This is a genomic window from Synechococcus sp. BMK-MC-1 (assembly GCF_014279955.1).
Classification (GTDB): Bacteria; Cyanobacteriota; Cyanobacteriia; order PCC-6307; family Cyanobiaceae; genus Synechococcus_C.
The window spans coordinates 1,669,923-1,778,810 of sequence record NZ_CP047939.1; the positions used below are offsets into that span (position 1 = coordinate 1,669,923).

116 protein-coding genes, 4 tRNA genes, 1 other RNA gene and 1 pseudogene (2 of these 122 running past the window's edge) are annotated in these 108,888 nt (G+C 62.4%); 55 read left to right on the forward strand and 67 right to left on the reverse strand.

What is annotated here, in order from left to right; genetic code table 11:
- A protein-coding gene (locus SynBMKMC1_RS09340) for a DUF1254 domain-containing protein (protein WP_186471531.1) crosses the window boundary here: on the reverse strand, positions 1-1,345 show its 5' portion. Its footprint begins 245 nt before the window's first position; the window shows 1,345 of its 1,590 coding nt (coding positions 1-1,345); it begins with the start codon at positions 1,343-1,345; the stop codon falls past the left edge of the window.
- A gap of 234 nt (positions 1,346-1,579) precedes the next feature.
- On the opposite strand from SynBMKMC1_RS09340, the gene SynBMKMC1_RS09345 reads away from it, so the two are divergent.
- Positions 1,580-1,972, forward strand: coding sequence for a hypothetical protein (locus SynBMKMC1_RS09345; RefSeq protein WP_186471532.1), 393 nt, complete (start codon positions 1,580-1,582; stop codon positions 1,970-1,972).
- A 50-nt stretch (positions 1,973-2,022) separates the two neighbouring features.
- Here the strand turns inward: SynBMKMC1_RS09345 and SynBMKMC1_RS09350 are convergent, their stop codons facing one another.
- Positions 2,023-3,174: a DUF1254 domain-containing protein gene (locus SynBMKMC1_RS09350; RefSeq protein ID WP_186471533.1), complete on the reverse strand. Its 1,152-nt coding sequence runs from the start codon at positions 3,172-3,174 to the stop codon at positions 2,023-2,025.
- A gap of 47 nt (positions 3,175-3,221) precedes the next feature.
- On the reverse strand, positions 3,222-4,340 hold the full coding sequence (locus tag SynBMKMC1_RS09355) for a DUF1254 domain-containing protein (RefSeq protein WP_186471534.1): 1,119 nt from the start codon (positions 4,338-4,340) through the stop codon (positions 3,222-3,224).
- Between the two features lie 130 nt (positions 4,341-4,470).
- On the opposite strand from SynBMKMC1_RS09355, the gene cbiE reads away from it, so the two are divergent.
- Positions 4,471-5,724 (forward strand): precorrin-6y C5,15-methyltransferase (decarboxylating) subunit CbiE, encoded by a 1,254-nt coding sequence (gene cbiE, locus SynBMKMC1_RS09360; protein WP_186471535.1) that lies wholly within the window; start codon positions 4,471-4,473, stop codon positions 5,722-5,724.
- Between the two features lie 35 nt (positions 5,725-5,759).
- The gene (locus SynBMKMC1_RS14710; protein ID WP_255440098.1) at positions 5,760-5,882 is read left to right on the forward strand and encodes a hypothetical protein; all 123 of its coding nucleotides are present in this window, start codon (positions 5,760-5,762) and stop codon (positions 5,880-5,882) included.
- Positions 5,883-5,924: 42 nt separating this feature from the next.
- Here SynBMKMC1_RS14710 and SynBMKMC1_RS09365 read toward each other — a convergent pair whose 3' ends face one another.
- From SynBMKMC1_RS09365 to pheS, 5 genes are all read right to left on the reverse strand, one after another.
- Entirely contained in the window at positions 5,925-6,377 is a 453-nt protein-coding gene (locus tag SynBMKMC1_RS09365; RefSeq protein WP_186471536.1) for a DUF192 domain-containing protein, read from the reverse strand.
- Positions 6,377-7,072, reverse strand: a complete 696-nt coding sequence (locus SynBMKMC1_RS09370) for a winged helix family transcriptional regulator (protein ID WP_186471537.1) — start codon at positions 7,070-7,072, stop codon at positions 6,377-6,379. The genes SynBMKMC1_RS09365 and SynBMKMC1_RS09370 overlap by 1 nt, the downstream gene beginning before the upstream one ends.
- Positions 7,069-7,977 (reverse strand): NAD(+) kinase, encoded by a 909-nt coding sequence (locus SynBMKMC1_RS09375; protein WP_186473411.1) that lies wholly within the window; start codon positions 7,975-7,977, stop codon positions 7,069-7,071. Before SynBMKMC1_RS09375 ends, SynBMKMC1_RS09370 begins: the two co-directional genes overlap by 4 nt.
- Before the next feature lie 87 nt (positions 7,978-8,064).
- A complete protein-coding gene (locus tag SynBMKMC1_RS09380) occupies positions 8,065-9,708 on the reverse strand; it encodes an AarF/ABC1/UbiB kinase family protein (RefSeq protein WP_186471538.1) in 1,644 nt (547 codons plus the stop codon).
- A gap of 98 nt (positions 9,709-9,806) precedes the next feature.
- On the reverse strand, positions 9,807-10,814 hold the full coding sequence (gene pheS / locus SynBMKMC1_RS09385) for a phenylalanine--tRNA ligase subunit alpha (protein WP_186471539.1): 1,008 nt from the start codon (positions 10,812-10,814) through the stop codon (positions 9,807-9,809).
- A gap of 71 nt (positions 10,815-10,885) precedes the next feature.
- On the opposite strand from pheS, the gene surE reads away from it, so the two are divergent.
- A complete protein-coding gene (gene surE, locus SynBMKMC1_RS09390) occupies positions 10,886-11,695 on the forward strand; it encodes a 5'/3'-nucleotidase SurE (RefSeq protein WP_011933611.1) in 810 nt (269 codons plus the stop codon).
- On the opposite strand, the gene SynBMKMC1_RS09395 is transcribed toward surE, so the two are convergent.
- Entirely contained in the window at positions 11,680-12,240 is a 561-nt protein-coding gene (locus SynBMKMC1_RS09395) for a DUF3611 family protein (RefSeq protein WP_011933612.1), read from the reverse strand. The two genes, surE and SynBMKMC1_RS09395, sit on opposite strands and share 16 nt — an antisense overlap.
- 59 nt (positions 12,241-12,299) lie before the next feature.
- Between SynBMKMC1_RS09395 and SynBMKMC1_RS09400 the strand changes: the two genes are divergently transcribed.
- The gene (locus SynBMKMC1_RS09400) at positions 12,300-13,226 is read left to right on the forward strand and encodes a bifunctional riboflavin kinase/FAD synthetase (protein ID WP_186473412.1); all 927 of its coding nucleotides are present in this window, start codon (positions 12,300-12,302) and stop codon (positions 13,224-13,226) included.
- Here SynBMKMC1_RS09400 and SynBMKMC1_RS14715 read toward each other — a convergent pair.
- Positions 13,214-13,342: a hypothetical protein gene (locus SynBMKMC1_RS14715; protein ID WP_255486411.1), complete on the reverse strand. Its 129-nt coding sequence runs from the start codon at positions 13,340-13,342 to the stop codon at positions 13,214-13,216. The genes SynBMKMC1_RS09400 and SynBMKMC1_RS14715 overlap by 13 nt on opposite strands.
- A gap of 20 nt (positions 13,343-13,362) precedes the next feature.
- Here SynBMKMC1_RS14715 and SynBMKMC1_RS09405 point away from each other — a divergent pair, with 20 nt between their 5' ends.
- The 5 genes from SynBMKMC1_RS09405 (at position 13,363) to SynBMKMC1_RS09425 (ending at position 16,155) form a co-directional block, all read left to right on the forward strand.
- Entirely contained in the window at positions 13,363-14,424 is a 1,062-nt protein-coding gene (locus SynBMKMC1_RS09405) for a thiamine phosphate synthase (protein ID WP_186471540.1), read from the forward strand.
- 14 nt (positions 14,425-14,438) lie between these two features.
- A complete protein-coding gene (thiS, locus tag SynBMKMC1_RS09410; protein ID WP_186471541.1) occupies positions 14,439-14,645 on the forward strand; it encodes a sulfur carrier protein ThiS in 207 nt (68 codons plus the stop codon).
- A gap of 25 nt (positions 14,646-14,670) precedes the next feature.
- Positions 14,671-15,645, forward strand: a complete 975-nt coding sequence (locus SynBMKMC1_RS09415; RefSeq protein ID WP_186471542.1) for a DUF1517 domain-containing protein — start codon at positions 14,671-14,673, stop codon at positions 15,643-15,645.
- Positions 15,646-15,739: 94 nt separating this feature from the next.
- A complete protein-coding gene (locus tag SynBMKMC1_RS09420; protein ID WP_186473497.1) occupies positions 15,740-15,907 on the forward strand; it encodes a hypothetical protein in 168 nt (55 codons plus the stop codon).
- A gap of 101 nt (positions 15,908-16,008) precedes the next feature.
- Positions 16,009-16,155: a hypothetical protein gene (locus tag SynBMKMC1_RS09425; protein WP_186473498.1), complete on the forward strand. Its 147-nt coding sequence runs from the start codon at positions 16,009-16,011 to the stop codon at positions 16,153-16,155.
- Here SynBMKMC1_RS09425 and larB read toward each other — a convergent pair.
- From larB to era, 6 genes are read right to left on the reverse strand one after another with little or no spacing between them, the layout of a single operon-like run.
- A complete protein-coding gene (gene larB / locus SynBMKMC1_RS09430; RefSeq protein WP_186471543.1) occupies positions 16,152-16,817 on the reverse strand; it encodes a nickel pincer cofactor biosynthesis protein LarB in 666 nt (221 codons plus the stop codon). The genes SynBMKMC1_RS09425 and larB overlap by 4 nt on opposite strands.
- Positions 16,814-17,275 (reverse strand): TIGR03792 family protein, encoded by a 462-nt coding sequence (locus tag SynBMKMC1_RS09435; protein WP_186471544.1) that lies wholly within the window; start codon positions 17,273-17,275, stop codon positions 16,814-16,816. Before SynBMKMC1_RS09435 ends, larB begins: the two co-directional genes overlap by 4 nt.
- The gene (gene ispF / locus SynBMKMC1_RS14720; protein WP_011933621.1) at positions 17,272-17,754 is read right to left on the reverse strand and encodes a 2-C-methyl-D-erythritol 2,4-cyclodiphosphate synthase; all 483 of its coding nucleotides are present in this window, start codon (positions 17,752-17,754) and stop codon (positions 17,272-17,274) included. The genes SynBMKMC1_RS09435 and ispF overlap by 4 nt, the downstream gene beginning before the upstream one ends.
- On the reverse strand, positions 17,755-18,483 hold the full coding sequence (gene trmD / locus SynBMKMC1_RS14725; RefSeq protein ID WP_255486154.1) for a tRNA (guanosine(37)-N1)-methyltransferase TrmD: 729 nt from the start codon (positions 18,481-18,483) through the stop codon (positions 17,755-17,757).
- 6 nt (positions 18,484-18,489) lie between these two features.
- Positions 18,490-18,951, reverse strand: a complete 462-nt coding sequence (locus SynBMKMC1_RS09445; protein ID WP_186471545.1) for a phycobiliprotein lyase — start codon at positions 18,949-18,951, stop codon at positions 18,490-18,492.
- Between the two features lie 24 nt (positions 18,952-18,975).
- On the reverse strand, positions 18,976-19,914 hold the full coding sequence (era, locus tag SynBMKMC1_RS09450) for a GTPase Era (RefSeq protein WP_011933624.1): 939 nt from the start codon (positions 19,912-19,914) through the stop codon (positions 18,976-18,978).
- A gap of 72 nt (positions 19,915-19,986) precedes the next feature.
- On the opposite strand from era, the gene SynBMKMC1_RS09455 reads away from it, so the two are divergent.
- A complete protein-coding gene (locus tag SynBMKMC1_RS09455; protein ID WP_186471546.1) occupies positions 19,987-20,508 on the forward strand; it encodes a hypothetical protein in 522 nt (173 codons plus the stop codon).
- Between the two features lie 384 nt (positions 20,509-20,892).
- Here the strand turns inward: SynBMKMC1_RS09455 and SynBMKMC1_RS09460 are convergent, their stop codons facing one another.
- The 4 genes from SynBMKMC1_RS09460 to ffh form a co-directional block, all read right to left on the reverse strand.
- Positions 20,893-21,627, reverse strand: coding sequence for a Bax inhibitor-1 family protein (locus SynBMKMC1_RS09460; protein ID WP_186471547.1), 735 nt, complete (start codon positions 21,625-21,627; stop codon positions 20,893-20,895).
- A 52-nt stretch (positions 21,628-21,679) separates the two neighbouring features.
- Positions 21,680-22,711, reverse strand: coding sequence for a PhoH family protein (locus SynBMKMC1_RS09465; protein ID WP_186471548.1), 1,032 nt, complete (start codon positions 22,709-22,711; stop codon positions 21,680-21,682).
- Between the two features lie 8 nt (positions 22,712-22,719).
- Positions 22,720-23,136: a 30S ribosomal protein S16 gene (rpsP, locus tag SynBMKMC1_RS09470; protein WP_011933628.1), complete on the reverse strand. Its 417-nt coding sequence runs from the start codon at positions 23,134-23,136 to the stop codon at positions 22,720-22,722.
- A 75-nt stretch (positions 23,137-23,211) separates the two neighbouring features.
- Complete coding sequence (gene ffh, locus SynBMKMC1_RS09475; protein WP_186471549.1) at positions 23,212-24,708, reverse strand: signal recognition particle protein; 1,497 nt, start codon at positions 24,706-24,708, stop codon at positions 23,212-23,214.
- An 85-nt stretch (positions 24,709-24,793) separates the two neighbouring features.
- On the opposite strand from ffh, the gene SynBMKMC1_RS09480 reads away from it, so the two are divergent.
- Positions 24,794-26,485, forward strand: coding sequence for a SulP family inorganic anion transporter (locus SynBMKMC1_RS09480; protein ID WP_186471550.1), 1,692 nt, complete (start codon positions 24,794-24,796; stop codon positions 26,483-26,485).
- Here SynBMKMC1_RS09480 and SynBMKMC1_RS09485 read toward each other — a convergent pair.
- On the reverse strand, positions 26,470-28,572 hold the full coding sequence (locus SynBMKMC1_RS09485; RefSeq protein ID WP_255486394.1) for an IMS domain-containing protein: 2,103 nt from the start codon (positions 28,570-28,572) through the stop codon (positions 26,470-26,472). The two genes, SynBMKMC1_RS09480 and SynBMKMC1_RS09485, sit on opposite strands and share 16 nt — an antisense overlap.
- 85 nt (positions 28,573-28,657) lie before the next feature.
- Here SynBMKMC1_RS09485 and pdhA point away from each other — a divergent pair, with 85 nt between their 5' ends.
- Complete coding sequence (pdhA, locus tag SynBMKMC1_RS09490) at positions 28,658-29,752, forward strand: pyruvate dehydrogenase (acetyl-transferring) E1 component subunit alpha (protein WP_011933632.1); 1,095 nt, start codon at positions 28,658-28,660, stop codon at positions 29,750-29,752.
- 1 nt (position 29,753) lies between these two features.
- Here the strand turns inward: pdhA and SynBMKMC1_RS09495 are convergent, their stop codons facing one another.
- From SynBMKMC1_RS09495 to SynBMKMC1_RS09505, 3 genes are all read right to left on the reverse strand, one after another.
- Positions 29,754-30,668 carry a histone deacetylase gene (locus tag SynBMKMC1_RS09495; RefSeq protein WP_011933633.1) on the reverse strand — a complete coding sequence of 305 codons (915 nt, stop codon included), beginning with the start codon at positions 30,666-30,668 and terminating at the stop codon, positions 29,754-29,756.
- A gap of 37 nt (positions 30,669-30,705) precedes the next feature.
- Positions 30,706-31,647 (reverse strand): RpoD/SigA family RNA polymerase sigma factor, encoded by a 942-nt coding sequence (locus SynBMKMC1_RS09500; RefSeq protein WP_011933634.1) that lies wholly within the window; start codon positions 31,645-31,647, stop codon positions 30,706-30,708.
- A gap of 157 nt (positions 31,648-31,804) precedes the next feature.
- On the reverse strand, positions 31,805-33,355 hold the full coding sequence (locus SynBMKMC1_RS09505; protein WP_186471552.1) for an NAD(P)H-hydrate dehydratase: 1,551 nt from the start codon (positions 33,353-33,355) through the stop codon (positions 31,805-31,807).
- A 59-nt stretch (positions 33,356-33,414) separates the two neighbouring features.
- On the opposite strand from SynBMKMC1_RS09505, the gene mnmA reads away from it, so the two are divergent.
- Positions 33,415-34,584 (forward strand): tRNA 2-thiouridine(34) synthase MnmA, encoded by a 1,170-nt coding sequence (mnmA, locus tag SynBMKMC1_RS09510; protein WP_186471553.1) that lies wholly within the window; start codon positions 33,415-33,417, stop codon positions 34,582-34,584.
- Here the strand turns inward: mnmA and SynBMKMC1_RS09515 are convergent.
- Positions 34,508-36,019 (reverse strand): apolipoprotein N-acyltransferase, encoded by a 1,512-nt coding sequence (locus SynBMKMC1_RS09515; protein ID WP_186471554.1) that lies wholly within the window; start codon positions 36,017-36,019, stop codon positions 34,508-34,510. The genes mnmA and SynBMKMC1_RS09515 overlap by 77 nt on opposite strands.
- A gap of 53 nt (positions 36,020-36,072) precedes the next feature.
- On the opposite strand from SynBMKMC1_RS09515, the gene SynBMKMC1_RS09520 reads away from it, so the two are divergent.
- From SynBMKMC1_RS09520 to SynBMKMC1_RS09530, 3 genes are all read left to right on the forward strand, one after another.
- Positions 36,073-36,402 carry a phasin family protein gene (locus SynBMKMC1_RS09520; protein WP_011933638.1) on the forward strand — a complete coding sequence of 110 codons (330 nt, stop codon included), beginning with the start codon at positions 36,073-36,075 and terminating at the stop codon, positions 36,400-36,402.
- 35 nt (positions 36,403-36,437) lie between these two features.
- On the forward strand, positions 36,438-37,043 hold the full coding sequence (locus SynBMKMC1_RS09525) for an FKBP-type peptidyl-prolyl cis-trans isomerase (protein WP_011933639.1): 606 nt from the start codon (positions 36,438-36,440) through the stop codon (positions 37,041-37,043).
- A gap of 70 nt (positions 37,044-37,113) precedes the next feature.
- A complete protein-coding gene (locus tag SynBMKMC1_RS09530) occupies positions 37,114-37,713 on the forward strand; it encodes a superoxide dismutase (protein WP_011933640.1) in 600 nt (199 codons plus the stop codon).
- A gap of 45 nt (positions 37,714-37,758) precedes the next feature.
- Here SynBMKMC1_RS09530 and trpC read toward each other — a convergent pair whose 3' ends face one another.
- From trpC to SynBMKMC1_RS09555, 5 genes are all read right to left on the reverse strand, one after another.
- Positions 37,759-38,643, reverse strand: a complete 885-nt coding sequence (trpC, locus tag SynBMKMC1_RS09535; protein ID WP_186471555.1) for an indole-3-glycerol phosphate synthase TrpC — start codon at positions 38,641-38,643, stop codon at positions 37,759-37,761.
- Between the two features lie 22 nt (positions 38,644-38,665).
- On the reverse strand, positions 38,666-40,114 hold the full coding sequence (gene lpdA, locus SynBMKMC1_RS09540) for a dihydrolipoyl dehydrogenase (RefSeq protein WP_186471556.1): 1,449 nt from the start codon (positions 40,112-40,114) through the stop codon (positions 38,666-38,668).
- Complete coding sequence (locus SynBMKMC1_RS09545) at positions 40,111-40,986, reverse strand: RNA methyltransferase (RefSeq protein WP_186471557.1); 876 nt, start codon at positions 40,984-40,986, stop codon at positions 40,111-40,113. The genes lpdA and SynBMKMC1_RS09545 overlap by 4 nt, the downstream gene beginning before the upstream one ends.
- 1 nt (position 40,987) lies before the next feature.
- Entirely contained in the window at positions 40,988-41,236 is a 249-nt protein-coding gene (locus SynBMKMC1_RS09550; RefSeq protein ID WP_186471558.1) for a hypothetical protein, read from the reverse strand.
- A 36-nt stretch (positions 41,237-41,272) separates the two neighbouring features.
- Positions 41,273-41,356 (reverse strand) — tRNA-Leu (locus tag SynBMKMC1_RS09555).
- 147 nt (positions 41,357-41,503) lie between these two features.
- Here SynBMKMC1_RS09555 and murA point away from each other — a divergent pair.
- From murA to SynBMKMC1_RS09580, 5 genes are all read left to right on the forward strand, one after another.
- Complete coding sequence (gene murA / locus SynBMKMC1_RS09560) at positions 41,504-42,802, forward strand: UDP-N-acetylglucosamine 1-carboxyvinyltransferase (protein WP_186471559.1); 1,299 nt, start codon at positions 41,504-41,506, stop codon at positions 42,800-42,802.
- Between the two features lie 38 nt (positions 42,803-42,840).
- Positions 42,841-42,922 (forward strand) — tRNA-Leu (locus SynBMKMC1_RS09565).
- Positions 42,923-43,003: 81 nt separating this feature from the next.
- Positions 43,004-44,224 (forward strand): aspartate aminotransferase family protein, encoded by a 1,221-nt coding sequence (locus tag SynBMKMC1_RS09570; RefSeq protein ID WP_186471560.1) that lies wholly within the window; start codon positions 43,004-43,006, stop codon positions 44,222-44,224.
- Positions 44,221-45,465, forward strand: coding sequence for a folylpolyglutamate synthase/dihydrofolate synthase family protein (locus tag SynBMKMC1_RS09575; RefSeq protein ID WP_186471561.1), 1,245 nt, complete (start codon positions 44,221-44,223; stop codon positions 45,463-45,465). The genes SynBMKMC1_RS09570 and SynBMKMC1_RS09575 overlap by 4 nt, the downstream gene beginning before the upstream one ends.
- A gap of 22 nt (positions 45,466-45,487) precedes the next feature.
- Positions 45,488-46,012 carry a pentapeptide repeat-containing protein gene (locus SynBMKMC1_RS09580; protein WP_011933647.1) on the forward strand — a complete coding sequence of 175 codons (525 nt, stop codon included), beginning with the start codon at positions 45,488-45,490 and terminating at the stop codon, positions 46,010-46,012.
- Here the strand turns inward: SynBMKMC1_RS09580 and SynBMKMC1_RS09585 are convergent.
- From SynBMKMC1_RS09585 to SynBMKMC1_RS09595, 3 genes are read right to left on the reverse strand one after another with little or no spacing between them, the layout of a single operon-like run.
- Positions 46,002-47,333 (reverse strand): FAD-binding oxidoreductase, encoded by a 1,332-nt coding sequence (locus SynBMKMC1_RS09585; protein ID WP_186473413.1) that lies wholly within the window; start codon positions 47,331-47,333, stop codon positions 46,002-46,004. The two genes, SynBMKMC1_RS09580 and SynBMKMC1_RS09585, sit on opposite strands and share 11 nt — an antisense overlap.
- A gap of 27 nt (positions 47,334-47,360) precedes the next feature.
- Positions 47,361-48,590, reverse strand: a complete 1,230-nt coding sequence (locus SynBMKMC1_RS09590; RefSeq protein ID WP_186471562.1) for an amidohydrolase family protein — start codon at positions 48,588-48,590, stop codon at positions 47,361-47,363.
- On the reverse strand, positions 48,587-48,970 hold the full coding sequence (locus tag SynBMKMC1_RS09595) for a DUF4359 domain-containing protein (protein WP_041428631.1): 384 nt from the start codon (positions 48,968-48,970) through the stop codon (positions 48,587-48,589). Before SynBMKMC1_RS09595 ends, SynBMKMC1_RS09590 begins: the two co-directional genes overlap by 4 nt.
- An 88-nt stretch (positions 48,971-49,058) precedes the next feature.
- On the opposite strand from SynBMKMC1_RS09595, the gene SynBMKMC1_RS09600 reads away from it, so the two are divergent.
- A tRNA-His gene (locus SynBMKMC1_RS09600) sits at positions 49,059-49,131 on the forward strand.
- 15 nt (positions 49,132-49,146) lie between these two features.
- Here the strand turns inward: SynBMKMC1_RS09600 and SynBMKMC1_RS09605 are convergent.
- Both SynBMKMC1_RS09605 and SynBMKMC1_RS09610 read right to left on the reverse strand, forming a co-directional pair.
- Entirely contained in the window at positions 49,147-50,208 is a 1,062-nt protein-coding gene (locus SynBMKMC1_RS09605; RefSeq protein ID WP_186471563.1) for a DUF1611 domain-containing protein, read from the reverse strand.
- Positions 50,208-51,290, reverse strand: a complete 1,083-nt coding sequence (locus SynBMKMC1_RS09610) for a dipeptide epimerase (protein WP_186471564.1) — start codon at positions 51,288-51,290, stop codon at positions 50,208-50,210. The genes SynBMKMC1_RS09605 and SynBMKMC1_RS09610 overlap by 1 nt, the downstream gene beginning before the upstream one ends.
- A 127-nt stretch (positions 51,291-51,417) precedes the next feature.
- On the opposite strand from SynBMKMC1_RS09610, the gene miaB reads away from it, so the two are divergent.
- From miaB to ftsZ, 5 genes are all read left to right on the forward strand, one after another.
- A complete protein-coding gene (gene miaB, locus SynBMKMC1_RS09615; protein ID WP_186473414.1) occupies positions 51,418-52,782 on the forward strand; it encodes a tRNA (N6-isopentenyl adenosine(37)-C2)-methylthiotransferase MiaB in 1,365 nt (454 codons plus the stop codon).
- 38 nt (positions 52,783-52,820) lie between these two features.
- Positions 52,821-53,882 carry a D-alanine--D-alanine ligase family protein gene (locus SynBMKMC1_RS09620; RefSeq protein ID WP_186471565.1) on the forward strand — a complete coding sequence of 354 codons (1,062 nt, stop codon included), beginning with the start codon at positions 52,821-52,823 and terminating at the stop codon, positions 53,880-53,882.
- 25 nt (positions 53,883-53,907) lie between these two features.
- Positions 53,908-54,318, forward strand: a complete 411-nt coding sequence (locus SynBMKMC1_RS09625; RefSeq protein WP_041428633.1) for a hypothetical protein — start codon at positions 53,908-53,910, stop codon at positions 54,316-54,318.
- The gene (locus SynBMKMC1_RS09630) at positions 54,318-55,169 is read left to right on the forward strand and encodes a cell division protein FtsQ/DivIB (RefSeq protein ID WP_186471566.1); all 852 of its coding nucleotides are present in this window, start codon (positions 54,318-54,320) and stop codon (positions 55,167-55,169) included. The genes SynBMKMC1_RS09625 and SynBMKMC1_RS09630 overlap by 1 nt, the downstream gene beginning before the upstream one ends.
- Before the next feature lie 73 nt (positions 55,170-55,242).
- Positions 55,243-56,397, forward strand: coding sequence for a cell division protein FtsZ (gene ftsZ, locus SynBMKMC1_RS09635; RefSeq protein ID WP_186471567.1), 1,155 nt, complete (start codon positions 55,243-55,245; stop codon positions 56,395-56,397).
- Between the two features lie 50 nt (positions 56,398-56,447).
- On the opposite strand, the gene ffs is transcribed toward ftsZ, so the two are convergent.
- An RNA gene (gene ffs, locus SynBMKMC1_RS09640) (signal recognition particle sRNA small type) lies at positions 56,448-56,544 on the reverse strand.
- Between the two features lie 44 nt (positions 56,545-56,588).
- Between ffs and panB the strand changes: the two genes are divergently transcribed.
- Positions 56,589-57,407, forward strand: a complete 819-nt coding sequence (panB, locus tag SynBMKMC1_RS09645) for a 3-methyl-2-oxobutanoate hydroxymethyltransferase (RefSeq protein WP_186471568.1) — start codon at positions 56,589-56,591, stop codon at positions 57,405-57,407.
- Here the strand turns inward: panB and SynBMKMC1_RS09650 are convergent.
- A pseudogene (locus SynBMKMC1_RS09650) lies at positions 57,289-58,581 on the reverse strand (coproporphyrinogen-III oxidase family protein); the annotation flags it as partial. The gene panB and the pseudogene SynBMKMC1_RS09650 sit on opposite strands and share 119 nt — an antisense overlap.
- 71 nt (positions 58,582-58,652) lie before the next feature.
- Here SynBMKMC1_RS09650 and SynBMKMC1_RS09655 point away from each other — a divergent pair.
- The 5 genes from SynBMKMC1_RS09655 to cbiB are packed head-to-tail and all read left to right on the forward strand — an operon-like array spanning position 58,653 to position 63,233.
- Positions 58,653-59,807, forward strand: a complete 1,155-nt coding sequence (locus tag SynBMKMC1_RS09655; protein WP_041428892.1) for a PIN/TRAM domain-containing protein — start codon at positions 58,653-58,655, stop codon at positions 59,805-59,807.
- 30 nt (positions 59,808-59,837) lie between these two features.
- A complete protein-coding gene (locus tag SynBMKMC1_RS09660) occupies positions 59,838-60,509 on the forward strand; it encodes an ATP-dependent Clp protease proteolytic subunit (protein ID WP_011933661.1) in 672 nt (223 codons plus the stop codon).
- A 45-nt stretch (positions 60,510-60,554) separates the two neighbouring features.
- Complete coding sequence (locus SynBMKMC1_RS09665) at positions 60,555-61,157, forward strand: ATP-dependent Clp protease proteolytic subunit (RefSeq protein WP_186471569.1); 603 nt, start codon at positions 60,555-60,557, stop codon at positions 61,155-61,157.
- A gap of 56 nt (positions 61,158-61,213) precedes the next feature.
- A complete protein-coding gene (gene ilvC / locus SynBMKMC1_RS09670; RefSeq protein WP_186471570.1) occupies positions 61,214-62,209 on the forward strand; it encodes a ketol-acid reductoisomerase in 996 nt (331 codons plus the stop codon).
- Between the two features lie 28 nt (positions 62,210-62,237).
- The gene (gene cbiB / locus SynBMKMC1_RS09675; protein WP_186471571.1) at positions 62,238-63,233 is read left to right on the forward strand and encodes an adenosylcobinamide-phosphate synthase CbiB; all 996 of its coding nucleotides are present in this window, start codon (positions 62,238-62,240) and stop codon (positions 63,231-63,233) included.
- Positions 63,234-63,248: 15 nt separating this feature from the next.
- Here the strand turns inward: cbiB and SynBMKMC1_RS09680 are convergent, their stop codons facing one another.
- Complete coding sequence (locus tag SynBMKMC1_RS09680) at positions 63,249-64,007, reverse strand: sugar transferase (RefSeq protein WP_186473415.1); 759 nt, start codon at positions 64,005-64,007, stop codon at positions 63,249-63,251.
- 196 nt (positions 64,008-64,203) lie between these two features.
- On the opposite strand from SynBMKMC1_RS09680, the gene SynBMKMC1_RS09685 reads away from it, so the two are divergent.
- Entirely contained in the window at positions 64,204-64,461 is a 258-nt protein-coding gene (locus tag SynBMKMC1_RS09685; RefSeq protein ID WP_186471572.1) for a hypothetical protein, read from the forward strand.
- A gap of 27 nt (positions 64,462-64,488) precedes the next feature.
- Here the strand turns inward: SynBMKMC1_RS09685 and SynBMKMC1_RS09690 are convergent.
- The 7 genes from SynBMKMC1_RS09690 to hisF form a co-directional block, all read right to left on the reverse strand.
- Positions 64,489-64,575: transfer RNA gene (locus SynBMKMC1_RS09690), tRNA-Ser, on the reverse strand.
- Between the two features lie 25 nt (positions 64,576-64,600).
- Positions 64,601-66,556, reverse strand: a complete 1,956-nt coding sequence (locus SynBMKMC1_RS09695) for a ComEC/Rec2 family competence protein (RefSeq protein ID WP_186471573.1) — start codon at positions 66,554-66,556, stop codon at positions 64,601-64,603.
- Between the two features lie 53 nt (positions 66,557-66,609).
- Positions 66,610-67,500: a glycine--tRNA ligase subunit alpha gene (gene glyQ / locus SynBMKMC1_RS09700; RefSeq protein ID WP_186471574.1), complete on the reverse strand. Its 891-nt coding sequence runs from the start codon at positions 67,498-67,500 to the stop codon at positions 66,610-66,612.
- 49 nt (positions 67,501-67,549) lie between these two features.
- Positions 67,550-67,897, reverse strand: coding sequence for a hypothetical protein (locus SynBMKMC1_RS09705; protein WP_011933669.1), 348 nt, complete (start codon positions 67,895-67,897; stop codon positions 67,550-67,552).
- Between the two features lie 86 nt (positions 67,898-67,983).
- Positions 67,984-68,685 (reverse strand): bifunctional demethylmenaquinone methyltransferase/2-methoxy-6-polyprenyl-1,4-benzoquinol methylase UbiE, encoded by a 702-nt coding sequence (gene ubiE / locus SynBMKMC1_RS09710; RefSeq protein WP_186471575.1) that lies wholly within the window; start codon positions 68,683-68,685, stop codon positions 67,984-67,986.
- Entirely contained in the window at positions 68,682-68,915 is a 234-nt protein-coding gene (locus SynBMKMC1_RS09715) for a hypothetical protein (protein WP_011933671.1), read from the reverse strand. The genes ubiE and SynBMKMC1_RS09715 overlap by 4 nt, the downstream gene beginning before the upstream one ends.
- A 57-nt stretch (positions 68,916-68,972) precedes the next feature.
- A complete protein-coding gene (gene hisF, locus SynBMKMC1_RS09720; protein WP_186471576.1) occupies positions 68,973-69,764 on the reverse strand; it encodes an imidazole glycerol phosphate synthase subunit HisF in 792 nt (263 codons plus the stop codon).
- A 54-nt stretch (positions 69,765-69,818) separates the two neighbouring features.
- Between hisF and SynBMKMC1_RS09725 the strand changes: the two genes are divergently transcribed.
- Genes SynBMKMC1_RS09725 through SynBMKMC1_RS09735 form a run of 3 tightly spaced genes read left to right on the forward strand, consistent with a single transcriptional unit; the run spans position 69,819 to position 73,038 of the window.
- Complete coding sequence (locus SynBMKMC1_RS09725; protein ID WP_186471577.1) at positions 69,819-70,037, forward strand: DUF2862 domain-containing protein; 219 nt, start codon at positions 69,819-69,821, stop codon at positions 70,035-70,037.
- Positions 70,038-70,048: 11 nt separating this feature from the next.
- Entirely contained in the window at positions 70,049-71,002 is a 954-nt protein-coding gene (chlG, locus tag SynBMKMC1_RS09730; RefSeq protein WP_011933674.1) for a chlorophyll synthase ChlG, read from the forward strand.
- A complete protein-coding gene (locus SynBMKMC1_RS09735; protein WP_186471578.1) occupies positions 70,999-73,038 on the forward strand; it encodes a transglycosylase domain-containing protein in 2,040 nt (679 codons plus the stop codon). The genes chlG and SynBMKMC1_RS09735 overlap by 4 nt, the downstream gene beginning before the upstream one ends.
- Here SynBMKMC1_RS09735 and SynBMKMC1_RS09740 read toward each other — a convergent pair.
- Positions 73,016-74,359 (reverse strand): 16S rRNA (cytosine(967)-C(5))-methyltransferase, encoded by a 1,344-nt coding sequence (locus SynBMKMC1_RS09740; RefSeq protein ID WP_186471579.1) that lies wholly within the window; start codon positions 74,357-74,359, stop codon positions 73,016-73,018. The genes SynBMKMC1_RS09735 and SynBMKMC1_RS09740 overlap by 23 nt on opposite strands.
- Before the next feature lie 86 nt (positions 74,360-74,445).
- Here SynBMKMC1_RS09740 and SynBMKMC1_RS09745 point away from each other — a divergent pair, with 86 nt between their 5' ends.
- The gene (locus tag SynBMKMC1_RS09745; RefSeq protein ID WP_255486159.1) at positions 74,446-76,116 is read left to right on the forward strand and encodes an iron uptake porin; all 1,671 of its coding nucleotides are present in this window, start codon (positions 74,446-74,448) and stop codon (positions 76,114-76,116) included.
- On the opposite strand, the gene SynBMKMC1_RS09750 is transcribed toward SynBMKMC1_RS09745, so the two are convergent.
- On the reverse strand, positions 76,045-76,485 hold the full coding sequence (locus SynBMKMC1_RS09750) for an MGMT family protein (RefSeq protein WP_186471580.1): 441 nt from the start codon (positions 76,483-76,485) through the stop codon (positions 76,045-76,047). The two genes, SynBMKMC1_RS09745 and SynBMKMC1_RS09750, sit on opposite strands and share 72 nt — an antisense overlap.
- A complete protein-coding gene (locus SynBMKMC1_RS09755; protein WP_186471581.1) occupies positions 76,485-76,817 on the reverse strand; it encodes a glycine zipper 2TM domain-containing protein in 333 nt (110 codons plus the stop codon). Before SynBMKMC1_RS09755 ends, SynBMKMC1_RS09750 begins: the two co-directional genes overlap by 1 nt.
- 142 nt (positions 76,818-76,959) lie before the next feature.
- Here SynBMKMC1_RS09755 and trmH point away from each other — a divergent pair, with 142 nt between their 5' ends.
- Complete coding sequence (gene trmH, locus SynBMKMC1_RS09760; RefSeq protein WP_186471582.1) at positions 76,960-77,649, forward strand: tRNA (guanosine(18)-2'-O)-methyltransferase TrmH; 690 nt, start codon at positions 76,960-76,962, stop codon at positions 77,647-77,649.
- A 50-nt stretch (positions 77,650-77,699) separates the two neighbouring features.
- Entirely contained in the window at positions 77,700-78,419 is a 720-nt protein-coding gene (locus tag SynBMKMC1_RS09765; protein WP_186471583.1) for a MauE/DoxX family redox-associated membrane protein, read from the forward strand.
- Between the two features lie 34 nt (positions 78,420-78,453).
- On the opposite strand, the gene SynBMKMC1_RS09770 is transcribed toward SynBMKMC1_RS09765, so the two are convergent.
- Positions 78,454-78,714, reverse strand: a complete 261-nt coding sequence (locus tag SynBMKMC1_RS09770; RefSeq protein WP_186471584.1) for a hypothetical protein — start codon at positions 78,712-78,714, stop codon at positions 78,454-78,456.
- A 20-nt stretch (positions 78,715-78,734) separates the two neighbouring features.
- Positions 78,735-79,553: an ABC transporter permease gene (locus tag SynBMKMC1_RS09775; RefSeq protein ID WP_255486395.1), complete on the reverse strand. Its 819-nt coding sequence runs from the start codon at positions 79,551-79,553 to the stop codon at positions 78,735-78,737.
- Between the two features lie 119 nt (positions 79,554-79,672).
- Here SynBMKMC1_RS09775 and SynBMKMC1_RS09780 point away from each other — a divergent pair, with 119 nt between their 5' ends.
- Both SynBMKMC1_RS09780 and SynBMKMC1_RS09785 read left to right on the forward strand, forming a co-directional pair.
- Positions 79,673-81,082 carry a HAMP domain-containing sensor histidine kinase gene (locus SynBMKMC1_RS09780; protein WP_186471586.1) on the forward strand — a complete coding sequence of 470 codons (1,410 nt, stop codon included), beginning with the start codon at positions 79,673-79,675 and terminating at the stop codon, positions 81,080-81,082.
- The gene (locus SynBMKMC1_RS09785) at positions 81,082-81,453 is read left to right on the forward strand and encodes a hypothetical protein (protein ID WP_186471587.1); all 372 of its coding nucleotides are present in this window, start codon (positions 81,082-81,084) and stop codon (positions 81,451-81,453) included. The genes SynBMKMC1_RS09780 and SynBMKMC1_RS09785 overlap by 1 nt, the downstream gene beginning before the upstream one ends.
- Here the strand turns inward: SynBMKMC1_RS09785 and SynBMKMC1_RS09790 are convergent.
- The 5 genes from SynBMKMC1_RS09790 to SynBMKMC1_RS09810 form a co-directional block, all read right to left on the reverse strand.
- Positions 81,401-82,864 carry a HAMP domain-containing sensor histidine kinase gene (locus SynBMKMC1_RS09790; RefSeq protein ID WP_186471588.1) on the reverse strand — a complete coding sequence of 488 codons (1,464 nt, stop codon included), beginning with the start codon at positions 82,862-82,864 and terminating at the stop codon, positions 81,401-81,403. The two genes, SynBMKMC1_RS09785 and SynBMKMC1_RS09790, sit on opposite strands and share 53 nt — an antisense overlap.
- A 93-nt stretch (positions 82,865-82,957) precedes the next feature.
- Positions 82,958-83,545 (reverse strand): prepilin-type N-terminal cleavage/methylation domain-containing protein, encoded by a 588-nt coding sequence (locus SynBMKMC1_RS09795; RefSeq protein ID WP_186471589.1) that lies wholly within the window; start codon positions 83,543-83,545, stop codon positions 82,958-82,960.
- Between the two features lie 7 nt (positions 83,546-83,552).
- Complete coding sequence (locus tag SynBMKMC1_RS09800) at positions 83,553-84,080, reverse strand: prepilin-type N-terminal cleavage/methylation domain-containing protein (RefSeq protein ID WP_186471590.1); 528 nt, start codon at positions 84,078-84,080, stop codon at positions 83,553-83,555.
- On the reverse strand, positions 84,077-84,481 hold the full coding sequence (locus SynBMKMC1_RS09805) for a hypothetical protein (protein ID WP_186471591.1): 405 nt from the start codon (positions 84,479-84,481) through the stop codon (positions 84,077-84,079). Before SynBMKMC1_RS09805 ends, SynBMKMC1_RS09800 begins: the two co-directional genes overlap by 4 nt.
- Positions 84,481-84,921: a hypothetical protein gene (locus SynBMKMC1_RS09810; RefSeq protein WP_255486160.1), complete on the reverse strand. Its 441-nt coding sequence runs from the start codon at positions 84,919-84,921 to the stop codon at positions 84,481-84,483. The genes SynBMKMC1_RS09805 and SynBMKMC1_RS09810 overlap by 1 nt, the downstream gene beginning before the upstream one ends.
- Positions 84,922-85,054: 133 nt before the next feature.
- Here SynBMKMC1_RS09810 and SynBMKMC1_RS09815 point away from each other — a divergent pair, with 133 nt between their 5' ends.
- Positions 85,055-85,762, forward strand: a complete 708-nt coding sequence (locus SynBMKMC1_RS09815) for a response regulator transcription factor (protein ID WP_186471593.1) — start codon at positions 85,055-85,057, stop codon at positions 85,760-85,762.
- Here SynBMKMC1_RS09815 and SynBMKMC1_RS09820 read toward each other — a convergent pair.
- A complete protein-coding gene (locus SynBMKMC1_RS09820) occupies positions 85,737-87,023 on the reverse strand; it encodes a sensor histidine kinase KdpD (RefSeq protein ID WP_186471594.1) in 1,287 nt (428 codons plus the stop codon). The genes SynBMKMC1_RS09815 and SynBMKMC1_RS09820 overlap by 26 nt on opposite strands.
- Before the next feature lie 131 nt (positions 87,024-87,154).
- Between SynBMKMC1_RS09820 and SynBMKMC1_RS14790 the strand changes: the two genes are divergently transcribed.
- The 5 genes from SynBMKMC1_RS14790 to SynBMKMC1_RS09845 all read left to right on the forward strand — a co-directional run bounded on the left by SynBMKMC1_RS14790 (position 87,155) and on the right by SynBMKMC1_RS09845 (position 91,703).
- The gene (locus SynBMKMC1_RS14790; RefSeq protein ID WP_186471595.1) at positions 87,155-87,637 is read left to right on the forward strand and encodes a type IV pilin protein; all 483 of its coding nucleotides are present in this window, start codon (positions 87,155-87,157) and stop codon (positions 87,635-87,637) included.
- Complete coding sequence (locus SynBMKMC1_RS09830) at positions 87,597-89,303, forward strand: hypothetical protein (protein ID WP_186471596.1); 1,707 nt, start codon at positions 87,597-87,599, stop codon at positions 89,301-89,303. Before SynBMKMC1_RS14790 ends, SynBMKMC1_RS09830 begins: the two co-directional genes overlap by 41 nt.
- A 2-nt stretch (positions 89,304-89,305) precedes the next feature.
- Positions 89,306-89,872, forward strand: coding sequence for a Tfp pilus assembly protein FimT/FimU (locus tag SynBMKMC1_RS09835; protein WP_222930357.1), 567 nt, complete (start codon positions 89,306-89,308; stop codon positions 89,870-89,872).
- Positions 89,873-89,923: 51 nt separating this feature from the next.
- Positions 89,924-90,994, forward strand: coding sequence for a calcium-binding protein (locus SynBMKMC1_RS09840; protein WP_186471598.1), 1,071 nt, complete (start codon positions 89,924-89,926; stop codon positions 90,992-90,994).
- A gap of 226 nt (positions 90,995-91,220) precedes the next feature.
- A complete protein-coding gene (locus SynBMKMC1_RS09845) occupies positions 91,221-91,703 on the forward strand; it encodes a hypothetical protein (protein ID WP_186471599.1) in 483 nt (160 codons plus the stop codon).
- A 6-nt stretch (positions 91,704-91,709) separates the two neighbouring features.
- Here SynBMKMC1_RS09845 and lepA read toward each other — a convergent pair whose 3' ends face one another.
- The 3 genes from lepA to SynBMKMC1_RS09860 form a co-directional block, all read right to left on the reverse strand.
- Complete coding sequence (gene lepA / locus SynBMKMC1_RS09850) at positions 91,710-93,530, reverse strand: translation elongation factor 4 (RefSeq protein ID WP_186471600.1); 1,821 nt, start codon at positions 93,528-93,530, stop codon at positions 91,710-91,712.
- Positions 93,531-93,598: 68 nt separating this feature from the next.
- Complete coding sequence (locus SynBMKMC1_RS09855; RefSeq protein ID WP_186471601.1) at positions 93,599-95,131, reverse strand: carboxypeptidase M32; 1,533 nt, start codon at positions 95,129-95,131, stop codon at positions 93,599-93,601.
- Positions 95,132-95,138: 7 nt separating this feature from the next.
- Positions 95,139-95,381: a hypothetical protein gene (locus SynBMKMC1_RS09860; protein ID WP_186471602.1), complete on the reverse strand. Its 243-nt coding sequence runs from the start codon at positions 95,379-95,381 to the stop codon at positions 95,139-95,141.
- Between the two features lie 72 nt (positions 95,382-95,453).
- Here SynBMKMC1_RS09860 and SynBMKMC1_RS09865 point away from each other — a divergent pair, with 72 nt between their 5' ends.
- The 5 genes from SynBMKMC1_RS09865 to SynBMKMC1_RS09885 all read left to right on the forward strand — a co-directional run bounded on the left by SynBMKMC1_RS09865 (position 95,454) and on the right by SynBMKMC1_RS09885 (position 99,810).
- Positions 95,454-95,735 carry a 4a-hydroxytetrahydrobiopterin dehydratase gene (locus tag SynBMKMC1_RS09865; RefSeq protein WP_186471603.1) on the forward strand — a complete coding sequence of 94 codons (282 nt, stop codon included), beginning with the start codon at positions 95,454-95,456 and terminating at the stop codon, positions 95,733-95,735.
- A 37-nt stretch (positions 95,736-95,772) separates the two neighbouring features.
- Positions 95,773-96,834, forward strand: a complete 1,062-nt coding sequence (locus SynBMKMC1_RS09870) for a GTP-binding protein (RefSeq protein ID WP_186471604.1) — start codon at positions 95,773-95,775, stop codon at positions 96,832-96,834.
- Between the two features lie 52 nt (positions 96,835-96,886).
- A complete protein-coding gene (locus SynBMKMC1_RS09875; RefSeq protein ID WP_011933705.1) occupies positions 96,887-97,033 on the forward strand; it encodes a hypothetical protein in 147 nt (48 codons plus the stop codon).
- Positions 97,034-97,166: 133 nt separating this feature from the next.
- Entirely contained in the window at positions 97,167-98,210 is a 1,044-nt protein-coding gene (locus SynBMKMC1_RS09880; RefSeq protein WP_186471605.1) for an extracellular solute-binding protein, read from the forward strand.
- 7 nt (positions 98,211-98,217) lie between these two features.
- Positions 98,218-99,810 (forward strand): ABC transporter permease, encoded by a 1,593-nt coding sequence (locus SynBMKMC1_RS09885; protein WP_370593914.1) that lies wholly within the window; start codon positions 98,218-98,220, stop codon positions 99,808-99,810.
- On the opposite strand, the gene SynBMKMC1_RS09890 is transcribed toward SynBMKMC1_RS09885, so the two are convergent.
- From SynBMKMC1_RS09890 to SynBMKMC1_RS09920, 7 genes are read right to left on the reverse strand one after another with little or no spacing between them, the layout of a single operon-like run.
- Positions 99,789-101,969: a PhoX family phosphatase gene (locus SynBMKMC1_RS09890; protein WP_186471606.1), complete on the reverse strand. Its 2,181-nt coding sequence runs from the start codon at positions 101,967-101,969 to the stop codon at positions 99,789-99,791. The two genes, SynBMKMC1_RS09885 and SynBMKMC1_RS09890, sit on opposite strands and share 22 nt — an antisense overlap.
- Before the next feature lie 2 nt (positions 101,970-101,971).
- A complete protein-coding gene (locus SynBMKMC1_RS09895; protein ID WP_186471607.1) occupies positions 101,972-102,985 on the reverse strand; it encodes an esterase-like activity of phytase family protein in 1,014 nt (337 codons plus the stop codon).
- Position 102,986: 1 nt separating this feature from the next.
- Positions 102,987-104,381 carry an MFS transporter gene (locus SynBMKMC1_RS09900; RefSeq protein ID WP_186471608.1) on the reverse strand — a complete coding sequence of 465 codons (1,395 nt, stop codon included), beginning with the start codon at positions 104,379-104,381 and terminating at the stop codon, positions 102,987-102,989.
- 59 nt (positions 104,382-104,440) lie between these two features.
- Complete coding sequence (locus SynBMKMC1_RS09905) at positions 104,441-105,406, reverse strand: lysylphosphatidylglycerol synthase domain-containing protein (RefSeq protein ID WP_186471609.1); 966 nt, start codon at positions 105,404-105,406, stop codon at positions 104,441-104,443.
- Positions 105,400-106,620, reverse strand: a complete 1,221-nt coding sequence (gene larC / locus SynBMKMC1_RS09910; RefSeq protein WP_186471610.1) for a nickel pincer cofactor biosynthesis protein LarC — start codon at positions 106,618-106,620, stop codon at positions 105,400-105,402. The genes SynBMKMC1_RS09905 and larC overlap by 7 nt, the downstream gene beginning before the upstream one ends.
- Positions 106,617-107,255, reverse strand: a complete 639-nt coding sequence (locus SynBMKMC1_RS09915; RefSeq protein ID WP_186471611.1) for a hypothetical protein — start codon at positions 107,253-107,255, stop codon at positions 106,617-106,619. The genes larC and SynBMKMC1_RS09915 overlap by 4 nt, the downstream gene beginning before the upstream one ends.
- Entirely contained in the window at positions 107,255-107,902 is a 648-nt protein-coding gene (locus SynBMKMC1_RS09920) for a hypothetical protein (RefSeq protein ID WP_186471612.1), read from the reverse strand. Before SynBMKMC1_RS09920 ends, SynBMKMC1_RS09915 begins: the two co-directional genes overlap by 1 nt.
- A gap of 86 nt (positions 107,903-107,988) precedes the next feature.
- Here SynBMKMC1_RS09920 and SynBMKMC1_RS09925 point away from each other — a divergent pair, with 86 nt between their 5' ends.
- Positions 107,989-108,720 carry a tetratricopeptide repeat protein gene (locus tag SynBMKMC1_RS09925; RefSeq protein ID WP_186471613.1) on the forward strand — a complete coding sequence of 244 codons (732 nt, stop codon included), beginning with the start codon at positions 107,989-107,991 and terminating at the stop codon, positions 108,718-108,720.
- Here the strand turns inward: SynBMKMC1_RS09925 and SynBMKMC1_RS09930 are convergent.
- On the reverse strand, positions 108,692-108,888 hold the 3' portion of the coding sequence (locus SynBMKMC1_RS09930) for a hypothetical protein (protein WP_011933716.1). 103 nt of this gene lie beyond the right edge of the window; 197 of the gene's 300 nt are visible here — the last part of the coding sequence; the start codon falls outside the window, past its right edge — the gene reads right to left on this strand; it ends in the stop codon at positions 108,692-108,694. The two genes, SynBMKMC1_RS09925 and SynBMKMC1_RS09930, sit on opposite strands and share 29 nt — an antisense overlap.

The following is a 108,888-nucleotide window of genomic DNA, read 5'->3' on the forward strand; positions in this document are numbered from 1 at the left end:
GGGTCTGAGGGTCATAAACAACCATCGACCAGAAATCCTTCGCCGGAACATCGGCCTCAACCGTTAATTTGTAGGTCTTGCTGCCATCGAGATAGGCGCCAGTGGAATCTGTAGCCACCACCCCGTACTGGGAGCCAACACCCACCATCTTCAGCACCATCGCTGGCGTGTTGACGGTGTATCCCCAGAAGAAATTATTGCGAGCGTCGAGATTCCGACCTCCTTTACCGCCATCAATCAACCATTCGTAGCTCCCACCACCAAACGGTGTGAACCACTGCTTACCTTCGTAGAAATAAACCTCGGGGTTGCGGGGTTTGCCCATGTCAGCGCGCACATAAGCCACTCCCACCTGTACCGCCTCCTCCAGGAGTTCTCGATCCTGTGCGCTGGGTGCAAAAGGCTTGCCTTTTTCCAGACCAATCGATGACGCCAAACCTCTTAATTCAGGATCAAGCAGATTAATCGGCTCCCGCTGAATCACAGTGTCGAGCTCTTCAAAGAAGTGGAAATTATTCGCATGAACCGTATTAAATACACCTTCACCTCCTTGAATAAAGGTCATTGCTGGAGGGTCATCTTTCTGCGAAAGCGGGTAGAGCCTTAGGCCTTTCTTATAGTTCGCAACAGCCTGATCTGGCTTACCCTCATCATCGAGAAAGGCTCTTAAAATCAACCAATTGGAGTAACTGGGAGAGCGGAAAACGAAATAACCATCTGTATTCTCAGGCTCCTTATCGTCAGGGCCGAGGATCAGATACTTACCGCCTTTGCCCTTGTCCGGCCCGGGAGCTCCGGTATCAGCCACGAAGCGGAAGAATGCATCATTGATGGTGCCAGGGCCAAGACCTGCCGGAATCTCGATCACCAACGGCCCTGTATTCTTCAAATTGAAGAAGGTGGACCCATACACCGTATCGGTGTTACCCGTGAGAAAGAGGGGGTTTGAATTCAGTGGGGCCATCAACATGACCTTGGTGTGATCCGTCACTCCCTGAGAGGCATGCCCAGCCCGCAACATCTCGATGCTGGCCGCGGGCATCAAGGTAAGGAACGTCTCATAAGCCCTGATGAACTTGAGGTTGTCGAAGCTGGCCTTGGCAGTGGCCGCATCGGGCATGCCATCAAAGAAGTTGAACGTACCGGCACTGGTTTTCACCGTATCCGGCGTCATCAGCTCCTTCGGAATAGGCGATGTATACCCCTTAGGGACATCACCGCTGCCTTTATTCAAAGACTGATTGCCTCCACCAGCCTTACTGGAAAAGCCCACAGCGAGCAAAGCAGCAAGGGTGACAGTGGAGAGTCCTTTGAAAACCGGACTCAGCCGACGCGTCATGGTCATCCGAAGACAGAATTCACTATTTGGAAGTTAGGGACAACTTCCAGAGGCGTCAGTCAAGGAACGTTTAATCATGATCCCATTCGGGCAATGGTTTCAAAGGAAAGCTCTGTTGTTCCATCTGTTCAATCTTTACAGCTCAACCAGTGCAGACAAAAATCGCAAGTTTTCCCAAACAAGACCAGCGCAAACTGTTCAGCGCGAGCAAACTGAGCCTAAGAAGCACTTCTCTTCAACATGAAAGGAACCCAAGCCATGGCCTATGCCATGGGAGCTATCTTCATCCTTGGCGAGACTGCACGTCGAGGCCTCGACTATTTCGCCATCAACGCCACAACGATGCTTGAGGACTATGGCTCAGGCATTTTGTTACTTCTGGCTGCCGCGGCCTGCACGGCCAAACGAAGCCAATCCTCCATGTATCTCGCAGGGGCATGGGGATACAGCGCAGGCGGAATGTTTGTACCCTTCTTTGCTCATCTGGAGGCCTACTTGAGAGGCGCTACCTTTAGGCCTGATCACCCGATTGACGATGTTAGTGGGATCATCGTGAAAGGAGTGATCTGGGGCATCTGTGTTGTCGCCTTCACTGCAAGCCTGCGCGACCGATCAGCAACATTCAAGTCCTGATGCTGAGGGCCCTATCAAGAGGGGCCCTCAACCAAAACGAAACCAGCCAGCTATTGAGCTAACTGCAATTCAGGCCGCTCCCAACTACCGTCGAAATAGGCAGGCTTGGGTTTGTAGATGCGCAAGGTGGCATTCCATCCTGGATAGATTGCAAGATAGTTGTCTTGGTTTTCATCACCACCAAAGTGAACAACAACCTCACCTTGGTCATTCATTTTCGCAAAGGCACTGTTCAAATTGAACGGCTCACCCGTGGGGAAGCCCTCCTTGTCGTACACAGTCAACGACCAGAAGGCATTATCACCATTGGGAACATCTTTAAGGGTGAGTATCTGTGGGTCCGTTGATGTGGGTGTGTAGAAGAGGTACACCGCTCCCTCTTTGGGAAGTCCACCAATGCCAACGGCGACTCCCATATTGTTCTGCTCAGGAGAGACGACTCCCTTCCGCCCATACAAGGCCTCCGACTGGATCCCCTTCTCGTTGCGCTCCTTGTTGTAGTCGGCGCGCAGGGCAAGCATTTGCTCCTTATTCCATTGGTTGGGCTGAATGAAGGTCCCTTTTTGTGCCTGCTTCACCGCAAGCTTGGCCTGCAAGGCCTGCGCCTTCGCAACATCAGCTGGGTCCTGAATGTTCACACCGGTACGGAAGGCCACCGTTGCATAGCGACTGCCAACGGCCTCCTTGGTGAGCTTGTATTCACCGGGATCTTGATGCACATAGGTATACCCTTCATCATTCACAACCATGGCGCTCTGATAACGACCACCCGTTTCAGGCAATGTGATCGTGGCTGGGCTGTTGAGATCAAGAACCAACCAGGAATAGAGGGTATCGAAATTAATCCGGATCACCGTTCGATCCTTGGGATCAGCAGCCTTGCTGTCGTTCCACAACACCCCCACACCTCCACTGCAGGTGGCCTTGGCAATTTTGCCCACATAAGCGGCCATCACGGTTTGGGTTTCTGCTGCGGCGTAGTTGGCCTTGGTAACGGGCACAACCTCTTCACTTTGGATCTCAACGGCAGGCTTCGGGCAATCCCCCGGCTTGGGCACTTGCGATGGAGATGATGCTTTTGCTGTTGCATCAGATTGTGCATCAGAGGATGCATCGGGAGCTTTAGTCTGAGCGCATCCACCGGCGATCAGAGCGACACCAAGCAGGGCCGCAGCAGCAGAATTGGGAAAATTTTTGACCATGAATTCAAGGCAATGAAAAACTTAAAGATGCATATCAAAGCAATGAATTACTTTGCAGGCTCAAGCTGAGGCGGTGTCCAACTTCCATCGAAATAGGCCTCGGTCGGCGAGTAAATCCGCAGAGCAACATTCCAACCCGGATAGATATCAAGGTAATTATCCTGGCTCTTATCTCCACCCAAGTGAATCACATATTCTCCATTCCCATTCTTTTTGGCAAACGCACTGTTAACATTATAGTTTTCACCGGTTGAAAACCCCTTCTGGTCATAGACAGTCACTGACCAGAAGGCACGGGGATCACTGGGAACATCTTTCAAAGTGAGCGTGTGAGGCTCAGTTGAATTGACCACTTTGGGGAAGGGATAAACGGCTCCCTCTTTGGGAAGGCCGCCCCAGCCAACAGCAACACCAAAGTTACGCAATTCCTCTGTCAATTCACCCTTCTTTCCGAACGCCATCTCTGACGTCACACCTTCAGGTTCCCGACGCTTGTTGTAATCCTCACGCAAAGCAAGGATCTCCTTCATGTCGTATTTCTTCTTCGAGACAAATTCACCTTTCTTGGCTTGCTCAAGCTTGATCCCATCCTGCGCAGCAGCTGCTTTCTTGAGATCCTCTGGATCCTGCACATTCACCTGCGTACGCACGAAAGCAAAGGCATAGCGACTGCCAACTGACTCCTTGGTCAACTCATAACGGCCTGGTTTGTCACTGATCAGGGGAATCCAATGCTCATCATCGATGACTTCGAGAATCTGGTAGCGATCCGTATCAGGAAGGACCACGGTGGCGGGGCTCTCGAGATCGAGCACCGCGAAGGAATAGAGGGTGTCGAAATTGGGGCGCAGGATGGTGCGCTCTTTTGGATCCATGGCTGCGCGCTGGTGGAGGAACACACCAACGCCAGCGCTGCAGGTGCCCTTGGCGATCTTGCGGACATAATCCGCCAGAATCACTTCAGTTTCGGCAACGGCGTAATTGGCTTTGGTCACCGGTGTCACGGTTGTGCCCTCCTGAACCACCGCTGCTTTCGGACAGTCGCTGCCAGTCGAAGCCGTCTTGCTCTCCTCCGACTTGCCGCAGGAGGTCACCAACACCCCTGCTGTGATGGCTGAGGCCAAAAGCGCAAGGGAGCTGCGACGGACGAAAGGACGCACTGGCATTGCCAAGGTTCAACACGAACCCTCTCTAGCCAGTGTTTGAAAACGAGTCCGCTAAGTGCAAGGCCTCCCACCAGAGATTTGCCTGATTGGGACCAGCGCCACCAAGGGCACCCATCAGCACAATGAAGTGATGATCGATGTGATCGGGACCGACGCCGGCGCCCCTGCGTCCCTACCTCCGATGCACCAAAGCCTGGTGCAGAACGCTGACCTGGTGGCAGCGCCAAAACGCTTGCTGCCCCAGCTTGTGGATTGGCTCGACAGTCGCGCCGACGACCAGCAGCGCTTGGTCAGCGATGACCCGATTGCCCTCAGTGACGCCCTCGGCCCCCTGGCGCCAACCCTGCGGATTGTGGTGCTGGCCAGTGGCGATCCTCTCTGGTTCGGGATTGGTCGTGTGTTGATTGAGCGGCTGGGCAGCGAGCGGCTGCGTTTCCACCCAGCCCCCTCCTCCATGCAGCTGGCCTTCGCCCGCCTGGGCAGACCCTGGCAGGGAGCCGAATGGATCAGCCTGCACGGCCGTGATCCCAGCTCTCTTGCCCAGCGGTTGCAGAAACGGCCAGCCTCCCTGGCGGTGCTCACCGATCCAGGCCGAGGAGGCGTCGAAGAGGTCCGCGCGACTCTGCGCGGCAGCGGCCTCGAACCCAGCTACAGCCTCTGGCTGTGTGAAGCCCTCGGTCACCACGACGAACGCGTGCAGTGCCTCGAAGCAAACCAGCCTTGCCCGGATGACCTTCATCCTCTGCACCTGGTTGTGCTGCTGGCCCAACCTCCCGCCGCATCCGCGCCAGAGGCTCTCCCATTGTTTGGGATTGCCGATGGCGACTACCTGCAGCACGACGACCGCCCCGGGCTGATGACCAAACGGGAGGTGCGCATCCAGCTACTCGCGGATCTCGACCTGCCGGAGCAAGGCGTGCTCTGGGATCTGGGGGCTGGAACAGGGAGTGTGGGCCTGGAGGCCCTGCGCCTGCGCCCGCAGCTGCAGCTGATGGCGATCGAACGACGAAGCGGCGGCGGGGCGTTGATCCAGGCCAATGCCCAACGCCTCGGCGTTGCTCCGGCCTCCGTGCTGGAAGGGGATGCTCTGACGCTGCTGCCTCAGCTTCCAGATCCTGATCGCGTGCTTGTGGGAGGAGGCGGACGCCAACGCGCAACCCTGCTCAAGAGAGTGATCGATCGCCTCAGGCCTGGCGGTGTGGTGGTGATCCCCCTGGCCACCCTGGAGGCGCTGGCCGAACTGCGGTTAGTGCTCGAGCAGGCTGGGCTGCAGCTGCAGATCAGCCAGCAACAGACCTGGCGCGGTCAGCCTCTGGCCGAGGGTACCCGCCTGGCGCCGATGAATCCCGTTCTGATCCTCAAAGGCACGAATGCACGGCCTTGAGCCTCAGAATCAGGCCGAGAACAGCGTCAGCCGTCATGTCGATTCAGAAGAACAAACAGGTGTCCCCGATACGCATGAAGATCACCGTGCTGATCGCCGGCTTCGGGCCGCTGCTGGCCATCGGCCTGTTCCTGCAATCCAAAGGCTTCTTTGGCTGAGGCCAAAACGAACACCAACGTTACGCAAGCGTTACGAAAAAGCTACGGCAATGACACGTTCTCGTGATCAACGTCTTCGATGGCCACAGGAGCGCCGACCTTGATTCCCAGGCGCGCCGCTTCGCCCGCACCGATCTCCACCACACCATCGGCGAAATCCGCCCGCCCGTTGCCATCGGCATCCGCCCAGTAGGACGGGCAGGGGAGTGATCGGCAGACGGGCACAGCAGCGACGATGTCGAGCACCTGTCCGTCCCGTACGAACACCAGATCGAGAGGCGCAAGGGTGTTCAACATCCAGAAGCGCAGGGGGCGAGGCGGACGGGCCGGGAACCACATGCCTCGCAGCGGCGGCAGCGCCGTCCGTTGCATCAAGCCGAGCTGCTGTTCCCTGGGTGTATCGGCCACTTCCAAGGCGATACAGGTCCTTGGCCGAGACTGCAGGCACCAGCGCGCCTCAATGGGCAGGGTTTGCGGTGGTGGTGGCAGCTCCATCAACTGGGGTCGAGTCTTGGCGCACCATCGTTGAGGCAGTAGCCGCGGCCACGGATCGTATGGATCAGCCGCGAGTCCCCCCCCTCTTCCAGCTTCTGACGCAGGTAGCGCACATACACCTCGATCACATTGCTGGAGGCTCCCTGCTCGTCGTTCCAGACCTCGCGCAGGATCCGGTCGCGGCCCACCACCGTGCCCCGCTCCTCCATCAGCAACATCAGCAGGGCATATTCACGGGCCGTGAGGGCAATGGGTCTCTGGCCACGCCGAACCTGCCGGCAGCTGATGTCCACACTCAGGTCACCCACCGTCAGCAACGGACGACGCATCTGACTGCGCTCCTGAATCGCCAGGTGCAGGCGCAGCCTCTGCAACAGGTCGCTGGCCCCACTGGTGGTGAACCAGAAATCATCGGCACCGCAGCTGAAACAGGCCTCACGGGCCTCGATCGTGTCTTCGCTGACGCCGATCAGGATCGGCATCGAGCCAAAGCGGTCTCTGAGCGAGGCCACCTGATCGATCGCATCCGCTCCCACCAAGGCCGCCGCCGGCGCGTCACTGCTGCCAGCCAATCCCGCATGGGATTGGTAGCCCGAGGCCAGAAGCCGGTCCGCCAGGGCCAGAGCCTCCTGGCCCAGCAACAGCACCAAGGGGCGTTGCTCTCTCTTTTGCGTCAGCGGGGCAGGCAGAGTCATGCGCGATCGGGCTTGGCCACATGGGGCAGTCCCCAGCCCAGTTTGTTGCGCAGCACCTGGAAAAACTCGTGGTCTGTGAGCCGAACGAAACGAACGGGATGGTCGCTGCGCCGGATCAGCACCCGGTCTTCCGGCCACACATAACAGCCGGCACTGCCATCCACCACCATCATCAACCGTTCCGGCGTGGCGGGAAACACGGTCACGGGCTCCGCATCGCTGAACACCAGAGCCCGTGACGCCAACGAGTGCGGAGCGATCGGCGTGAGTTGCAGCACCGGACAATCCGGCGTGATCACCGGTCCACCTGCGCTGAGGGCATACGCAGTGGATCCGGTGGGAGTGGAGAGAATGACGCCATCCGCGGAGATATCCACCGGTGCATGGCGACCGATGGCGATCTCGAAGTGACACATGCTCGTGAGCGGTTCACGGTGCAGAGCCATTTCATTGAGAGACAGAGCCTCCCAGCGGCGTTGATCACCGCGCATCACGCTCACCACCAGATTGGCGCGCTCCTCAATCGTCCACTGCTGCGTCAGCACCTGATCCAGGGCCCGATCGAGATCATCGAGGTAAGCCTCAGCCAAAAAGCCGAGGTGCCCGGTGTTGATCGTGAGGATCGGCACGCCCACCGGCGCTGTCTGCCGCGCCGCCGAGAGCACCGTGCCATCTCCCCCGAGCACGATCGCCAGGGCCATCGAAGGGTCAAAACCTTCCGGCACACAGGCGTTGTATCCGAGCATGCGCAGGTGCTGGTCGGGATTGGCGAAGCCCACCATCCCGCCGGAGCTGCTCACCCGCACCACCTCGTGGCCGCCACGCTCCAGGCGCGCCTGAATGGTGGTTGCGGTCTCAACCGCCAATGGCTTGCCGTCATTGACGATCAGTCCAACCCGGGGCACCGACCGCATCACGCAACAGCGGATTCACTTTATGAGAAGGCAGCCCCGACTGTTCCCAGGTGCAAACGTTTGTTGATCCACTGGCAATCAACGGCGGTTGGAGCGGAGCAGGGACACGATCAACCAGAGCCCGAAAAGCGTGGCGCCGATGAACAATCCCTCACTCACATTGCGCAGCAATTCCTGCTGTGCCAGGGACGCCATCAGGGTTGCGCTGAGCAGCAGTGCGGCGACCAGAATCGCCAGAGACACCCGCTGCGACAGCCGCTCCAGCGTGGCGCGCAACGACTCCAGCCCCTCAAGCTGCAGAGCAAACACCAGCTCATCACTACTGAACCGCCGCAGCAGCTGACTGAGTTGACGCGGCGCTTCAAGGGAAAAATTGCGCAGATCCAGGCCGAACTGCATCAAACGCTCCTGCGGCAGCATCACCGAGCGCGCCAGCAGTTGAGCCACCAGGGGCTGCATTTCTCCGGTGAAACTGAACGCAGGGTTGAGCGAGCAGCCCACACCTTCCAAATTGGTGACCGACTTCACAAACAGCCCAAGCGTTCCGGGCACGCGCAAACCCGTGCGGTTCGCCAATTGCAGAAGGTCGGCCAAAAACAGGGCGAAATTGAGCTCTTCCAGGGGTTTGGAGAAGCTGCTGGCTATCAACGCATCCAGCTGGCGCTGGAGTTGTTGCCGGTCCACCTTCACCCCGCGGGCTGCCGGAGCGATCTGTTCCAGCAGATCGGTGGCCCTGGCACCATCCTGATTGATCAGGGCCAGCACCAGATCCAACAGATTGCTGCGAGTGCGCGGGTCGAACACGCCGACCATGCCGGCATCGAGCAGCACCACGCTGCCATCGCTCAACACCTTCAGATTCCCAGGGTGGGGATCGGCATGGAAAAACCCCTCCACGAAGTACTGCTCCACAAAGGCACCCAGCAGGGCCGTGGTGGTAGGGCCAACTCCCGGCCCCTGGCTGAGGGAGAGGCGCGCCTGGTCCGTGAGGATGGCGTCACCATCAATCCACTCCAGCACCAACACCCGCTGACCGGAAAGGTTCTGCACCACCTGGGGCAAGCGCAGCTGCCCCTCGGGAACAAATGAAGAGGCCTCCAGGCAGCGCTCCAATCGCAGGGTGTTCTGAGCTTCGATGCGGAAATCCAGCTCTCGGCCCAAGGCATCCAGCACCTGGTCAGCCAGCCCGACGAAGTCGTACTGACTCCCCAACGCGGTGGCTGAAGCCAAGGCGGCAATTTTGCGCAGCAAGCGGCCGTCCTCAGCCACCTGGGCCTCGATGCCTGGCCGCAGCACCTTCACGGCCACCGGCACTCCATCCTGCAGAGACGCCCGATACACCTGCCCCACACTGCCAGCTGCAATCGGATCGTGGTCGAACGTTCTGAAGGCCTGCGTGACCTCGCTGTTCAGCTGCTCTTCCAGTTGGGGACGCACCCTCTCCCAGGGCACTGGCGGCACGTTGGCCTGCAGATCACTAAGGGCCTCGATGTAGGCCTCACCGAGCAGATCCGGACGGGTGCTGAGCAACTGGCCCAGCTTCACGTACACCGGTCCCAGCTCCGTCAGGATGTTGCACAGCACCGATGGCAAGGGAAGCCTGGTCTCTTCGGCATCACCACGACGCAGAAGCTGGGAGAGAAACGCCCATTCATGCTTCGAGAGAACCTGAACGATCTCAAGGGCTCGCGCGGAACCATCGAACACCGAAAGCACAGACACCGCTCAAGCCGAATCACGTCTCCCCGGATCATGGAGAGAACGCAGAGATCGGGCATCACTCTTCAGCGAAATGCGCCTATTAAGGATCAGCCCTTGCCTCAGAACTGCTCGAGGAAGCGCAGATCGCTGGTGTAGAGCCGGCGGATGTCGTCAATGCCATGGCGGACCATGCAGAAACGCTCCACCCCAAGACCAGCGGCAAAACCGCTCCAGCGCTCCGGATCGAGCCCCAGGCCCTCGAGCACCGCCGGATCCACCATGCCGCAACCCATCACCTCAAGCCAGCGGCCCCGCCATTGCACATCCACCTCAGCTGAAGGCTCCGTAAACGGGAAGTAACTGGCACGGAACCGCACCGGAAGATCGCCGAAAAAGGCCTTGAGGAAGGCCATCACCGTGCCGCGCAGATGGCTGAAATCCAAACCTTCATCGATCGCCAACACCTCCACCTGGTGGAACACCGGAGAATGGGTGGCATCCACAGCATCGCGGCGGTACACGCGCCCGGGGGCCACGATGCGCACCGGTGGTGGGTTGGTTTCCAGATGCCTGATCTGCACCGGTGAGGTGTGTGTGCGCAGCAGCAGGTTGTCTTTCAGATAGAAGGTGTCCTGCATGTCCCGGGCCGGGTGATCCGGAGGGATGTTGAGGGCGGTGAAATTGTGATGGTCGGTCTCCACTTCGGGGCCCTCCTCCACCTGATAACCAAGACCGCAAAACAGATCAACGATCTCCTCAGTGGTGCTGATCAAGGGGTGGCGATGCCCCATGGGAACACCCAGCGGAGGCGCGGTGACATCGAGGGTTTCCGCGGCGATCCGCGCTTCCATCGCCGCCTGTTTCACAGCCAGAAGGCGCTCTCCCAGGAGCGACTGCACCTGGGTTTTCAACACATTGGCGCGCTGACCCACCAGCGGCCGCTCGTTGCCGGGCAACTTGCCCATGGCGCCGAGCACACCGGAGAGTCGACCTTTCTTGCCGAGCAAACCCACCCGCAATTGCTCAAGGGCCTCGGCATCGGCAGCGGCAGCGATGGCCTCAGCCGCTTCGGCCTCAAGGGCCTCCAGCTGATCGGTGAGCTGCTGCAGGGTGACGGTGGCGCTCACGGCTTTGACAAGACGGCAGCTGACTGTAAGCAGTGAGCACGACTAGGTTCGCCCCATCGACTTTTGATTCCATGGCCCCCTTGCGGATCCTGATCAGCAATGACGACGGGGTATTCGCCGACGGCATCCGTGCCCTGGCGGGTGCTGCGGCAGCAGCAGGGCACCAGGTGACTGTGGTTTGCCCCGATCGCGAGCGCTCCGCCACCGGCCATGGACTCACGCTCCAGACTCCGATTCGAGCCGAGAAAGCCGACAGCCTGTTCGATGCGGGCATCAGCGCCTGGGCCTGCAGTGGCACACCCGCCGACTGCATGAAACTGGCTCTGTTTGAACTGATGGATGAGGCACCGGACCTGGTGCTGAGCGGCATCAATCACGGCCCGAATCTGGGAACCGACGTGTTCTGTTCCGGCACCGTGGCTGCGGCGATGGAAGGAACACTCGAGGGGCTGCCGTCAATGGCCATCAGCAGTGCCTGTTTCCAGTGGCGCGACTTCCAGGGTGCTGCCGCCCTGGCGGTGGAGGTGGCCACAGCCGCACTGCGTGATCAGTGGCCTGAGAATCTGCTTCTCAACTTGAACATCCCCCCTTGCCGCCCTGAGGTGATGGGACCTCTGCGCTGGACGCGCCTGTCGATCCGCCGCTACGACGAGCAATTCAGCCCTCGCAAGGATCCCCGCGGCCGCACCTACTACTGGCTTGCGGGGGAAGTGGTGGAAGACCTGGAATCCGGCGGCGATGGCCCGCGGGACTGGCCCACGGATGTAGCCCAGATTGAAGCCAACAGCCCCTCGCTCACACCGATCCAACCGGAGCTGTTTTGGCGTGGCCCCCTCGGCGGTCTTCCTCGCCTGGAGCTCAACGGTCAGCGGGTCCGGTAGATCCGCTGCAGCAGCCAGAGCGAAAACAGCAATCCAATCAGGTGGGCGAACAGCACCTGCGTGTTGCTGAGAACCGAGAGCATCTCCAGGGAGGTGATCGCCAGGTTTTCAGCAACACCCTGGCCACCGATAGCGATCCCTGGCGTCTGCTGGGACGCCTGCACAAACAGGGCGCCAGCGAGCGACTGATAGCCAAGCGCCGCCAGCACCAGCCCCAGCAAATCAGCAAGGATCCCGCGCTTGATCAGGCGACTGGCTTCGGCGCGACTCGGGCGCACACCACTGGCAAGGGCACGCCCCAGGCGCACGATCAGCCAGCCTTGCCAGAGGCTGAACAACAACACAAAAAACGACAGGGTGGTCAGGGACAGGCCCGGACTCAGTCCCACCGCACGGTCTGCGTTCCGGGACAGGCTGCCGCCGATGTTGTTGAAGAGCAGCACCCCCACCACCACCACCCCGAGGGCGGTCTGGATCCAGAAGCGAATCCAGGCTGTTCGCTTCAGGCCGAGGGCCAGCAGCTGGAAATCGAGCCGGTCGGCCATGCGGGCTTGGTCGTCTGTCGTCCAAACTTGCCACCAACCACCGCACCGTGCACGGCCCGTTGATCCCTCTCTGCGCACCTCAGCAGGCCCGCACGCCCACTGCGCTCGCCCTGGGCAGTTTCGATGGTCTCCATGCCGGCCACCGGCGTGTGATCGAGGCCATCACGGCAAACCCAGCAGGCGGCCATCCCACCGTGGTCAGTTTCTGGCCCCACCCCCGGGAGGTTCTGCACGGAGAGCCACGCCTTCGCCTCGATCTCCCGGATGAAAAACTGCATCTGCTCGAGCCCCTGGGGGTCGAACAGCTGGTGCTGGTGCCTTTCACCAAGCAACTGGCGCAACTGAGCGCCGCCGATTTCGTGGATCAAGTGCTGCTATCCACGCTGCAGGCCCGGCACATTGCCGTGGGGGCCAACTTCCGTTTCGGCCGGGGCCGTGAAGGGGACACCGACACCCTGGCGCGGCTGGCCTCGGCGGCTGGGGTGACGGTGAGTGTGGTGCCAATCCTGGAGGACGGGGATGGCCGGATGAGCAGCAGCCGCATCCGCGCAGCGCTCAGTGCGGGAGAGTTGCAGCAGGCCGCCACCCTGCTGGGCCGTGCTTACAGCTTCCAGGGAAAGGTGGTGCGCGGACGGGGACTGGGTCGGGATTTGGGCTGGCCAACGGCCAATCTGCAGGTGGATGGCCGCAAGTTCCTGCCCGGGCTCGGGGTGTATGCAGCCTGGGCCTGGGTGGATGGCCAGGGCACGCAGCTGCCGGCGGTGATGAATCTCGGGCCCCAACCCACCATTGATCCCGGCTCCCCCTCAGCAGTGGAGGTGCATCTCCTCGATGTGGAACGGGAGCTCGTGGGTCGCTCGATCCAGGTGGAACCCGTGCGGCGTCTCCGCGGCCAACAGCGATTTGCTGGGCTCGAAGAGCTCAGCAACCAGATCGGACGGGATGCCGATGCAGCCCGAGACACCCTCAGGGCTCAGGACGGGTAGGCGTTCGCCAATCCCCACACGATGAACACACCGATTCCTCCGAGCAGGATGATTCCCCACACCAGCACGCTCATGGTGCTGTCCGATCCTCCGTTCTCCATCGCCGCGTTAGGCATGAGATCCTGCCCAGAGTGCCATGGAATCGATGCCTGTCGCCCCCAGCACTGATTCGCGTGTGGCAAGGCTGATCGATGCCAACCTCGATCGGGCCCGAGAGGGGCTGCGCGTAATCGAAGACTGGTGTCGGTTTGGCCTCGATCGTCAGGACCTTGTGGTGCCACTCAAGGACTGGCGTCAACAGCTTGGTCAGCTGCATGACGACGCTTACCGACAGGCCCGCTCCACCGCCACCGACGCTGCGGCTGGGTTGGGCCATCCGGCGCAGGACAACCGCAGCGACAGCGTCGCCATCGTGAAGGCCAACGCCAGCCGCGTGCAGGAAGCCCTGCGGGTGATCGAGGAATTCGCCCGCACGGGTGATGCCGTTCTCGCCCGCACGGCGGCCGCCGTGCGCTACGCGCTTTACGACCATGAGGTGCGCATCCTTGAGGCCTGCGGGCACAACCGTCGCCAGCAACAGCTGGCTGACGCCAAGCTTTGCCTGATCACGGATCCCGGCGCCGACGACAACCCTGACCGGCTCATGCACAACGTGAAGGCGGCCCTGGAGTCAGGCGTCACCCTGGTGCAGTACCGGCGCAAACACGGCTCCGATGGCCTGCGGCTTCAGGAGGCACAGCAACTGGCGCAGCTCTGCCGAGCGCACAACGCCCTGTTCATCGTGAATGACCGCATCGACCTCGCCCTGCTCGTGAATGCCGACGGTGTTCATCTCGGCCAGGAGGATCTGCCGCAGCACGAGGCCCGTCGTCTTCTCGGCAACGAGAAGCTGATCGGACGCAGCACCCATGCGCTGGCACAGCTTGAGGCAGCGCAACAGGAAGGGGCGGATTATGCGGGCGTAGGGCCGGTATTCGCCACCGCCACCAAAGCCGATCGCCAACCCGCCGGACTGAACTGGGTGAAGGAAGCCTGCGCAGCAGCCCGCATTCCCTGGTTCGCCATTGGCGGGATCACGGCCACAACCCTGCCGCGGGTGCGTGAGGCGGGCGCCCAGCGTGTGGCGGTGGTGAGCGCGATCATGGCGTCAGAGGATCCGGCGTCTGCCAGCCGGCAACTGCTGGATCTGCTCACCTGAACCGTCGATCCGCCATGCAACTCACCGTGAATGGAGAGGCACGGGAGCTCAATGGAGCCCTCACCCATCTCGATCAGGTCATCGACGCCCTCGGGCATCACCCCAGGTTGGTGGTGGTGGAATTCAATGGCCTGATCCTGACGCCCGAACGCTGGCGAACCCAACCCGTTCAGGACGGTGACAGCCTGGAGATCGTCACCATTGTTGGAGGTGGTTCCTAGGATCAGCTCAGTTTTTGACGTCGTTTTGGCCCATTCGCCGAACCGCCTTTCCAACCGTGCGCTCCATCGCTTGCTCTCGGGCCTGATGGTGCCAGTGCTGCTGGTGGGTCTTCTGTTGCTGTCTCCCCTTCCCAGTGAAGCGGCCCGTGGTGGCCGGATCGGAGGCGGCAGCTTCCGGGCGCCCAGCATGCCCCGCAGCGGTGGTTACGGCGGTGGCGTAAGGGGCGGCTACAACGGCGGCTACGGCAGGGGCTACGGCGGTGGTTTCGGCTTCCCCTTCATCATCCCGATCTTCGGTTTCGGCGGTGGTGGCCTCCTGGGATTCCTCGTGCTAATGGCGATTGTCGGGGTGCTGGTGAATGCGGTCCGCGGAGGCGGCGGACGCCCGGCCCTCGGCGGTGGAATCGGTGGGAGCGACGGCCCCCGGGAGATCCCCATGGGTCCGGTATCGCTGTTGCAACTGCAGATCGGCCTTCTGGCCAGCGCCAAAGATCTGCAAAGCGATCTGCGCGCTCTGGCCTCCTCGGCAGATACCAGCTCCTCCAGCGGCCTGCAGCGGGTGCTCCAAGACACCACGCTGGCCCTTTTGCGTCAGCCGGATCTTTGGGTTTACGCCAATGCCGAATCGGGCAGCGTTCCTTTCAACGCCGCTGAATCCACGTTCAATCGTCTCTCGATGACCGAGCGCAGCAAGCTGCGTGAAGAGCTCACCACCAACGTGGGCGGCGTGCGCTCGAACGTTGACACGATCGCGAGCCGCGGGGATGCCGACGCCACCAATGAATTCATCGTGGTGACGCTCCTGGTGGCGAGCCGCCGCTCCGTGACTCTCAAGAAAGCCGACAACGGCGAGGACCTGCGTGAAACCTTGCGCATCCTGGGATCAACCGCATCGAGCGATCTCATCGCTCTCGAGGTGATCTGGCAACCCGACGGTGCCGGCGACGTGCTCAGCGCCGATGAGCTGGTGACGGCCTATCCCAATCTCCAACATCTCTGATCAGGTTTAAGGAAATCTTCCGCAGAATCGATGTCATGAAACGCGAAAAAAGCGCATGACATCGATAGGTTTAAATCACTACTAAGCAACAGTCTTGGCCCCTGCATCCCGTCCAGATCCACGATCAATGCAGTGGCAGACCAACGGAGAACTCGATCGCAACGATCTCGATGAGCTGGTGCGCGCGCTCAGGGTCGTTGAATCCCCCTCCCACAGCAACGAGCTCTGTCGCTTGGGACGCAAGCACGAGCAAGTGTCCTGAAGCGATTCCGGATCTCCAACCGTCCCTCTTGCCCGTTTGGAAGTCAGCCAGCACCGTGCGGTTGCTGCTTGCACAGAATGCCGGCCCGAACGCCTTCCTGGGTGAATTCCACCGTGCTGATGGAAGCGCTTCAGCGCTATCAGCAGAATCGTCTACCCCGTCCTCTGCGTCTTTGGGTGGAAGCCACGCTGGAGATTGATCCCGAAGCCCCCGTGACCAACCTCTTGCCCGATCCATTCACGCACTAATCCTTCCAACCTCTGCCCCGAAGAATGCGCAACGCGGCCATCGCAGCGCCGTAGCCATTGTCGATATTCACCACCGTGAGGCCAGGGGCGCAACTCGCCAGCATGCCCTCGAGGGCGGCACGCCCACCCGCACTCACGCCGTAGCCCACGGACACCGGCACACCGATCACCGGCTGTGGCACCAACCCGGCGAGCACCGTGGGCAGAGCTCCTTCCATCCCGGCGCAGGCAATCAACACATCCAAGGGCTGCAGCGATGGCAGCACCGCCAGGAGTCGATGCAGGCCAGCCACGCCCACATCGAGCATCACCTCGGTGGCCACTCCATGCACCTGCAAGGCGAGTTCCGCTTCAGCGGCAACGCGTCGATCGCTTGTGCCGCCACTGAGAACGCCCACCGTCACCCCCGATGACGGGGTGGGGAGCAATCCATCCGTGAGGCAGCTTGCATGGCGATGCCATTGCACGGCAGGCAAGGCCTCCACAACCGCAGCAGCCTTGACAGGGTTCACCCGAGTGACCAGAGCCAACTCACCCGCAGCCCGCAGGCTGCGCAGGATGGCCACGATCTGCTCGGCACTTTTGTGCTCACCCCACACGGCCTCCACCATCCCCAGGCGCTGTCGGCGCTGAAGGTCGAGCCGGGCCTCCTTCACTGTCACTGAGGGAGAAGCTCGCCTTCATAGACCAGGGGGAAAGGATTCTCCTGACCCTGGACCTGACCCAGCACCTCACGGGCGATCCTTTCGAACCGCTCCTGCACGGCCTCCACCTCCTCCTGAGGAATCGCCTTCCAGTCCTCGCGGCTGCTCCAGCGGATCAGCAGCGTGCCCTCTTCTGTGCGCGGATCCCACAGCAGATCCCGACCGAGAAATCCCTTCTGCTTGGCGAGCCAGGGCTCCCAGCTCTGCTGCTCAGCCTTCATCCAGGCATCCCTTGCCTGATCCGGAACCTGGATGCGCAGGTGCTCCACCACGGCAACGTCATAACCACCCTCGGGGTCAGCGAAGGCCTTGAGGCGGAGATTGTCGTGTCCGGCCAATGCGATCACCAGTGCCAAACAAGGTCCGGCAACCCTAAACAGCGCACGGCGCAGCCTGCTGCAAAGGATCGTGATCATTGGCTGAGCAGGGCAACGGCATGACAAGAAATACCTTCTTCACGTCCTTCGGGACCCAGGCGTTCATTGGTGGTGGCCTTCACACCCACCTGCTCAGGCGCAATCCCCATCGCCTCAGCAATGGCGGTGCGCATGGCCTCGATGTGCGGTTTGAGTTTGGGGCGTTCAGCAATCACCACGGAATCCACATTCACCACCTGCCAGCCGCGCTGCTGAATCAGTGCCACAACCTGGCGCAGCAGCTCCAGGCTGTCCGCCCCCTTCCACTGGGGATCCGTGGGCGGAAAGTACAAACCGATGTCCCCCAGGGACAACGCCCCGAGCAGAGCATCCATGATCGCGTGCACCAGCACATCGGCATCGCTGTGGCCATCAAGCCCCACACCATCGGGGTGCTCAAGGCGCTGACCACCGAGAATCAAGGGCCTACCGGCCACCAGCCGATGGATGTCGTAGCCGTTGCCGATGCGAAGCGTCATTCAGGCCCTGTGCTCTGAGTCATTGTCCGCGCCGAAGCGCTGCTGCCAGCGTTGCATCAGATCCGGTCGGCGCGCCGCCGTTCGCTGCTCCCGCTGCTCCTGACGCCAGCGGGCAATGGCGCCATGATCGCCGCTGCGCAACACCTCAGGCACCCCCATCCCGCGAAACTCAGCTGGACGGGTGTAGTGCGGGTGCTCCAGCAGGCCATCACTATGGCTTTCCTCCACAAGGGATTCAGCACTGCCAACCGTCCCCGGTAGCAGACGCACCACACCATTGATGATCGTCATCGCCGGCAACTCTCCACCGGTGAGCACATAGTCGCCAAGGGACACCTCCTCATCAGCAAGGGTTCGGATGCGCTCATCAAACCCCTCGTAATGGCCACAGAGCAGCACGAGCTGATCGTGGTCAGTGGCCCAACGCTGCAGATCCGCTTGCTGCAACGGATGTCCCTGGGGCGTCATCAGCAGCACGCGGCGACGCCCGCAAACAGGAATCGCGTCGAAGGCCGCAAACACCGGTTCAGGCTTGAGCACCATGCCCGCGCCGCCACCGTAGGGCTCATCATCAACCTTGCGGTAGCGATCGCTGGCGTGATCGCGCGGATTGTGGAGAACCAGCTCCGCGCGACCAGCGTGAAAAGCGCGCCCGATCACCCCCAACTCACCCATGGGCGCAAAGGCCTGCGGGGCCAGGGTCACCACATCGAGCCGGTACGGAGCCATCGCTGATCAGGGCTGCGGCGGAGACACGCGCCGAATCTCCGAGCAGAAACGGGCTTGCACGGGGGTTCCCTCCGCCGCCGTGGCTGTGGTGCTGCGCAGCCGCAGGTTGGGCTTGATGAACCAGATGCGCTCGAGCAAGCGGGTGTCGCCTTCCATCACCTCCAATTCCACACTGGCATCAGGCCGAAACTGCCAGTGCCCCAGGCGTTCTGAAGCCTGCGAGCGTAAGGTCAGCGCACCATCAGCGGCAAACAGCAGCTCGCTGGATGCCCCATCAGCCGCTTCCACGGTGAGCGCCCAGGTTGAACCCTGGCGCGCCGCGTTCACGGTGACCTCACCGCGGTCGCTGGTGTGCCATTGGTCCTCGGCAGCCTCCAGATCGAACCGGCTGCGCAGGCTCATCCAGCGACCCGCACACATTTGCAGAAAGGCCTCCAGATCGGCCGGGGGGAAAGCGGTTTCATCCATGGGTCCATCCTCGCAGGGCAGGGGTCAACGCCCCTCTTCGGCGTACCCCAGCTCGGCAAGCCTCTGGGGCTTGCTGCGCCAGTCGGGGACGACCTTCACGAACAACTCCAGATACACCGGACCATCAATCAGGGTCTGCATCTGCAAGCGCGCCCCCTGGCCGATGGCCTTGAGCATGGCGCCACCCTTGCCGATCAGGATGCCCTTCTGACTCTTGCGCTCCACCAGCACAGTGGCCAGCACCGCAGTTCGGCCCCCTCCTTTGCCTTTCGACGGCATCTCCTCCACCCTGTCGATGCTGACCGCCACACTGTGCGGCACCTCCTCCCGGGTGAGCAGCAGCACCTGCTCACGAATCAGTTCGGCCATCAACAGCCGTTCCGGCTGGTCGCTGACCATCTCCGGTGGATAGAGCTGGGGCCCTTCGGGCATCAAGGCACTGACGGCTTGCACGAGCTCAGGGCAGCCTTCACCCGTGAGCGCGCAGCAATGATGAATGGGCCAGCCCGACTCCGCCAGTAAATCGCGGTAAGCCGCATCGGCTTCCGGTCGCTGTGCCGTGGGGACCTGATCCCATTTGTTGAGCACGACCTGCACCGGCAGCCGTTGCTGACGCAGGAGATTGACGATGAAGGCATCCCCGCGGCCCGGGGGCTCGCAGCCCTCCAACAACAGAAGCACCTGATCCACCTCCCCGATCGCCGAGCGAGCGCTCTGCACCAGGCGTTCTCCCAGTAGGTGGTGGGGCTTGTGGATCCCAGGTGTGTCCACCAGGATCAATTGAGCCTCGTCGGTGGTGAGGATTGCGCGCAAGCGGTTGCGCGTGGTCTGGGCCACAGGAGAGGTGATCGCCACCTTGTCGCCCACCAGCTGATTCACCAGCGTGGACTTACCGACATTGGGACGTCCGATCAGGGCCACAAAGCCGGAGCGGTGACCCGCCGCTGATGGAGTGACTTGCATGGACCCAGTCTGCGCGGTCGCGGCCCTGGCCGATTCAGAGAAATAGCCTGATGGGGCGGGCACGACTTGGCCATGACAGACCGAACCCCCAGTTTCCAGGAGGCGATGGAGATCGCCGCCACCTGGTTGAAACAGTGGGATGACGAGGAGATCAGCGATGAGGTGATGGCGGATCGCGCGGCCGAACTGGTCGCCAGCCGCGACGGTGCCAGGGGCTTCTTTGTGGTGAGCCTCGCCGGCGAGAGCAGCTTGATGGACCGACTGCCGGACCCTCTCGTGATCAAGTTGCGTGAAGCGGGCGATGGGGTGGTGGATCTCACCGCACGCAATCTGGCCATGAGCGCGGCGATGGTGGTGCACCACCGCAACAACGGCGATGAGGCCCAAGCCCTGGGATCCGAGCGGGTGAATCAGCGCTGCACCGAACTGCTCCGTCAGCTCGACAGCCACCGGGTGAAGGAGCGACTGGAAACTTTGCTCGATGCAGCCAGCCACAGCCGTGGCGACGACCTCAGCTTCCTCGAGCGCTGGGGGTACGACGACGATCAGAAAGCAGCGATCGGCGACGCCGTTCAGGCCGTCGCAGAGACATGACAAGCACCAAACCGTCCACACCAGATCTGGTGTGAGTCAGCAACAAAAAAGCCCAAAGCGTGAAGCTTTGGGCCGGGTGATGGGGAAACCTGACCATAGCCAGAGATCTGACCAAAATCCAGCACCACATCTGGTGGCTGCGAACATGAAGGAACGTGATGCAGCACTATTAGAGCAATCTGAAGGTGAGACGCATCCTGTGATCAGCCCCTTATCGTGATGGCTCAACGGCCGGGTGATGGGGATCAGTCGGCTTAGTTCCCGGGAGTTGTCCCGGGTTTTTTATGGCCAATCGCCGGGACGCACCGGCAAACTTTGGCCCAAAAAAAGCCCCGGCGCAGGGCCGGGGCTCAACATCTGAAGCTCGCGTTCAGCACCTTGGCATCAGTCGCGGCGACCACCACCCTGGAGCGCGATCACCAAGCGAAGAATGAAGATGAACAGGTTGATATAGGTGAGATACATCCCCAGAGCACCGGCCAGGTACTGATCATCCCGGTACGTGCGAGGCATGGTGTAGAAGTCCACAAAGGCCATGCCCACGAAGATCACCGTGCCCAGGCCTGCAATCGCCAGGTTGGTGGCGGCGTAGATGCCGGGAATGAAGAAGCCGGCCACGAAAATGCCGACCATGGCGATGATCAGCCCCATCAAACCGAGGCCCACCACAGCCGTGAGCGCCTGACCGACGCTGTCGCTCATGCGCCGGCCCACCACAGAGGCGACCACAAAGGTGAGGCCAGTGGCCAGTGCTGCAATGCCGATGGAGGCCACACCCGCCACAGCGATCGCTTGCACAACGAGGCCCGTGAGCGTGAAGCCCGTGAGAAGGCTGAACGCTGCCATCAAGGGCAAGGCTGTGCCGTTGTTCGCTTTGCTGGCCGCGTTCTGGGCCACAAAAAACAGAATGAACCAGGGAATGATCGCGACAAGCGACAGCCCGTTGAAGGCTTGAAAGCCGATGGAGGCCATGGTGGCCATACCGCCCACAACGCCCGCTGCCGTCAGAGCCATGCCGCCTCCCACGTAGGGGAGGGCTTTGTTCACCACGTTGGGCCCAACGAGGGCGCTGGATTGCGCCTCGCGAATGGCGTTTTGGAAATTGCTGCTGGCTGGCATACCGCCCCAGATCACTGAAAATATCTTGCCAGCGACAACAGGGTTGTGGGCTTTATCTCGGTGCGGATCTCCCCATCGAACGGCGCGCAGGGGCCCCATCCCGGCGGGGATGGGTTTTGTCGCGACGGGCATAGGCCTCCACCACCCGCTGAACCAGGGGATGGCGCACCACATCGGCGGCGGTGAGGCGGCAAACAGCCACCCCCTCCACGCCATCGAGCACCTCGGAGGCTTCCACCAAACCACTCAGCTGACCTGGCGGCAGATCCACCTGGGTGATGTCACCGGTCACCACCATGCGCGAGCGCTCCCCCAACCGGGTCAGCACCATGCGCATCTGCGCCGGCGTTGTGTTCTGAGCCTCATCGAGAATCACGAACGACTCCGCCAGCGTGCGACCGCGCATGTAAGCGAGCGGGGCCACTTCAATCACGCCTTTCTCAAGCATGGCGGCCGTTTTTTCAGGGCCCAGCAGCATGTGCAAGGCGTCGTACAGAGGCCTCAGATAGGGATCCACCTTCTGCTGAAGGTCTCCGGGCAAAAAACCCAAGCGCTCCCCTGCTTCCACCGCGGGTCGGGTGAGCACCAAGCGCTCCACTTTGCGCTCGGTGAGCATGCGCACGGCCAAAACCGTGGCCAGAAACGTCTTTCCTGTGCCTGCTGGTCCAAGAGCAAACGTGAGATCGTTGCGCTCCATCGCTTCCACGTAGGTCTTCTGACGCAACGTGCGTGGACGCAAAAGAGCCCCCCGTTGATTTTTGGCCAGCACTTGCTGGCCCATGGCGTCGTGCTCGCGATCCCGTCCTGTGTCCAGAGCCTGCAAAGCCGATTGCAGATCCACCTGGGAAATCGACTCACCCTCCTGCCAAAATTTGCGCAGCAGTTCCACCGTTGCCGCCGTGCGCTCCAACTGGCTTGGACGGCCTTGGATCACAAGCTGCAATCCACGGATCACCAGAGAGGAACCGGTCAGAGCCTCCAGTTGACGGAGGGTCTGACCGGCAGGGCCTCCCGTGAGAGCAAGGACGGCTTCTGTATGGGGAAGGTCAAAGACGAAGCAACCGTCTGAGGCAGCCTCGGACATGCTGCTGATCAGGCTTCAGCAGGTGCTTCTTCTGCACCCGCGTCAGCGGATTCGGCCTCAGCAGCAGCCTTGGCCTCGGCTTCCGCTGCAGCTTTGGCTTCGGCAGCCTCTTTGGCCGCCTGCTTGGCATCCGCTTCGCGCTTCGCCGCCTGCTTGAGCTTGCCGACGATCTCAGCGGGGCGAACGGTTTTCTCGATCAAGCCACCCTTTTCAAGCAGGGTGCGAACCGCATCGGTGGGCTGAGCACCCTGGCTCAAACGCTGACGCAGCGCTTCGGCATCCAGACGGGTCTCCTTGGTGCGGGGGTTGTAGAACCCGAGCTCCTGCAGGGGACGTCCGTCGCGGCGGGAAGTGCTGTTGCACGCCACGAGGCGGAAGCTCGCTTCCCGCTTCTTACCGAACCGCTTCAGGCGGAGCTTGATCATCGTGGCGCTTGCTGAGGTGGAAACATCGGCGCAGGTGAAACGTGCGCCAAACAACCAACTTACCTTGCCGGGGGATCAGAGCTGCCCGAAGCCTTTCTTCTTCTTGGCCGGACGCTGCCGGCGAGGGGTCCCGCCCCCGCGCCCAGCCCGTCCCGCCGGCATGCCCCCCGGCATCCCGGGCATCCCGGGCATGCCACCGCCCATCCCTGGGAATCCGCCCATTCCAGGCATACCGCCACCCATTCCAGGGAAGCCACCCATGCCGGGCATGCCTCCGCCTTGGGTCATCTGCTGCATGAAGCCACGCATCTTCTGGAAATCCGCCAGCACCTTGTCCACATCCGCAGGCTGGTGACCACTTCCCCGGGCAATCCGGCGTCGCCGGGAGGGCTGACCCGCCAGCAGGTCGGGATTCTCCCGCTCCTGCTGCGTCATGGAGCCGATCATCGCTTCGATCTTCTTCAGCTGCTGCTCGCCCTGCTTGAGCATGCCGTCGTCGATCTTGTTCATCCCCGGGATCATCTTCATCAAGCCCCCCAGCGAACCCATGCGCTTGATCAGGCGCATTTGCTGCACGAAATCGGAAAAGTCGAACGTGGCTTCCTGCAGCTTCTTCTGCATCTTTTCGACATCAGCCAGCTCCACCTCCTTCTGAGCCTTCTCCACCAGGGTCAGCACATCACCCATGCCGAGGATGCGGCTGGCCATCCGCTCCGGGTGGAAGGGCTGCAGAGCCTCCACCTTCTCGCCGGTTCCGATGAACTTGATCGGCTGGCCGCTCACCTTGCGGATCGACAGCGCCGCTCCACCGCGGGAGTCGCCATCCAGCTTGGTGAGCACGGCACCGGTGATCCCCACCTGTTCGTGGAAAGCACGGGTGAGCTCAGCCGCTTCCTGGCCGATCATCGAATCCACCACCAGCAGCACTTCATCCGGCTGCACGGCGGTGCGGATCCGCACCATCTCCTCCATCATCTCGCTGTCGATCTGGAGGCGACCCGCGGTATCGACCAGCAGGGTGTCGAAGCCCTCCTCCTTCGCCTTGGCCAAACCGGCAGCCGCAATGGCTTCGGGTTTGGCATCAGCGCCAAGACTGAACACCTCCACGCCGATCTGCCCACCCAGGGTCTTGAGCTGCTCGATGGCCGCCGGGCGGTACACGTCGGCGCCCACCATCAGAGCGCGGCGCCCCTGGTCCTTGAGGTGCAGGCCGAGCTTGGCCGTGGCGGTGGTTTTACCAGCGCCCTGCAAACCGGCCATCAACACAACGGTGGGCGCCGTCTCGGCCTGGGCCAGCGGGGCGTTCCCCCCACCCATCACCTCAACCAGCTGCTCGTGCACAACCTGGATGAACTTCTGATCCGGGCTAACGCCTCGCACCACATCAGAGCCAACGGCCTTCTCGCGCACATCGGCCACAAACGCCTTCACCACAGGAAGGCTCACGTCCGCTTCCAGGAGGGCGCGGCGCACATCCTTGAGCGCTCCCTCCACGTTGGTGTCGGAGATCTTGTCCTGACCTCTCAGCCCCTTGACCGCATCTTCAAAGCGGGCTGACAGCTCATCGAACATCGTTGACGCGGCGGTTGCAGACCACTGATCGTAAAAGTGGCCGGGCTCGGCGGTGATTTCTAGGGTTGCAGCAGAGCGTGATGCCATGCGACTCGCCTCTTTGGCTCCAGGCCTGGTGGCCCTGCGGGGCTATCGCCCCTCTCAAGATCTGTTCCGCGACGTGTTCGCAGGCCTGTCGGTAGCCGCTGTGGCGCTTCCCGTGTCGATCGCCTATGCCGAACTGGCCGGGCTCGCTCCGGTGACCGGCCTCTACGCCAGCATTCTCCCCTTGTTGGCCTATGCCCTGTTCGGCACGTCCAGGCAGCTGATGGTCAATCCTGACGCCGCCACCTGCGCCATGCTCGCGGCAGCGGTCACCCCTCTGGCAGGTGGAGATCCAGGGCTCTATGCCGCCATGGTGATGGTGCTCACCCTGTTCACCGGCCTGTTCTGCATCCTGGCCAGCCTGTTCCGCCTCGGCGTGCTGGCCGACTTCCTTTCCCGCCCGATCCTGATCGGATTTCTCAACGGCATCTCCTTCAGCATTGTGCTGGGCCAGATCGGCAAGCTGCTGGGCTTCTCAGTGGACAGCGGTGGAATCATTCCCAGGCTGCTGGAGATCCTCCAGAAACTGCCGCAGACCCATGCACCCACGCTCTTGCTGGGCCTGTTCAGCTTTGCCGTTCTGCTGCTGAGCCAGCGTCTGCTCCCGCGCATCCCCGCAGCCCTGGTGGTGCTGGTGCTGGGCGCGCTCGCCGTCTGGTTGCTCGATCTCACCAGCGTCAACGTGGCGGTGCTCGCCCCGGTGCAAGCAGGCCTGCCGCCGCTGAAGCTGCCCTCCGCCCCTCTGAGTGCGCTGCCGTCTCTGGCTGGATCCTCGGCTGGCGTGGCCCTCGTGTTGTTCACCAGCGGCACGATCACCTGCCGAAGCTTCGCCTCCCGCGGCGGCTACCGCATCGATGTGGACCGGGAACTGGTGGCCTATGGGGTAGCCAACATGGCCTCAGCCCTATCCGGCGGTTTCGCCGTGACCGGTGCCGATTCACGCACGGCCATGGCGGTGACCAGTGGAGGGCGAAGCCAGGTCACCGGTCTGGTGGCGGCAGCAGCGTTGGCCTCAATCCTGCTGTGGTTCACCGCGCCGATGCAATTTGTACCGCTGGCGGCCCTCGGGGCGGTGCTGATGTTGGCGGCTTACTCCCTGTTTGATCTGGCCAGCCTGAAGCGTCTCTGGACGCTCGATCGCAAGGAATTTGCTCTGTCGTTGATCACATCCCTGGGGGTGGTGACCCTGGGGGCGATCAACGGAATTCTGATCGCCGTGGCGCTGGCGGTGATCCGATTTGTGAAACACACGGCCCGCCCCCGCGTGGAGCTGCTCGGACGGGTGAAAGGGCTTCAGGGATTCCATTCCCTGCAGACCCATCCCGATGGCAAAGCAGTTCCTGGCCTGATGCTGTTCCGCTTCAACGCTCCCCTGGTGTTCTTCAATGCCGACCACTTCCTGGAGCAATCCCGCCGAGCCGTTGCCGAAGCGACTCCAAAACCGCAGTGGTTCGTGGTCGATGCCATCCCGATGGATCGCATCGATATCAGTGGCGTGAACGCCCTGCAACAGCTCAACCAATTCCTGGAATCCGAAGGCATCCGCCTGGTGCTCGCCGGACGCCGCAGCGAGTTCATTCAAGGGTTGAGGGCCATGGGCATGGACAGCCCGACCCTTGAGCAAAAGCTGTTTCCCACGTTGCATCAAGCCGTCAGAGCCTTCCGGATGACGCCTGGTCAGCCTGGGATATAAGCCTGCAGGCGCCAGCCATCGGCATCCCGGCCCAGGATGTAGGTCACGCGAATCATCGATGGTTCCGTCGTCGCCACGACGCGACCCGCTGGGGTGGCGGTTTGGTCGCGGTAGTCGACCTCAGCCAGCAATTCGATCCGCTGCGGCGTTTCGCTCACAAGCTGCACCGACGTGATCGAAGCCTCAATCGTTTTCTTCACACCGCCGGCCTGATCGGCCGCCCGCTCCTGGCGCACCTGGCTGATCAATCCAGGCCTGGCGATCGCCTGCAACCGCGACTGGGCCGTTCCGTCACCTTGCAGGACGACAGCTTTGCCATCCAACCAGCTTTGCAGCAGGCGCTGCAGCTGCGCTGCCGTTGGTTGCTCCGCCGTCAGGGGAGCCGCCACCGCTGGCACGGCGGAGCCAGACGCTTTGGGCTCCGGCTTGAGCGTGGCGGTGGGAGACGCAGCATTGGCTTGCGGCGACGAGGGTGCCTTGGCTGGAGCCGTCGCCTCACCACCGGCAGAGCCTGAAACGGCGCTACCGGAATCGGCGTCCCGGCGCAGGCCGATCAAACTGCCGGCCGCGACCACTGCCACCAGCGCAGCGAACACACCCGAACCAATCAGCAGCGAACGGCTGGGACGCGGAATTTCAGGAACAGAGAGTGAGGGCCACGCTGGCCAGCGCAGCTGGGGCATGCGCAACCCGGCGAACGGAGGCGCCGCAACACCCTCGTCCTCTTCCTCTTCCTCAGGGGAGGCGCTGCTGTCGTCAACCACCGCTGGCGCTGGCATGGTCATCGGCAGGGTGCCATCGGGATCGAGGCCGAATGGCGGAAACGCGTCAGCTTGAGGCTGTGGGGCCGATGCCTGCCTCGCCTGCTTGCGTTCCAGGCTCTCCACGTAAGCCTGCACGTCGCGATCAGCGAACCAGGTCTCGAGATCAACAGCATCCGCATCCACATCCCGATAACCCGGCAGCACATCACGCCCGAGCCAGGTGCGGCAGTACTCGCAGAGTGACGCCAGACCATCACCTGGATGATCGTCCATCCAGGCTTTCAGTGCCGGGTCAGCACTTGTGGAAAAGCGACGTTCGGCACGGTCCACATCCCCGAGAAGCAGATCAAGGCAACCCAGAAGGGGCTGGGTGTCGAAGCCCTCAAGCACCAAGCCCTCGAGCTTGGTGCGGGCATCCTGAACCCGTTCGGGCTTGCGCTGGGAGAAACCCGCCGCCGCGAGCGCCATCACCCCGAGAAAGGACGCATCGATCGAGCCGGCTTGCTGCAGTTGGCCGAACAGATCCACTTGCTCCTGAACCGTCAGAAAGCGGCGGATCTGCTGAAAAAACAGCTCGAAGGCACCCTGATCCATGGCGCCGGGCACCGCGGCGGACTCTTGAGCAGCCGCTGCCGTTCCCTCAAGGCCCCCACGCTCGAGGATGAAGGTTTCCAGCATCGCCAGCCCCTCGCGCCGAGCGGATTGCTCGGCGAGATCGCGGCTGAGCAGATCCAGGATGCGATAGGGCCTGAGCTGAAGGAGTTCGCTCTCCAGCAGCTGGCGCTGATCCGGCAACTTGCCCATGCGCTGAAGCAGCTGGATGCCCTCCTGCAGCAATGTCGCTGCCGATTCGTAGCGACGCTGGTCTCGGTCCTGGCCGGCGGCATCCCGGCAGGCAAGCGCCGCCAGCAAGGACAGATCCGACTCACGGCCACTGCCCAGAGCCGGTGCCTGCGGGGGCTGCAGCGCCTGGCGGGCCATTTGAAAGGTTTCGTGGGGGGCATGGGCCTCCCAGAGCAAGATCAATCCGGCCACTTCCCGGTTGAAGGCAAGCTCCAAGCCAGCCGTTTCGCCGGGGCGGTCGCGTCCCAGTTCCAACAGCGTCGCCTCATACTCCCGTCGGCGGAGGGGATCGCTGAGAAGATCCGCTGAGAGGCGCAGAAGCTCAGCACGTTGGTTGAGCGCATCATGGGTGAAGCCCTGGTCTGGAGCGCGATCCAGACGCAGCTGAAGGGTCCTGAGAACCATTTCGGCTTCGGCGGTGGGACTGACGCCCAGCAGCCGGAAATGGTCGATGGGCAGGTCCACCAGCAAATTCACCATTGGCAGCAGACTGTAGACAGTGTCTGGGGTTTTGCCCATTGATTCACCATTGCCCCTTAAAGTCGGTGGTCGATCACGCAGTGCCATGAGCCAGGACATCGCAGTGGGCACCGAATCACGCACGTCATCCCAGGGCGGTCTCGTCGGGGCCCATGCCGAGCGTTTATCCAGCCTGGTCACCGCCCAGAGAGCCACGGTGGATCGCGCGACCGGTTTGGAGCTCTACCGGGACATGACGCTCGGACGACGCTTCGAAGACAAGTGCGCGGAGATGTACTACCGCGGCAAGATGTTCGGTTTCGTGCACCTCTACAACGGCCAGGAGGCTGTGAGTACGGGGGTCATCGGCGCCATGAAGCGCCAGCACGACTGGTTCTGCAGCACCTACCGCGACCACGTGCATGCCCTGAGTGCCGGCGTCCCGGCCCGTGAGGTCATGAGTGAGCTGTTCGGGAAGGAAACCGGTTGCAGCAAGGGTCGCGGTGGCTCGATGCACCTCTTCTCCAAGGAACACCATCTCCTTGGAGGTTTCGCCTTCATCGGCGAAGGGATTCCCGTTGCGCTGGGGGCAGCCTTCACCAGCCGCTACAAGCGCGATGCCCTTGGTGATTCCAGCAGCAATGCCGTCACGGCGGCGTTCTTCGGCGATGGCACGTGCAACAACGGCCAGTTCTTCGAGTGCCTGAACATGGCGCAGCTCTGGAAGCTGCCCATCCTGTTCGTGGTGGAAAACAACAAGTGGGCCATCGGCATGGCTCACGATCGCGCCACGAGCGATCCTGAAATCTGGCGCAAGGCCGGCGCCTTCGGCATGGCGGGTGAAGAGGTGGATGGCATGGACGTGCTGGCTGTCCGCGCCGCAGCCCAGAGAGCCGTGGAACGCGCCCGAGCTGGAGAAGGCCCGACCGTTCTGGAATGCCTCACCTACCGCTTCAGAGGCCACTCCCTCGCCGACCCGGACGAGTTGAGAGCCGAGGAAGAAAAGCAGTTCTGGGCGAAACGCGACCCTCTGAAAGCCCTGGAGCGGGATCTCCTGGCCGCCAATCTGGTGAGCGCGGATGAGCTCCGGGCGATCGAGAAAGAGATCGACGCCGAGGTTCAAGACTGCGTTGATTTCGCCTTGAACGCTCCTGAGCCCGATGGCTCCGAACTCACCCGTTACATCTGGGCTGACGACTGAATCACAACCCGTGCAGCCGCGCCTGATCCGCCGCAGCGCGGAACACCAAGGCGTGTCGTTTCACCAGTGGAATCATGGCGTCGTAGCCGCCGCCGATCACGGTGGCTACGGGAACCCCACGGCGGAGGCAGGCATCAAGAACCAGATGATCCCGCTGCAGAAGCCCTAGATCCGTGAGGGCGAGACGGCCGAGCCGATCATCCCGATGGGGATCAACGCCTGCGTTGTACAAGACCAATTGAGGACGCAGGCGATCCAAAACGTCGGGAAGATGGTCGCCGACGGTCTGCAGGTAGGCCCTGTCCTCCAGACCGTCGCTGAGAGGCAGGTCGAGATCGCTGACCTGCTTGCGGGACGGGAAGTTTGATGCGGCATGGGCGGACAAGGTGAACACGCGCGCATCGCCGCTGAAGATCAGGGCGGTGGCATCCCCCTGGTGCACATCCAGATCAACCACAAGCACCCGCTGAAGGCCTTCCTGCTCGATCAGCACGCGCGCGCAGACCGCGAGATCGTTGAAGATGCAAAATCCACTGCCGAAATTGGGAAAGGCATGGTGGGTGCCACCGGCAAGGTGACATGCCAAGCCATGGCGCAGGGCAAGCCTGGCCGTGAGCACAGTGCCACCCACAGCGAGCCAGGTGCGTTGCACCAGGGGCGTCGTGGCAGGCAAGCCAATGCGGCGCTGCGCCTGCCGGTCGAGGCGGTCGCGCGCAAAGGCTTCGTGGTAACTCCTCTGATGCACCAGCTCGAGCCAGCGTCGCGGCACAGGTAGGGGGCGATGCATCTGCCCGGCGTGCGCCAGTCCACACTCGAAGAGGCAGCGCTCAAGCTCCCGAAACTTCGCCATCGGAAAGCGATGGCTGCTGGGAAGGGGTGCGCTGTAGGCCTCGTGATAGACGAGCGGTGGCTTCAACGGATCGGTTCGATCCGTGAAGTCTGCAAGACGGAACTCAGAACGTGGGTGCCACCCGACGGGTGAGATTGCGAAGCTTGCGCAAGGCCTTGAGCTCCACCTGACGGACGCGCTCGCGGGACACGTCGAGGAGCCGGCCGATTTCGGCCAGGGTATGGCGTTCGTTGCCGTTCAGGCCGAAACGCAGGGTGAGCACATGCTGCTCCTGATCACTGAGGTGGCTCATCCAGCGACCGAGCTGCTCGTGATGCATCCGCTGCTCCACCCGGTCGAGAGGCTCCTCGAGGGAGGAATCAGCGATCAGATCGCCAAGAAAACTGCGCCCTTCCTCTCCGTTCACTGGTGCATCCAGGCTGCTGGTGGTCAGTGCCTGTCTGAGCAGGGAGTCAAGCTCCTCCACTGGCATATCCATCGCCTCGGCGATTTCAAGGCGGCTGGGCATGGCTCCCAGCTTGTGCGCGAGATCCAAACTCACCTTGCGGATGGTGGTGAGACGTTCGCTGAGGTGAACGGGCAAACGGATCGTGCGCGACTGACAGGCAATCGCCCGGGTCATGCTCTGGCGGATCCACCAGAACGCATAAGTGGAAAATTTATAACCACGGGTGGGGTCAAATTTCTCAACGGCACGTTCAAGACCGAGAGAACCTTCTTGTATCAAATCGAGAAGCTCTAGACCCTTGCCCTGATATTTCTTCGCGACGCTGACAACCAAACGCAGGTTGGCTTTCATCATGCGTTGTTTGGCACGCTGACCCACCCGAATCAAACGGCGCTGCTTGCCATCAAACTGATCACTGTCCGCTGCAATCGACCCATCTTCAGTGAGCTGCATCAGCTGCTGCACTTGGTTTCCAAGCTCGATTTCCTCGGCAGGCGTCAGCAAAGGAATTCTTCCAATCGTTGCGAGATACCAACTGATTGGATCACTGCTTCGTCGTCTCTGGGTTTCAGAAACCCCGGCTGCGGCTGAGGGCATGGGGATGAACTAATGGCGTGATGCGACTGTCCTATGAAATTCCCCTGACCGGATGTGTTTTCAGCAACCCTTCAGATTCGTACGTTGAAAACGACACAAACCAATGAAGTTCGCTTCATCCCGTGTGGAAACCTCAAGAAACACTTCACACCTCACGTCATTTCGTCACTGATCGCACCAACTGCGCCAGTTCATCAGCGATCACCAGGGCCCCGCTGCCGCGGCTGCAGCGGCCAGCGGCCTGGGCATGCATCAGCCCCACCGCGGCCAGAGCGGCCCCATCCACCGGGCCAGCGGCGGCCTGCAGCCGTGCTCCCCACCCCCCGGCCAAGCCCGCCAACAGATCCCCGAGCCCGGTGCGTGCAACCTGGCGATCCGTCCCCACCAGCTGATGCACCGATCCGGAGGGGTCTGCGATCACACTGTGTGCCCCTTTGCGCAACACCACCACACCGCTGCGTTCGGCAGCGGCGACGGCGCGTTCCAGCGGAGTGCCCTGATCGCAGCAGGGGAACAGTCGTGCAAATTCCTGAGGGTGGGGGGTGATCCAGGTGGGTCCCCTCCGCTTCAAGAACCAGCGCCAGCCCTCAACCTCCCCGGAGAGTTGATTGAGTGCATCGGCATCAAGCACCAGAAGGCCTGGGAAGGCCAGCAAAGGTTCGGCCCAGCCTCGCCAGACCCCCTCGAGGGATCCCAGACCCGGTCCCACAAGCACGGCATCCAGCCGATTGAGATCGCTGCGTTCCAAAGCAGGCCCCCACAGCAGTGATCCATGGCCATCCGACTCGAGTGCGGGCTCCGAGATCACTTCCGGAGCCCATTGCCAGAGCTGTTGATCCACAGCCCTTGGCAGAGCCGCCCGCACACTGCCGGCACCACTGGCCAAAGCCCCTCGCAGCGCAAGGTGCGCTGCGCCGCGGTAGGCGTCGCTGCCGGCAATGAGCAACAAACGTCCACGCTCGTATTTCATCGCCGTGCTGCTCTCAGCAGGAACCGGAAGGGTCTCGAGGTCTCGGCCCCCCACCTGAAGCACGGGGGGAGACACCAGGGAAGCCATCAGCCCTGGCGGGACCCCTGGATCGATGCGATGCACGCTGCCGGCCAGGGGCAGAGCCGCGTCCTGAACCAGTCCCTGCTTGATGAAAGCCACGGTGAGGGTGTCGGAGGCCACGGCGACCGCGGCACCCAACGGGGCGCCTGAATCACTGTCCAAACCGGCTGGGCAATCCAGGCTGATCAACTGTCCGGGTGCGCAGAGCTGACGCTGCTGCAACAGGTGCGCCACCGGATCGGGCAGGGGTCGCGTCTGGCCGAGACCAAACAGCGCATCAATCCATAAGGCTGGATCTGCGGGGTCAGGCTCAGACTCCTGCACCGACACCCCCAGCCACAGCAGGTGCCGCCAGTGATCGCGGGTGAGGGACTGCCGCAGAGGCAACGGGGCCCAAACACGCACGGTGATGCCCCTCTCCAGCAACTTTCGGCCCAGAACCAACCCGTCGCCTCCGTTATGGCCAGGCCCCACAAGGACCAAGACCCCATGGGCCAGACGCGCTGGACGCTGCAGACACCACTCCGCCATCCTCTGGCCGACCGTTTCCATCAAGGCAGCGACGGGCAGCCCGCTGGCCAGCCACTGCTGCTCCAGCTCCAGCATCTGATCACTGCGAACCAGCAGATGATCAGCATCGACAGCTGGCCAAGGCATGGAGGGGGGCCCATGGGACCTCACTATGGAGAGAGAAGCCCATTGCTGTCCGTCAGCCCATGCCGGCCGCATTTCCAGTTACCGCCGCCACACCCGCCGGAGCGGAAGCCCTGGATCGCTTGCGCCACTGGCCCGGAGAGCATCGTGTTGCCGTGGGGCTTTCCGGTGGTGTGGACAGCTCTCTCACCGCAGCCTTGCTGGTTGAGGCCGGCTGGGAGGTGGAAGGCCTCACCCTTTGGTTGATGAGCGGGAAGGGAGCCTGCTGCGCGGAGGGACTGGTGGACGCCGCTGGGATCTGCGAGCAACTCGAGATTCCTCATCACGTTGTGGATTCACGCGACACCTTCCAGCGCGAGATCGTGAATGGCCTGATTGAGGGCTACCAGGCCGGGATCACACCCTTGCCCTGTTCGCGTTGCAACCGGGCTGTGAAGTTCTCGCCCATGCTGCAGTGGGCCCAGGAGGAACGCGGTCTCGCCCGGATTGCCACCGGCCATTACGCCCGACTCCGTTTTGACGAGACCACGGGCCGATGGCGCCTGTTGCGCGGCCTTGATGCCCGCAAAGACCAGAGCTACTTCCTCTACGACCTCACCCAGGAGGTGCTGGCCCGCGTGGTGTTCCCCCTTGGAGAACTCACCAAGCCCGACACCCGGTTGGAGGCCGCTCGCCATGGACTGCGCACGGCGGCCAAGCCGGAAAGCCAGGACCTCTGTCTTGCCGATCACCATGGATCGATGCGCGCCTTTCTGGATGCTTACCTGCCTCCGCGGCAAGGGGAAATCGTTCTTCAAGATGGAACGGTCGTGGGAGAACACGACGGCATCGAGCACTTCACCATCGGGCAGCGCAAGGGACTGGGCGTCGCCTGGAGCGAGCCCCTGCACGTGGTTCGCCTCGATGCCGCAATGAACCGGGTCGTCGTCGCGACGCGCGATCAGGCCGGTCGCAGCCACTGTGTTGTGGGCGCGATCAACTGGGTCTCCATGGCGCCACCGGCTCCTGAGCACTCGCAGATGGTGCAGGTGCAGGTGCGCTACCGCAGTGCTCCTGTTCCCGCGCGACTCACCACCATGACTGCGGAAGCTTCGGATGCAGCAGCCGAACGCCCCCACCGCTGCAGGCTTGACTTTGACGAACCCCAGTTCTCGATCACTCCTGGGCAGGCGGCGGTGTTCTACGACGGTGACGCGGTTCTGGGGGGTGGTCTGATCCAGACCTCAGCCTGAAGAGCATTGCGGCGGCGATCAACAAAACTCCCACCAGGGGCCACTCGCGCAGTCGCGCGTAAGGAGTCAAAACAGCGCTGGGTTGCACCCGCACGTTCAGGAGGCCAGAGCGCATCGCTGGCAACCGGGACAGAAGCTGTCCCTGAGCGTTGATCGCGGCCGTGGGGCCTGTATTGGCAACAGACACCAGTGGGCGGGCCGTCTCCACACTGCGCAGTTGCGCCAGAGCCAGAAACTGTTGCTGCAGCAGCAAGGGATAGGGATCCAGATTGGCCGCTGCGAGGATCCATTGCCCACCCTCAGCAGCCGCTCGGGCGAGGGCCGTGCCGTTGGCAATTTCATAACAAATGGCGACCTGGGCAGGGGGCCCGCCCCAACGCCAGAGCCTGGAGGCCTCCCCCGGCTCGAGGCCACCCACGGCGGACAACCCCGCCAGGCCTGGCAAGGCCGGAGTCCATTCCCCGAGGGGGACGAGTCGGTGCTTATCGATCACGGCGCCAGGAGCACCGCCCTCCCCTTGCACGAGCAGCAGAGCACTGCGCTGACGGCCTGCGACCCAACGAAAACCACCGCTGACGAGAGGAATGGGCTCAACCAGCAAGTTCCCTCGCTGCAGGGGCAAGGTTCCCTCAGGGGCAATCAGCAGATCAGCCCCATCAGCATCCGCTCGGGTCAAGGCAGCGTGCAGTCGTCGCGGGAACTGGCTCTGGCGCTCCTCGCTGAATTTCTCCCGGGTGGGAATCGCGGGCTGCCACAGCGCCAGGTTCAGGGGGTCTGCAGGGAGAGCCCCACGGTCGGTGCCGACCAGGGCCGCAGCACCAAGACCGTGCAGGAGCGCCAAGCCGACCACGCCGATCCCGAGCAGGCGGTAACGCCTGCGCTCACGATCAGTGCTGACCCATAGCGTCCACAACCACCAGCCCAGAATCAGCTGCAAGGCCGCCAGGCCTCCGGCACCACACCAGCGCGCCAATCCACCGAAAGCAGGATCCGAAGGAAACACGCTTCCCCCCACACCGATCCAGAACAGTGGGCCACGCGACAGCAAGGTTTCTCCAAGGCCCCAGAGCAGGGACAGCACCAGCGCCTGCAACGCACCTGCACGCCCTGGCAGCAGCCGAACCACCAGACTCCAGGCACTCAAGAACAAGGCGGCAGCCAGCCCACAGCTGAGCCAAATCGCTGTTGCCACAGGACGACTGAGAAGCTCTGGCACCCCTAACCAGGTGAGTGGGTGCAAAGCCAGCAGCCAGCGATGACTGATGGCCACGGCCAGCCCCCCCCAAAGTGCTGCGGCCAACGGATGCAACGCCACCGACCACAGCAAGGCCAGCGCGGGAACCATCCACCAAATCCCCGACAGGCTCAGACCAATGCCCGCCAGCACACCTCCCAGCAGAGCCCGAACCAGGATCTGGGATCGGTCATTGCCCATGGTGCCCCCCAGAGGTTGACGCCATCCTGAAGTCACAACGCTCGAGTTCCGCGATGGAGACCGCCAACCCTCTCCAACAGATCCTGCTACGAGGCCTCGGCACCACCACCCTGGTGGCCGAACGCCTGCGCGGCGTGACTCAGGACTGGGTGAGCAGTGGCCGCCTCGACGCCAGCCAAGCCTCGGCTCTGGTGGACGACGTACTCAAAGCTCTGCGGGGCGAAACCCCCGAACTTGAGCAACAGATGGGGCGCAACCTGGAACGCAACCGCGACCACCTTTTGCAGGATCTCGGCGTTGCCAGCCAGAAAGAGCTGGATGAACTGCGCGGTCGCATCGACCGCTTGGAGCAGCAACTCCGTCAGCGCGAACGCCAGGACTGAACCTGCCAGACTCTCCCTGAATCAAGGAAGCTCCAGTGCGCGACATTCTGATCAGTTCTGCTGTTTGCGTGGCGTGCCTCATGGTGGCGCTGGTGAGTCAGGTGGTCGCCCCGTCCACCGTGATTGCAGCACCACCCACCTCCACCGTGCAGGCGTCTGCCGCTCAGACGGCGGACGTGCAAGCCTCCACGGCGATGGAGCTCGACCCTGACGAGACCAATCCAACCCTCTTTGCCATGGCACCCGACTCCAATCAGGCTGATGCGTCCGCTCTCGGAGGCCCGATGAGTGCTGAAAAGCCTGAAATCACAGCCAGCGGTCTGCGGATCACCGACCTTGTGGAGGGCACCGGCGCCGAAGCAACCTCCGGGCAAACCGTGGTGGTGCACTACCGCGGCACGCTCGAAGACGGCCGCCAATTCGACGCCAGCTATGACCGCGGCACGCCGTTCAGTTTCCCCCTCGGTGCCGGCCGTGTGATCAAGGGTTGGGACGAAGGGGTCCAGGGCATGAAGGTGGGCGGCAAGCGCAAGCTGGTGATCCCCCCCGATCTGGGCTACGGAACCCGTGGTGCCGGTGGCGTGATTCCCCCCAACGCCACACTGATCTTTGAGGTGGAGTTGCTGGAAGTGAAGGGCTGAGCCCGCCAAGCGGGCAACAGCTGAAGGTCACGCACTGTCGTTAGGATCCCGTCGCTCGGTTGCCCTTCCCATGGCCCATACCCTCCCTGCGCTGCCCTACGCCCTCGATGCGCTGGAGCCCCACATCTCCCGCTCCACGCTCGAGTTCCACCACGGCAAGCACCACAACGGCTACGTCACCAACCTGAATAAGGCGATCGAGGGCACGGATCTCGACGGTAAAAGCCTCGAAGAGGTGATCTCCGCTGTGTCCGGTGACGCCAGCAAGGCCGGCGTGTTCAACAACGCTGCCCAGGTTTGGAATCACAGCTTCTACTGGCAGTGCATGAAGCCTGGTGGTGGTGGTCAGCCCAGTGGAGCCCTCCTCGACAAGATCAATGCTGACTTCGGCAGCTACGACGCCTTCGTTGAGCAGTTCAAGGCTGCTGGTGCCACCCAGTTCGGCAGCGGCTGGGCCTGGTTGATCGTCGAGAACGGCACGCTCAAGATCACCAAAACCGCCAACGCTGATCTTCCTCTGGCCCACGGTCAGAAGGCTCTGCTCACCATGGACGTGTGGGAGCACGCCTACTACCTCGACTATCAGAACCGCCGCCCCGATTACATCACCACCTACCTCGAGAAGCTGGTGAATTGGGATTTCGTGGCCGCCAACCTGGCAGCCGCCTGATCCGGCGCCGAGCTAACCTTGAGCCCCCGCAGAGCGGGGGCTTTTTTATGGCGCGATCAAATCGCGCAGCCCCTGCTCCACATTGTCTTGACGCATCAAGGCTTCGCCCACGAGCACCGCACCGGCACCACTGCGTTGCACACGATTCAAGTCGGCACGCGAAAACAAACCCGATTCACTGACGAGGAAGGCGTCCTGCGCGCGCAGGCGATCCGCAAACTGTTGCGTGAGCGCTTCTGTGATTGCCAGATCCGTCTCAAAGCTGGTGAGGTCGCGGTTATTGATGCCGATGAGAGGAAAGCCTCCAAGGGTGAGAATGCGCTCCATCTCCGCGGCATCGTGCACTTCCACCAGCACGGTGAGACCCAGGGTGGCGGCCACCTTCTGGAGATAGGCGAGATCCTGGTCCGTGAGGATGGCAGCAATCAGCAGAGCCGCATCGGCACCAGCCGCACGCGCCTGGTAAAGCTGATGGGGACTGAGGATGAAGTCCTTGCAGAGCAACGGCAGGTCCACGGCTTCGCGCACAGCAACCAGCACATCGAAGCCACCCTGAAAAAAGGTGCGATCCGTGAGCACGGACAGACAACTGGCCCCGCCAGCGGCATAGGCCTTGGCGATGGCAACGGGATCGAAATCCTCACGAATCACCCCTTTGCTGGGACTGGCCTTCTTGACTTCAGCTATCACTGCAGGAGCCACAGGGGCCTGACGCAACGCTCCCAGAAAGTCCAGCGCCGGTGGCAGTTCAGCAACCCGTGCCTTCAACTGCACCAGTGGCATGCGCTGGCGGGCGGTTTCGATCTCGCGATCCTTTTCCCAGACAATCTTCTCGAGAATGTTGCGCGGTTCACCATCCTGGTGGGGGATGGCGTATTCGAGATGGGCCACCTGAACCTTGGGGTTGGGCGGTCGACGACGGATCTCCATAGCAGATGCGGAACGAAAGGAATCAGGCAGGTGTGAGAAGGGAGGCTGCCGCCTGCTTGTAAGCCACCTCCACAACCTCACTGAGGGTGGGATGGGTATGCACTTCGGTGGAGAGCTGACGCACGCTCTGGCGACGGGCCACGGCATTCGCCACCTCTTGGATCAGATCGGCGGCATGCAGGCCATAGATGTGGGCTCCCAGCACCTCTCCAGAGGCCTTGTTGAACAGAAGCTTCATCAGACCGTCGCTGTCGAGTTCAGCGAGCGCTTTGGAGTTGGCCTTGAAGTAACTGCGCACCACCCCCAGCTCAAATCCCTGATCAGCCGCCAACTGCTTGGCATCGGCTTCACTGAGGCCCACCGAACTGATCTCTGGATGGGTGAAGGTGGCAGCAGGAATGCTGCGGTAATCGATCTCGCGGCTGTGGCCAAGAATGTTGTCGATCGCCACCGTCCCCTGCGCCGCAGCCGTGTGCGCCAGCATCAGTTTGCCGGTGACATCACCAACAGCCCAAAGGTGGGGGACCGGCTGCCCGTTGGCCAGCACCTGCATGCGGTCATTGATCGGCACAAAGCCGCGTTGGGTTTCCACACCGAGCTTGTCCAGGTTGAGGTTGCGGCTGCTCGGAACCCGGCCAGTGGCCACCAGCACGGCATCCACCTCGAGGGTCTCCACAGGCTCACGGGTCTTCATGTCGACCAGATCGATCTGAACCGGAGCTCCGGGTTTGATCGATTGGGCCAGCACCCCGGATCGCGCATCAATGTCGCGTCCGTCAATCAAATGACGTGCCGCGATGCGGGTGATGTCGGGATCAAAGGTCGGCATCACCCGATCCAATGCCTCGATCATCGTGACCTCGCAGCCGAGAGCCGTGTATACGTCGGCGAATTCCAGGCCGATATAGCCACTGCCGATGATGGCGAGCCAGCGCGGCAGCCACTCCAGGCTGACGGCCTCATCGCTGGTGAACACGCTGCGACCATCGGTCTCGATCCCGGGCGGAACGAAGGGATCCGATCCTGTGGCCAGGATCACGTCCTTGCCGGTGATCACACGGTCCACGCCACTGATTTCCCTCACGCCCACGGCCTGAGCCGACTCCAGACGCCCCTGACCGCGAATGATCGTCACCCCAGCCCTTTCCAGGGTTTTGGTGAGGTTTCCGCGAATCGTGGCGACCAGTTGATTGGCGTGATCCGCAATTTTCTGGCGCTCGAAGCGCACCGGGGCGGCATGGATTCCGAAACCGGCCAGATGGTCGGCATCGGCCAGCTCGCGCACACGGCCTGAAGCGGCGAGCAGAGCCTTGGAGGGAACACAGCCGCGGTTCACGCAGGTTCCGCCCATGTCGCGCGACTCGATGATCGCCACCTTCAGGCCATGGTCAGCAGCATGCTTCGCTGCATCGAAACCGCCATAACCGGCACCGATCACGATCACATCGAAGTCGAAACTGGCGTCGCTCACCCGGACTGCTGCATGGGAGCCGTCATTGTCGCCCGTCGGCGTTCCAAGAGCAGGGGAACGGCTGCAGCTGCCACATTCAATGACTCCACTTTGCGGCCGTGAGGGAGGGTGACGCCATGGCTGCAGCAGCCCAGCAGCTGAGGATGCAAGCCAGCCCCCTCATTACCGAGCACCAGCACGGTGGGGCGACACCAGTCCAATTGCCAATAGGGCTGCACCGGGAGACCGGCTGCTGCATCCGGCACAAGGGTGGCCACCACCTGCAGTCCCCTGGCTCTCGCGTCCTTCAGGGCAGTGGCCAGTTGTTCAACGCCCTGGGCATCCGTGGGGCCGAAGCGTCGGTAGGGCAGTGAAAGGAGTGCACCGGCAGCGGAGCGCACCACCTTCGAGCCCAGCGGATCAGCTCCGGCCCCCATCCAGACCTGCTCGACATCGGCTGCCAGAGCTGTTCTCAGCAGGGTTCCCACATTGCCAGGATCCTGCAGGCGATCGAGAGCAAGAACAAAATTTGGGAGGGGACCTGCGGCAGGCAAAGACTTGAGCGGCCAGAGACAGGCGACTCCGTCGGGGTGCACGGTGGTCAGAGCAGCTCCGAGCGCTTCGGGCGTCATCAACTGCACCTGAACCGGTCCAGGCAACTGGGCCAGCAAGTCCCGATGGCGCTGAAGCCACAGCGGCGTGGCCAGAACCGCCAGGGGATCGGTCCACGCCTCGCCCTGGGCGAGCAGCTCCTGCACCTGATGCGTTCCCTCGAGCAACACGCACTGCTCGCTCTCCCTTCCGGCCTTGCTTTGCAACGCCCGAATGCGTTTGATCAGGGGATTGCGCCGACTCGAAATCGGCGCACCCTCAGCCCCTGCAATCACTGGCACGTCAGAAGCTGGTGTGCTTCCGCACCTTCATGCCTTCGTGAATCGCCAGATCTGATCCATCAATATCCAAACCATTGACAGCAGCGATCTCACCTTTCAGTCCTTCGGCGGCGAGATTCTCAACCATTTTTTTGATCACCTGATCTTCAACCGCAGACACATCAACGGAATCGGGAGTTAAAAACTCAAGGAACTTGCCAACCTTCGCCGCCACTACCTCAGAAGAGTTGGAAATCTTCAGTACGATCATGGTCAGCAGTTAGAGGCTCTAGCTCTAACAACATAGTGCGGATGGGGAGACTTGAACTCCCACGACATTGCTGCCACTAGTACCTGAAACTAGCGCGTCTACCAATTCCGCCACATCCGCTGGCGTGTGTCGCGTAGGCGACCAAATGACCATAGGTCATCGAAGGGCCACCTCTCCCGGCGTGATCAAGCCAGTTTGAGCGCCGGCCGTCTAGACGGTCTCAGGCGATCTCGTCAAGATAGGGCGACTTCCGCAAGAAAGCGAGGAATGACGACCGCGGCGCCTCCGTCTCAGGACATTCTCAAGCCGCACCTCGCAATCGATGGTGGACACAGTCTTCAGGGAGAGCTGAAGGTCAGTGGAGCCAAGAACTCAGCCCTGGTGTTGATGACGGCCTCCCTGCTCACGGCTGAACGTCTCACTCTCCACAACGTTCCACCCCTCACCGACATCGACGGGATGGAAGACATCCTGGTGTCCCTTGGAGCGAAGGTTCATCGCCGCTCAGAAACTGTCGAACTCGAGGCGTCCCATCTCACCAGCGCCGAACCCCCCTACGACCTGGTGAATGGGCTGAGGGCCAGCTTTTTTGCGATTGGTTCCATCCTCGCCCGGATGGGGTATGCCAAGGTGCCCCTCCCTGGTGGCTGCCGCATCGGCGCACGGCCTGTGGTGGAGCACATCCGCGGTTTGAAAGCCTTGGGCGCATCGGTCTCCGTGGAGCACGGTGTCGTCACAGCGGCCGTTCCCGGCGAGGGCAAGCGGCTCAAAGGGGCGTCCATCGTGTTGGACTGCCCGAGCGTGGGCGCCACGGAAACAATCCTGATGGCCGCGACTCTGGCCGAAGGCACCAGCGTGATTGAAAACGCTGCTCAGGAGCCTGAGGTTCAGGATCTTGCCAACCTCCTCAATGCCATGGGGGCGCGCATCACCGGCGCGGGTGGTCCCACAATCACGATTCACGGGGTGGAGGCCTTGCACGGGTGTGAGTACTCCGTGATTCCTGATCGCATCGAGGCTGGAACCTTTCTGCTCGCAGCGGCCATCACCCGTTCCCGGCTGCGGGTTGCACCGGTTGTGCCCGAGCATCTGAATGCTGTGCTGCAGAAACTGCGGGACTGTGGCTGTGAACTTGAGATCGACGGGGACGGCATCACGATCACCCCTGGAACGATCAAGGGCGTGGACATCACCACCCAGCCCTTCCCCGGTTTTCCCACGGATCTACAGGCTCCCTTCATGGCGCTGCTGGCCACGGCCTCTGGCACGAGCGTGATCACCGAGAAGATCTACGAAAACAGGATGCAACACGTGGCCGAGCTGCAGAGGATGGGCGCAGCCATCCGCATCCAGGGGAGCACCGCCATTGTTGAGGGTGTCCCGAGCCTCAGTGCTGCCCCAGTGAACGGCACGGATCTCAGGGCAGCGGCTGCCATGGTTCTTGCAGGCCTCGTAGCTCGAGGCAGCAGCCAGGTGAGTGGCCTTAACCATCTCGATCGGGGTTATGCCGGAATCGAAGCCAAACTGCGTGCCTGCGGTGCGGTGCTCGAACGGCACCTGCCCTGACCAGAGGGCACGGGGTGGTCGCTTAGGGTTATGAACGGGGGAGCGTGCCGGAATTGGTAGACGGACTCGACTCAAAATCGAGCGCCTTCGGGCATGTGGGTTCAAGTCCCACCGCTCCTACTTCACCTCCAGCGAATCGCACCGGGCGCTGAGAGACTGATCTGCTCAATCTCCCGAACGGAGTACCGACCGCACAGCGTCATGGTGGAGCCCAAGGCTGATTCGATGTCCACAGCGGTGATGGGCACCTACAACCGCTTTCCCTTGTCCCTCGTGAAGGGGCGGGGTTGCTGGGTGTGGGATGACCAGAACCGTCGCCACCTCGATGCCGTTGCAGGAATTGCCACCTGCACCCTCGGGCACAGCGATCGCGTCCTGCGGCGTGCCCTCACCCGTCAGCTGCGCACGCTGCAGCACGTGTCCAATCTCTACCAAATTCCCGAACAGGAACAACTGGCGCAGTGGCTAGTGGCCAACAGCTGCGCGGACAGCGTGTTCTTCTGCAATTCAGGTGCCGAAGCCAACGAAGCCGCCATCAAACTGGCCCGCAAGCACGGCCACCAGCGCCGCGGAATCGACCGGCCCGTCATCATCACGGCGTCGGCCAGTTTTCATGGCCGAACGCTGGCGGCCGTAAGTGCCACCGGTCAACCGCGGTATCACCAAGGGTTTGAACCCATGGTAGAAGGATTCGAATTCTTCCCCTACAACGACGGCGACGCCTTTGAGCAGCTGCTGATGCAGCTGGAGCACAACGGCCCGAAGGTGGCGGCTGTTCTGATCGAGCCACTTCAAGGCGAAGGCGGTGTGAATCCAGGCGATCCCGCTGTGATGCAGCGCATCCGCAAACTCTGCAGCGAGCGCGACATCCTGCTGATCTTCGATGAGGTGCAGGTGGGCATGGGCCGCACCGGCACGCTCTGGGGCTACCAACAACTCGGTGTCACACCGGATGCTCTCACCCTGGCCAAAGGGCTTGGCGGTGGACACGTGATCGGCGCCCTGCTGGTGAGTGAGCACGCTGATGTGTTCGAACCCGGTGATCACGCCAGCACCTTTGGAGGCAATCCCTTCGCCTGCCGTGCGGGTCTCACGGTGGCCAGCGAACTGCAGCGCCGCGACTTACTGAAGAACGTCCAGATGCGGGGACAGCAATTGCAGGACGGTCTGAATCACCTCGTGGAGCGCTATCCCGACCACCTGGCGGGATGCCGTGGCTGGGGACTGCTGCAGGGTTTGGTTCTTCGCGACACCTGCGGATATTCAGCCGCCGATGTGGTGAAGGCCGCCCTTGAAGAGCAACTGCTGCTGGTGCCTGCCGGCGCCGCGGTGGTGCGCATGGTGCCCCCCCTGGTGATTGGACCGAGGGAAATCCAGAGCTTGCTGACCCGACTGGATCGGGCTCTCCAGCATCTGATGTGAATCCACTCCAGCCTGGATCCAGCCGAGATGATCTGGGTGATCTGCTGCCGCGCTTCGATCTCCGGGGGATGGACCTCTCCCTCCAGCGCATGCAGGAGGCCCTGAAGGAACTGCAGCATCCGGCAGCGGCGGTCCCCGCAGTGCAAGTGGTGGGGACCAATGGCAAGGGATCCATCGCCTGCTTCATTCATCACGGCCTGATCGCCGCGGGACTGCGCTCAGGCCTCACCGTCTCGCCCCACCTGCTGAGCTGGTGCGAACGCATCCGCGTGAACGACCAACTGATCACCATCGAGGAGCTGCGCAGCCTGCTGCAGGGACTGCAGCCGGTGGTGACCACCTGCCGGCTCACCCCCTTCGAACAGCTGATCTGTGCAGCCCTGGTGCACTTTGAAGCCCAACGCCCCGACTGGTTGGTGCTGGAGGCCGGTCTGGGAGGCCGGCTGGATGCCACCACAGCCCATCCCCATCGCCCCCTGATCGCGATCGGTGCCATCGGCCTGGACCACAGGGAACATCTCGGAACCACCCTGGAGGCGATCGCAACCGAGAAAGCCGCGGCCATTCCTCCAGGAAGCCATGTGGTGAGTGCGGCACAGCTCCCGGAGGTGCAGCGCGTGCTGGAGCGCACGGCTGCAGCTGTGAACGCCAGTTTGCGCTGGGTGGAACCGCTCGCCAACGATTGGACGCTCGGGCTGCCCGGAGAACTGCAGCGCAGCAATGCCGCCGTGGCCAGAGCTGCTCTGGAATGGATCGGTGGCGATGCCAGCGAGAGCATCAGCGTCGCTGCCATGCGCAAGGGCTTTGCGGCAGCGCGCTGGCCAGGCCGACTTCAGTGGATGCAATGGCAGGGCCGGCGCCTGCGCGTTGATGGAGCCCACAATCCGCCCGCTGCCGCCGCCTTGGCCCAGGAGCGTTGCCGCTGGAGAGCTGCCGATCAAGCGCAGAGCTGGGTGCTGGCGATCCAGGCCCACAAACAGGCCCCGGCCATGCTCAAGCACCTGCTTCAGCCCAAGGATCAGGCCTGGATCATTCCCGTTCCCGAGCACCGCAGCTGGAGCTTGGAGCAGCTGCAGCATGCCGCTCCGGAGCTCGCCCACCAGCTCAGGGGCGCCGCCAATGCCACAGAGGCCTTCCACCAACTCGAACACGACGGCTGGCCCCAGGCAGCCCCGGTGGTGGCTGGTTCGTTGTACCTGATCGGTCATCTGCTTGAGACGCATCAGCTGCAGGCAGAGTGAACCGATGCCGAGCCCGTCGTTCATGCCCTCGCTGCTGAAACTCATCACCGCCATCACCCTGGTGATCGCTGTCCTGTGCGATCCCGCCATGGCGCTGGACACCTCAGCCGGGGTTGGCCTTCAGGACAGAGCCTTGTTTCAGGAACGGGTGGACTACACCTTGACCAATCAAAACGGCGTTGATTTTCATAATCAGGCCCTCAGCAACACCTCTTTTGCCGGCGCGGCGGGCAAGGGCGCTGATTTCAGCGGGGCCAATCTGCAGGGGGCCATCTTCACCCAGGGTGCCTTTGCCGATGCCAACTTCCATGGCGCCGACCTCAGTGATGCCCTCATGGATCGTGCGGATTTCACCGGAACGGACCTGCGAGATGCCGTCTTGATCGGGGTGATCGCTTCCGGAAGCAGCTTTGCCGGCGCTCAGGTGGATGGAGCTGATTTCAGCGACGCCCTGCTGGACCGGGATGACCAGCGCAGGCTCTGCCAGGAGGCCGAAGGTGTGAACCCCACCACCGGCGTGCTCACCCGCGACAGCCTCAGCTGCTGAATCCGCCGAGCTTCCCGGGGTTGAGCAGACCTGCTGGATCCAAGCGTTGCTTTGCGGCCACCTGATCGCCATCCACAACGCCGAGCCCTCCGCCCTCCACGGTGAGCACGTGCGGGTTGAAAATCAGCGCCCCAAGGTCGCGGCACTGTTGCATCAAACGCTCCAACGCATCCGCCCCGCGCCAGCGCACGAGTGGCAGGGCCGCAAGCCGCTGAACACCCTGCTGTCGCACAGCTTCCAGGTGAATGAGCACATCCCCGCCCCAGGTTTGCTTCAGCGCATGGAGGCAGTCCAGTTCCGGTTGGGGAAGCAGCATCTGCAGGTAAGTCCAGTCGGGGTCGTGGTGGCGCAGATGCAGGGTGGTGTGGTTCCAGGTCAGCTCCCGCAGGCCATGGCCGGCATGGTGCTGTTCCGCCTCAGAAAAGACCACGGCCGCACCACAGTCGGCCGCCAACTGCTCCACCGTGCTCACCGCATCAGGAGCCACCAGCAGGAGCACACGATCCGCTTTTGTCTCCGGGATATCCCAGGCCGGTAACTGAGCCACCACGTCAGCTTCCAGCACGGTGCAGAGGTGGAGATCCAACGCTGATCCGCAGCAGCGTTGCGCCAGCTCCACAGCGGATGGCCAGTCAACGCAGTCGATCACCATTTCCTGCCAAGCAACCGCAGGGGCGGTGGCGAGCGTGAGTGCGGTGATGATCCCGTTGGTCCCGTAGGCGTGATTCAGCGCCTCCGCCTCGGCGGCCTCCAACTGGAGGCGTTTGGGCTCCGGCTCCATCGTCACCACCTCAAGACCGAGCAGGTGACCTGGATCGCGCAGAAACCCCCAGCGCACCGAACCGATTCCGCCGGAGCCGCCGGCGATGAAGCCGCCGATCGTGGCACTGCGCCAGGTACTGGGCAACAGGCGCAGCTGACGGCCATGCCCTCGCAGCATCTGATCGAGATCTTTGAGGAGACAGCCGCATTCCACCGTGACGACGCCGGTGGTCGCCTCAATCCTGCGAACCGCACGCAGACGTCCCATCAGCATCACCACCCCTCCCTCGAGGGGGACGCTCTGTCCGTAGTTGCCGGTGCCGGCGCCCCTGAGGGTGAGCGCAATGCCATGACGACAGCACGCCGCAGCCACAGCGGCCACAGCCTCCACCGTGTCTGGGCGCACAACCAGCGCAGCCCGACAGGACGCCAGCCGCTCCCGCAACACCGGTGAGTAGTCGTAAGCGTCTTTGGAGTAGCGATCCAGATCTTCGGGCCGCTCAAGCAGGGTGAGATCTGGCACCGCCGCCAGTTCCGCACGCAACATCTCAGGAACCATGGACGTCACGATCAAGGGAACGCACGTTCAATCCTGGACCCAGACGCCACCCGCCAGCACCTGGCGCTGGGGAGGAGCCGAGAGCAGTTCGGGCCAGCCACCGGTGGGCACATGGATCAGATCCGCAGGAGCACCTGGGCGAAAGACTCCATCCCAAGCCAAGTCCAGCAAACGGGCGGCATCCATGCTGAACGGAGCCATCCCCTCGTCATCCCAGGGAGCCAGCTGAGCCAGGGGAACACCCATGGCCATCAAGGCCAGGGGGTCCAGGTTCCCGCCTGGAAACCAGGGATCCTGCACGTTGTCTCCCCCCACGGCCACACACACACCGCAATCACGCAACTGGCGAATCGGAGCGAGGGGCCGTTGCAGTGGTGTGGCCTGCCCGCGACGCCCGAGCAGCCATCCATTGGTGAGTGGCAGAGCCACCACCCGTAACTGATGCTCTGCCATCTGCACCCCCAAACGCCGCAGGGAGGCTGGATTCAGCAGCGAAAGGCTGCTGGCATGGCTGCAGGTGATCGGCACCGACACCGTCATCGTGCGCAGGACCCGCAGCAGTTGCCGAACCCCGGCCGCAGGATGCTCTGAGGCCTCATCGATGTGCAGATCAACGGGGCAGCCATGGCGCTCCGCCAGTGCCAGAAGCCGTCGCAGCGCCTGGCGGGGGGCCCTGCCCCGACAAGGTGGTTCGATCACACCACCGATCACGCCTCCGGCCGCTGCAACCTGGGAGGCCAGATGCTCTCCCTCCGGTGTGGACCAATGGGCGATGGGTACGAGCGCCACCAGCTGGAGATCAATGCGCCCCTTCCAGCGCTGACGCGCGCTTGTCAGCACCTCCCAGCTGCAGGCGGCCCCTGGCCCCAAACTGTCGATATGCGAGCGAATGGCCCGCAGGCCATGACGCCAGGCCAAGGCCAGCGCTCGCTCACTGCGCTCATGAACCCGCTCAGCCGTGCGCGTGCGATGTTCGCGCATGTTGGCGTCCATCGCTCCGGCGTACGTCCCTGTTGGATTTGGGAAGTCGGACCAGGAGAAGGCCTTATCGAGATGGGCATGGGGCTCGACCAGGCGGGGCAGCACCAGGCCCTGGGCGTCGGCGACAGGCAAGACGGAGGTGATTCGGCCCTCCAGCCAACGCAGCTCTACGGACAGCAGGCCGTCGGCAGGCCGCTCTGCTGCTACGCCAGCAGGCCAATCAACAAGGCTGACCGGGCAGCGGCTGCGCAGAGATCCAGCGGCTTGCCCACTCATTCCAAGTCTCCAGAATCCGACTGGGTCTGCAGGACCAAAAACCGACCCGCGACCCCCAAGGTCGTGACGGAGTAGCGGGGAAGACGCAAGGTGGGCAGCAGGTCCTGTCCCCCCACCGTGGTCACAAAGACACTGGCCACGCCCAGATTCCAACGCCGTGTGAACTGGTTGGCCAGCGACGCCAGCGCAGCCTCCTGATCGGCGATCAAGCGGGGGCAGTCTTTAATCCAGAGCTGCAGCACCAAGGGGAGCGTGCGCTGCGAGCAAAGCTCGTCGGTCGCCAGACCGACCAGCTGGGTGCCGGCATGAGCGCCGTACTCCTCCTTGGTGGGGTTGGTGACAGCCAAGGCGGTCACGCTTCCACCAAGCAAGAGCGCCATGGCAATCGCAGTGGCCGGAGACCAGCGCCGATGGACGGAGGACGTACGCAGGGCCTGGGGGGCGGATTGGTAGATTCTTACCGACGCGGCGGGCGTCGCCAAGTGGTTAAGGCAGCGGCTTGTGGCGCCGCTATTCGGGGGTTCGAATCCCCTCGCTCGCCCTTTCATTCCATGGTTCATGAAGCCAACAGGGCTTTGAGCAGAGCATCAGCTCCCTGTCGGATCGGATCAACACAAGGCAGCGACAACGTTTCGCTGAGTTCTGCGCTGGAACGCTCACACTCCGCATCGCTCAGGTGTGCGGTGTTCAGGGCCACCGCTCGCACCCTGGGTGGAGGTCCTGCGTCTTGCGGACGACCGATCGACGCAAGCCCCTCACAAAGCTGAATGAGATCCCCCAAGGGAGGAAGGGCAATCTCCGGCAGACGATGAATGCAGCTCTGCTGGGCGCGATGCACCAGCAAAAGGGCTGTGGGCTGGCTGCCGCGCAGAAGGGGCAGGGTGGCCGTCGAACCGGGATGGCAGAGCGATCCCTGCCCTTCCACCAGCACCAGCCCCGTGTCAGGCAGCGTTGAGGCGGCATCCATCACCGCAGCTTCCACCGCTCCAGCGGCGTAATCCACCCGTACCGCATCCAAGGGAACACCGCTGCCGCTGATCAGGATCCCGGCCTGGCCGGTGCCCACAAAAGCTGAGCACACGCCGGCGCGGAGCGCCGCCTCATGCACCGCCAGGCAAGCACTCATCTTGCCCACGGCCATGTCGGTGCCAACGGCCAGCACGCGCTTGCAGGGCAACGCGGCAGCCCTGGCCTGCGCAACCCTCAGTCCCTTGGGCTCACAGCGGAGATCCCAGATCCAGCGTCCAGGCCGAATCGCCGCACTGAGCTCCGGATCATCCGCCAGGTGGGTATGCAACCCACTGGCCACCGACAGGCCCGCCTTGAGAGCCTGCAACACATCCGACCGCAGCGCCTCCGGCAGCACCCCACCGGAGGGAGCGAGGCCCACCACGGCCACAGACGGTCGAAAGGGGAGAGCCTCAGCCAGATCCTTCACCACAGGAACAGACCTGGAAATCCCGGTCACCGTCTCCAAGCACTGGCCAGCATGGTCTGGATCAATCACCGCAACGATCGGTCCGCGTCGATGCCGCAACATCGCCAACCCGGTTTTGCCGGTGAGGCTGTTGAGACCGGCGTGCTGAAGCAGCACCACGGGATCCTGATCAGCCAGCATCAGGAGGCCTCCAGCGGTGCAACGCCCAATCCGCATCCGTGCGGAGGCAGAAGTTGATCCCCCTTGAGCGGCAATCCGCTGTAAGGGTCATCCACCAGATTGAGGTGACTGTCGAGGTCAGGCCAGCGGATGCAAGGCAGCAACTGCGCTGCAGCGGCATTCAGCAACGTGCTGTCGGAATAGCAGCCCACCATCAGATCCAGATCAAGCCGCTCTGCCACCTGGGCCATCAGCCAGGCCTCCGTGAGACCACCGGTCTTGAGCAGCTTGAGATTGACGCCATCCACATGGGGAGCCAAGCGCAGCAGATCCTTGAGATCCCAACAGCTTTCATCGGCCACCAAGGGCAGATTGCAGAACGGACGCAGCGCTGCAAATCCCTGCAGATCCTCCTCGGGATCAAGACGAGCGGGCAGAGGTTGCTCGAGCAACACCACCCCCGCCTGCTCCAGGTCCACCTGCATCGCCTTGGCCTGCTCCAGCGTCCAGCCTCCGTTGGCATCCACCTGAAGTTCGTGGGCCACGGCCATCCGCTGAGAGCGCTCGTCCAGGGCGATGGCCACGGCCTGCAACAGGGCGCGGTCATGCTCGAGCCCCTCCGGACTGCCGAGCTTGAGCTTGATTCGGGTGGCCGGCATCTGACGCCACCAGCGCTGAAGGCGCTCCAGAACCTTCTCAACAGAGGCCAGACCAAGGGTGACGCTCGTGGCCACCCCCCTGGTGCCATCCAACGCAAACAGTTTCCAGATCGGTTGCCCCAGCTGCCGACCCCACCAGTCCCAGAGGGCCAGATCCACAGCACACCGTGCCGGCGGAGACAGGGGGGCCAGCCAAGGTTCGATGGAATGACGGTCCTCAGGGTTCAAGGACTCCAAGGTGGGCAACAGAGCCTGGAGTTCAGCCTCGATGGCCTCCAGCGCATAGGCGCGATGGCCCGTATCCAGCCCGCCGGTTTCGCCGAACCCCACAGTTCCGCCATGGTTTAGGCGAAGTTCCAGGCGTTCCACGACAGACGTGGTTCCCCTGCTGATCGCCAGAGGGACCGCCTTGGTGAGCGGAAATCGACGCAGACTCCAGCCCATGGCCCGAGAGCACCAATCCACAAGCTGGCACAGCACCGCCGTATCCGACACTGAAAGCAGCGTTCGACACCGCCGATCCTTTGGACGGCTCTCTGCCTTGACCGTGACCGCCTCGCCCACCACCGCAATGCTGCCGAGCCGGGAGCGTGGCAGCTACTGGATCACCACCTTCGGCTGCCAGATGAACAAGGCCGATTCCGAGCGCATGGCTGGGATTCTTGAATCCATGGGCTACCGAGAAGCGAGTGCCGAGCTGGATGCCGATCTAGTGCTCTACAACACGTGCAGCATCCGCGATAACGCGGAGCAGAAGGTGTACAGCTACCTGGGACGCCAGGCGCAACGCAAACGCACGAATCCGAATCTCACTTTGGTGGTGGCAGGCTGTGTGGCGCAGCAGGAAGGTGAATCGCTGCTCAGGCGGGTGCCGGAGCTCGACCTGGTGATGGGGCCCCAACACGCCAACCGCCTCGAAACGCTTCTGCAGCAAGTGGACAGCGGCCAGCAAGTGGTGGCCACCGAAGAGCACCACATTCTTGAAGACATCACCACCGCCCGGCGCGACAGCAGCATCTGCGGCTGGGTGAATGTGATTTACGGCTGCAACGAGCGCTGCACCTACTGCGTGGTTCCTTCTGTTCGCGGCAAGGAGCAGTCACGGCTTCCAGACGCCATCAAGCTTGAGATGGAGGGGCTCGCGGCCCAGGGCTTCAAGGAGATCACCCTGTTGGGGCAGAACATCGACGCCTATGGGCGCGATCTGCTAGGCATCACCCCCGAAGGACGCCGCCAGCACACCCTCACCGATCTGCTCCATCACGTCCACGACGTGGAGGGCCTGGAGCGGATCCGCTTTGCCACCAGTCATCCCCGCTATTTCACCGATCGACTGATCGATGCCTGCGCCGACCTGCCCAAACTCTGCGAGCACTTCCACATCCCCTTTCAAAGCGGTGATAACGATGTGCTGAGGGCCATGGCCCGGGGCTACACCGTGGAGCGCTACAGGCGCATCATCGACAGAATCCGCGAGCGCATGCCCGATGCCTCGTTGAGCGCCGATGTGATCGTGGCCTTCCCGGGTGAAACCGATGCCCAATACAGGCGCACCCTGGCCCTGATCGAAGAGATCGGCTTCGACCAAGTGAACACGGCCGCCTATTCACCGCGGCCCAACACCCCTGCCGCCGATTGGGACAACCAGCTGCCTGAAGACATCAAAGTGGAGCGTCTCAGGGAAATCAATGCCCTGGTGGAACGCTGCGCGCGGGAACGCAACGGGCGCTATGCCGGCCGCGTGGAAGAGGTGCTGGCTGAAGGCATCAACCCCAAAGATCCCTCCCAGTTGATGGGTCGCACCCGCACCAACAGACTCACCTTCTTCAGTGCAACCGGAGCTGACGGCCGGCGGTATCAGGCCGGTGATCTGGTGAACGTGCACATCGATGCCGTGCGTTCCTTCTCCCTCAGTGGCACTCCTCTGAACTGCTGATACGTTGCGGGGCAACCCGACGCACCGACACCGCTCCCATGCCGACATCCCTTCTCCGCGTTGGCGTGGTGTTCGGAGGAGCATCCGGCGAACATGCCGTGTCGATCCGATCGGCCCGCACGGTGATCGAGGCGTTCAGCGCCCCGGAGAATCAGGAGCGGTTCGCCGTGATTCCGCATTACATCGATCGCGAGGGTCGCTGGTGGGGCCCGGCGGTGGCCGAACGTGCACTGGAGCAGAACAAGGCCCTCGACGCCCATCAGCTCCCCCAGCCTCTGCCTGCTCCGGGACTGCGTCACTGGCCGGTGGATCCCGACAGCGTGCACCTCTGGTACCCAGTGCTGCACGGTCCCAACGGTGAAGACGGAACGGTGCAGGGTCTGTTCACGCTGATGAACAAACCCTTCGTGGGCTCCGGGGTGCTCGGGTCGGCAGTGGGAATGGACAAACTGGCGATGAAGGCCGCCTTTGCTGCTGCTGGTCTGTCCCAGGTTCCCTACATGGGCCTGACTGCCGCCGACCTGGAGGATCCGGAGCGACTGGAGCAGCTGCTGACCCGCGTGGAGCAGGAGCTGGGTTACCCCTGTTTCGTCAAGCCCGCCAACCTGGGTTCATCGGTGGGCATCACCAAAGCGAGTAACAGAGATGAGCTGCTGGCGGGCTTGCACCAGGCGGCCGCACTCGACCCCAGGCTGCTCGTTGAACAGGGCGTGAACGCCAGAGAACTGGAATGTGCCGTGTTGGGGCGTCGGCATCTGCGGGCCTCCGTGGTGGGGGAGATTCGCTTTGACGCCGATTGGTACGACTATGAGACCAAGTACACCGAGGGGCGCAGTCACACGCTGATTCCCGCGCCTCTCCCAGCCTCGGTGAGCCAGCAGATCCAGGCCATGGCCATCCGGGCTTGCCATGCCGTGCATGCCTTTGGCCAGGCCCGCGTGGACGTGTTCTACGACGAAACCTCGGGCGAGATCTGGCTCAATGAAATCAACACCCTGCCGGGCTTCACCTCCCAGAGCATGTATCCCACGCTCTGGGCCGCCTCAGGTATCCCATTGCCGCAATTGGTGGCAGAGCTGGTCGATACGGCGCAAGAATGAATCGATTGATGCTGGTGACGCGGCGATGATGCACGGACTGCTCTGGCTTCCACTGCTTCTGGTGTTCGTGTTGCTGGCCGCCTTGGGTTGGCTCGAACGTCGCAGGCAGTCCCTGTTCAGGCAATGGAGTCAGTCGTCGGAGCTGGCCAAACTCGATGGTTGCGGAGCAGCCCGCCTCAAGGAGGGTGAACTCAGCTGGAGCAGTTTTCACGCCGGAAGTTTCCGAGAAGAGGGTCGGTTTGTGATCAAGACCCTGGAACTGGTTGAGCTGATGTCGCTGGCCTCGGGAGACACACCGCTCTCGGATGAATCCCAGGGCCAATGCCGTCTGCGTTTGATCGGAGAAGGGCAACAGATGGACGTTCCTTTCTCGGATGCAGAACGGGCCCGTCGCTGGATGGAACAGCTGATGGCCAAGGCCCGCTGTGACCTCTGATGCCCCGCAGTCAGACCCAATCCAGCCAGCGTCGGGCATCGAAGTCTGCAGGACCGCTGCCTCCAAGCGTTGAACGTCGCAGGCGCCTGCGGCAAGAGCGACGGCGAGACCAGTTGATTCAGGCCTGGAGAATCATTGTTTTCAGCGGATCCGCCTCTGCTTTGAGCTGGATTCTCCTCAGTGCTGGCTGGACGCTGCGCTCCATCGACCAACTCCAAGTCGTTGGCAGTGATCGCCTCGGCCCTGGCAACGTCGCCAAAGCCGCAGGGCTGCGGTTTCCACTTCCGCTGCTGTCGTTGAAACCGAGCACGCTCGAACGTCGCCTGATGGCTGAACTACCCGTGCAGTCGGTGACCGTGCAACGGCGGTTGCTGCCGCCAGGCTTGGAGGTGGAACTGCAAGATCGCCGCCCGATCGCCGCCGCCACGCGACGGGGAGCGGGGGGAACGGAGCAGGGCATGGTGGATCGCGACGGGCGCTGGATGCCCCTGACCGTGGCGCGCCAGGGCGAGGCACCGACCAGTGCTGTACGCGTGCTGGGCTGGATCCCAAGCCGGCGCTCAACCATTGCCAAGCTGCTCGAGCAAAGAGATCAACTCGGCAGCCCCTTGCAGGTGATCCACATCGCTCCCGATGGTGATCTCAGCCTGCGCACAACCTCCCTCGGCCTCGTGAAACTCGGCTCCAACGGAGCCTTGCTGGACCAACAGCTCAACACCGTGGTGCAATTGACGCGCAGTCTTCCGGCCCAGCTGCGTGGTCAGAACGACACCAGCATTGATCTTTCAGATCCAAGCAAGCCCGAGCTGCAATTGCCGGCCAAAGCAGCCAAGAAAGCGAGCGAATCCTGACCACCGGTTGCGCTCTCGCCCAAGGAAACCGAGTGTGTTCAGACCTTCAGCGATCGTCACGCGCAGGGACATAATGCACTCGCAGCTCAACGGGTCAGCACGAACCATGGAGATGGTGAACGGTCAGATGTCGTCGTCTCCAGCGGTCGAAGGGATTCTTCCCAGTCAGTCAGCCCGGATTGAGGTGATCGGCGTGGGCGGTGGTGGCAGCAATGCCGTCAATCGCATGATCATGAGTGACCTCGAGGGTGTCGCCTATCGCGTGCTGAACACGGATGCCCAAGCTCTGATCCAGTCATCCGCGGAACACCGGGTTCAACTTGGTCAAACCCTCACCAGGGGCCTGGGCGCTGGTGGCAATCCCAACATCGGTCAGAAAGCGGCTGAGGAATCCCGCGCCGATCTCCAGCAAGCCATCCAGGGTGCTGACCTGGTGTTCATCGCTGCCGGAATGGGCGGAGGAACCGGCACCGGAGCGGCTCCCGTTGTTGCTGAGGTCGCCAAGGAAAGTGGCGCTCTCACCGTTGGCATTGTCACCAAACCGTTTGGTTTCGAGGGTCGCCGGCGCATGCGTCAGGCCGATGAGGGAATTGCACGCCTGGCAGAGCACGTGGACACCCTGATTGTGATCCCCAATGACAGGCTCAGGGATGCGATCGCAGGTGCTCCTCTTCAGGAAGCGTTTCGCAGCGCGGACGATGTGCTGCGGATGGGCGTGAAGGGAATCAGCGACATCATCACCTGCCCAGGACTTGTGAATGTGGATTTCGCCGACGTGCGTTCGGTGATGACCGAAGCCGGCACAGCCCTGCTTGGCATCGGCGTTGGATCAGGACGCTCCCGGGCCATCGAAGCGGCCCAGACCGCGATCAACAGCCCACTGCTTGAGGCAGCTCGGATCGATGGCTCCAAGGGATGCGTGATCAACATCAGCGGCGGTCGTGACATGACCCTCGAGGACATGACCAGTGCGTCCGAAGTGATCTACGACGTGGTGGATCCCGAAGCCAACATCATCGTGGGTGCTGTGGTGGATGAGGCTCTCGAAGGGGAGATTCACGTGACTGTGATTGCCACGGGGTTCGAGAACGGTCAGCCGTATCGCAGCGAACGCAGCATTCCTCAGGCCGCACCCTCTGCGTATGCATCCCCTGAACCCTCGGATGCTGGGGCCAGGATTCCCGAGTTTCTGCGGCAGCGCCAATCCCGTCAGGATCCAACTGACTGACGTTGAGCCACTGCAGAGCTCGCACAACGGCTCTGCAGTGCTTGAAAAGGGGTGACCCGGAATCCACGCCTGTCCCGAGCATCCCGTGTGGCTGCTGCCTTCCGGATCTGACCAGGTTTGGGCGTCTGAACCGCATGGGTCCGAGTCACTTCGGATGTTAGCAATGGACTCCCGCTGCCTAGAGGAAGAGGTTGAGAGCCTCGGATCTGATCCGGTTCAAACAATCCGGCCGCACCATCACGATGCTCACGGCCTGGGATGCCCTGAGCGCTTCTGTCGTTGAAGAAGCCGGTGCTGACATCGTGCTGGTGGGCGACTCTCTGGCCATGGTGAGCCTTGGGCACGCCACCACCTTGCCCGTGACCCTTGAGCAGATGCTGCTCCACACCCAGGCGGTCTGCCGTGGCTTGAGCAAGCCCCCCTCTGAGCAGCCGTTGGTGATCACCGATCTGCCTTTTCTCAGCTACCAGTGCGGTCTCGACCGTGCCGTGGCCGCTGCAGGACACCTGCTCAAGCATTCATGCGCAGGCGGCGTGAAGCTGGAAGGCGCCGAGCCGGAAGTGGTGCAGGTGATCGAGCGGCTGGTGCGCATGGGGATTCCTGTGATGGGCCACCTCGGGCTGACCCCCCAATCGGTGCATCAACTGGGGTACCGCCGCCAGGCGAAGGATCCCGTGAGCCAGGAACGATTACGGCTCCAGGCTTCGGAACTGGAGAAGGCCGGTTGCTTTGCGCTGGTTCTGGAGCACGTGCCCGAAGCCCTGGCTGGTCACCTGCGGCGAGACCTGGCGATCCCTGTGATCGGAATCGGTGCCGGGCAGAACTGTGATGGCCAGGTCAGCGTGACCGCTGACCTGCTGGGGCTCACCCCCCGGCAACCGCCCTTCAGTCCTGCCCGCCTGGAGGGGAGGACTCTGGGCATTGAGGCGCTTCGCTCCTGGCTGGAGGACCAGCGTCAGCCGGCAGCTGATCCCACCACTGCACAACCTCCACCAGGATCTGATTGCTGAGAGCCATTCCCAGGGGGTCCGTGAGTCGCCAGCGATGCCCCCGTTTCACCATCAAGCCTTGAGTGAGGAACTCCTGGCAACGCTGTTCCAGATCAGGAAGATGCACGGCACAGCGCTGGGCACTCCAGCCACTCGCCAGGGCCTGCTGCAGCAAATCCACCCCCTCCCGGCGGCGTAGCCCCACCAACAGCCGGTCTTCGAGGCTGAGCGGCTGCGCGCTCTCCCGCAGCAGCGAAGTATGGGGCCCTTCCTGTTGTTGCTGCTCGAGCCACAGGGCATAGGCCTCGCGGGTGCGCGGCCTGGCGAATCGCTCACCCCAGGGGGCACTGGTGGCGCCCAGGCCAAAGGCCCACCACCCCGCACCACTCCAGTACACGCGGTTGTGGCGCGAGGCATGCCCCGGCCAGGAGTAATTGGAAATCTCGTAGCGGCAGTACCCCGCCTCGAAAAGACGCTGCGTCGTGAAGGCGATTCGATCGGCGGCACCGTCCTCATCGGGAAGCCTGAGCGTGCCCTGCTGCTCGCGCCTGGCGAACACGGTGCCAGGCTCAATGCTGAGGTCGTAGATCGAAAGATGGGGCGCCTGCAGCGCCACGGCCTCCGAAAGGGTTGCTGCCCAGGCCGCATCATCCTGATCGGGGAGATTGCGGATCAGATCCAGGCTCCAGCTGCGTAGACGTCCCTCTTGCAGAAAGCGCTGCATCCAGCGGCAGGCCTCCAGCACATCCTTGCGGCGATGCCGGCGCCCCAGAGCAGCGAGCACACCATCATCGAAACTCTGCCCACCAAGACTCACCCGGTTCACACCGTGGCGAACCAGGGCCGAAAGGTCGTCGAGCGCGAAGCTGGCTGGATCCATCTCCAATGTGACCTCCGCCCCTTGTTGCAGGCCGAAGCGGTCAGTCAGGGCCGCGAGCAGGCCTCCCACCTGATCCGCCGTCAGCAGGGACGGGGTGCCGCCACCGATGTACACCGTGGCCAGGGGGGGACCCGCTGGCGACAGGCGGATCTCCTGAAGAATGCTGTCGAGGTAGAGCGCAATGGATCCGCTGCCAGGACCATCCAGCGCTTGCACGCGATCACCAAGCGGGACGACTGCGAAATCGCAGTAGAAACAGCGGCGATGGCAAAAAGGAATATGGAGATAGGCGCTTCGGGGCGCGGGTGCGGACATCATCCCGAGCCAAACGGTCGACGATGATGCATGCTGCCTTCAAACGGGGTGAGCAGCCGGGATCCAACACGATGGTTGAAGCGCTCATTCTCCTTCTCTTTCTGATCTCCGGTTCAGCCACAGGCTGGATGGGCGTGCATCTGCTGCCCCAGGAGCTTCTCGACGACGTGAACGCCCAGGGGGTTCGCCTTGGCCTGACGGCTGCTGGTGCGGGCATCGGCATCGTGGCGGGGCTCGTGTTCCGGAGGCTGCGGCAGCAGCTGATGCGGCAAGTGCGCACCATGCCCACCGACCTGCTCGTGAGCCGGGCCGTGGGACTGATCTTGGGGCTGCTGGTGGCCAACCTGCTGCTGGCGCCGATTCTGTTGTTGCCCCTGGCGGGGGCCAGCTCCCTGGTCAAACCCCTGGCCGCCATTCTCAGCAACGGATTCTTCGGTGTGCTGGGGTACAACCTGGCTGAGGTGCATGGACGCACCCTGCTGCGGTTCTTCAACCCAACGTCCACCGAAGCCCTGCTGGTGGCCGATGGCGTTCTCACACCGGCAACAGCCAAGATCCTCGACACCAGCGTGATCATCGATGGGCGCATCCGCGGAATGATCGGCTGCGGCCTGCTGGAGGGAAAAGTGATCGTGGCCCAGACCGTGATCGATGAGATGCAGCAGCTGGCCGACTCCAACAACTTGGAGAAGCGCGGGAAAGGTCGCCGCGGCCTCAAGTTGCTCAATGAATTGCGCGAGGCCTACGAGCGTCGCCTCGTGATCAACACCACGCGCTACGACGGCGCCGGTACCGATGACCGGCTGCTCCAGCTCACCGAAGACACCGGCGGCACTCTGGTGACCGCTGATTTCAACCTGGCCCAGGTGGCCCGCTTGAAAGAGCTGAAGGTGATGAACCTCAGTGAACTCGTGATCGCCCTGCGTCCTGAAGTACAGCCAGGCGATGAACTCAATCTCAAAATCGTGCGCGAGGGCAAGGCCGATGACCAGGGAGTGGCCTACCTGGAGGACGGCACGATGGTGGTGGTCGAAAATGCCCGTTCAGCGATTGGAGAACGCCGTCCTGTGGTGATCACCGGCGCTCTCCAGAATCCGAGCGGGCGCATGGTGTTTGCCCGTCTCGATCAGGACCGGGCCCCAACCGTGGTCGGCAAAGAAAGCAAGGCGTCCAAACCACCGCGCAAGCTCAAAAGCAACGAGCGTCCAACGTCGGAATCCCGCTAGGCTCCTGCCACGACAGGAGATGAGAAGCGGATGACCACGTCAGCCCCGTATTACGGCGATTCGTCGGTGATGAGAACACCGCCACCGGATCTTCCCTCCTTGCTGCTCAAGGAACGGATCGTCTATCTCGGTCTTCCTCTGTTTTCAGACGACGACACCAAGCGTCAGGTGGGGATCGATGTCACCGAATTGATCATCGCCCAACTCCTTTATCTGGAGTTCGACAACCCCGACAAACCGATCTACTTCTATATCAACTCCACGGGAACGAGCTGGTACACGGGTGATGCCATCGGTTTTGAAACCGAAGCGTTCGCGATCTGCGACACCCTTCGCTACGTGAAACCTCCCGTCCACACCATCTGCATTGGCCAGGCGATGGGAACAGCCGCTGTGATCCTTTCAGCCGGCACCAAAGGGCAGCGCGCCGCTCTTCCCCATGCCTCGATCGTGCTGCACCAACCTCGCAGCGGCGCCCGCGGCCAAGCCACCGACATCCAGATCCGCGCCCAAGAGGTTCTCCACAACAAGCGCGCCATGCTGGAAATTCTCTCCACCAACACGGGACGCTCCGTGGAAGAGCTCTCGAAGGATTCCGATCGCATGAGCTATCTCACGCCTGAGCAAGCCAAGGAGTACGGGCTGATCGACCGCGTCCTCACCAGTCGCAAGGATCTGCCGGCGCCGGTTCCCGCAGCCTGACCTCGTTCACGATCAACTTTTTCCACCCGTCATCCCCCAGGAACCATGCCCATCGGAACTCCAAGCGTCCCTTACCGTCTTCCCGGCAGCCAGATGGAGCGCTGGGTCGACATCTACACCCGTTTGGGAGTGGAGAGGATTCTGTTTCTCGGCTCGGAAGTGAACGACGCCGTCGCCAACAGCCTGGTGGCTCAGATGCTGTACCTCGACTCTGAAGACAGCGGCAAGCCGATTTACCTCTACATCAATTCCCCTGGTGGCTCGGTAACCGCAGGCCTGGCCATCTACGACACCATGAAATACGTCAAGAGTGACGTGGTCACGATTTGCGTGGGCCTAGCCGCCTCGATGGGTGCCTTTCTTCTCGCAGCCGGCACCAAAGGCAAGCGCCTGGCGCTTCCCCACAGCCGGATCATGATCCATCAACCCCTGGGCGGCACCGCCCAACGCCAAGCCAGCGATATCGAGATTGAAGCCCAAGAGATCCTGCGCATGAAAGAAATGCTCAACCGCTCCATGGCGGAGATGAGCGGCCAGAGCTTCGAGAAAATCGAGAAAGACACTGACCGTGACTACTTTCTGAGCAGCCAGGAAGCCATGGACTACGGCCTGATCGACCGCGTGATCGCCCACCCGAACGAGGCCTGAGCCAACCGGCGCTTGCGTAAGCTCAGTCGTTACCAAGCTCCACAACCACCGTCCGGATGGCTCAGCTTTTCTACGACACCGATGCCGATCTCTCGCTGCTCAGCGGCAAGACGGTGGCCATCGTCGGCTATGGCTCCCAGGGTCATGCCCACGCCCTCAACCTCAAGGACAGCGGCGTTGACGTGGTGGTGGGTCTGTATGAAGGCAGCCGCTCCGCTGAGAAAGCCAAGGCCGATGGCCTCGAGGTGCTCTCTGTGGCGGAGGCTGCAGAACGAGCCGACTGGATCATGGTGCTGCTGCCCGATGAGTTCCAGAAGGACGTTTACGCCAAGGAAATCGCACCGCATCTGAAAGCGGGCAAGGTGCTGAGCTTCGCCCATGGCTTCAACATCCGCTTCGGACTCATCAAGCCGCCTGCCGACGTTGATGTGGTGATGATCGCCCCCAAAGGTCCGGGCCACACCGTTCGCTGGGAATACCAGAACGGCCAGGGCGTGCCCGCCCTGTTCGCGATCGAGCAAGACGCCTCCGGCAACGCCCGTGGGCTGGCCATGGCCTACGCCAAAGGAATCGGTGGCACCCGAGCCGGAATCCTGGAGACCAACTTCAAAGAGGAAACCGAGACCGACCTGTTCGGTGAACAGGCTGTGCTCTGCGGCGGTCTTTCCGAACTGGTGAAAGCAGGTTTCGAAACCCTGGTGGAAGCCGGGTACCAGCCCGAGCTGGCTTACTTCGAATGCCTGCATGAGGTGAAGCTGATCGTGGATCTGATGGTGAAAGGCGGCCTTTCGGCCATGCGTGACTCCATCTCCAACACCGCCGAATACGGCGACTACGTCAGCGGTCCGCGCCTGATCACGGCCGACACCAAGGCGGAAATGAAGCGCATCCTCGGCGACATCCAGGACGGCACCTTCGCCAAGAACTTCGTGGCGGAATGCGAAGCCGGCAAGCCAGAGATGAACAAGATCCGCGAACAGGACCGTCACCACAAGATCGAGGACGTGGGCAAGGGACTGCGGTCGATGTTCAGCTGGTTGAAAGCGTCCTGAGACGGGGACCATTCAGTCCGCTTATCTGGTGATCGCCGCGGCCGGTTTCGACTGGTTGATCGGTGATCCCCTTTGGTCACCCCATCCAGTGGTCTGGATGGGGAGGGCCATCCACTGGCTCAGGCAACGGCTAGAGCCCTGGGCGAGAGACCGTCCCAGGGCACTGCGCTTGAGTGGTGGTCTGATCACGGCGGCCCTGGTGTTGACCAGCGCAAGCGCTGGTTGGCTGATCGAGCGTCTTTGGCTGCAATCCAGCGGACTGTGGCAGTGGGCTGCCGGTGTGATCCTGATCGTGGCCCTCGCCAGTGCGCTGGCGGCACGAAGCCTTCACGACAGCGTCATGGCCGTGGTCAAGGCCCTCCCAGCCAAGGGCGATGAAGAGCCGACCCTGGCCCGGGAGCGGCTGAGCTGGATTGTGGGCCGTGAGACGAAGCAGCTCAGCGGCAATGAGATTTTGCGAGCAGCTGCGGAGACGGCCAGTGAAAATGCCGTGGATGGCGTCTTCGCGCCCTTGTTTTGGATGCTCGTGGGCGTGGCCCTGTGGAGCGCAGGCTGGCTGCAAAGTCCTGGCCCCCTCGCCCTGGCATGGGGGTTCAAGGCCAGCAGCACCCTCGACTCCATGCTGGGCTACAGGCGCGGGAGATTGCGCTGGCTGGGAACCGCAGGCGCCCGTTTGGACGATGCCCTCACCTGGCTGCCCTGCCGGCTGGTGATGGTGACGCTGCCGTTGATCAGCCGCAGCTGGTGGTTCTGGCCCTCATTGGTGCGAGCAGCGGAACGGGATGGCGCTGCAGATCCTTCACCCAATGCCGGACGATCGGAAGCGATCTACGCCCACTGCGCCGGGGTTGAGATGGGGGGCTGGAACCGCTATGGAGACACCTGGATCGAGAAACCCCTGCTCGGCGCTGGGGGAGCACAGGCCGACCCACGCGGCGTGCGAACCATCCTGTCGCTCTCAGCACGGCTGGAATGGATGTGGCTGGCGGCAGCAGCAGGGCTGAGCCTGCTCACGCGGCACTAACGCAGCGCATGGGGATCAATACGCCCCGCGGTCCATCGGCAGCAACAGCACACCGAACGTGCGCAGGATGATGGCGCAATCAAGCAGGAAGGAACGACCTCGGGCATAGGCCAGATCCAAGCGAACCCTCTTGGCATAACTGAGGTTATTGCGCCCGCTCACCTGCCAAAGCCCCGTCAAGCCTGGACGGACAGCCAGCACTTCATCCATGTAATCGGAATAACGCTCAATCTCCTTGTCAACGATCGGCCTCGGACCCACCACACTCATTTCCCCACGCAACACATTGAGGAACTGGGGAAGTTCATCAAGACTTGATCGCCTGAGAAACCGGCCAATCGGTGTAATCCGCGGATCGTTCCGGAGCTTGAAGTCACGCTCGAACTCAGCACGCATGGCTGGCGATCGCTCCAGCACCTGCGCCAGCACAGCATCCGCATCGGCTCGCATGGTGCGGAATTTGAGGCAGCCGAAGCGCCGGTAGCCGCGGCCAACGCGTTTCTGCACATAAAACACCGGCCCCGGAGAGCTGAGTTTCACCAGCGCTGCCAAGACGCCGAACAGCGGGGCACCCACCGCAAGAACCGCGAGTGAAAAAAGCACATCACCGCTGCGTTTGAGCGTGCGCCCCACGCGGCTTTGACGGCGCACGAGGGTGAGCGCCGTCAGGCTCGAGGGAGGCGCGGAAATCAGCTCCAGATGCCGACGCGATGCACGACGCCTGAGCCCGGAAGCCGAAGTCTTCAACACAGATCGCCCTGATGCGCTGAGCAATCCCTGTCCCTCCTGTCTCATCCCAATCAACCGCAACGCCAATGATCCGTCAGCACTTCAGGGTCAGTAGCTGCAACGGCACAGAAGCAAAGCCCAGGCTGCAAGCGTTTCGCCATCCAGTCTCACAACGCGACAGGTTCATCACGAAGTCTCTCAGGAAATTGCCGACGACTCGCCTTGTCCCGAAGCTTGGGACATGGCAACCACCAGCACCCCTCTCAACAGCCTTCTTGAGGAATCCCTGAAAGAGGCCTCAATCGGTGAGACCGTTCACTTTCGCTGGCATGCCACCCCAGTGGGAATTGCTGCCTTGTGGCATTCAGACGACCAGCCTCTGACCCCTCCTTTCGACGACGCCTTGAAGGAAGGACTTGACGTTGGGCTTGACCTCAGCAGGGAAGAACGGGAATTCCATCAGGTCAGCCTCGGGCTGGTCCTGCTGTTTCACTCCTGATTCAGGACGATTTGATGGCATCGAAAACGGAGAGGGTGGGATTCGAACCCACGAGGGTGTGACCCCTACACGATTTCGAGTCGTGCGCAATCAACCGGACTCTGCCACCTCTCCCTGCGCAGTGATGCGCTTGATCACTTTAGAGCTCCGCCCCACGCCCCACCCAAGCCAGCTCGCCGCGTGGGGGTAACAGATCCCTGCGACGCAGAGCAAACAGCCGCTGTCCCACCTGAACCTGCAGGTGACGACCTCTGGCACCGGTCACGCGCAAACCGAGGCCTGCACTTGTCAACGTCTGCCCGGACCGCAGGGGGAGCTGCCCCTGCTGCTCCGCCAAAACAGTGTGCGCCAGGGGAGTCCAACATCCGGACTGGTCCATGGCCACAGGATCCATCACCGCCACCCAATCGAAACGGGCATGGCCAAGCCCCGCGCCCAGTTGCCTGGCCACATGGCAACTCAACCCATCGCCATGGCTGCTCAACAAAGCCGCACGGCCGCGATGGCGCAGCACCAGCCATTGGCGTCCCCACTGCTCCACCCTGATCAGGTCATCACTGCACTGCACCCACCCCTGCACCACCACGGCCAACAGAGCCAGGGGAACGGCGTGGCAACGCCAACGCCGCAGCGCGGGTAACCACCAGGGAATCAAGGCAAGGGCAAGCGCGAGCACCACCAGCGGTTGGGGACGGCCGGTGAGCAACTGGGCCCAAGGCCAGCCACTGATCCAGTGCACCAGAACGATCAGCACGCCTGCCAACTGCTGAACGGGCCAGATCAGCCAGGGCAGAACAAAGGCGGTGATCGGCGCCGGCGCGACCAGCACAAGCAGGGCCAACGCCATCGCCGACAGGGTGAGCGGAGCGAGCAAGGGAGCCGCCAACAGATTGCTGACCAGGGCGTAAAGGGGGGTCGAACCGAAGTGCAGCAACTGCAAGGGCAGGGTCCAGGCCAGAGCAGCGATGGGGACGGACAGGGCAGGGGCGAGGGGACGCAGCCACCCCGGCCCATGGGTGCAAAGCCACTGTTCCAAGGGAGCAGCCGACACCACCAAACCCGCGGTTGCTGCAGCGCTGAGTTGAAAGCCCACCGAACGGGCCCAGGCTGGATGCATCAGCAGCATGAGCAGCAGGGTGAGCACCAGCACGCCGAGCGGGCGACTGCGCTGCCCCCCTTCACGGATCAGGAGAGCGGCGGCGCCCATCAGCACGGCCCGCACCACCGAGGGCTGGGCACCGGCCAACGCCAGAAACAAGCCCATGGCACTTCCCCCGGCCCCGACGTGCAGCGCAGACGGACCTGAGCGAGTGGCCGCCAGGGTGGTGCCCAGCAGCACGGACAGATGAAACCCTGAAGCGGCGAGGGCATGAGAGAGACCCGCCACGCGGAAGGCCTCACGCAGATCCGCCATCAGATCCACCTGCGCACTCCCCAGCACAAGCGCGGCCAGCAGCCCGCCGCGCGCAGGTCCGGCTGCCGTGGTGAAGGCCTCGGCAATGCGCCGGCGGCCATCGGCCAAAGGCGTCCAGGACTGGCGCAAGACCTGAACAGACGCACTGCGGATCTGGCTCCAACTGCCTCGAGCGAGCAAGCGCTCCGCTCCGCCACGGAGCAAGGGGTGAGCAGCAGGCCGAGGCCGTCGCAGCGCCCCTGTGACTTCAAGCCAATCGCCCCGATGCAGAGGCTGCTGACAAGGATCGACGGTGAGTTCCGTCCTCCCCCGGCGCCGCGCACCATCGAGATGATTCACCTCCAGCAGAGCGCGGCAACGTCCATCGCGAAGCCGTCCATCGTTCAGCAGACGTCCCTGGAGGGTCACCTCCACAGCCGGGCCCTTCACCGGAATCCAATGACTGGGATCCAAGGGATGGGGGCGCGGCTCAGCGGCCAGGCCGGAGCGGGCGATCACGAGCGCCAGCAACAGGCTGATCAGGCCCAGAGATGGCCTAGAAAGCCCGCAGCACCGGCGCAGAACGCCAAGACCGAGACCCAGCACCACCAGCAGCGTGCACCAGTGCTGCCAGGTCTGGGACAGCGCCGCGCCCAGGGATCCCAGCAGCAGGAGCAACGCCGTGGCCAGGGCCGAATTCATGGGGCACCCGCATCAGTGATGCAGCGAGGGTTCCCCGGTTGGCCGCAAAGGGATCAGACCGCTGCTGTTGCCGCACTCGGCTCCAGCAAGGGAAATCCGAGCGCCTCTCGCTCCGCCAGCCAGGCTTCAGCCACCTTGCGGGCCAGCGTGCGGATCCGGCCGATGGTGGCCGTGCGCTCGGTCACCGAGATCACTCCACGGGCCTCCAGGAGGTTGAAGGTGTGCGAGCACTTGAGCACAAAATCCAGGGCCGGAGCGGGCAGGTTCTGGGCGATCAGATCGGTGGCCTCCGCCTCATAGATCGCGAACAGCTGCTTCAGCCGCTCTGGGTTGGACGCCTCGAAGTTGAAATGGCACTGACCCTTCTCAAAAGGCAGCCAGATGTCGCCGTAACCGCGCTGGGCATTCCAACTCAGATCCCAGATGCTCTCCACATCCTGGAGATACATCGCCAGGCGCTCGAGGCCGTAGGTGATCTCAATCGACACGGGTTTGCAATCCAGACCGCCGCACTGCTGGAAATAGGTGAACTGGGTGACCTCCATGCCATCCAGCCACACTTCCCAGCCCACACCCCAGGCACCAAGGGTGGGGGACTCCCAGTTGTCTTCCACAAAGCGGATGTCGTGGTCCGCTGCCTTGATACCGAGAGCCTCCAGGGAGGCGAGATAGGTCTCCTGAATGCCATCAGGGGATGGCTTGATCAGCACCTGGTACTGGAAGTAGTGCTGAGCTCGGTTGGGGTTATCGCCATAACGCCCATCGGTGGGCCGGCGGCAGGGTTCTGGGTAGGCCACAGCCCAGGGCTCAGGACCAATGGCGCGCAGCACGGTGTGCGGACTCATGGTTCCAGCCCCCTTTTCCGTGTCGTAGGGCTGGAGCAACAGACATCCCTGCTCAGACCAGAACCGGTTGAGGGTGCTGATGATGTCTTGGAAGTGCATCCGTGCGTTTGGGCCGTTGCAGGGCATTCTCCTCAAAGACCCTCCCGGCTCAACTCAACGACAGACAACGGTGGAGATGGGCGATGGCGTGATGACGGTGGGGATGGCCATGGCCTGGTCCCATCATCCCCAGCCAGAAACTGCCATCGCCCTGGAACACGAGCACGGGCTTGGACGCCCCTTTCCCATGGGTCTCAAGCAGGGACATGCAGAGCTGCTCGGCCACTTCGGCTCCCCTGGGACGAGAGCGCAATCGGCGCAGGATGGGATCCACCTGCGAGAACGACACAAACGTGGCTTTTTGCGAGTCGGTCACCAGGATCATCCCGTCCAGCCACTGGACTTCACTGAGGAGATCTTCGATGGACGCCAACAGCGACGGCAGCGGAAAGGCCAACGTGAATGCCTCCGGTTCTTAATGATTCCTTCATAAGTCACCAGTCTCATTTGTCGCAAGCGATACAAAGGGTGCTTTGCAGCTCTTCAAGAGCGCAGGGTTAAAAGCCCCATCAGCCCCCCAGCCACAGGGCGATGACGGGCCAGGGGAAATCCCACGTCTCTGGCCAGCTGTTCCTGGGAGGCACCATCTGGAAAGCGCTGCAAACTGGCCTCGAGATAGGCGTAGTGGTCTTTGAGGCCAAGCCCATCGGCCACGGGAACCACCACACGCCGCAAGTAGGTCCGCTGAAAGCGCGCTGCCATGGACGTGGGCTTGAGTCGATTGAAATCAAGGATGCCTGCCCGGCCCCCAGGCCGCAACACCCGTTTGATTTCCTGGAGACCCGCTGCCGGATCAGCAAGATTGCGCAACCCATAGGCCATCACCACCCCATCAACCGAGGCGGTCTCGGCGTTGAGAGCCAGGGCGTCGCCCTGCTGGAAAGCAAGCGTTAGCCAGGGCTCGCGCGCTGCGCGTTGGCGCGCGAGCGCAAGCGGCGCCTCGGCCGTATCCACTCCCAGCACCTGGCCACCAGGGCGAACCCGCCTGGCCAGTGCAAGGGCCAGATCGCCAGTGCCGCAACAGAGATCAAGCCAGCTCTCCCCAGAACGCGGAGCCAGATCGAGAAGCATCTGGCGTTTCCATTGGCGATGCAACCCAAAGCTGAGCAGGTCGTTCAGCCGGTCGTAGGTGGGCGCAGCGTCATTGAACAGCTGCTCAACAGCCTCTGGATCTCCAGGTTTCAAAGCAGGAAGTCGTTCAAGGTCATCACCATCACCGTGGCCAGTCCAACGGCAGCTGAACACACCAGACACCCCGCCAGCATCAAGGAAAACTCCTGTTGATCAACGGCGGATTGCATGAGCTGCAACCCCCAGGCCACCAGTGCGATCACGATGCTGACCAGGGCAAGCCCAATCCAGAAAGTCGGCGACCATGCGTTCACCTGAGGCACCGAAAGTGCACTCAAGACCATCGATTTGGACCCTGGGTTCAACACGGCGCTTGGCGCTTGCAGCCACGTATCAAAACTTTAAGTATCACCAGCGCCTTCGGGGGGGCGAATGGCCAGACCACGACGCAGCAGGTCGTTCTTGATCTCTTGCACCGTCAGAACGCCGTCGTGAAGCAGGGACGCCAGCAACGCGGCCGACGCGTGTCCACCGCTGGGACCCTGGTCGAGAGCCTCGGCGATGTGATCGAGCGTTCCGGCTCCACCGGAGGCAATCACTGGAACCGGCACCGCTTGGGCGACAGCACGGGTGAGGTCCAGGTCATACCCCGCCTGGGTGCCATCACCGTCCATGGACGTGAGCAGGATTTCTCCCGCTCCGAGCCTGGCCACTTCACGGGCCCAATCAACAGCGTCAAGGCCGGTGTTCTCGCGGCCACCCTTCACATACACATCCCATCCACCGCCATCACGGCGACGGGCATCGATCGCCACAACGATGCACTGGCAGCCAAAACGCTGCGCGCCCTCTTGCACCAGCTCAGGACGCCGCACAGCCGAGGAATTCAGGCTGACTTTGTCAGCTCCAGCCCTCAACAACTCCGTGATTCCCTCCACAGAGCCGATTCCTCCACCAACGGTGAAGGGGATCGTGACCTGCTCCGAGGTGCGCCTCACCAGATCAACAAGGGTGGCGCGTCCTTCGTGGCTGGCTGCGATATCCAGAAACACCAGCTCATCAGCTCCGGCCTGGCTGTAGCGGCAAGCAAGCTCAACGGGGTCTCCGGCATCGCGCAGTCCAACGAAATTGATGCCCTTCACCACCCGGCCAGCGGCCACATCGAGGCAGGGAATCAGGCGGAGAGCGACCATGACGTTTGATTTGCGGCTGTTAGGGTTGCTGCCACTTTCCAAGCCTCGCAGGCCATGTCACAGCAGGCAATCACCATCGACATCGGCTCCAAGGTGCGTGTCACCCGCGTTCGCGATCGCATCCCCAAAGCGCTGGTTGAGCTGCTGAAAACCGACGCCAATGGCACCGTGACGGATTTTCGGACCGTGGATGGCAAGGGAATCGGAGTGGTTGTTGAACTCAGCGATGGGTCAACCAACTGGTTCTTTGAAGATGAAATTGCTCCCGCCTGAGGACTCAACGCGTGAGTGACGCCCGTCAGCTGCTTGGCATGAAAGGTGCCAGCGGCACCACCAACATCTGGAAGCTGCGCCTGCAGCTCATGAAACCCGTGACCTGGATCCCGCTGATCTGGGGCGTGGTTTGCGGTGCAGCCGCCAGTGGGCATTACGAGTGGCGCCTGGATCATTTCGCAGCGGCGCTCGGCTGCATGGTGATGAGCGGTCCTTTGTTGGCTGGTTACACCCAGACCATCAACGATTACTACGACCGCGAGATCGACGCGATCAATGAGCCCTACAGGCCGATTCCATCCGGGGCCATTCCTCTTGGCCAGGTGAAACTGCAGATCTGGGTGTTGCTGCTGGCAGGTCTTGCCGTGGCCTATGCCCTGGATCTCTGGGCCGGGCACACCACCCCGGTGCTCTTGCTGCTTGCGCTCGGTGGGTCGTTTGTGAGCTTCATCTATTCAGCTCCGCCGCTCAAGCTCAAACAGAACGGCTGGCTCGGTAATTACGCCCTGGGAGCGAGCTACATCGCCCTTCCCTGGTGGGCCGGCCAAGCACTGTTTGGACAGCTCACTTGGGCGACAGCGATTCTCACCCTGGCCTACAGCCTCGCCGGACTTGGCATCGCCGTTGTCAACGACTTCAAGAGTGTGGAAGGCGACCGTGCCCTGGGGCTTCAGTCACTTCCGGTTGCATTCGGAATTCGGCCGGCAAGCTGGATCAGCGCTGGGATGATCGACATCTTCCAGCTGTTGATGGTTGCGGTGCTGATCGCCATCGGGCAGCATTTTGCTGCCGTGCTTCTGGTGCTGCTGATCGTGCCTCAGATCACCTTTCAAGACATCTGGCTGCTGCGGGATCCAGTGGCTTACGACGTGAAATATCAAGCCAGCGCGCAGCCCTTCCTCGTGCTCGGCATGCTCGTGACCGCCCTGGCAATTGGCCATAGTTCCCTGACTCCAGGGATGTGACCCGCACCCGTCGTCACTGGGTTCTGATCGGAGGATCTGCCGTTGTGGTGGGTGTTGGTGTTGCCCTTGCCCAGGCCGCTGTCACCCGCGCTTTCGACGCCACCCTCCCCGATGCCCGCGGCATCAGTCGCTTTAACCGCCCCGGCACGATCACCCTGCTCTCCACTAACGGTGCCGTGATTCAGAAGCTCGGCCCTGCCACCCGGGAAAAAATCGAGCCTGGACAGATGCCCCTGCTGGTGAAGCAGGCCTTCATCGCCGCTGAAGACCGCCGCTTCTATGAGCACGACGGCGTGGATCTCTGGGGCATTGGCCGTGCTTTGGTGCGCAACGTCCGCCAGGGTGCTGTGCGCGAAGGCGCCAGCACGATCACCCAGCAGCTGGCCCGCACGGTGTTCCTGAGCCAGGACCGCACGCTGACCCGCAAGCTCAAGGAAGCGGCCCTGGCCTACAAGCTCGAACGCCAACTCAGCAAGGAGCAGATCCTCGAGCAATACCTCAACTATGTGTACCTCGGCTCCAGCGCCTACGGCCTGGCCGATGCGGCCTGGGTGTATTTCTCCAAAACACCGAGCGAGCTCAACCTTCCTGAGGCCGCATTGATCGCCGGCCTGCCCCCCGCGCCCTCGGTGTATTCGCCTCTGGTGAATCCGAAACTGGCCCTGGAACGGCGCAGCCTGGTGCTCGACCGCATGCGTCAGTCGGGATTCATCACAGCCAGCGAAGCCGAGCAAGCCCGCAACAGCCCGTTGGCGCTCAAACCTGCGATTCCCAAATATTTCAACAGTGCAGCGCCGTTCTTCACCAGTTGGGTCGCCCAGCAGTTGCCCCGTTTGCTCACGCCGGAACAACTGGAAGTGGGCGGCCTGAAAATCCGCACCAGCCTGAATCTCAACTGGCAGAAGAAAGCACAAGCCGTGGTGCGTGAATTCGCACCCTTCGACACCGAAGGCTCGATCGTGTCGATGGAACCGGGCACAGGCCTGGTGCGCGTGATGGTGGGTGGCAAAGACTTCAGCAGCAGCCAGTTCAATCGCGCCACCCAGGCGCTGCGCTCGCCCGGTTCCACCTTCAAGCTGTTTCCCTATGCCGCTGCGATCAATTCCGGGGTGAAGCCGGAAGACAAGTTCGTGGACGCTCCCCGCTGCTGGGCGGGCTACTGCCCCAAGAATTTCGGCAACAAATACTTCGGCACCATTTCCCTGGCGGATGCCCTGAAGAACTCGCTGAACACCGTGGCGGTGCAGCTGCAGGACAAGGTCGGGTTCGACGCGATCATCAGCACCGCCAACAAGCTGGGCATCGGCAACCAGCGCCCACTGGGCAAGTACTACCCCATGGCCATCGGGGCCTACGAGCAGACCGTTCTCGAGATGACAGCCGCCTATGCCGCTGTTGCCAATCGGGGGGTCTACGTGAAACCCACGGCTTTCGAGGAGATCCGAGGCCCAAACGGCAACGTGCTCTGGAGCAGGCGCGTGGATGGCGACAAAGGACGGAGGGCCCTCGACAGCGACGTGGCCGATGCCATGAACTGGATGTTCCAACGGGTGGTGAGTGGGGGAACCGGCGCCGCGGCCCGCCTGGATGACCGTCCGGTGGCCGGCAAAACCGGCACCTCAGAGGGAGCCCGGGATCTGTGGTTTATCGGATCGATCCCCCAACTCACCACGGCCGTGTGGTTTGGCTACGACAACAACAACGAAACCAACAGCAACAGCGGAGAAGCCGCCTGGGCCTGGAAGCAGTTCATGGAGGAGGTGAAGGGCACCTACCCGGTGCAGAACTTCCCCCCCAAGCCCGTGCTCACGCGCACCTTCCAGCCGCCCGGCAAAGCCAAACCCTCCGGGAGACGAGAGGAAGCCCCATACCAGGGATACGACTACACCCCAGGGCCTGATCTCTGGGCTCCCGGCGAAGAGCCCTTCATCGGGGGAGAACCGCCGGCTGCACCAACGGCACCGCCACCCCGTTACGTCGCCCCACCAGGAGGACCGCCGGTGGATGAAAATTTCAGGCCGCTGCCGGTGCAGTGATCACAGCTGCATAAAACCCATCCCCGCCCTGCGGGTCTGGCCAGCGCTGCTGTTCAGACGCCAGCACGAGCTGGGGATGACGCTGCAACCAGCCATGAATCTGTTCGGTGTTCTCGGCAGGGTGCACGGTGCAGGTGGCATACACGATCCGTCCACCAGGCTTGAGCAATGGCACCAGGGCATCAAGAAGGCCAGCCTGAAGTTGCACCAAATCGGCAATCGACGCTTCGCTGATGCGCCAGCGCGCATCCGGGTGACGGGCCAACGTTCCCAGACCGGAGCAGGGGGCATCCAACAGGATCCGATCAAAGGAAGCTCGCCACTGCGGGCGTTCTTCGAGCAATTGCGCGGCATCCGCCGTCAAGGCATTGATGCAGCCACTGCCGAGTCGGGCAGCGTTGGCGGCCACCCGTTGCAGGCGCCCGGCCGAACGGTCCACAGCCCAAACCTCTCCTTGATCCCCCATTAATTCCGCCAGATGGGTGGCCTTGCCGCCGGGCGCTGCGCAGGCATCCAGCACCCGCTGCCCTGGCTCAACGGCCAGCAACGGCGCCACCCACTGAGCCGCACGATCCTGCACGCACCAGTGGCCTTCCTCGTACCCCGGCCACTGGCGCAGATCCCCTGCTGAGTGCAACACCTGCAAACCATCCGGGCAGCCGGGGATCGCCGCCGTGGGCATGCTGCGTTCCGCCAGACGTGCAGCCATCTCTGCGGGCGATGAGCGCAGCCGGTTGATGCGCAGATCCAACGTCGGCACCTGATTGCACGCCTGCGCCACTTGAGCGGCCTGATCCGGGCCGCACCAGCGCAGCAAATCCTGGGTGAACCAGAGCGGCAGCGACTGGTTTTGCGCCAGCGCCAGCGCCGGATCGGTCGGCTGAACCAAACCATCGCCCGCCTCACGCGCCCGAAGCGCTGCGCGCAGCAGGCCATTCACCACAGGCGCCAGGCGCGCCAGCTTGCCCCGTTTGGCCAGTTCCACCGTCGTATTCACGGCAGCGGCGGCAGGGATCCGCTCCATGCGCAGCACCTGGTACAAACCGAGATGCAGCAGCCAGCGCAGGCGTGGAGGCTGTTTGCGTGCCGGCACTTTGCCGAGCTTGTCGAGCCAGGCGTCCAGCCACTGACGCCAACGAATCGCGCCATAGGCCAATTCGGTGGCCAGGCCGCGGTCAGCAGCCTGCAAGGGGTGCTGGCGCAACGCCCGCTCGAGGGCGACATCGGCGTAAGCCCCAGCCGCCACAGCTTCCAGCACCTCCAAGGCCACACGGCGCGACGCCAGCCCGGGCGTTTCGGATCGAGACGGCGACTCACTCACGCGTGACAAACAACACCTTCTCCAGAGCTAGCGCCACAACCTCTGCGGAACCAAGCCATAGTTCAGCTGTTTTTTTGAGTACAAACGTGCCAGCGCTTGCAGTGCATCGAGTGATCTCGGCGAGCACGGCTCTCGTGGTTTTGGCTCCTGTGTCGGTTGAAGCCACGGACATAACAGGCGACAGCCTCGAGCAGGTCACCAGCATCACTCAGTTCTCCGATGTGGTTCCCACCGACTGGGCATACCAGGCACTGAGCAACCTGATCGAGCGCTACGGCTGCGTCGCTGGCTACCCCAACGGCACTTACCGCGGCAACCGGGCCATGACCCGCTTTGAAGCGGCTGCCCTGCTGAACGCCTGTCTCGACCGCGTCACCGAAGTGACCGACGAGCTCAAGCGCCTGATGAAGGAGTTCGAGAAGGAACTCGCGATCCTCAAGGGCCGTGTGGACGGTCTGGAAGCCCGCGTGGGCGAGCTGGAAGCGACCCAGTTCTCCACCACCACTCGGCTGAAAGGACGGAGCGTGTTCGTGGTGGGCGCAAATACCTACTCGGGTTCAGACACCTTCGGGTTTTGGTCTGTGCCAATGGCCCAGACGATGAATGGAGCGGCCAGCTTCAACTACAACGTCGAAATCGACCTGGATACAAGCTTTACCGGCAACGATCTCCTGCGCACACGATTGCGCGCAGGCAACTTCCAAAACAGCGGTTTTGGCAATAACTACCTGGCCATCAACACTCTTGAGAGTGCATTTCAGGAGCCAGCCCTGGCCAATACTTTTGGGATTAACAGGTTGTTTTACTCAGTCCCCTTTGGGGCAGATGTGAAGGTTGCCCTCGGGCCGATCGTTCGAATGGATGATCCAGGGATGCTCGGTCTCTGGCCCAGCGCCTACAACAAAGGAAAAATCCTCAGCCTTTTCACGTTTGCTGGGGCACCGGCCACTTACAACTTCAATGCTCTTGGTGCGGGCGGGGGGTTCACGCTTCAACGACTCTTTGGTCGTGACAATCTGCGATTGAGCAGCAGCTACATCGCAGTCAATGGCCAATTCAGCAATTCAAATCCCAATAATGCGCAAACCCCTGGAGTCCTGCCTTCCGGCTTTACCAATGCAGGTGGTCTTGCAAGCAAGGCCACGAGCTCGTCCTGGACTACGCAACTGAGCTTCAGAGGCGAACAACTGCGATGGCGATGGGGAGTTGCTGCGGCCTACACCTACAGCCGCAATCTCTCGTTCCCGAATGGAACACCCCGCGCCATTGAGATATCAGGACCAGACAGTAACTTCCCAACCAACAGCACCAGCAATGTGGGCGTTAGTGCCTATTGGGAACCGCTGATATCAGGCGTTTGGCCGTCCATCAGCCTGGGCTGGGGATATAGCTCTGTTGAACGAGCTCCCTACATGCCGGTGTACAGGCCGCGGGTGCAATCGTGGATGGTTGGGTTGCAATGGGCTAGCAAGGCCTTGGAAGGCAACAGCTTCGGAACAGCCCTTGGGCAAGCTCCATTCGTGACGGACAGTGGCGTCGGAACGCCTCGGGGATTTCCTGTAGCCCGCATCGCCCATGATTCAAATTTGGTCTGGGAAGCCTGGTACCGCTGGCAGCTGTCTGATCACATCGCCATCACACCTGCGATCTACTACGCATGGCAGGTGGGTGGGGAAGTTGGCACCTTATCCCCCACTGGGCTCGGTACAACCATCAACAATCTCGGCGGATTGATTCAAACCAGCTTCCGCTTTTGAGGCATCCCAGCGCAAAAGCACCTGCGCTAACTGTTCTCGGTCTGGCTCCCAGAGGAAACGGCGCAGCGGCAGCCGTCCCTCGTCATCCACGGGGATGCCTTCGCTGATCAGCAGCTCCCGCTGAATCCAATCCGAACCCTCGCGACTCAGGCTCATCGAAATCTTTCCTTGGGCATTCACCACCCGCTGCCAAGGGATGGGCGTTGGCAGGGACAGCCTGCGCAGGGCCCAACCCACCTGCCGCGCACAGCCATAGGCGCCGATCCAATCGGCCACCTGCCCGTAGGTGGCCAGCCGTGCATGGGGAATGAGGGCAACGACCGCATGGACACGCCCATCAAAGCCAAGCCTGGAGGGCGCCTTCGCCATCAACCTCCATCCACCTGACAACCGAGCAGGGCACCGGCAGCGCCTCCCACCGGCACACCGATCCAGCGGCCATTGCCGCGGGACAGAGCAGCGCCCAGGCCGGCCCCCAGCAATCCGCCGATCACGCTGCCTTCCACGCAGCTGTTGGTGTCGGTGTCGGCAGCGGCACTGGATCGCACCCGACGCCCTGCAGTCCCATCGCGGCGATCCATGTCATCCCTGTCGTAGTCATACACCGTGAGGGGTGCAGCCGTCGCCGCGGGATGGAACGCAGGTGCCGTGGCCGCCAGGGCGATCACCACAGCAACGCCGGTGCCAAACGAACGCTTCATGCCAGTGCTAGTGAAGTCAGCTTGATGCTGAATCGCTGCAACGCCAATGCATGACTGATCAGCCTCAAGGTTGCGTCGGAATCTGACTGGGTCGGGCGTTGCATACCCTCAAAGCAGGCTCCATGCATTCCCCCATCGGCTGATGCCCCTGCTCCCCCGCCGCTTCGAGCGCTTGCGCACCGTGCTCAATCAACGGATGGCCGACCTCACGGTTTTGGTGGAGCACGTTGAAAAACCCCACAACCTCTCGGCCATCCTGCGCAGCTGCGATGCGGTGGGTGTGCTGGAAGCCCATGCCGTGAGCTTCAGCGGCAGACCGAGAACCTTCAACAGCACGGCCCAGGGCAGTCAGCGCTGGGTTCCCCTGCGCGACCATGCGGACGTCGGCTCCGCCGTGCGCCACCTCAAGGAGCAGGGTTTCCGCCTCTACGGCACCAACCTGGGGGTGGATGCCCGTGATTACCGCGACTGCGACTTCACCGGGCCCTGCGCCTTCGTGCTCGGCGCTGAAAAGTGGGGTCTCACCGAGGAGGCCACGGGCTTGATGGACCAAGCGGTGTTCATTCCGATGCGGGGGATGGTGCAGTCCCTGAATGTGTCGGTGGCCACGGCCACTCTGCTGTTCGAAGCGCTGCGCCAACGCCAGGCAGCGGGCGTGGCACCGCACAACGGCGAAGGCATCCCAGCGGAGCAATACGGCGATCTGCTGTTCGAATGGGCCTATCCCCAGGTGGCCGCCTGGTGCCGGGAACAGGGACGCAGCTATCCAGCACTGAGCGGGGATGGAGAGATCCTTGAGGATCTTCCGCGCACCGCCAAATTGCGCTGCTGATCTTCGAACCAGCGGCTACGGTCCGGCGTGACCAGAGCGACGGACTGCCGGTGCCGGACGAACTTCACGATGTGCATCTTTATCGCATGTCGCTGCCGGAGCATGAGTGCCCCTGGGGACTGAAGGCCATTGCGCTGCTGAAGAACCGGGGCATCGCCTTTCAGGACCACCTGCTCAGCAGCCAGGAGGAGGTGAACGCCTTCAAGCAGCGTCACAACGTGCCGACCACGCCGCAGATTTTTGCGGGCGACAGGCGCATCGGGGGGTACAGCGAACTCGCCGCTGCGCTGGGAGAGGAGGCGGAAAGCGCTGACTACTCCTACACACCCGTGGTTGCCGTGTTTGGCACGGCTCTGTTGATGGCCCTGGTGCTGGGCGAAGCCATCATCCAACACTTCATGGGCTTTTCGATCTGCGCGCTGGCGATGCTCAAGCTGATGGATGTGGAGTCGTTCGCGGCCAGCTTCGTGAAGTACGACCTCATCACCCAGCGCTGGCGGCCCTGGGGAAAGCTCTACCCCGGAGTTGAGCTGCTGATCGGCCTTGGCTTTCTGCTCAGTTCTCCCTTGGCTCTGGCCGGTTGGGCCGCGCTGGTGGTGGGCGTGCCCGGCATGGCCTCGGTGATCAAGGCGGTGTATGTCGACAAGCTCGCCCTCAACTGCGCCTGTGTGGGAGGCAACACCAAAACGCCCCTGGGAATCATCAGCTTCTCGGAGTACGCCATCCTCACCGTGATGGGCTTTCTGGTGGCGTTTCAGCTGGCGTTCTGAGGATCGTCCATCCGTTACTTCAGTACGCCAATAATCAGAACGGCATCAACACGTCTTTGCTGCCCTGGGTGCGCTGCTGAACCGGATGGTTCCGGCGAGCCGCAGGCAAGCGAAACGCAAACACCAGCGCCAGCACCTCAAGCAGCAGGCTGCGCCCGATAAACAGAACCACCAGCCCCAGGGTGATGGCCAGCATCTGCTCGAGCAGACCGATCACATCATCGGGATTGCCGCGGCCCGACACCCAGAGGATCACCATCAGCGACAGCAAAACGAGCGTGGCCCAGAACGGCATGGATGGTTCAAGCGCTGCTTTCAGTGTGCCGCGTCTCGGCCCGTGCTGCTCACCCAAGCCTCCAAGCCTTCACCCAGAAAGGAGAGGCCCAGCACCAGGATGAACATCGCCAGACCTGGATAAAGGGCTGTCCACCAGATGCCCGTGGGGACAGCCGCCAGGGCCAGGTTCAGATCACTGCCCCATTCCGGAACCGTTTCCGGCAAACCGAGGCCGAGAAATCCCAGGCCACCCAGCACCAACACCGCATCAGCGGCATTGAGCGTGAGCAACACCGGCACGGACGTGATCACGTTGCGCAGCAGGTAGCGGCGCAGAATCCAAAGCGGCCCCGCCCCGAGGGTGCGGGCGGCTTCCACGAACAACTCAGCCTTCACCTGGGCTGTTTGATTGCGCACCACGCGGAAATACTGGGGCACGTACACCACGCAGAGGGCTGCCGCGGCGTTGGGGATGCCCCGACCGAGCAGAAAGGCCAGCACCACCGACAGCAGCAGCACCGGCAGGGTGTAAAGGGTGTCCATCAGCAACACCAGGATCCGGTCCACAGCGCCGCCGAGATACCCGCTCACCATGCCCAGGGGCACTCCGATCACAAGGGCAAGGGCGACGGCCAGCAGCACCACCTGCAACGCCACCCCACTGCCCTGCAACGTGCGCACACACACGTCCCGCCCCAGCCGGTCCGTGCCGCACCAGTGCTGCAACGACGGAGGTGCATAGATGGGGTTGTCCAGCCCGGCATTGGGGTCGGGCAACACTCCAGCGGCCAGCAACAGCGGGGTGACCAAGGCCACGAGCACATAAATCGCCACGATCACCAAACCCCAGCGCGCCATGCGGCCCGAGAGGCTCGGCCGGGCGGTGCCCAGGGGAGACGACGCAAAGCTCACGTCAGCGCAAGCGTGTGATGGGGTGCATTCTTGCCTGCCTGAGCGGCAACGAGCAGGATTGACCTATGCAACCGTCGCGCCCCTGGAAGCAACGTCTCACCGGCAGCATGCTGGGGCAGTTGCAGCTGGCCACCTATGCCGCCGTGCTGCTGGGATTCACAGCGGCCACAAGCACAGGGCTCTGGTTGAGCGAGCGCACACGCCTGCAGGTGGGGGAAGCGGAGCTCCGGGCTGGTTCGGAATCGCTGGCGTTCTGCCTGGTGGCCCACGGCGGCGAAGGAGAGGATGTGATCCGCAGGGAACTGCAGGATCACTCCAGCGTGCGCACCCAACTCTGGCTGGAGCAACCGGATGGCTCGGTGCTCAGCCCGGAGCGCTCGCATCTGCCGCTACCGCAGGGCCTGCTGCAAACAGCCATGGCCGCCAACAGCACGCGCACGCCAGGACAGGCCCATGTGATCGAGGTGAATGGGCGCGACTACCTCACCCTGCTCGACCGCAAGTTGAACTCCGGAGCCCTGCTCTGGAGCAGCACGGAAATCACCGGGCTGGGGCGATCGCAAACGGAATTTCTGGGCTGGATGATCGTGATCTGGGGAAGCTGCCTCGGAGGCTCCCTGGCGCTGGTCACCCTGCTGGTGCGACGGATCACCAAGCCCCTGCAGGATCTGAGCGACCGCAGCGCGGAACTCACCGCCGACGGGCTGAAATCGGCGGCCCTGCCGGTCCCCACGGGGCCCGTGGAGCTCACCCGCCTCACGCGCACCTACAACGCCCTGATCGAGCGGCTGGCCTGGTCGTGGAGTCAGCAGCGCCAATTCGTGAGCGCGGTGAGCCATGAACTGCAAACACCACTCACCCTTGTATCCGGTTCGCTGAAACGGGTGATGCGCAAGGCGCCGGATCTGGATCCGGCCTTGAGGCAACGCCTGCAGGACGCCCAGGACGAAACCACCGACATGCAGCAGCTTCTCAACGACCTGCTCGATCTCTCCCGCAGTGATTCCGGCCGGTTGCAAGTGAAGAAGGAAGCCGTGCAGCTGCAACCCGTCATCGACACCATCGTGCGCGTGCAGGGGCCTGCCTACGGGCGCACGATTGAAGCGCAAGGGCCCAGCGATCAGGCCGGCCTTGTCGTTCTTGCCGATGCATCCCGGCTGCATCAGGTGCTGGTCAACCTGGTGGAAAACGCCCACAAATACTCACCGCCGGATCAACCGATCGAGCTCACCCTGGCGCGGGTTGCCAAGGGCGTTCAGGTGGAGGTGATCGACCATGGCATCGGCATTCCCAGCAGCGACCAACCCCACATCTTTGAACGCTTCCATCGCGGGTCGAACACCGGGGGCTACAGCGGCAGCGGCCTCGGACTCTCCGTGGTGAAATTACTGGTGGAAGCGATGGGGGGATCGATCACTGTGGCCAGTGAACCCGGGATGGGCAGCCGCTTCCGCATCCTTCTGCAATCGGCTTGATGATCGCCTACCTCATCCTCTGCACCTTGCTGGTGCCGGCCAACCTCTGGGCCACGATCACCCCCCACCTGCACAGCGAGGTGAGCATGCGCCTGCTGCATGCCCTCTCAACCGCCGTGCTGATCCCCCCTTTGGTGAGCCTGTGGCGTCAACACCGCAGCATCAAGCCGCTGCCTGCTTTGCTGTTCGCTCCCTTCTTGGTTGTGCTGGTGGTGGTGAACACCCACATCGCCCTGATGGGCATGGGAGTGCGCTTTGGCTGGATCGATCATTTGTTTCTCACCATCGCCTGTCTCGCCGTGATCGCCTTTTATCTCCTCAATGGCGATGAGGCTGGAGCCGTGGATCCGAGGAACGAGGGCATCGCCTGAGGCTGATCACGAACACGGCTCCTCCGCCCTCGCCGTCCTCCACCGACACCGCTCCTTCCATCTGCGAGACGAGAGTGGACACCACTGCCAGACCGATGCCGCTGCCTGGGATACCGGCGTTGTGTTGTCCGCGGCGGAACCGCTCAAACACGAGGCTGCGTTCCTCCAGAGGGATTCCCGGGCCATGGTCGCGAACGCGCAGCTCCACCTGCGACGGCGTGCTGGAGCAGCCAATCTCAACCGGTGTGTGAGCGGGGCTGTACTTGCAGGCATTCTCGATCAGATTCACGAGGCACTGCACCACCCGGTCGCGATCCGCCCAGGCCTGCAGGCTGTGGGGATCGATGCCTTCCGCTGGGCAGAAGAGAAACTGGCGTTCGCCTGCCCCCTCGGCCAGGGCAATGGCCTGCTGCACCGCCTCGCAAACGCTCAAGGGTTGGAGCTCGAGTTGAAGACTGCCGGTTTCGGCTCGCGTGATCGCCAGCAAGCCCGTGACCAGCCGCCCCAAACGACGGCTCTCCTCCTCGACAATCGCCAGTTGATGGCGCTGCTCCTCAGAGAGATTGTGGGAACGCCGCAATAAACGGCGGCTGTAGCCGGCGATCAGGGTGATCGGGTTGCGCAGCTCGTGGCTCACGGTGCTGGCAAATTGGCGCTGACGCTCAAAGGACTGAGCCAGGCGGTCCAGCAGCTCGTTGAAGGCATGGGCAAGGGGCTGGAGCTCGTCTGGTTCCTGGCCCGGCGTAAAGCGTTGCTGTTGCAGCGAACTGGAGCGCACGGCGCTGAGGGTTTCACCAAAACGGCGCAGGGGGCGAAGGCTGCGCTGAATTCCGCGGCGATTGATGATCAGCGTCAGCAACGACGCCAACAGGGCTGCCGCGGTGAGGATCCCATTGAGCTGGCGCTGCAGGGCCACGTCCTCGCTCACGTCCTTCAGGAGATAGAGGCTCCAGGGGGTTTTGCCCAGGCTGAGGGTCGTGCCACTCACCATGTAGGTGCGGCCTTCGGCGTCAAAGGTTTGCGGACGGGACGTGCGGCGCACCTGTTCTTCGGCCTGAAAACGCAGCGCCGGCGTGGAAACGATCAGATCGTTGCTGCTGAGCTGGGGCATCACCATGCCGGCCGGAAAGCCCTCGGGATGCCCCCAGAGGGCCAGATCAAAGGTGGAGAAGTGGCTCAAGGTGCGCTGCAGCGTTTGCGCATCCACCTGCTCGGCACTGCTGCGCAGGACGACACGCTCGGCCCTGCGCATGATGTCCAGCTGGCGTTGATAACGCTGCTGGGCAAACACCTGCAGGTTCACCACCAGCAGCAATCCGTAGCCCAACAACACGGCCACCAGGCTTGTGCGTTCCAAACGCCGCTGAATCGCTGTGGATGGTGCTGTGAACAGGCGTGGCCGCCAAGGCATCAGCCAACCTGGGAACAACACTCTCATTTCAAGGCAGAGCCAAGCCCTGGTCGTCCCCCAACTAGGGGATGAACGAGCCAGCACATTCTCTGCTCAAGCATCCAGGCGGCTCTGAAATCGCCGCTGTTGACCGGACCGATCATGAAGCTCCTGCTCCAGTTGCAGTTGGAGCAGCGGAAGCGTTGGATGGTTCTGCGCGCTGAATCCAGGAACGGAACGATCGGGCAATGCATCCAGCAACACCCGGTTTTGATAGGCCCCCTCAAGATTAATCACGCCATCGATCCCGTAAGACGGACCGCAACGCATCAGCACCTGTCCCCGCCAGATCGCCGAAGGTGCCCGGCCAACGGAGTAAACGATCACAGCGCTGCCCCGGGCATCTGGATCGCCGGCCCCCATGGCGATGGCGAGCACGGGTCGCCGTCCGCTGAGGCGACAGGGCCAGGAGGATGAAGGAGGAGGATCGACCATCCAGCCCTGGGCGGTTGCGATCTCGGCTTTGATCAGCGCCAACGTGCGACGCTGCAGCCCGGTGGTCTGCAGGCGCTCGGCCATGGCCGAACCCAGCCGCAGGTCGGCACCGATCAAGCGCAGCAACAGCGCAAACAATGCAGTGCCCAAACTCAAAGCCAGCAACAGCTCCAACAGGGTGAAGCCCCTGGCGCGTTGGCGATCCATCACCGGGTCAGCCCTCCTGAGGCAACGGCTTACACTGGCTGCTGCGCAACGCCTCTCCCTCCGCTGGGGAAGGCGCCGTATAGCGGCCGATTCGGCTGATCCCCAGGGGCAGGCTCACCACCAGACAGGGGCTGCTGGACACCCGGGGATGGTGCAGCACCGTGGTGCCGCCATCGAGCAACAACCCGTTGGCTGACACCCGCAGCACCGAAGGCAGATTGGTGTGCACCTTGATTCCGGCCTGGCCCACACCCTCCTGGAGCGACAGCGCCGCACCCCTGCAAGGAGGCAAGGCGTCGCTTTCAGCCGCCAGCCAGGCCTCAGGACCAAGGGCCACAGCACAGGCCTGCTGATGCCGGCGGGCCGAAAGCCGAGCGCGTTCAAGTCCCAAGCGCAGGCGACGGGCCGCCGCCTCGAGCTGCAACCGATCCCGGTCGGCACCGGCATGCACCAGGCCGATGCTGCAGGTGATGCCTACGATGGCGACCACCACCATCACCTCCACCAGGGTGAATCCATTGCGAACACGCGTCATGGCTGGCACAGGCCGTAGGCCGCGGGGGTAATCAGCTGACGCCGCTGCGGGCCAGCAGGGCCCTGGGGTGGGTGCGCCTGGAGCTCCTGCCAGAGGCCAACGCCATCGGGATCGGCACTCAGGTGCCGGCGGATCCCCTCGGGCAGCGGCAGCGCCTCATCCATGGCTGCGCTGAGGCTGCTCACAGCAAAGCGGCAGGAGCCATGGGTGAGCATGTGGGGCCCGGCTTCGGCGATCAGCCAGCGATGGCTCGCCAGGCGGAGCTGTTCCAACTGATCCCCCTGCTGCTCGAGCCGAGTGGACGCCGCCACTTCGCTTGCGGCCTGACTCCACACCGCCAAAGCAGCGGCACTGCTTCCCGCCAGCAGCAGGCTGGAGATCAACACTTCAATCAGGTTCATCAGGCCTCCTCCTGAGCGGTACGGCCGAGCAGCTGGGGCTCCCCGAGCGCTGTGATGCCATCGCCATCAACCAGATGCACCAGCACCTGCGCCTTGCGGCCATCGCCTGTGGCCAGCAGCAGAGTTCCGCGGCTGGCAGCGGGCTGCCAGTTGATCAGGCGCCAGGGCTCTCCAGCCACAACGCCACTCGTGAGGAGCTGGGGATCGGCCTGCGGGCAGGCGGAGGGCGCTGCCTCCCAGGCCGCCGACGGCAAGGGCAGCAAGCAGGCCTGAGGGCCCTGGGCCGCCGCCGCAAACGCCTGCGCCGCCGAGCGCAACTGATCCGCGCCGGCGACGCGTTGCTGATGGGCCGCCGCCCGCAAGCGCCCCTGAAGGCTGAGGGTGTGAATGGAGGCGCTGCCCAACAGGAGCAGGGATGACACCCCAAGAGCCAGGGGCATCACAAAGCCCTGGGCCTGCGGCCTGGGCAGATGCCGAAACGGTTCACAACAAAACATGGGAACGGGAGCAGCACAACTGGCTGAAGCATTCCCCGCCCGCCAGCCATAAGGTGACGGCAACGACCTGTTCGCGATGGCCGAGGAGCCCAGCGGCCAACTGCTGATCGTCGACGACGACCCGGAGCTGTTGCAGTTTCTGCTCGAAGAACTCAGCCAAGACGGCATCGCGTGCCAGGGGGCCAACTGCGGAGCCGAGGCTTTGCTGCTGCTGCGCCAACAGCATTTTGATCTGGTGGTGCTCGATTGGAACCTGCCGGATTTCAACGGCATTGAGATCTGCAGGCGCCTGCGCAGCAGCGGCGACACCACACCGGTGCTGATGCTCACGGCCCACCACGATCTGGAAGACCGGGTGCAAGCCCTCGATCTGGGAGCGGATGACTACATCACCAAACCGTTCGAGCTGCCAGAACTGCACGCCAGGGTGCGCGCCCAACTGCGCCGCAGCCGCTATGCCAACCCGGATGCTTCGGCCGAAACGTTGACCCTCGGCGATCTGCAGCTGGACCTGATGAGCCGAAAAGTGCAGCAGGGCGAACGGGAGTTAGCCCTCTCCCAGCGGGAATTTGATCTGCTCGCCTTTCTGGTGAAGCACCACGGCGAAGTGCAGGCCCGCCAACAGATCCTCGACAGCGTTTGGGGAGCGCCGTTTGTGGGTGACCCCAACACCCTGGATGTGTACATGGGCTATCTGCGCCGCAAGTTGGAAGGCCCCGATCGTCCCCGGCTGCTGCACACCGTGCGCGGGGTGGGCTTCATGGCGCGGCTGCCGCAACCTTGAAGCGCAGCTGCAGATCGGCCCCTCCGCCGGGTGCCTCAGCAATCACCACCTCGCCGTTCATCGCCCGCGTGAGTTCATCCACCAGCGCCAGGCCGATGCCGGCCCCCCGTTGCCCGGCGGCTGTGGATCCGCGCTGAAAGCGCTGCAACACCAGCGCCCTCTCGGCTTCGGCAATGCCCGGCCCGGAATCCTGCACATGCAACACCAGCTGATCGCCGCTCACCTCGGCGAACAGGCGCACAGAGCCGGTGCTGAAGCTGAGCGCATTGCTGATCAACAACTGCAGGCTCTGCTGCAGACGGGTGGCATCAGCAGAAAACAGCGGCAGCCGTTGCACGGAGGGAAGCGGCAACTGCAGGCGCTCCCCCGCATGGGCACAGGCCTGCTCATAGGCCAGCAGCAGCTTTTCATCGGCATCGAGAAGGGCCGGATGCAGTTGCAGCCGGCCGCCGTCGCAGCGGGCCAGTTCACGCAGGGAGGTGAGCAACTGGCCCATCCGTCTGGCCTCCGCCGTGATCGAGTTCACCGAGTCCCGGGCCGGATCGGCGAGCACCTGGCGCTGCAACCGTTGGCTGTGGCCGGAGATCACCGTGATCGGCGTGCGCAGCTCATGGGCCACGCCATCCACAAACGAGCGCTCCCGTTGCCAGGCCGCAGCCAGGCGTTGCTGGAGATTGTTGAAGGCCTCAGCGATCGCACGCAGTTCCTGGGGCTGACGGCTGGGATCGAGTAGGTGCTCACCGAGGGTGTCGGCCTCGAGAGCCTGGAGCTCCTGATCGAGATCATTGAGGGGAAGCACCAGCCCGCGCTTCAACACGGGCCGCAAGAGCAGGGAGGTGAACAGGATGGAAGCACCGGCAGCGGCCACCAGCAGTAACTGTGAGAGCTGCTGCTGCTGCAAGGAGGCCGTCACGTCTTGGCGCAGCTCAAGCAGACGGCGCTCGCTATTGGGTAACTGAAAGCTGGAGCGGCTGAGCAACCATTGCTGACCGGATGGCCATGGTTGGAGCGTGGGCGACTGCAACTCACCATCAGCAAGCACACGCGCTTCCAGACCCAAGGAGAGGAGTGGGCCAGCATCCAGAGCACCGGTGGAGGCCTGCTGCAGCAAGGATGCCGCCAGCTTCAGGTGCTGCTGTTTGCGTTGGAGATCCCCCAAGGCTGCATTCACCAGCAGCAGCAGCACATAGCCGGCGATCACCGAGAGCAGAGCGGTGGACTGAAGCCAACCGCGCAGTGATGGCAGAACGGTGCGCCGCAAAAGCTGAGAGCAACCCTAAGAACCTTCTTAGGAAGCTTTAGCCGTTCCTTCCTGTACGAACCATGAGAAAAGGAGATGGTTGATCCGTGAGCACGAAACGTGCCAGTTCACTTATCACCATCTGACCAGCCATGACCACACTTAATAGCCGGCTCCAGCTGGCACTGCTCAACCGCAAGAAAGGCCGCAATCTGCTCGAGAAAGGCTTCACCTTGGTGGAGCTGATGATCGTAATTGTAATTGTGGGAATTCTATCTGCGGTTGCACTTCCAAACTTCCTGAGTCAGACCAGCAAAGCAAAAGCAACAGAATGCACCACACGATTGGGCGCCATACTTTCTCAAGCTGGAGCAGAAGGGTTAACGACTGGAACTACCGATGAAAAAAATGCAACGATGGAGGCAGTAGTCGACTCACACGACTCAAGCCTTTGCGAATTCACAACAGGTAATTTCTCTGGAACAGGCGATAATATTTTCACAGTCACTGCAACTGGCCTGGGAGACTTAGATGAAAAATACAGCGCGAAAGGGTGTGTAAATCCAGCAACAGGGGTCAGAAAACAGGCAATCAATGCAAGTACAACTCCTCCAGCAGATCCAAGCTGCGCCTAAGCACCTGCTGGCGGCAGCTAACAGTGGCGATCAGCCCCCCCCTGGAAATCACCTTTTCCAGGGGTTTACAGCAGGCAAAATTGAACAAACTAACAGCTTCTATCGCAGCACGGTGAAACTTTTTCACCATAAGCAGATTCCCGAAGAGGGATTCATACTCCCCCTCGTCATCACCGTAGGTCTGATCATGCTCGCGGGAAGCGCCGCCATGCTTACCCGCAGCTTTGGCGGCCTGGTCGGCTCCACCCGTCTCGAACAATCGCGTCAAGCCAAAGCGATTGCCGAGGCGGGTTTGGCGCGCACGATCGAAGGCTTGAATCGAAACTATAACTACCTCCTAATTAACTGTTACTCCCAGAGTGGCTCAGCCCCACCCCCTAACGATTGCATTAATACCGGCACCTGGGGCACACCATCCCTTCCCTCATCCATTTGCGCCGATGCCACCCAAAGCGGAACCCCCGTCCTGACGTCAAGCAACACCAATCCAAGCGGGGATTACGTTATTGATTACTACGCCTATTCAGGTACACAGTTTTATGGCAGCACAGGTCGTCTGCGCGTAATCGGCTATAGAAAAAATGCCGATAAAAGCAAAATTCTTGCCACCGCGGCAGTGGAAATGAGCTTCGACGTAAAGCCAAAACCCTGCAACTGCCGTTTCGGCGATTTCTCTGGCGAATGCTCTTCCAGCGGATTTCCAGGCCTCCTGGGCTCATATATCAATCTCGGCAATAATGACGTGAAAGGTGCCACCTCCGGAAACGTTCTCTGCACCCGCTGCGAAAATCCCAATCCCAACGGTCCACCGACCCAAGCACAAGCAGAAGCTGCCATTGGAGCACTGAACAACAGTGATGTGGATGGTCAGATTTTTCTAGGGCCGATTAATCTCCCACCAGTGCCCACTTTCCCGGACAATGATGTCACCAATCCTCCGAATCTCCTTCAATTTGTAAGCACAGCAGCCGACGTCAACAACCTACCTATAAAAGGAAATGGGAAAAACAATGCCACATACCTCATCACTGCAAGCTCAACCCCCACCACTGATCTCAGCAGTACCAACAACAACGGTTATTGCGCAACCGACACAAGCAACCCGCCGGTCACGCACTGCAGAATCAATACAATCCTGCTAAGCGGTAAAGAGCGCTTGGAAATTGACACCAGTTCAGGGCCGGTGCGTCTTTACGTCGAAGGATTGGGCGAGGCGGTCAAGGCAGGAGGCAACACGGGGATCATTCATGACGGCCGTCCCGGAGACCTCTCCATGTATGGGCTGCCACTGAATGCCGATCCGAAGTGCAGCACAGCTAATGAGAATGACACGATTCAAACAGTGACCCTGTCAGGCACATCACAAGGCAACAACCAAAAGGCAGCCAACATGTTTGTATATTTTCCATGCGCCACCGTTGGCATCAATGGCGGCTCAGGGGCGACAGCTGACTGCGATGAAACCGGTGAATGTGGCGGCGTGGATATTTCCGGGGCCGTTTGGGCCAAGACCTGGGACGGCTCAAACTCAAACAACGCCCAATTGGTGGTCCCCAAAGACATGGGGTCACAACTGTTCACCGGCCTGGGCACTCGCTTTGGCATCAGCGTTCAGGATTACATCGGCCTGGGAGTGAACAGCTGGACATCATTTGAAAAGCTCTGATCATGGTTGTCACGACAAGGGGCTCGAAAAGAAATTCAGGCTTCACCTTGATCGAATTGCTTGCATTGATGATCATTGCAGGCATACTGAGCGGGATTGCTATCCCATCATTTCAACGCAATTGGCAGCAGGAACGCTTGAAAGCAGCAACCCGCGAAGCTGCCAGCTGGATCGAAGACATACGCCTTCGCGCTGTGCAGCAAGCGCAAAAGTGCGTCGTCAACGTCATCGACAGCACGGCTTCACTTGAGCCCGATCCAAACACAAATGATTGCAGCAATATCAGCGCACTCAACCTTCGGGAGATCGTTGAAAATTCTCAACAATTAGTGGTTTGCAGCCAAACAGATTTAGCACCAAGCTCGGTGAGCTGTACCAACGAAAGCAACAATTCACTGCCCACTGAAATCGTCTTCACCCCAAGAGGAACTATTTCGAAGGGCGGTTTGATCAAATTACATTTCTCTCCAGACATTCCTAATCGCTGCATCGCCATCATCCAGCCCCTTGGACTGGTTCGCCAAGGAATTGAACGATCCAGTGGCTGCGACTACAACACTGCTTTTTAAACAATGGGATTCACACTCACTGAACTCCTGGTCGCAGCGTTCATTGGAATGATGACAGCCACTGTGGCAGGCCAAGCACTCGTTTCGCATCTCGAAAGCAGCGAAAAAGCCGAAGCCATGGAACGCCAACGCAACGATTGGTCGAGAGCAACATCCTTTATTGAAGCTGAAATAGCACTATCGGAACGCTTAATCAGCAATAGCAGCAATGTACTGATTCCGCCGATCTGCCCAATCAATACCAGCAACACTTCGTCGGAATTTCGCTTTGCCATCGACATGCGCCGGGATCTGCCCTTGGCGATCTATGCCGTGAAACCTTCCACCAGCGATTGGCTGCCCAACAACACCCTCTGGCGTTGCGGCCCCGCGCTCGAAGACGACGGCTCATACAACAACAGCATGGAATGGAGTCTGATCTTGGATGGCCTTGATGGAGACTCGGAAGATGGAGGATTCACAGTCACAACCAATGATGGCAAGTATGCCTCCTTCACTCTTGCTTTGAGGGGCCATGCCACCGTGAAATACGGCAGCGTCACTGGAGCCCGCGCAAGAATCAGCCCTCTCTATTCACGACCTTCGGAAGGAAGCCTTTGTGATGCATCGAACCTTGTGAATGTCCCTGGCAAGGCAGGAGAAGCGGATGACATCACTGTGCCAATTGCAAACATCAAAGCTGGGGAAGATGTGCTTGTCTGCGGTTACGGCGGCGGAGACAAGATCACAGGCTCCGATGCCAATGACATCATCGAAGCTGGGGACAACGGCTCGAGCATATTAAATGGCGAAGCAGGAAATGACTTCCTTAGAGGAACAAACGATGCAGACACCTTGAATGGAGGTGACGGCATCGATGTGTTGGTGGGACGTGGAGGAAATGATCGTCTTGATGGCGGCGGTGGCGACAAAAACATCTACCTTCTTGGCACTGGAGCCGACACAGTCAATGGCGGCCCGGGCCTCGACATTGTTTTTTTGGAAGGAAAGCGCTCTAACTACGGAACAGCCGGATGCACCAAAACACAATGCACGATTACTCAATCTGATCAAGAAAATCAAACCCTGAAAAACGTCGAGATCCTCATCTTTGATGACGCCAGACTTGACCTACCAAATTAAACAACTGTCCCTTTTCAGCAAACACTCAGGATAAGATCGTCAGCATTTCAGTGAATACACTCCCTTTACAAGCGAAAGACAGAAGCCCAGTAGAGAGAATGAATGGGTGCAAACAATAAGATCAACTTCTCAAAAATTCCGGCCAAGCCTGTCCCTGAGGAAACGCGCCTTTAGCCGTGTTTTCCATTCACACTTCTGGAGGATTAAGCGAGGGAAGAGCTAGACCATGACACTCACCGAATCCCTGGTTTCATCCTTCATCCTGGTAGCACTGACCACACAGACAGGGCGTCTGTTTGGAGACTCCATGCAAGCCCTGGGCAAAAGCCGAGCAAGAGATACCGTCAATGCAGCCATCCACAGGGATCTTGAAGACGTTCGCCAAACGGTTGCGCTATGGAAAGCTGACAGCTCAATGACAACCAATGGACAACTTGCGTACACGCCTGACGCAGGTCAGTGTGAGAATGCGACTCTAGGGACAGCACTACTCAACGAACAATCCAACAATCTGAATACGATCTCAAATCTGGACTTATCGCAGAGTCCAACACCTCTTCAAGGTCTCAGCGTCATACGAACAATCAGCACGGCCAATGCAAACAATACTTTGATCCAAGTGAACTACAGCACCACTGGAAGCAGCACCATCAAGATTCAGCACAGCACCACACTCTCCATACCAGCTCAGAGTTGGTGTCCTACTTAAGGTGCTTCAACTCCCCCCTCCATCATTGAGCTTGAGCACCGCCATGAAGGCCTCCTGGGGCACATCCACCTTGCCCATGGCCTTCATCCGTTTCTTGCCCTTGGCCTGCTTCTTCAGCAGTTTCTTCTTGCGGGAGATGTCACCGCCGTAGCACTTGGCCAGCACGTCTTTGCGGATCGCGCTGATGCTAGTGGAGGCAATGATGCGGCTGCCGATCGAGGCCTGCAGGGGAATCTTGAACTGCTGGCGGGGAATTAGCTCTTTCAGTTTCTCCACCAGGGCCTTGCCCACGTTGTAAGCCTTATCGCGGTGCACGATTGTGGTGAGGGGGTCTGCCCGCTCGCCGTTGATCAGCACATCCAGGCGCACCAATTCGTTCTTGCGATAGCCGATCAGGTGGTATTCCATCGATGCATAGCCCTGGGTGCGCGTCTTCATCTGATCGAAGAAGTCGGTCACCACTTCCGCCAGTGGTAATTCATAAATCAAGGTCACCCGATCGGTGGTGATGTATTTCATGTCGAGATACTCACCGCGCCGTTCCTGGCACAGGCCCATCAGCGCACCGTTGTAATCATTCGGCGCATAGATCTCCATCTTCACGTAGGGCTCTTCAATCGACTCACGCTTCTGCGGATCGGGAAGGGTGGCGGGGTTGTCCACCATCACTTCCGTGCCATCGATCATGTTCACCTTGTAAATCACCGACGGTGCGGTGACGATCAGATCGAGGTCGTACTCCCGCTCCAGGCGCTCCTGCACGATTTCCATGTGCAGCAGGCCCAGGAAGCCGCAGCGGAAGCCGAAGCCCATCGCACTGCTGGTTTCCGGTTCGAACTGCAGGGCGGCATCGGAGAGCTGCAGCTTGTTGAGCGCTTCGCGCAGATCCGGATACTGATCGGCCTCCGTGGGGAACAGGCCGCAGAACACCATCGGCTTGGCCTCGGTGTAACCCGGCAGGGGCTCATCCGCTGGCGCATTCAGCAGGGTGATCGTGTCGCCCACGCGGGCATCAGCCACGGCTTTGATCGAGGCCGCCAGGTAGCCCACTTCACCGGCGTGGAGCTCCTCCACCTTCTTCTGGTCTGGCGCCATGATCCCGATTTCATCGAGCTCATAGGTTTTCTTGCTGGCCATCAACAGCACCTTGTCTTTGCAGTTGATGCGGCCGCTCATCACCCGGAAATACACAATCACGCCCCGGTAGGGATCGTAATAGGAGTCAAAGATCAGGGCTTTGGTGGGTTCCTCCACCGCATCCTTTGGCGCCGGCACCCGGTCCACCACCGCCTGCAGAATCTCGGGCACTCCCAACCCTGTTTTGGCCGAACAGGGAATGGCCTTGCTGCAGTCGAGCCCGATGATCGCCTCCACCTCTTCCTTGATCCGATCGGGGTCGGCACCTGGCAGGTCGATCTTGTTGAGCACGGGAATGATCTCGAGATCGTTTTCCAGCGCCAGATACACATTGGCCAGGGTCTGAGCCTCCACCCCCTGGCTGGCATCCACCACCAGCAGGGCACCCTCACAGGCCTGGAGGCTGCGGCTCACCTCATAGGAGAAGTCCACGTGGCCGGGAGTGTCGATCAGGTTGAGCACGTACTCCTCACCGTCGGCCGCCGTGTAGTTCATGCGCGCCGCCTGGAGCTTGATCGTGATCCCCCGCTCCCGCTCCAGATCCATGTTGTCGAGGAATTGCTCCTGCATGTCCCGGTTGGCCACCGTGCCGGTGTCTTGCAGCAAGCGATCGGCCAGGGTCGACTTGCCATGGTCGATGTGGGCAATGATGCAGAAGTTGCGGATCCGTGAGACGGGGGCGTCGGTCATGCGGTTGGCGGAATCCCGGCTCGGGCTGCTCTTGTCAATTGCCCAATCCTAGAGAGCCGTTCCGCTGATCAAGACAACGCCAGCAGACGCTCGATCTTGGATTCCAGATAGCGCAGGAACGGTTCACTCGAGAGAGGGCGTCCCGTGACGCTGGCCACCAGCTGCTCGGCGTTGAGCGCCCGGCCGATTGGATGCACCGCCTCCCGCAGCCAGCTGAGCACAGGCTGGAGATCATCCCGGCGCACATGCTCTTCCGGTGCCCCGACCGCCATCTCCATGGCTTCACTGATCTGGGCACTGATCAGATGGCCCAGCAGATACGACGGGAAATAGCCGAACAAGCCCTCGCTCCAGTGCACATCCTGCAGGCAGCCTTCAGCATCGTCCGCTGGTGTCACCCCCAGCAGTTCGCCGTAACGGCGGTTCCACTCGCTCGGAAGCGCTTCCACCTCCAGCCCCTGCTCAAGCAAGGCCAGTTCCAGATCCGTGCGGATCAGGATGTGCAGGCCGTAGCTGAGCTCATCCGCTTCCACCCGGTTGCAGCCGGGTGCCATCGGATTCATGGCGCGCCAGAGATCGATGGCGTTGGCGATCGGCGCTCCCGCAGCGGCGAAACGCGGCCACCAGTGCTCGGCAAACGGCTGGCTGCGGGCCACCCGGTTTTCCCAGAACAACGACTGGCTTTCATGCACCGCCATCGACGTGGCCTGGCCAAGGGGCCAGGCAAACCATTGATGGCTGGAGGGGGGCAGGCCCTGCTCATACAGGGAATGCCCCCACTCATGGGCGGTGGCCAGAAAGCAGGAGAGGGGCTGTCCGGCAACCACCCGGGTTGTGATCCGGAAGTCCCGTGGCCCCAGGGTGATCGAAAAGGGATGGGGCGAAGCCGCCACGCAGGTGATTGATTCGTCCCGTCCCCAACACTTGAGCAACTGATCACAGAGATCCTGCTGGGTTGCAGCCTCCAGATCCCAGCTCAACGCGGTGGGCCGCGGCCCGCCCTGCAGCTGGCCGAGCAGTTCAGGCAGGCGCTGGCGCAACGGTGCGAACAGCTCCTGCAGCCTGGCGAGGGTGAGGTCGGGCTCAAAGGGCTGGGCCAGGGTTTCCCAGCAGGAGCGAGGTTCCGCCAGCTGGCGCGCCTGCTCCTGGCGAAGAGCCACCATGCGCTTTAGGGAAGGAGCGAACTGGTCGAACGCTGAGGCAGCCTTGGCCTGCTGCCAGCACTCGTAACCCTCCGACTTGGCCACGGCGATCGCCGACACCAGATCGGGATCGAGGGCCTGCTGCCTGTGCAACTCCTGCTCCAACAGATCCAGATTCCTGGCCTGGGCAAGCCGCTCCGCCTCAGAGGTCTGTTCAGACGACGCTTGCCAGGCCTGCCGCGCCTCCCCAATCAAGGCCTCGTAACGCTCACAGCTTTGGCGCGCGTGCAATTGACGCGCCAGAAGAGCCAGTTGTTCACCGCGCCAGGCCGCACCGCCGCTGGGCATCCGTGTGTTCTGGTCCCAGTAGAGCGTGCTCTGGATCGAGCCAATCAGCTGCGTTTCCCGGAGGTAATCACCCAGCGAGGTCCAGGCCGAGGAAGGAACGTCGCGCGTCATTCAGCCATCAGTCCCGGCGGCAATAGCCACCACCCACATCCATCCAGCCTGCCGGACAGTCCTCCCCCATCGCCGGCCTGAGGGTGTAAGTCATCAACCCCAAGGCACTGCACTTGCCATTACCCATATCGATGTATCCCATCGGGCACTCACTGGTGATGCGCTTCACGACCCTCTGAGCCTGCCCGCGGGGCGCTGCCACCACCAAGGCCGCTGGAATCAGCAGTGCGATCAACAACCTCTGCACCATGTTGTTCACCCGAGGTTCCAACGCACTCCTTCCCAGCCACGCTAGGGGTGACATCAGGATCAGATCGAGTTCATGGCCTCCCTACTGCCGCAGAGCGAACGCGCGACGCTCAGCAACACCCTGCCTCACTGGCAGGTTGAGGCTGGGCGTTTGAAGCGGAACTGGCAATTCAAGGATTTCAGCGAAGCGTTCGCCTTCATGACGCGGGTGGCCCTGCTGGCCGAGGCGATGCAGCACCACCCCAACTGGAGCAACGTCTACAACCGGGTGTCGATCGAACTCACCACCCACGACCTGGGCGGGCTGAGTGATCTGGATGTTCAGCTGGCCCGATCCATCGACGCCCTTTGCTGACAGCTGCCACGATGGTGGTAAGCGCAGAGATCCCTGAATGACAGGCACAGCTCAGCCGGCCAGCACCGTGCCAGTGACCATTCTCACTGGGTTTCTCGGAGCTGGAAAAACCACGTTGCTCAATCACATCCTCACCAACCAGGACGGCCTCAAGACAGCCGTTCTGGTGAATGAATTCGGAGAGATCGGGATCGACAACGATCTGGTGGTGAGCACCGGCGACGACATCGTCGAGCTCAGCAACGGCTGCATCTGCTGCTCGATCAATGGTGAGCTGCTCGAAACGGTTGATCGCATCCTCGAGCAATCCAAAGACCTGGATTACCTGGTGGTGGAAACCACCGGGCTGGCCGATCCTCTCCCCGTGGCCATGACATTCCTTGGCAGCGAACTGCGGGATCAAACGCGCCTTGACTCGATCATCACGCTGATTGATGCGGAGAACTTCGGCGAGGAAACGCTCGCCAGCCAAGTGGGGCGCTCCCAGGTGATCTATGGAGACATCCTTCTCCTCAATAAAACCGACCTGGTGGATGAAGCGCGCCTCGCGTCCATTGAGAGCACTCTTAAAGAGGTGAAAACCGACGCGCGGATTCTGCGCTCGCAAAAGGGGGAGGTTCCCCTACCGCTGCTCCTGAGCGTGGGCCTGTTCGAATCGGATCGCGTCGTGAGCGCTGCCGAGGGTCACGACCACGGGCACAGCCACACTCACGACCATGCGCACGACCATGAGCACGGGCACAGCCATGATCATGGCCACAGTCACGAGCATGAATCCGCTGATCACCTCGCGATCGAAGGCTTCACCTCCCTGTCCTTCCGCAGTGATGGGCCCTTTGGCTTGCGCAAGTTCCAGAATTTTCTGGACAATCAGCTTCCTGAAAGCGTGTTCCGGGCCAAGGGAATTCTCTGGTTCAACGAAAGTGAGCGCCGGCACGTCTTCCACCTGGCCGGCAAGCGCTTTTCCATCGACGACAGCGACTGGACTGGCGAGCGCAAAAACCAGCTGGTTTTAATTGGTCGTGATCTCGACCACGACACCCTGCGTCAGCAACTCCAGGCCTGCGTGGCAAAGGATGCCGGTCAAGGATTCGCGTGATTTCACCAAATGGAGCCAATGTGATTAGGCTGACAATCAACATGGAGAAGGAATGGTGGAACTTCTTGCAGCGGGCAGCCTGCTGATCGCTCTTGGGCTGGCCTTCTGGCTTCTCCTTGATTCCGACGATGACAACGGCGGCGGCGGCTTGATGGAGCCCACCCTTGTGCCCATCCCTGTACGCCGCAGCGACCGCTGATCACCCGTCACAAACTTGAGCGAACCCCGCCACCAGCGGGGTTTTTTTATGGCTTGGCGCGAGCCCAGAGCCCAACAACCAAAGACCGCGCACTTATTGCGTATGATTCTCAAATTCATTTAGTCATAACGCGATGCGCGAGTTTCCCCAGCGCTTGAAACGCGGCCGAACCGCTGGCCTGCCCCTGCTCCTGACAGCGACAACCCTTCTGGCCTCCTGCAGCCAACAGGGCCAGCAATCTGAAATCGGCGTGTATTCCGGCCGTCACTACAACACCGATCAACGGCTTTACGACCGCTTCACCGCCGAAACAGGCATCAAGGTGAAGCTGCTGGAGGCCAAGGATGACGCCCTGATTCAGCGGCTCCGCACCGAAGGCGACAACTCACCTGCCGACGTGCTGATCCTTGCTGATGCCGCACGCCTGGATCAGGCCGCCGATCTTGATCTGTTTCAACCCGTGCGTTCCGAGGAACTGGATGCGGCAGTGCCCGCGGCGTTGCGCGATCCCAAGCAACGCTGGTTTGGACTCACCCGCAGGCTGCGCACCCCCATGATCAACACCGCCTCGGTGCAACCCGAGGAGGTGGATCGCTACCAGAAACTGGCTGATCCTGGGTTGAAAGGTCGCCTCTGCCTGCGCAACCGCCGCAGCGTTTACAACCAATCGCTGGTGGCCTTCATGCTCGATCGCGATGGAGAAGAGGCCACCTCACAGTGGATCCGCGGCATGGTGGCCAATCTCTCCCAACCGGTGTTCAGCAGTGACACCCCGATGATTCGGGCCGTGGCCCAGAACAAGTGCGGTGTCGCGCTCGCCAACAGTTACTACCTCGGACGTCTCCAGGCTGGCGATAAAGGGGAAGCAGACCGCAAGCTCAGCGAAGCGGTGACCGTGGTTTGGCCTGAGCCGGTTCACGTGAACATCACCGGTGGCGGTGTGACCCGCTCCAGTCGCAACCCCAAAGCCGCCACCCGCTTCCTGGCCTTCCTGGTCGCCAGCGAAAACCAGGGGGGCTACGCCGCGGCCAACCACGAGTACCCCATCAAGGGCATGGGAGACGATCCAGTGCTCAAGGCCTGGGGACCCTTCCGCCAGGCTGATGTGTCGGCCGCCCGCCTCGGTGAACTCAATGGCAAAGCTGTGGAACTGATGAGTGCCAACGGTTGGCAATGATCAAGGAGTGAAGAGCGTCAGTCCCTCCATTCCCTGTCCCCTGCCCCAGGGCATCCGCCCTCGGGGCAGCCGGTGGGTGCCGGGCCGGCGCTTGCTGGTGGCTGGTGCCCTGCTGATTGCAGTGCTGGCGCTGCTTCCGGTGCTCGGGCTGATTGGCGAGGGCCTGCAGGGGCTCAGAAACGGCAACGCCAGCCTCGGCTCCGACGGCGTCAGCCAGTTGCGCGGCACCCTTGTGCTTCTCCTTGGCACTGGCATCGCCGGAGGTCTGCTTGGCACCGTGAATGGTTGGCTCCTGGCCAACTGCCGCTTCCCGGGTCGGCGCTGGCTGAAGATTGCCCAGTTGCTGCCCCTGGCCAGTCCTTCCTATTTACTGGCCGCCACGCTGGTGGATCTGGGCAGCCTGCATGGCCTGCGCATCCATGGCTTGAGCTGGGGGGTGGCCGTGATGGCCCTCAGCACCTACCCCTATGTGTTCTTGCTGAGCACCGAAAGTTTCACCATCTGCGGGCGTCGGCAACTCGAGGCCTGCCGCTGCCTCGGTGTCGGGCCCTGGAACAGCTTCCGCCGCATTGCCTTGCCCATGGCCCTGCCAGCCATCGGCGCCGGCATTGCCCTGATGGGGATGGAAGTGGTGAACGATTACGGGGCCGTTCAGCTGTTGGGGATTCCCAGTCTTTCGGCCGGAATCCTGCAGGCCTGGCAAATGGACGGCAATCCCGCAGGTGCTGTGGGGCTGGCACTGATCACCCTCAGCATCGTGATGCTGCTGGTGTTCGGAGAACGGCGCTTGCGCCGGCGTAGCCGCCGTTGGGCGGAAGGAGTGGCCGGCGGCGAATCGCCCGCCTGGCAGCTGGAGGGGCTCCGGGCCCTGCTGGCCCAGGTGCTCGGGGGAATCCCGCCACTGCTGAGCGTGGGGATCCCTCTGCTCTGGGCCAGCCACAACCTGGGGCAACTGGCCGCGGGCTGGAAGCCGGAACTGCTGTTGCTCACGGCGCGCAGCCTCTCCCTGGGTCTCGCCGCCGCGGTGCTCACGGGCCTGGCGGCCCTGCTGCTCGCCATTGCCAAACGCTGGAGTCGCTCCCGCTGGCTCGGAAGCGTGACCTTTCTTGCCGGTATGGGCTATGCCATTCCCGGAGCCGTGTTGGCCCTGGCCCTGCTGCTGCTGGGCGGCCCCTGGCAACTCTCGCCGATCCTGCTGCTGCTCTGGGGGTACAGCGATCGCTTTCTGGCTGTGGGCAAAGGGGGATTGGACGCCGCCCTGGAACGGCTCTCGCCCAACTTGGATGAAGCGGCCACCGGCCTGGGTCTGCGCTGGCCCGCCGTGCTCCGCCGCGTGCATCTGCCCCTGCTGCGCGGGCCGCTGCTCGTGGGAAGCCTTCTGGTTTTCGTCGACACCGTGAAGGAACTCCCCCTCACCCTGGCGGTGCGTCCGTTCGACTTCGACACCCTCTCCATCCGGGTGTTTCAGTACGCCAGTGACGAGCGCCTCGCCGCCGCCCTCTGGCCGGCCCTGATGATCCTCACCTTGGGCCTGCTGGCGTCAACAGCGTTGATTCCCAAGCTCAGTCGGGAAACAGATCAGCCCTCCAGCAGCGGCTGACCGTTGCGTCGCTGCACCGCCACCACCCCAGGGCGGGGCGGTCGCCCGGGTGCCTGGGCGGGCCAGTTCGAGCCCATCGCAACCGTGCGCAACTGTTCGATCACCCCTCCATCGCGATCTCGCAGGGTGTGCACCTGCATTTCCTGATCCCTGGGCCCGCGCGCGCCGTGCACCTCACCAGGGTGCTGAATGGCGAGGAACAGGGCCCGCTCCTGGTCATCCAGGCTCAGTCCGCAAAGCTCGCATTCCATCGGCCCGGTCGCGAAGCAGGCGGCCTGTTCGGCCTCGCTGTCGCCGCTTCGAGGCACAAACCAGCAGCTGTTGTTGCCGAACTGATCGCTCGCTGACGATTTAGCCGAGCGATCGGTCACGATCCAGAGATTGCCTTGGCCATCCAGGGCCAGGTTGTCGGGATTGGTGAAGCCCAAACCACCAGCCCAGGGTTCACCACCCGTGGCCGCCATGCGCCAACGGAAGGCACCACCACTGGCCTCGCCGCTGCGGGCCGCATCGTCCGACAGGCGCATCACCCAGCCATGGCCCCAGATCGCTTCCCCGTTGGGCCCGCGGAAGATCGCGGGATCGGGGCCACCGGTGGTGCTGGGATAGCCCGAGGTGAAGGCCACCAGCAGGTCACCCGTCAAGGGATCGATCTCCGTGTCTTCCGGGCGAGCGGTGGGCGTTCCCCCGGCCGCTCGGGCCGCCAGGTGGGCATCCACCAGGATCGCTCCCTGCAGGAGTTCTCCCTCCCCCGCGTAGAGACTGCCCAGGGTGGGGAAGCGCTTCGCGTAGGCCTGCACCGCGGCATCCTCGCGAAAGAACTCCGCACCGGCACGCCGGCGATCGGAATGGGGAAGCTCCACCGGGCAACTCAGGCCCGCCTGGGTGAAGCGGCTGGGCAGGAACGGCTGCACTGGTGCATCCGCACGCAGGGGCAGCCATTCACCGGTGCCATCCGCATGGAAGCGGGCCACCTGCAGCTCACCGTTCTCGAGCAACCGCGAATTGCCTGGATCGCGCGGGGTTGCAACGGGATCAGCGCTCACAAAACGGTAGAGATGGCCGCCCCGACGATCACAACCGGAATACACCCGCAGCGGAGCACCGGCTTCGGCGCGAAGCGCCACAGCCTCGTGGCGAAAACGCCCCAGCGCCGTGTGTTTGCGCACGGGGGTGTCCGGGGCTGCAGGGTCGATCTCCACCATCCAGCCGTACTTGTTACCCGCCAGGCCATACACATTGCCCAGTCCCCCCAGCCGGGTCTGCCGGCAAACGAAGGGGCGCTCCGAGGGCGACACCGCACTGCCATCGGCGTACACCGGCTCCGGCACCTGGGATTGAAAGTTCTCCTCCGCACTGAGCACCGTGCCCCAGGGCGTGGTGCCACCGGCACAGTTGGCAAAGGTGCCAATCACCTGATCGCCGAGACCGTCGTCGTAGCCCATCCGCTCAGCGCGGCGGAACACCGCGGCCGCCGGCCCGGTGCTTTGCAGACGCTGGGAGGGATCAGCCAAGCCAGCCAGACCATCCACCCGCCGCTCCACGGGATCACTGCGGCGCACCCACTGGCCGTCGCCCTTGCGGCTGATCGCGATCACCCCCAGCCCGAGATCGGCCATGGCTTCATCACTCACGGAGCGAATCAGAGCCAACAAGCGTTGATTGCCCTGCAGGGCGGTGCAATCGATCACCCCATCGCGGGAGGCCAGAGCGGCAACCAGTTGTGTCCAGGGCAGAGGCCGGCCGACCACCTCCCGGAAGCCCTCGGTCCAGGGCAGGGCACTGATGTATTCGAAATTCACCGTGAGCAAAGCCTCGTCCGGCCCGCGGGACACAAAGCCGAGGTAATCATTGTTGAAGCCGAAGCGCCCCTGGGGCATGGGATCCCCCCAGGCGGCGATCAGATCGGCGCGATACCCCTCGGGAACCACCAAGCGGTCCTCCACCGCGATGCGCCGGTACACCTGCTGCTGCTGCGCAGCCGTTAGGCCGTCACTGTCCACCGGCAGGGGGGTTGGCACGGGCTTGAAGGGCCATGCCTGAGGAGCGGGCAGCGCCGAATCGGCGGCCGCAGCGGTCTGCCCCCGGGGCCGGGCTCCCACCACACCGGCAGCGCCCAGACCCAGCAACGCAAGAACGGAACGGCGACGCAGAGCCATGATCAAAACTGAAAGCGACCGGACGGGCAGCCTGAGCCGCGACGCGGCACCAGCAGCGACACCCAGCTTCGCTGAAGCGGATTGAAATTGTCGTCACTCACCAGCACAAGCACGACCCGGTCATCCGCGAGCCGGGGCCCCCAGGCCATTCCCTCCCAGTTATCCGCGGGCAACCCGGCCTTCAGCAGATCCCAGCCGTAGGCGGGAGCCAAGGGCGGCGCTGCCTTCAGAGGCGACGCGGGCAGGGGCAGCACCTGCAGCTGGGCAGTCCAACGCTGGGGCGGCGTGTAACTGCGCAACAGGGCCAGCAGGGCCGGAGGAGCGTCCAACGCCAGCAGCTCCGTGAGCCCCAGGGAACGGGATGCCGCGGCCCCAGCCGGACCGAGCGCGATCCGCCCCAGGGGGCGCGGCGGCTCACCGCTGACCTGAACCGCCAGGGGCACCAGGTCTTGCGCATCGACAGCGCTGTCCTGCAGCAGGGGAGCTTCTGCGGCCAGAACCAGATCACCGGCCGGTGTGCGCGTGAGCGATTCAGGCCCTTTGTTGGCCTTCAATCCCTGCCCAGGCCGCTCCTGCCAGGCTGCGGGAAGCGAGCGCTCCTCCAGGAGACGACCGTTGCGCAAGGAATGACGCTGCAGCCTCGCGCGCCGCTCCGGGGTGCGGCGGCCTTCACTGACAATCCAGGCCCCGTCTCCGGCGAGCACCAATCCCTCACCATCAAACCCCTCAGGCAACAGCGCACCCTCGCCGTCCCTGAGCAGCAAGCGGGGGCCAGCGCGCAGAGCCCCTCGCCCTCTCACCTGGGCACGCAAACCGCTGAACGGCACCAGATGTCCTCGCGGGGCATCACTGAGAAGCCAGAGCCGATCTTCATTCTGGTCATAGGCCGCCGCTGAGAAGCCCCCCATCGGCAGTCCATCAGAGCCCGTGCGCGGCAGAGGAATCGTGCGCAGCAGCTCCCAACCAGCGGCGAGCGGGCAGGGCAACACCTGAGCGGCCATCGGCGGTGTGTCCATCTCAGAGGCTCTCCATATCCAGGCCCTTGGGTTCGATGCGGTACAGCCAGGTGATCACTGCACCCAGCAGGGACGTGATCACCAGCACAGCCAACACCTTCTCCGTTCCCCAGATCTGGATCAGTGTGGGAAAGAAGAACGCCGTCAGCACCGCTCCCACCTTGCCCGACGCCGCAGCAAAGCCGGCGCCAAGCCCGCGGATCTTGGTGGGGAACACCTCACCGGCCAGCAGATAGGTGGTGGCATTCGGGCCGAGATTGGTCATGAACTGGAACAGCAGGAATCCAGCCACGGTGAGAGTGAGGTTGGTGTGGCCAGCCGCACAACCAATAAAACCGGTGATCTGAAGCGGAATACGCCCCCAGCGGTCAGCGAGAACGATGGCGGCGGCGATCCCCACGAGGAAGCCCACATCGATCAAGGCCGTGCCCTTGGCCCCGATCCTGTCGTTCTGGATCAGATCACCCACGGTGGTTGGCTGGTTCATTTCCCCGAAGGCCCTGGCAATGATCACGGGCGTAAAAATGCCGATCCCATAGGTGGAAAGGTCTTGGAGGAACCAGGGAATGGACGTGAGGATCGTGGCGCGAAGGTATTTGCCGCGGAACAGCTTCACCCAATCGCGACTGCGCTGCTGCGGGGCGACCTCCTGAAGACGGTCCACGCTGACGAGGCTGAGGTTCTGACGGTTCAGCAACTTGCGCAACTGTTTCTCCGCTTTCTCCGGCAACCCACGACTGACAAGCCAGTGGCTGCTTTCCGGCAAAAAGAACCGTCCCCACACCACCGCCGCCACCGGAACGATCGGAACAAGGAAGAACAGTCTCCAGTCGTTCACGCTGGGCATCGCGCTGAGGATGATCGCCGCGATCGCCGTGCCCAATACCGCGCCGATGGCCTGAAAACTGAAGGCACCGAGCACCAGCCGCCCGCGGATGGCAGAGGGGATGCTCTCTGAAATCACAAGATGCGCTGTTGGGTAGTCGGCGCCCAACGCCAGGCCGATCACAAACAGGCTGAAGATCAGGATCTCTTTGGACGGTGCCGTCGCGGCTGCGATCAAGGCCACGAGCAGCAGCACCATCTCCCCGATGAACACGGGCTTGCGCCCGAGGCGATCCGCCAGTCCGCCCAGCAACAGTGCGCCGAAGAGGATGCCGGCCAAGGTGGCGGCGGTCACAAAGCCTTTGTCGAGATCACTGAGGCCGAAGTCCCTGGAGATCAGGGGCAAACCCACCCCCTGCATGAACACGATCATGCCCTCGAAAAACTTCCCTGCCGTGGCCAGAGACCAGACCAGCCATTGCATCCCAGGCAGAGGAGGACTAGCCAGTGGCGATCCGTCCTCCCAGCGGGGAATGTCCTCGATGTGCGCTTGAACAGAATGTTTCGACATGCCCAACCCCCCACGTCCCCACCTTGCGAAGGACACCACAGATCGGCACTAGGAACCGATTAAGACTTGGTCACCAGCCAACGCTTGCTCAGAGCCCTGTCCGCCCACACACCAGCGGCAGCGAGCACATCCGCCAGGGTGGCCACCAGGCGATAACTCAAGGCCACCGCCAGCAGCGGCGCCTCAGGAACCGACTGCCCGAGCCTGAGCAGAAGCACGGCCTCGAAAACGCCCAGGCCTCCCGGGGCCGCCGGCACCACCAGCCCGGCCGTCCAGGCCAGGGCGAAGGCCGCCAACCACTCGGTGATCGGCAGCACTTGATGGAGGCCGAAAACCTGCAAACAAGCCCAAAATCCGGAAAAGCGGCAGGCCACGAACAGCAGCTCCGCCAGCAGGGGGCTCCAGGGGTAGCCATCACGGCCGCTTCCGTACTGCTCAGGTTCTGCCAAAGGAGCTGACGCCTCGTCCTGCACCCGATTGAGTTGGCGCAGCCGCTGGCGCTCAAGGCGGCGCAACAGCGGCTCTCGCCAGCGCGGCAGGAGAAGCAAGGCAGGCAGAGGGGCCAGGAGCGCAAGCCCCCCCTGGAACCCTCCGAAGGGAACCCAGAGCAGGGCGGCGACAGCCATCAGCATGGGTTCGAGCAACACGGAAACCAGAGCCGGGCCCGTCCCGATGGAAGGGCCCAGTGCCCGCACGCGCTTCACGAAATGCCAGATCCCACCGGGGAGGTACTTGAGAAGATTGCTGCTGAGATAGAGGGGCACCAGGGGGGTCGCACCGGTGCCATGTCCCAGCCAGAGCACCAGAACTCTCCAACTGAGGGCATTCACCACGAGGCTGAGCCAGCTGAGCCCGAGGGCCAGCATCAGCCACCACCAGCCCAGGGCTGAAATCGTGAGGCTGCGCAGCCCTGCGACATGCCCATGCAACGCCCACGCCACGAACGAAAGCGTCAGCAGGGTCACCCACAGCTTCAAACCGCCAGGCAAGGAGACAAGCCCTGGCAAGCGTTGCAGTTTCAGCATCGCCAATCCTCACAAGGCTGAAAGCCATCGGCATCCAGCCGCAGCTGACTGAGCAGACGGGATGGTGATAAACCACTTTGATCGGCCAGCTGCTGCAGAGCATCGCGTTCCGGCTTGATCTCGAGCTGGCCATCCGGACGCCGGGTCTGTTTGGCCGCCAGGTCTCCCCAGGACGTCACCAGGGTTCCCCGTCGCCGGGGAAGCACCCATCGCCCCTGCTGCCGTTCCCTCAGCCCGAGCGTGGGACTCTCCCGCCACCAGATCTGCCGCAGCGCCTCGGCATGCTCCGCACGCACCAACGCGGTCACGGCCGTGCCAGCCCGGCCTTTCTTCATCTGGATGGGTGCACAGGCCACGTCCAGCGCCCCACCACTGCGGAGCTGGGCCACCAACCAGGCAATGGCTTCCGCTGAGGCATCGTCAATCCATGCTTCCTGCACCACCAGCGCCTGCCACTGGGGTTGATCCAACGCAGGCTGCGCAGCGGACTGCAGCTGAATCAGACGCAACAGGTTGGGACGATCCAGTTGGCGATGCCCCAGTCCGACCCCTGTCGCGAACGGCTCAAGCACCGATGGCCAGCCAAACCCATCAGCCTGCAAGGCCATGAGTGCCAACCCTGTGGGTGTGGTGAGCTCGGCCTCCGGCCACTCCACACCGCAGCGCAAGGTCACCCCATGCCGCCGGGCTAACTCCAGCACCGCTGGAACAGGAACAGGCAACACGCCGTGGGCCGTGGCCACGGTGCCACGACCGGCAGGAGGGGGCGTGCAAAGCAGGGAACTGACCTGCAAATGCTCCAGGGCAGCGCACACTCCCACCACATCCACAAGGCTGTCGATGGCGCCCACTTCGTGAAAATGAATCGCTTCAGGGTTGGTGCCATGCACCGCAGCTTCAGCATCCGCGAGGGCTTCGAACACCGCAAGAACCCGCTGGCGCAGCGGCGCAGCCAGGGAGGAGCCGTTGATGCGCTCCCGCAGCTCGCACCAATGGCGATGGGGCGGTTGCGCTTCCGTTCCCTTCACAACGAGCCGCACACCACGCAGCCCGCCGCTGGACGCCTCCTCAACCTTGAGGCTGTAGGCATGGCCGAATCCAAGCTGCCGCAACGGCTCGTGAATCACCGCCTCAGGAACACCGAGATCCAGGAAAGCCGCCAGCAGCATGTCTCCGGCAAGACCGGTGGGACAGTCCACAAACAAGGAGGTCATGCTGGCTCCGGTTCCAGGCCCTCCAGCAGCCGATCGGCCACAGCCTCAAGATCATCGCGTTGGCGGCGCAGAAATTGCTCCACCTCTCGCCGCGCCCGACGTTGCTCCCGCTGAGCTGTCTCCACGTCTTGCCCGGACAGCCCCCAGATCCGCCCGAGCAAAGCCCGGTCGTCCTCGCCGCCTCGCGCGGTCCCCTCGAACAACTCCTCGGCCACCATGCCGGCCTGCAGCACCCGACTCCAGCGGCGCAGCTCCTCGAGAGGCAAACGTGCCTGGTCTGGAAGCGTGAACTCGGTGGCCCCGTTGCAGCGCAAACCGGCCTCCAGACATGCCCGCGTTCCAACCAAGACACGCTTCACACCCATCTGCTCCTCGCGGGCCACAAGCCAGTGACCTGCCTCATGGCGTGCCACGCGGCGCAAGCGAGCCTTCCCCCCTGGCAGCGCTTCGGCCACCAGGTGACCGCCCATCCCTTCCAGCTGGGACGCATCCACCGTGAGCCCCAGCAACCCACCGCCGATCAGAAGGGCAATCCATGCCGGGGACAAGCCAACGAGCGGCCCGAACACAGCCAAGGCTGTGCAGCCAGCAACGGCCAAACCCGCTGCGGTGGCCGAGACAGGCGACGATTCCATCAGCTGCTGACCGATCGCGTGCTGGAGGTTCCGCGACGGGCTGCCCCCCCTCGCCCCTTCCCTCCGCGGGTGGGCATCGGCGCAATCACTTCTGAGGATTCAATCTGAAGCAGCTGGCCCTGCCGGCGCACGTCGAGGCTGACGAAATGGCGCAGATGCTCCAACCCAAGCTCGCCCTTGAGCTGAAGCTTGAAAGGAAGAGGGCGGAAGCCATCGGCTCGGGGTTGCTGACGCACCTTCACCACCACATCCGCTGTTTCGCTCTTGGTGTAGATGAGTTCCCCGCGGATGGAAAAGTAGTCATCACCCTCGGGCAATGTGTCCTCGGCGGGGACACTGCCTGCAGAATCCTCTGAACGCGACAGTGTGCTGGGTTCCCAGATCCCAGCGATCTGAAGATGCAGATGCTCCTCGTCTCGGCAGCGGGGATACACCACCCACAGGTGGGGCTGGCTCATGTCCAGATGACGGCGCATCAAGGTGAGCATCCGCCCGAGCACCACACACTCCAGGGCCTGGCCATCCGCATCAATGAGCTGTCCACGCGTGGACTTCTCGTCGGAATCCGCACGGAACTCACCGCGCACCACACCGATGGCCCTGTACTGAAGCGGCTCAGTCACCGCGGGAATGGGATGGTCGCGCATCGATCCTCAGGGCATTCACTCGCCCGCGACGACTCTAGCCAGCGCCGTGGATTCCCCTCAGACTGTGGCCCTGATTGCGCATTTCCGTGCCAGGGCTCCGCAGCCAACGCATCCGCACTCCCCTTCTGCTGGTGGTTGGGGTCGGCTTGAGTTTGCTGAGCGGATGGGTTGTGGCGCACCACGGAATCACGCCGCACCAGAGCCATCGCAAAACTCAGCACAGAACAGCGCCAAGCAGCGCAAGCCTTGCGCTGATCCGCGCACAGGTGGCCGCGCATCCCCGCGACTTGCGCTGGTCGCTTCTCCTAGCGAGAACTCAACTCAGCCAAGGCGATCGAAACGCTGCAGAGCTCACGGTGCAACGCCTGCGCGCACTGCATCCCAACCATCCGGATGTGATCGCCCTGAGCTGCCTTCTGGCCCTGAACTCCAAACAGGTCCCAGCGGCGGTGGCTGAGGTGAACCAGGTGTTCCAGCAATCCACGCCCAGGCAGCGGCTGAGCATGGGCCTCCTGCTGGCGGATCTGCAGCGTCAGGCTGGAGACCCAAGTGCCGCACGCTCCACCTACGCGCTGTTGATCAGCGAAAACCCCGACCGCGCTGAACCGTTGCTGGCCTTAGCTCTTTTGAAGCGCGATCAAGGAGAGGGCGACCAGGCCTTAACCCTCCTTCGCCAGGCTGAAAATCTCAAAGGTGAGAACGGTCTGGATCAGCGCAAGTTGGCGTCCACCCGGCTGAGCTGGGCCCTGGAAGCAGCACGCAACAGGTCAAGCGCTGGCGGTTCGACGATCACGGAGCAGGCTGCTCAAGAGCCTTGAGGGCCGCATCGATCGCATCCACTGGATCGGTGGCGTCATTGAGGGATGTGGCCTGACGGAGGCGCTGCATCAACTGCATGGGATTGGTGGCGTCCAGCACCGTTCCCTCGTTGTTGGTCCCTGAGGTTGTGTCCAGGATGCCCCGGTCGTTATCCGTCTTGAAACCAG

What these genes read in the sequence shown, in the direction of transcription:
- SynBMKMC1_RS09345 (WP_186471532.1), top strand. Translation starts at nt 1,580, where the DNA reads ATGAAAGGAACCCAAGCCATGGCCTATGCCATGGGAGCTATCTTCATC.
- SynBMKMC1_RS09350 (WP_186471533.1), bottom strand. Translation starts at nt 3,174, where the DNA reads ATGGTCAAAAATTTTCCCAATTCTGCTGCTGCGGCCCTGCTTGGTGTC.
- SynBMKMC1_RS09355 (WP_186471534.1), bottom strand. Translation starts at nt 4,340, where the DNA reads ATGCCAGTGCGTCCTTTCGTCCGTCGCAGCTCCCTTGCGCTTTTGGCC.
- cbiE (WP_186471535.1), top strand. Translation starts at nt 4,471, where the DNA reads ATGATCGATGTGATCGGGACCGACGCCGGCGCCCCTGCGTCCCTACCT.
- SynBMKMC1_RS14710 (WP_255440098.1), top strand. Translation starts at nt 5,760, where the DNA reads ATGTCGATTCAGAAGAACAAACAGGTGTCCCCGATACGCATGAAGATC.
- SynBMKMC1_RS09365 (WP_186471536.1), bottom strand. Translation starts at nt 6,377, where the DNA reads ATGGAGCTGCCACCACCACCGCAAACCCTGCCCATTGAGGCGCGCTGG.
- SynBMKMC1_RS09370 (WP_186471537.1), bottom strand. Translation starts at nt 7,072, where the DNA reads ATGACTCTGCCTGCCCCGCTGACGCAAAAGAGAGAGCAACGCCCCTTG.
- surE (WP_011933611.1), top strand. Translation starts at nt 10,886, where the DNA reads ATGGCCCCCTTGCGGATCCTGATCAGCAATGACGACGGGGTATTCGCC.
- SynBMKMC1_RS09395 (WP_011933612.1), bottom strand. Translation starts at nt 12,240, where the DNA reads ATGGCCGACCGGCTCGATTTCCAGCTGCTGGCCCTCGGCCTGAAGCGA.
- SynBMKMC1_RS14715 (WP_255486411.1), bottom strand. Translation starts at nt 13,342, where the DNA reads ATGCCTAACGCGGCGATGGAGAACGGAGGATCGGACAGCACCATGAGC.
- SynBMKMC1_RS09405 (WP_186471540.1), top strand. Translation starts at nt 13,363, where the DNA reads ATGGAATCGATGCCTGTCGCCCCCAGCACTGATTCGCGTGTGGCAAGG.
- thiS (WP_186471541.1), top strand. Translation starts at nt 14,439, where the DNA reads ATGCAACTCACCGTGAATGGAGAGGCACGGGAGCTCAATGGAGCCCTC.
- SynBMKMC1_RS09435 (WP_186471544.1), bottom strand. Translation starts at nt 17,275, where the DNA reads ATGATCACGATCCTTTGCAGCAGGCTGCGCCGTGCGCTGTTTAGGGTT.
- ispF (WP_011933621.1), bottom strand. Translation starts at nt 17,754, where the DNA reads ATGACGCTTCGCATCGGCAACGGCTACGACATCCATCGGCTGGTGGCC.
- trmD (WP_255486154.1), bottom strand. Translation starts at nt 18,483, where the DNA reads ATGGCTCCGTACCGGCTCGATGTGGTGACCCTGGCCCCGCAGGCCTTT.
- SynBMKMC1_RS09445 (WP_186471545.1), bottom strand. Translation starts at nt 18,951, where the DNA reads ATGGATGAAACCGCTTTCCCCCCGGCCGATCTGGAGGCCTTTCTGCAA.
- era (WP_011933624.1), bottom strand. Translation starts at nt 19,914, where the DNA reads ATGCAAGTCACTCCATCAGCGGCGGGTCACCGCTCCGGCTTTGTGGCC.
- SynBMKMC1_RS09455 (WP_186471546.1), top strand. Translation starts at nt 19,987, where the DNA reads ATGACAGACCGAACCCCCAGTTTCCAGGAGGCGATGGAGATCGCCGCC.
- SynBMKMC1_RS09460 (WP_186471547.1), bottom strand. Translation starts at nt 21,627, where the DNA reads ATGCCAGCCAGCAGCAATTTCCAAAACGCCATTCGCGAGGCGCAATCC.
- SynBMKMC1_RS09465 (WP_186471548.1), bottom strand. Translation starts at nt 22,711, where the DNA reads ATGTCCGAGGCTGCCTCAGACGGTTGCTTCGTCTTTGACCTTCCCCAT.
- rpsP (WP_011933628.1), bottom strand. Translation starts at nt 23,136, where the DNA reads ATGATCAAGCTCCGCCTGAAGCGGTTCGGTAAGAAGCGGGAAGCGAGC.
- ffh (WP_186471549.1), bottom strand. Translation starts at nt 24,708, where the DNA reads ATGTTCGATGAGCTGTCAGCCCGCTTTGAAGATGCGGTCAAGGGGCTG.
- SynBMKMC1_RS09480 (WP_186471550.1), top strand. Translation starts at nt 24,794, where the DNA reads ATGCGACTCGCCTCTTTGGCTCCAGGCCTGGTGGCCCTGCGGGGCTAT.
- SynBMKMC1_RS09485 (WP_255486394.1), bottom strand. Translation starts at nt 28,572, where the DNA reads ATGGTGAATTTGCTGGTGGACCTGCCCATCGACCATTTCCGGCTGCTG.
- pdhA (WP_011933632.1), top strand. Translation starts at nt 28,658, where the DNA reads ATGAGCCAGGACATCGCAGTGGGCACCGAATCACGCACGTCATCCCAG.
- SynBMKMC1_RS09500 (WP_011933634.1), bottom strand. Translation starts at nt 31,647, where the DNA reads ATGCCCTCAGCCGCAGCCGGGGTTTCTGAAACCCAGAGACGACGAAGC.
- SynBMKMC1_RS09505 (WP_186471552.1), bottom strand. Translation starts at nt 33,355, where the DNA reads ATGCCTTGGCCAGCTGTCGATGCTGATCATCTGCTGGTTCGCAGTGAT.
- mnmA (WP_186471553.1), top strand. Translation starts at nt 33,415, where the DNA reads ATGCCGGCCGCATTTCCAGTTACCGCCGCCACACCCGCCGGAGCGGAA.
- SynBMKMC1_RS09515 (WP_186471554.1), bottom strand. Translation starts at nt 36,019, where the DNA reads ATGGGCAATGACCGATCCCAGATCCTGGTTCGGGCTCTGCTGGGAGGT.
- SynBMKMC1_RS09520 (WP_011933638.1), top strand. Translation starts at nt 36,073, where the DNA reads ATGGAGACCGCCAACCCTCTCCAACAGATCCTGCTACGAGGCCTCGGC.
- SynBMKMC1_RS09530 (WP_011933640.1), top strand. Translation starts at nt 37,114, where the DNA reads ATGGCCCATACCCTCCCTGCGCTGCCCTACGCCCTCGATGCGCTGGAG.
- trpC (WP_186471555.1), bottom strand. Translation starts at nt 38,643, where the DNA reads ATGGAGATCCGTCGTCGACCGCCCAACCCCAAGGTTCAGGTGGCCCAT.
- SynBMKMC1_RS09550 (WP_186471558.1), bottom strand. Translation starts at nt 41,236, where the DNA reads ATGATCGTACTGAAGATTTCCAACTCTTCTGAGGTAGTGGCGGCGAAG.
- murA (WP_186471559.1), top strand. Translation starts at nt 41,504, where the DNA reads ATGACGACCGCGGCGCCTCCGTCTCAGGACATTCTCAAGCCGCACCTC.
- SynBMKMC1_RS09570 (WP_186471560.1), top strand. Translation starts at nt 43,004, where the DNA reads ATGGTGGAGCCCAAGGCTGATTCGATGTCCACAGCGGTGATGGGCACC.
- SynBMKMC1_RS09580 (WP_011933647.1), top strand. Translation starts at nt 45,488, where the DNA reads ATGCCCTCGCTGCTGAAACTCATCACCGCCATCACCCTGGTGATCGCT.
- SynBMKMC1_RS09585 (WP_186473413.1), bottom strand. Translation starts at nt 47,333, where the DNA reads ATGGTTCCTGAGATGTTGCGTGCGGAACTGGCGGCGGTGCCAGATCTC.
- SynBMKMC1_RS09590 (WP_186471562.1), bottom strand. Translation starts at nt 48,590, where the DNA reads ATGAGTGGGCAAGCCGCTGGATCTCTGCGCAGCCGCTGCCCGGTCAGC.
- SynBMKMC1_RS09595 (WP_041428631.1), bottom strand. Translation starts at nt 48,970, where the DNA reads ATGGCGCTCTTGCTTGGTGGAAGCGTGACCGCCTTGGCTGTCACCAAC.
- SynBMKMC1_RS09605 (WP_186471563.1), bottom strand. Translation starts at nt 50,208, where the DNA reads ATGCTGGCTGATCAGGATCCCGTGGTGCTGCTTCAGCACGCCGGTCTC.
- SynBMKMC1_RS09610 (WP_186471564.1), bottom strand. Translation starts at nt 51,290, where the DNA reads ATGGGCTGGAGTCTGCGTCGATTTCCGCTCACCAAGGCGGTCCCTCTG.
- miaB (WP_186473414.1), top strand. Translation starts at nt 51,418, where the DNA reads ATGCTGCCGAGCCGGGAGCGTGGCAGCTACTGGATCACCACCTTCGGC.
- SynBMKMC1_RS09620 (WP_186471565.1), top strand. Translation starts at nt 52,821, where the DNA reads ATGCCGACATCCCTTCTCCGCGTTGGCGTGGTGTTCGGAGGAGCATCC.
- SynBMKMC1_RS09625 (WP_041428633.1), top strand. Translation starts at nt 53,908, where the DNA reads ATGATGCACGGACTGCTCTGGCTTCCACTGCTTCTGGTGTTCGTGTTG.
- SynBMKMC1_RS09630 (WP_186471566.1), top strand. Translation starts at nt 54,318, where the DNA reads ATGCCCCGCAGTCAGACCCAATCCAGCCAGCGTCGGGCATCGAAGTCT.
- ftsZ (WP_186471567.1), top strand. Translation starts at nt 55,243, where the DNA reads ATGCACTCGCAGCTCAACGGGTCAGCACGAACCATGGAGATGGTGAAC.
- SynBMKMC1_RS09655 (WP_041428892.1), top strand. Translation starts at nt 58,653, where the DNA reads ATGGTTGAAGCGCTCATTCTCCTTCTCTTTCTGATCTCCGGTTCAGCC.
- SynBMKMC1_RS09660 (WP_011933661.1), top strand. Translation starts at nt 59,838, where the DNA reads ATGACCACGTCAGCCCCGTATTACGGCGATTCGTCGGTGATGAGAACA.
- SynBMKMC1_RS09665 (WP_186471569.1), top strand. Translation starts at nt 60,555, where the DNA reads ATGCCCATCGGAACTCCAAGCGTCCCTTACCGTCTTCCCGGCAGCCAG.
- ilvC (WP_186471570.1), top strand. Translation starts at nt 61,214, where the DNA reads ATGGCTCAGCTTTTCTACGACACCGATGCCGATCTCTCGCTGCTCAGC.
- SynBMKMC1_RS09685 (WP_186471572.1), top strand. Translation starts at nt 64,204, where the DNA reads ATGGCAACCACCAGCACCCCTCTCAACAGCCTTCTTGAGGAATCCCTG.
- SynBMKMC1_RS09695 (WP_186471573.1), bottom strand. Translation starts at nt 66,556, where the DNA reads ATGAATTCGGCCCTGGCCACGGCGTTGCTCCTGCTGCTGGGATCCCTG.
- glyQ (WP_186471574.1), bottom strand. Translation starts at nt 67,500, where the DNA reads ATGCACTTCCAAGACATCATCAGCACCCTCAACCGGTTCTGGTCTGAG.
- SynBMKMC1_RS09715 (WP_011933671.1), bottom strand. Translation starts at nt 68,915, where the DNA reads ATGGTCTTGAGTGCACTTTCGGTGCCTCAGGTGAACGCATGGTCGCCG.
- hisF (WP_186471576.1), bottom strand. Translation starts at nt 69,764, where the DNA reads ATGGTCGCTCTCCGCCTGATTCCCTGCCTCGATGTGGCCGCTGGCCGG.
- SynBMKMC1_RS09725 (WP_186471577.1), top strand. Translation starts at nt 69,819, where the DNA reads ATGTCACAGCAGGCAATCACCATCGACATCGGCTCCAAGGTGCGTGTC.
- SynBMKMC1_RS09750 (WP_186471580.1), bottom strand. Translation starts at nt 76,485, where the DNA reads ATGGCGAAGGCGCCCTCCAGGCTTGGCTTTGATGGGCGTGTCCATGCG.
- SynBMKMC1_RS09755 (WP_186471581.1), bottom strand. Translation starts at nt 76,817, where the DNA reads ATGAAGCGTTCGTTTGGCACCGGCGTTGCTGTGGTGATCGCCCTGGCG.
- trmH (WP_186471582.1), top strand. Translation starts at nt 76,960, where the DNA reads ATGCCCCTGCTCCCCCGCCGCTTCGAGCGCTTGCGCACCGTGCTCAAT.
- SynBMKMC1_RS09770 (WP_186471584.1), bottom strand. Translation starts at nt 78,714, where the DNA reads ATGCCGTTCTGGGCCACGCTCGTTTTGCTGTCGCTGATGGTGATCCTC.
- SynBMKMC1_RS09775 (WP_255486395.1), bottom strand. Translation starts at nt 79,553, where the DNA reads ATGGCGCGCTGGGGTTTGGTGATCGTGGCGATTTATGTGCTCGTGGCC.
- SynBMKMC1_RS09780 (WP_186471586.1), top strand. Translation starts at nt 79,673, where the DNA reads ATGCAACCGTCGCGCCCCTGGAAGCAACGTCTCACCGGCAGCATGCTG.
- SynBMKMC1_RS09785 (WP_186471587.1), top strand. Translation starts at nt 81,082, where the DNA reads ATGATCGCCTACCTCATCCTCTGCACCTTGCTGGTGCCGGCCAACCTC.
- SynBMKMC1_RS09790 (WP_186471588.1), bottom strand. Translation starts at nt 82,864, where the DNA reads ATGCCTTGGCGGCCACGCCTGTTCACAGCACCATCCACAGCGATTCAG.
- SynBMKMC1_RS09795 (WP_186471589.1), bottom strand. Translation starts at nt 83,545, where the DNA reads ATGGATCGCCAACGCGCCAGGGGCTTCACCCTGTTGGAGCTGTTGCTG.
- SynBMKMC1_RS09800 (WP_186471590.1), bottom strand. Translation starts at nt 84,080, where the DNA reads ATGACGCGTGTTCGCAATGGATTCACCCTGGTGGAGGTGATGGTGGTG.
- SynBMKMC1_RS09805 (WP_186471591.1), bottom strand. Translation starts at nt 84,481, where the DNA reads ATGAACCTGATTGAAGTGTTGATCTCCAGCCTGCTGCTGGCGGGAAGC.
- SynBMKMC1_RS09810 (WP_255486160.1), bottom strand. Translation starts at nt 84,921, where the DNA reads ATGCCCCTGGCTCTTGGGGTGTCATCCCTGCTCCTGTTGGGCAGCGCC.
- SynBMKMC1_RS09815 (WP_186471593.1), top strand. Translation starts at nt 85,055, where the DNA reads ATGGCCGAGGAGCCCAGCGGCCAACTGCTGATCGTCGACGACGACCCG.
- SynBMKMC1_RS14790 (WP_186471595.1), top strand. Translation starts at nt 87,155, where the DNA reads ATGACCACACTTAATAGCCGGCTCCAGCTGGCACTGCTCAACCGCAAG.
- SynBMKMC1_RS09830 (WP_186471596.1), top strand. Translation starts at nt 87,597, where the DNA reads ATGCAAGTACAACTCCTCCAGCAGATCCAAGCTGCGCCTAAGCACCTG.
- SynBMKMC1_RS09835 (WP_222930357.1), top strand. Translation starts at nt 89,306, where the DNA reads ATGGTTGTCACGACAAGGGGCTCGAAAAGAAATTCAGGCTTCACCTTG.
- SynBMKMC1_RS09840 (WP_186471598.1), top strand. Translation starts at nt 89,924, where the DNA reads ATGACAGCCACTGTGGCAGGCCAAGCACTCGTTTCGCATCTCGAAAGC.
- SynBMKMC1_RS09845 (WP_186471599.1), top strand. Translation starts at nt 91,221, where the DNA reads ATGACACTCACCGAATCCCTGGTTTCATCCTTCATCCTGGTAGCACTG.
- lepA (WP_186471600.1), bottom strand. Translation starts at nt 93,530, where the DNA reads ATGACCGACGCCCCCGTCTCACGGATCCGCAACTTCTGCATCATTGCC.
- SynBMKMC1_RS09855 (WP_186471601.1), bottom strand. Translation starts at nt 95,131, where the DNA reads ATGACGCGCGACGTTCCTTCCTCGGCCTGGACCTCGCTGGGTGATTAC.
- SynBMKMC1_RS09860 (WP_186471602.1), bottom strand. Translation starts at nt 95,381, where the DNA reads ATGGTGCAGAGGTTGTTGATCGCACTGCTGATTCCAGCGGCCTTGGTG.
- SynBMKMC1_RS09865 (WP_186471603.1), top strand. Translation starts at nt 95,454, where the DNA reads ATGGCCTCCCTACTGCCGCAGAGCGAACGCGCGACGCTCAGCAACACC.
- SynBMKMC1_RS09870 (WP_186471604.1), top strand. Translation starts at nt 95,773, where the DNA reads ATGACAGGCACAGCTCAGCCGGCCAGCACCGTGCCAGTGACCATTCTC.
- SynBMKMC1_RS09875 (WP_011933705.1), top strand. Translation starts at nt 96,887, where the DNA reads ATGGTGGAACTTCTTGCAGCGGGCAGCCTGCTGATCGCTCTTGGGCTG.
- SynBMKMC1_RS09880 (WP_186471605.1), top strand. Translation starts at nt 97,167, where the DNA reads ATGCGCGAGTTTCCCCAGCGCTTGAAACGCGGCCGAACCGCTGGCCTG.
- SynBMKMC1_RS09890 (WP_186471606.1), bottom strand. Translation starts at nt 101,969, where the DNA reads ATGGCTCTGCGTCGCCGTTCCGTTCTTGCGTTGCTGGGTCTGGGCGCT.
- SynBMKMC1_RS09895 (WP_186471607.1), bottom strand. Translation starts at nt 102,985, where the DNA reads ATGGACACACCGCCGATGGCCGCTCAGGTGTTGCCCTGCCCGCTCGCC.
- SynBMKMC1_RS09900 (WP_186471608.1), bottom strand. Translation starts at nt 104,381, where the DNA reads ATGTCGAAACATTCTGTTCAAGCGCACATCGAGGACATTCCCCGCTGG.
- SynBMKMC1_RS09905 (WP_186471609.1), bottom strand. Translation starts at nt 105,406, where the DNA reads ATGCTGAAACTGCAACGCTTGCCAGGGCTTGTCTCCTTGCCTGGCGGT.
- larC (WP_186471610.1), bottom strand. Translation starts at nt 106,620, where the DNA reads ATGACCTCCTTGTTTGTGGACTGTCCCACCGGTCTTGCCGGAGACATG.
- SynBMKMC1_RS09915 (WP_186471611.1), bottom strand. Translation starts at nt 107,255, where the DNA reads ATGGAATCGTCGCCTGTCTCGGCCACCGCAGCGGGTTTGGCCGTTGCT.
- SynBMKMC1_RS09920 (WP_186471612.1), bottom strand. Translation starts at nt 107,902, where the DNA reads ATGCGCGACCATCCCATTCCCGCGGTGACTGAGCCGCTTCAGTACAGG.